Raw genomic sequence first — 97,612 nt, 5'->3', positions numbered from 1 at the left:
CCCAGTAGGTCAGACCTGCTGGATCAGCTTCGTGGCCGAACAGGTTTTTGTAGATGGTGTTGACGGTTTGTGCTGTCGTCAGATTCGCGTAAGTCGCTGCGTATTCTGGTTGCACTGAGAAACTTTGTGCGATGTCTTTTAAAGACGAATTGCTTGCTACCCAATAGGCCAGACCCAACGGGTCAGCTGGACGGTTGAAATAAGCGATGTAAAGCTTTTGGATGTCAGCTGCTGTGTTGGCCATTTGGGGTCCTGGGAAGAGTAATAAGTAAATTGAGTGATTGCATAGGCAATATTTTTTTTGCGATAGCATAATCGCAGAAATGCTTTATTTGAGCGTGTGACGTAAATCACAATTACCAAGAAACTTGTAACAAGATTTAACGAAAATAGACGTTTTGCTGAAGAAGCATCCAATTAGTTTCTTTTGGTTAATTTAATGGCCGTAAAAAGTAATAAGAGAACGAATTTTCTGAATATCTGCAGAAATGCTTTTTATATGCGCGCTAACTCCAATTATGCCAATCAACAAACTCCAGATGCGCAGGCTACAATGCTGACTGAGAATAAATTTGCTGAATTTGAAAATACTCCCATGTCAAAACCCATGTTAAGTGTCGCTGAGGCGCTTGATTTTTTAATGTCGGCTGTTCGTCCGATAAAAGATATCGAGACTTTGACGACGATTGCCGCAAATGGCCGGATTCTTGCTGAATCGCAAATTTCTTTGTTGCATGTTCCACCACTGGATAATACGCAGATGGATGGTTATGCCGTGCGCGCTGAAGATTGTTTGAGTGGCGAAACCCGTATGCGTGTCAGCCAACGCATTCCTGCCGGGTATATCGGTCAGGAGCTGAAAGCTGGTACGGCTGCGCGCATATTCACCGGTGCAATGATACCGGATGGTGCCGATGCGGTAGTGATGCAAGAACAATGTACGATAGACGGCGAGTTTGTCACCATAAAGCATATCCCGAAAACTGGTGAGTGGATACGCAGGCAGGGTGAGGATATCACCGCGGGTGCCAATATTTTGCATAAAGGTGCAAGACTGCGTGGACAGGAACTTGGCTTGGCAGCCTCTGTCGGTCTGGCACAATTGCCTGTCATGCGTCAACCGAGGGTTGCCGTGTTTTTTACCGGTGATGAACTTGCCATGCCAGGCGAAGCCTTGAAGCCCGGCGCGATTTATAATTCAAATCGCTTTACTTTGACCGGTTTATTGCAGGCGCAAGGCTGTCTTGTGACTGATTATGGGATTGTCCCAGACAATCTGGAGGCGACACGCGACACTTTGCGACGTGCCAGCCAGGATCATGACCTGATTATTACTTCTGGCGGTGTATCTGTCGGTGAAGAGGATCATATCAAGCCAGCAGTAGAAGCTGAAGGCCGTCTGAGTATGTGGCAGATTGCAGTGAAACCTGGTAAGCCCCTGGCTTTTGGAGAAGTCGGGCAGGCTTTTTTTATCGGCCTGCCAGGCAACCCGGTGGCAAGTTTTGTCACTTTTCTATTATTTGTCCGGCCGTTCCTGTTGAAAATGCAGGGGGTGTGCAATGTCCAACCACAAACTTATTCCCTGCGTGCTGATTTTGACTGGTTAAAGCCTGATCGCCGAAATGAATTTTTGCGCGTTCGCATGAATAGCGAAGGTGGTCTGGAACTTTTTCATAATCAGAGTTCTGGTGTTCTGACTTCTACAGTCTGGGGCGATGGTTTGATAGATGTTGCGCCAGGTCAGATCATTCGTGCTGGTGATGCCGTGCGCTTTCTTCCATTTAGCGGCCTGATGGCTTAACTACCGTTACCATGAATATTCAATTACGTTTTTTTGCCAGCGTGCGCGAAAAGTTAGGTATGTCCGAGCAGAAAGCAGTATTGCCGCCAGATATAAAAACGGTGGGTGATGTAAGACTATGGTTAATAAGCCGTGGCGATGTATGGGCCGAGGTGCTGGCACCCGGGCGTGCATTGCGAATGGCTTGTAATCAGCAAATGTGCGAGCCGGATACCTTGATCAGCGAGGGGGCTGAAATTGCATTTTTCCCTCCGGTTACAGGAGGCTGACCGATGACGGTTCGCGTACAAAATGCTGACTTTGATTTGCATGCTGAACAACTGCGAATGCGCCACAGTCAGCCTGCCATTGGTGCGCTGGTCAGCTTTGTCGGACTGGTGCGTGACATGAATGACGGTGAAAATGTCACAGCGATGGAACTGGAACATTATCCAGGCATGACAGAAAAGGCGCTGGCAGTCATCGTTGAGCAGGCAAAAGCACGCTGGGATTTGATTGATACCTTGGTTATCCATCGGGTTGGTGTTTTGCTGCCTTTGGATCAAATTGTTCTGGTCATGGTGGCATCAAAACACCGCGGTAGCGCTTTTGCCGCCTGTGAATTCATTATGGATTACCTGAAAACACAGGCGCCATTCTGGAAAAAAGAACAAACCTCTGGTGGTGCGCGTTGGGTAGATGCGAGGGAGACAGATGACCAGGCATTGAAGAAATGGCATATTGAGGCAATTAAAACCGCAACGAACGGGGGCCAGGCATGACGATGCTGGGTATTTCGCAGTTGGACTAGCGGCTGTAATTGTGTATGGTTGCGTTGGGCTTTGGGTTTGGTTTAATTGAACTTAACGACGCCTATCCCTTGCCGCCAATGGGAGCTCTGTTAGAACCTTGGCAGCATCTGCCAGAGTTCATTGCTTCTTGTTTTGCGGGTCTTGCAAGCTTTCGTGCGGTAATCAAATAAAATTTGAATAATGTCTGGAGATGGAAAGTGTCCTGGCATTCCTGCCTGTATCCAGTTCAGTGACTATAGCCAGTTTTCCTGGATTTCCAGCTTTGCCGGAAACATATTGATGTATTGCACCAGTCTTGGTTGTCGCCCCCTGTTTGGCCGGCTTCCATGCGGCAACGCCTGGTGCCAGATAATTAAATCACCGGCTTTCCCCCCAATTGGCATTGATCCCAGCGCATGCAAATCCTGTTTCCGGGGATCTTCATCGTCTGCGAGACCGTTTAGCCATGTACTTAATTGATGGTGAAAGCCAGGTACCAGCGTAAGTGCTCCTTGTTCAGGCGGTGTATCTGTCAGGTATAAAATTCCCTGGGTGGCGAATGGTACAGGTTGTTGCAGGCTCATATCCCAATGCAGATCCGGTCCTTGAAAACGATAAGCATCTCGTTCGGGTACATTAAAACCGCAACGATCTACGCTGGCCCATAAATCTACAGTACCCCACAGTTGTGCATAAGCTTTGTGTATGCGCAGAGCACGTCGGTTTTTTTCAAATGCCGGCGCTTGAAATAGCTGCACCATGATGTTGGAATGCGAATCGTGATACCAGGAGTCAACATCATCTGGCTGCGCACCCACTGCATTCCAGACAACTTGCGCTGCTGCTGCACTATCCTGTTTTGAAACTGCTTCCGACAAAATCACGTAACCGAATTGTTCCCAATGTTGCAGATCATCTTGTGACAGTACATCTGGCATGCTGGCAATTTGAGCATGTAGAGCCATTGTCGCAGGCGACGCCTGCGTCTTGTTGATCAGTGCATGAAGGCGGGCAATACTTTCTGCTGAGGGGTGTCCGGCAGTAGCAACTACCCATTGCTCAAACTGGACAAAATCCGGCGCATGGACAAGTAAAAATTGGATGGTTTGTTCCAGACCCAATCCCAGGCTGTGTAGCATCAGGCGGTCCGTATGGTATTCGGTATTATTCCCATGGATTTCACCATTGCGAATTGCCATCATGCGCAACCAATAAGCTTTTAAATGCGGGACACCAAGTTGCCCCATATCATTTGTGTCGTGCGATAAGTCGGTTGATAAAGAGTAGGGCATGCGTAGAAATTAAAGTGGAAGGCGGTCTGAACGTGAGCCGCAGCTTAAGTTACAGCTGATAAATGCTGCATTGCTGTAATTATTATGTTCATACTGGGTATAATCATAGCAATTGTTTAACCATACTTGTATAAATTAATTTATGAGCGCTGATACATTTCCCCTGTTTCCACCAATAGAACCATATCGCAGTGGCATGCTGGAAGTTGATCAAACGCATACTTTGTACTGGGAAGAAAGTGGTAACCCTGAAGGTCAGCCAGTATTGTTTTTGCATGGCGGCCCAGGCGGTGGAACTTCACCCAACCACAGACGGTATTTTGATCCTGCCTATTACCGCATCGTCCTGTTTGATCAGCGCGGTGCCGGCAAATCCCTGCCATTGGGGGAATATCGCGACAACACCACGGCATTGTTGATTGACGACATAGAAAAGATCCGCGCCATGCTTGGGATAGAAAAATGGCTGGTATTTGGTGGTTCATGGGGATCGACCCTGGCGCTTGCTTACGGTGAGGCGCATCCTGAACCTTGCCTGGGTTTTGTACTCAGAGGGATTTTCCTTTGCACAAAAGCAGAAGTTGAATGGTTTATCAACGGGATGAAGTGGTTTTTCCCCGAGGTGCATCAGCGCTTTGCGGAAGGCGTACCTGAAGACGAGCGTGCAGATTTGTTGAGCGCCTATGCAACACGGCTGTTTTCCTCTGATCCTGCTGTCTACACAGAAGCTGCGCGCAACTGGAGTCGTTACGAAGGGTCATGTATCTTCCTGAGGCCGCAGTCTGATGCCATTGCAGACTTTGAATCTGATGCAGTTTGCATAGGTCTGGGGCGCCTTGAGGCGCACTACATGATCAATGGCGCTTTCATGCGTGAAGATCAGTTAGTGCAAGAGATAGGCCGCATCCGTCATTTACCTGCCGTTATTGTGCAGGGGCGTTATGACGTGGTCTGTCCACCGGTCACGGCGCAACGCCTGCACCAGGCCTGGCCCGAGGCTGCTTTGCACATGATCGCAGATGCAGGTCATGCAGGATCAGAGCCCGGTATTGCCCAGGCACTGGTGCGTGCTACCGAGCAATTCAAGTTGAACAGGAAATTTGACTAGAGTTGACTAGTTCAGCAAACCTGCCGGGGCAGCCTCGTTGCTCGCCCCTGGCATTTCCAGGTTGAAACCCCAGTCAGCCCGTTCAACCGCATCTTGAAAGAGTTTGCAAAACCCGTGCAGCAAACGCCTGCCCATTGCCACTTCAAAGCTTTTTCCACCCACCAGCAGAAATTCAAGGCGAAACGGCGCTTTGGCGTGTACGTGAAACTGTATGTTGTCGGGCAACAAAGCTTCCTTGCCCAGTGGCCAAGTATCTACATTGTTTTCATAAGGCGCATCAAAATCGCCACCTTCTGTCATCTGTGCAACGGATGCTTCATGCTCCATCTGCACCAGTTCTAGGCTGGCATGTGCTGCGCCTGGTTTCATCATTTTGATTTGCTTGGTCATGGCTTCGAGCAAGGCTGGCCAGAATTGCATGGTTAGCCGACGTGTGAAAATCACGTGAATTTCCTGCCTGGCAGTTTTATCCTTTTCTGCAAACGAAAATTTGACCAGTAGTCTATCCTGATCTGGTAAGTAGCTGATTTGTAATTGACGTAAATCCATAAGATGTTTGATTTTGCACAAGCGATGATGAATGTGCTTTTTTATATTCTTGAAATTGGCTCTGCTGCCCCAAATTGTATAGCTAACTAATTCTTACGGAGAATGTCGTGCGTCTCGATAAATTGACTACCAAGCTACAAGAAGCCCTTGCTGATGCGCAAAGCCAGGCTGTTGGCAATGATAACCAATACATAGAGCCAGTGCACCTGTTGTTGGCATTGATCAATCAGGATGATGGCAGTAGCCGCTCTTTATTGCAAAGGGCGGGCGTGAATGTTACTGCATTAAGCAATGCCTTGAAAGCAGCGCTGGAACGCTTGCCCAAAGTATCGGGTACCGATGGGCAGGTGCAGGCAGGGCGTGAACTGGTGGGCTTGCTCAACCTGGCAGACAAAGAGTCGCAAAAACGTGGTGACCAGTTTCTCGCCAGTGAAATGCTGCTGTTGGCATTGACTGAAGACAAGTCCGAAGCAGGCAAGCTGGCAAGGGAAAACGGTTTAACGCGTAAGGCGCTGGAACTGGCGATTTCTGCGGTACGTGGCAGTGCCAATGTTGATACGCAAGATGCGGAAGGGCAACGTGAGGCCCTGAAAAAATATACCCTCGACCTGACTGAGCGTGCTCGTCTGGGTAAACTCGACCCTGTGATAGGGCGTGATGATGAAATTCGCCGTGCTATCCAGGTCTTGCAACGCCGCAGTAAAAACAACCCTGTCTTGATTGGTGAGCCTGGTGTGGGTAAGACTGCAATCGTAGAAGGCCTTGCTCAACGAATAGTGAATGGTGAGGTGCCTGATAGCCTGAAATCGAAGCGCGTTTTATCGCTTGATATGGCTGCATTGCTGGCTGGCGCAAAATACCGCGGTGAATTTGAAGAGCGCTTAAAGGCGGTTCTCAAAGAAATTGCCTTGGATGAAGGGCAGACCATCGTCTTTATTGATGAATTGCATACTATGGTGGGCGCCGGTAAGGCCGAAGGTGCCATGGATGCCGGCAATATGCTGAAACCGGCCCTGGCCCGTGGCGAGTTGCACTGCGTCGGTGCTACTACTCTGGATGAATACCGCAAATACATAGAAAAAGACGCAGCGCTTGAGCGCCGCTTCCAGAAAATCATTGTTGACGAACCCAGTGTGGAAGCAACGATAGCGATTTTGCGTGGATTGCAGGAAAAATATGAAGTTCATCATGGCGTTGATATTACCGATCCGGCGATTGTTGCCGCCGCGGAGTTGTCACATCGCTATATAACAGACCGGTTTTTGCCAGACAAGGCGATTGACCTCATTGATGAAGCCGCAGCGAAAATCAAGATAGAAATCGATTCCAAACCTGAGGTCATGGATAAGCTGGACCGTCGCCTGATCCAGTTAAAGATAGAAAAGGAAGCAGTTAAACGTGAAAAAGATGAGGGGTCAAAAAAACGCCTGTTACTGATCGAAGACGAAATCGACAAGCTTGCGCGCGAATACGCCGATCTGGAAGAAGTCTGGAAGGCAGAAAAAGCCATCGTGCAGGGCAGTACCCACATCAAGGAAGAAATAGAGAAAATTCGCTTGCAGATGGATGATGCCAAACGCAAAGGCGACTGGCAAACCATGTCGGAATTGCAGTATGGTCGTTTGCCTGAACTGGAAGCGCAACTCAAGCATGCAGATACGCAGGCGGACAAGAATCAACAATCCAATGGCAAGTTGAAGCTGTTGCGCACTCAGGTTGGCGCAGAAGAAATTGCTGAAATCGTATCGCGTGCGACTGGCATCCCCGTATCACGCATGATGCAGGGTGAGCGTGAAAAACTTTTGCAGATGGAAGACGCATTGCATCAGCGCGTGGTTGGTCAGCATGAGGCGATTGAAGCGGTGTCGGACGCGATCCGTCGTTCACGTGCTGGTCTGGGTGACCCTGGACGACCTTACGGTTCTTTCCTCTTCCTCGGGCCGACAGGGGTGGGTAAGACAGAATTGTGCAAGGCCCTGGCGAATTTCATGTTTGATACTGAAGAATCACTGATCCGTATCGACATGAGTGAATTCATGGAAAAACATTCTGTTGCACGCCTGATCGGCGCGCCACCTGGTTATGTAGGCTATGAAGAGGGCGGTTACCTGACGGAAGCAGTGCGCCGCAAACCATATAGTGTGATCTTGCTTGATGAGGTGGAAAAAGCGCATCACGATGTATTCAATGTGTTATTGCAGGTACTGGATGACGGCCGCATGACTGACGGGCAGGGTCGCACGGTAGATTTTAAAAATACCGTGATCGTCATGACTTCGAATCTGGGTTCGCATCAGATTCAGGCCATGGAAGGCAGTGACCCTGAAGTCATCAAAATGGCTGTCATGGGCGAGGTGAAAACCCATTTCCGTCCTGAATTTATTAACCGCATTGATGAAATCGTCGTCTTCCACGCGCTCGATGCGAAAAATATTGGTGCCATTGCGAAGATACAACTTAAAACACTGGAGCAGCGTTTGCATCAGATGGATATGGGTCTGCAAGTATCAGATGCAGCCCTGCAAAAAATTGCGGAAGCGGGATTCGATCCTGTGTATGGCGCACGACCCTTGAAGCGCGCCATACAGCAGGAGATTGAGAATCCCTTGTCCAAAATGATATTGCAGGGTCAGTTTGGGCCGAAAGACATCATCGGAGTCGACGCAAAAGACAGTGCGCTGGTGTTTGGCAAGGTTTGACGAGATTTATTTAAGTAAGCAAGTTTGGACGGCATGTAAATGCCGTCCTTTTTTATTTATGCCGGAAGAAGCTCGAAGGAGATTCTCCAAAGGTCTTCTTGAACATGGCAGAAAAAGCTGACTGGCTGGCATAGCCTAGTTCGGCGGCCACTTGTGACAAGGCCAGGCCGCTGGTGATCAGAGGTGTGGCCTTTGCCAGGCGCATCTGCTGCCGCCAGGCAGTAAATGACATATCCAGTTCCTGTTCAAACAGGCGTGTCAGTGTTCGTGAGGAGGCGCCAACCTGTCTTGCGTAATCTTCCAGTGTCAGGCTCGCTGCGGGGTCAGTCAGCAAGGTTTCACAAAGACTTTTAAGGCGCTTGTCACGGGGCATGGGCAGGCGTATCGGCAAATGCTTGGCTGCATGCAATTCGTCCATAATCACCGGTGCAAGGTGTGCTTCACGCTTGCTCCCGGCTTCAACTTCTTCCATGCTGGCAATCAGCTCCCGCAGTAATGGGCTGACTTCAAGCACCAGGCAGTCATTGCCTTCGAAGGGAGAAAATTCCGTATGAAAATACAGGACACGCAAATGGGATGGTTCCACAATGCGCACTTCATGTCCTATGCGTGGGGGTATCCAGATTGCCCTGAAGGGCGGCACAAACCAGGTGCTGTCATTGGCCAGGATTTGGAGCATGCCACGCGGGGTATACGTCAATTGTCCCCAGTCGTGGCTGTGCATGCGTATGATTTCTTCGGTCTGCAAGTTACGCGCAGACAGTCTCACCGGCCTTTTCTCGGTCGGATATTTGTCTGGTGCATGAGGGCGTGTATCGGTAAGTATTTCTATGCTCATTTGTATCAACTTATTAAATGGCGGTATCTCGACAAAATTTGTCCATCTATCTTAAATCAGACTCGAACATTTTGCTTACACTGTCTGGGTCGGGCGCTTATGTGTGCTTAAGTGGCTTCATGGGCTTCAGGGCGCTAAATTTATGGAAAGGACTCAGCATGACAACAACAATTGCCTCACCGGCAAATCTTAAGCAAGACAGCATGGTCATTGGCCTGGTAGGTCTGGCACACGGTATTTCCCATTTCTTCCATATGATATTGGCCCCTTTATTTCCATGGATAAAAGAGGCGTTCAGCCTGTCTTATGCAGAACTGGGTTTGTTGATGACGGTATTTTTTGTGATTTCTGGCATAGGACAAGCCTTGTCAGGGTTTATTGTCGATAAAGTAGGGGCGCGGGCGGTGCTGTTTTTTGGCATCAGTTGCCTGGGTGTTGCTGCTCTGGTTTTGTCTGCTGCGCAAAATTACGGGATGTTACTGGCAGGCTCCATGCTTGCTGGCGTGGGCAATAGCGTGTTTCATCCGTCTGACTACACCCTGCTTAACAAGAAGGTATCAACCAAACGCCTTGGATATGCATTTTCAGTGCATGGCATCACCGGTAATCTGGGGTGGGCAACGGCACCGGTATTTCTGGTGACGATAGCTGGCCTGACAACCTGGCGCACAGCTTTATTTTGTGCTGCCTTCCTGCCATTTGTGGTGCTGGCTATCCTGTTTGTTTATCGTGATCTGTTACATACTGACGTAGTCCCGCATCAAGCGACGGCAAATGGTGGCAAGGCTGGCGATGGTACGCTCGATTTCATGCGTATTCCTGCAGTGTGGATGTGCTTTGGCTTTTTCTTCATGATCGCCATGGCTCTGGGCGGCATACAGAGTTTTTCATCGGCCAGTTTGCGTGATATCTATGGCATGTCACTTGGCGCAGCAACGACTGCCTACACGGCTTATATGCTGGCGTCGGCTGGCGGCATGTTGTGGGGCGGTTTTCTGGCTGCAAAAACATCTCAGCACGACCGCACCATCACTTTGGCATTCAGCTTCGCCGGTATTTTTTCGCTGATCGTGGCAACTGGTGTCGTCAGCGCTCCTATTGCGATTGTACTGATGGCGGCGATTGGTTTTGGTTCAGGCGTTGCGGGGCCGTCGCGTGATTTGCTGATACGTGCTGCGGCACCCAAGAATGCGACAGGACGGGTATATGGCATCGTCTATTCCGGTCTTGATTCCGGCTTGGCAGTTGCTCCCTTGATATTTGGAGCGATCATGGATGCGCATCATCCTTCCTGGGTGTTTGTGTGCGTGGGATTCTTCCAGGTGCTGGCGATTTTGACTGCAGTGAACGTGGGCAGCAAGATACGCGCACTGGCAGCTTGAATTTTGCTGCGCAGACTGGTTAGAATAAGGCTTCATTTATTCAATCATCAGGGAAAATAGCATGGATTTTTCTACTTGCGATATTTGCGACGCCAATGAAGACAAGATCGCTACTGCTGAACTGGCAGTTATTCCGCCAATTTTCATGAAATTTGGTGGTGTGACAAAATTCAGTGGCCCTGCGACGACCCTGAAGGTGTTTGAAGATAATGTATTGATACGCGAAACGCTGGAGACGCCAGGCGAAGGCCATGTATTGGTGATTGATGGCGGTGGCAGTTTTCGCTGTGCTTTGGTCGGCGGCAACCTGGCCAAATTGGGTGAAAATAATGGCTGGGCAGGTATCGTTGTGCACGGTTGCATACGTGACGTAGATGAAATCAATGCGTGTAATATTGGCGTCAGGGCGATGGCACCGATGCCTTTGCGCAGTGTCAAACGTGGAGCAGGTGAAAAGGATGGCCGTATCAGTATTGCCGGTGTGGCCATCAATGCCGGCGACTGGATTTATGCCGATGCAGATGGCGTGCTGGTGGCAAAACACGCGCTGGTCTGATTTTTTCTCTTTAAAACCGCATTGCCAAGCCTGGGCATTGCGGTTTTTGTCAATATGGGAAAGCGCCACAAGCAATTGATGTAGCTGGCGTGGTATAACAGCTACTTGTCCAGATCACTATGAGTTTCAATGATGCTTGCCCGGTTTTTAGCGATTTCTTCCATTGTTTTTGCCTCCCACGTTCACGCTGCGCCTGCCGAAAAAGAGCGCAGCTCCCAGAATAGTGTGACGAGAACAGAGTCGGTGCTTTTACAAAACAAGAAGATTTACCAGATGAGCCCGGCAGAACTTGGCAGTTATTTGAATGCCCTGCATGCCAGTGAGCCGGATTTGCGGAAAAGAATTGCCATTCTGGCGCGCAAAAATATAGGCCAGCCCTATAGTCTCAATTTGTTGGGAGAATTTCCTTTTGAATTGCACGACAACCTGCCCATGTATAGCCTCACCCATAGCGATTGTCTGGTCTTTGTTGAGCACACCTATGCCATGGCTTTGAGCAGTTCCTGGGAAGAGTTTTTCTGGACTTTGCAACGCATACGCTACAAAGACGGCTTGATAGGCGTGGCAACACGCAACCACTATACTGAAGTCGACTGGAATAGTAATAACGCCTGGCTAGTGCAGGATATCAGCGCCAAACTGGCTGGTGCGCAAGCCGTGTCATATGATATTACGGTGGATAGAGCTAAATTTCTAAAAGAACGGCACCATACTATCGTCAACATTCCAGAGCAAACCAGCCGTGAATTTTATGTGAAAACCAGTCAGGTCAACAGCATACTTGATCATTTGCAGGATGGTGATTTCGTGAATGTGGTGTCGAATAAGGAAGGCTATTATTCTGTCACCCATGTTGGACTGGTCGTGGTTGATGCGAATGGCAAGAGAAATTTTATCAACTCTGCTGAGCCACAAGTGCGTGAAGAAAGTTTTGACACTTTTATTGCCCGCACACAGGAGCGCACCAGAACCAGCAAAGTGGCCAACCCTCGTGACCTGGCCGGTTTTAAATTCCTGCGCTTGCGCGATGATATCGTCATCCCGCCGTCGATATCTTTGCCCAGGCCGTCGCATTAATTTCTAATTCACTAATTTTTTCGTCGCAAGGCGCCAAAGCTTGCTGGTTCCCATTCGCGCATCGCCATCAACAGGCCGGTTCCCCTGCGTTGTTTAAGCGGAGTGGCCAGACTCTCTGTATGAAGTTCGGCAAATTTTTGCTTGAGACGGCGTAATTCGGCATGAAATTTTGTAAGTGCGCCATCGGTCAACATACCGTGGATAAAAACCATGGATTCATTCTTGTGATCAAAATGTGCGCTAAGAAAATCATCCAGGCCATGCTGATGAAAGTAGGCGCGTATGGGGCCATTTTGCAACCACTCAAAGTCACGTGCAATATTCAAGCGTATGCGGTTACCAGGCAGCAGGCTGATCAAATGCAATTTGTCGAGACTCAATAATTTGCGCAGGCATTCGGCTTCAGTCAACTGATATGCCTGCAAAATCTCGGCAAATTGCCAGTGATTGATGGCGCATACCGCTACCAGTAACAGCTTGGTATCTGATACCAGTTCTTTTTCCTGGCTTTCCGTTAGCGTATGGATGCGTGTATTGCTGGCGTTCGCTTCCTGTGTGATTTCCATCAGGCTAAAGCCCAGAAAATGGCTGATTTGTGCCAGCCGCTCTATACTCATATTGGCACCACTGTCGGTACTCAACAGCCGCTTGATGCTCGCTTCAGATAAGTCGAGTGCAGTTGCCACGTCGCGATAAGTTTTGCCTTGCTGTTTCAACTGAAATTTGATACTTGCCAGTATTTGCTTGATTTCACTCATGGTATGAAGGATGGATTTGTATAAGCACGGTGGTAAAAGACAATACTTTTCATGTTGGATATTACTACTTTTCCATCGCAGGTTCCATTATTTGCGCCATTTCGGCACACTTGCTTTCTCTTGTCTTAATAGGATGAAGTCAATGAAAGCGCATACACGCAATCTTCCTCTGGTCATTGTTCTTGTCGCGGTGCTGGCATTGCTATGTCATGGACCAATTGAACAATATGCGCATTATCATGAATTTGCCGACCAGACCATATGGATGGGTATGCCACATGCTACCGATGTTCTATCGAATCTGGGATTTGCCCTTGTAGCCATGCTGGGCGCTTCTTTCCTGGTAGAGAAATACAGGCATGGTCATGCCTGCCCGGGTTTTCTTGCCTTTAGCGGCTTTGTCCTGAGTCTGTTTTTAACAGCACTTGGTTCAACTTATTATCATCTGGCACCGGATGATGCACGTCTGCTTTGGGACCGGTTACCGATTGCTTTGGCGTGTTGCAGTCTGCTGGCCGCTGTGCGGGCGGAAAACTTGCCAGGCATGGATGCCAGAAGAGCCTTGACGGAATTTGGTTTGTTGTTGATGGCAGGATTGATGTCTGTCATCTGGTGGCAGCATTCAGGTGACTTGCGCCCTTATCTATTGCTGCAAGGACTGACGATTATCCTGATTCCTTTATGGCAAAGCATTTACGGCGCGGCGAAGCCAGAACGCCTGGCGTATGCCATGGCGATGATTTTATATATATTCGCAAAAATTACCGAGTCGCAGGATGCCGCCATCCTGGCGCATTTACATATCATTAGTGGTCACAGCCTCAAACATATATTGGCTGCATTGGCCGCAGGCGTCATTGTTTTTAGCTTCAAACAAAGCAGAAATACACGACATGCTGAGTTGATCCGTTTGCAAAAGATAGAAATGCCGGGATAATCTGGGTCATAATCGCGGGGGCAGGGGCAAGGTATAGTTTGGACAGTCTCAATGAACAAGGGATTTCTTTGATAAATTTATGTGGATAGATACCCACTGTCATCTGGATGCGTCGGAATTTGGCGGTGCATCGCTAGCGATGGCCGATCAGGCGGCACAGGCAGGTGTGTCGGGCATTGTCGTACCTGCTGTGCATGTCAATAATTTCGAAGCTGTCATTGAACTAAGTCGTCAACGGCCAGCTTGTTATTTTGCGCTAGGCATACATCCCATGTATGTGCCGACTTCCAAAGAAAGCGATTTACAGGTCTTGCGCGAAAAAATCGCCTCCTTGATGGGGCAAGGTAATGCATCAAGCCGTCTGGTGGCGATAGGTGAAATTGGTCTTGATTATTTTGTACCAGCCCTGACGCAAAGCCCCTTGCGTGAAAAGCAGGAATTTTTCTATACCGAGCAATTGAAAATTGCCCGTGATTTTGGCTTGCCGGTCTTGCTTCATGTGCGGCGTTCGCAAGATATTATCCTCAAACATTTGCGCCGCATTGAAGTCGTCGGTGGCATCGCCCACGCTTTTAATGGTAGCCAGCAGCAGGCGCAGCATTTTATCAAGCTTGGCTTCAAGCTGGGTTTTGGCGGGGCCATGACCTTTAGCCGTGCCTTGCAGATACGGCGCCTGGCGACAGAGTTGCCGCTGGAGAGCATTGTGCTGGAGACAGATGCGCCTGATATCGCGCCAAGCTGGATCGCTGATGGTGTCAATGCGCCTTCGCAGTTACCGCAGATAGGCACGGTACTGGCAGAATTGCGCGGCCTGAGCCTGGCGCAAACAGCTGCTGCGACAACTGCCAATGCACTGGCGGTCATGCCAGGCATGCATTGCGGGTAAAACATGCGTCTGGCGATGATAGGCTTTGTGGTCGGCGTCGCCTTATTGCAGCAACAGGCATCTTTGCTGAGTTTCAACTGGCTGCTCATCATTTCGTGTTTGACCGGCGCAGCTTATTTGCTGTTAGGCCTGGTGCGTCTGACATATTTGCGTCTGGCCTTGCACGGCTTGTTGGCCGCGGCAATCGGCTTTGTCTGGGCAAGTGGTTTTGCACATTTCTATTTGCGCGACACACTACCAGCGCAATGGGAAAACAAAGACATCACAGTAACCGGGACCATAGACAGCCTGCCTTTTCATTTTGATCAGGGGGTACGTTTTAATTTTGCCATTGAAAAGATCAGTGCCGACGGCGAAGCAGATTACGAACACTGGCCCTCAAAAATTGCCTTATCCTGGTACGGTGCAGATCGCGGCGGTGATCTCAGCAATGTCGGCGATGTGCAACCCGGTGAGCGCTGGCAATTGCGTGTGCGCCTGAAACGCCCGCACGGCAATATGAACCCGTATGGTTTTGACTATGAAGCCTGGTTGCTGGAGCAAAATTTACGTGCCACCGGCGCGGTACGCATGGATACGGCAGATCAGCAAAACAAACGCCTTGACCCGTTTGTGTGGAGCATCGGTAACCTCATAGAGCGTAGTCGCGCGCAATTGCGTGACCGTATTCATGCCGCATTACCGCAATATCCGTACGCCGGTGTGCTGGTTGCTTTGGTGGTGGGTGACCAGCGTGAAATAGCACAGGGAGACTGGACAGTATTTAACCGGGTTGGCATTGGTCATCTCATCAGTATCTCAGGCTTGCACATTACCATGATCGCTGGTCTTTTTGCTGGCTTGGTATTTTACCTGTGGCGACATTCATTTTTTCTTGGCTTGAACCTGCCTTTGCGTTTGCCTGCCCAAAAAGCGGCGGCGCTGGCGGGTGCGCTGATGGCTATTATCTATGTTGCTTTAGCGGGTTTTGGCGTGCCGGCGCAAAGAACCATGTTCATGCTGACTGTCGTGGCCGTTGCTGTCTGGACAGGGCGCATCAGCAATTTCTCGTCTGTATTATGTCTGGCATTGGGTCTGGTGGTGTTGTTTGACCCCTGGGCGGTATTGTCGCCAGGCTTTTGGTTGTCTTTTTCTGCTGTTGCCGTGATTTTGTTTGCCGTTGGCGGGCGAGTGGAAAACACAGAGCCAGTAAGCAAGTTGCAAGGTTTACGCCATTCTTTTCATGCTGCGGGTCTGACCCAATATGCAGTGACGATAGGCCTGGTGCCTTTGACCATGCTTTTGTTTGGGCAAATTTCGCTGATCAGTCCACTTGCCAATGCAATTGCCATACCGCTGGTCAGTTTTATCGTTACGCCGCTGGCCCTGCTTGGCAGCGTCGTGCCCAGTCCTCTCTCTGCATGGCTGCTGAAGCTTGCCCATCTGTTTGTTGATTGGTTGGCGCAGTTTCTGACTTATCTCAGTGCTTTTCGTTTTGCGGTATGGAATGTGCCTTATCCATCGTTTGCACTTTTCATGCTGGCGATGGCAGGCATGCTTTACCTGCTGATGCCTAAAGGCTGGCCGCTGCGCTGGCTAGGGATAATCTGTTGCTTGCCCCTGTTTTTTCAGGGTACGCAAAAGCCTGTTAATGGTGAATTGCAGGTGACAGCGCTGGATGTGGGGCAGGGTATGGCGTTGTTGCTTGAAACTGCTGATCACCGCTTGTTATATGATACCGGCCCTGGCCTTTCCCCAGAATCTGATAGTGGCACAAGGGTGATCTTGCCCTATCTGCGCGCGCGCGGTATCAATGCGCTGGATCGTATCGTCGTATCGCATAATGATAATGATCATTCGGGTGGGGCGCTAAGCATATTGAAGCAATTGCCCGTGGGCCTGCTGATGACTTCACTGAATCTGGAAAGTCCGATTGTGACGAGCGCGCAAAAGCACCAGCGCTGTGAGGCCGGGCAACAATGGGATTGGGATGGCGTGCATTTTGAAATCCTGAACCCAGGCAGTGCCAGTTATGAAAGCACAAAGTGGAAACCGAATGCACGCAGTTGCGTGCTCAAAGTATCCACCGCAAAATTTGCCATGCTCTTGCCAGGTGATATCGAAGCCATACAGGAAGATGAATTGATCAATTCCATACCGCAAAAACTGAAAGCCGATGTTTTGCTGGCTCCTCATCATGGTAGCGGCACCTCTTCAACAGCCGCATTTCTGAAAACGGTGAACCCGCAAGTGGCTATTTTCCAGGTGGGTTATTTGAATCGCTATCATCATCCCAAGGCCGAGGTGTTTGAGCGTTACGCTGATTTTGGAATAAAACGTCTAAGAACTGACGAATCGGGTGCAATCACATTACAATTTGGCGCATCATTGACGACTTCTCAATACAGACAGGAAAATGCGCGTTACTGGTTTGACCGGTAATGTAATTTGTAAAATGACTGACTCATCTGCCAAGCCCATTCTCCACTTTGTTCACGGGAATAGCTTCCCCTCTGGTACCTATCGCATGTTTCTGGATGCGCTGCGCCCGTTTTATGATGTACACGCAACTGATATGGTGGGCCATGATCCCGCTTATCCCGTCACAGATGGGTGGAAATATCTGGTACAGGAATTGATCGATACCCTGGCTGCACAGTATAAAGAGCCGGTGATCCTGGTAGGTCATTCGCTGGGAGGCATTTTATGCCTGATGGCCGCCAGGGCCAGACCTGACCTGGTACGTTGCGTGGTGGTGCTGGATTCACCGGTAGTTGCAGGCTGGCGTGCCATGCTGTTGCGGGTATTCAAATTTTTTGGTTTGGACAAAAAATTTTCTCCTGCCCGATTTTCAGAAAAGCGCCGGCATATCTGGAAAGATGAAGAAGCCGCCTACCAGCATTTTGCTTCCAAGGAGATGTTTGCCATCTGGCCACCACAAGTGTTGCGTGACTATATGCGCGCAGGATTAAAGTCTCACCCGGACGGCGTCACCTTGCGTTTTACGCGCGAAGTGGAAACAGCCATCTATCGCAGTTTGCCAGATGGCCTGGGGCGTTTGCTGACAAGACCACCCTCGGTACCAATTGGTTTTGTCGGTGGCACGGAATCGATAGAGTGCCGGCAAGCTGGCCCGCATGCGACAAAAAAACTCATGGGGGATAATTATGTTTTAATCCCCGGTGGACACCTGATACCTATGGAAGTGCCATTGCAGACGGCTGCCGCTGTACTGGCGATGCTTGCGCGCTTTCATTTACCCAAGCTTACAAATTCATGAATTCTTCTTTGACTATTCCAAAAATCAGCTTTTTATTGGTTGCCCTATGCATGACAGGCCTTGCATTAGCTGGTGAAGCTACGAGTGACTTACCTTCATGGCAAGAATTCCAGCAAGTGAAAGCTGCTGGAAAAACTATCTGGCAAGTGGATATAGATAACGATAGCCTCCTATTCAGAAAAGAGGACGGTTTTTACACCAGCGGTAACTGGCTGGGGCAAAGCTTTGTCCAGACCGGGGTCTTGCAGTCGGTAACTTATGGCTGGCGCATAGGACAGGATTTATATACAGCGTCGGATATCAAGCTTCTGCCCGGACAGATTTCTTCGCACGATCATCCGTATGCCGGTTGGTTATATGGCGGTATATTCAGCGAAAAGACCGAAGCAAATGGCAAGAGCCTTCGTCTTGGTCTGGATGCAGGTTGCCTTGGCCCTTGCGCAGGAGGCGAATGGACACAAACACATTTGCACAGATTATTGCGGCAGCCTCTGCCTCAGGGGTGGGGTACCCAACTCCGCAATGAATGGGGTGTGCAATTAACTGCTGAAAGTTCGCCTGGCCGCCTGCTGCCTATGGCCAACGTGGATATGACGCCGCGTTTCAAAGCGCATTTTGGCAACATCTTTACCGATGCCAGTGCAGAAATGCAAGTGCGGGCAGGGGCCTTGAATACTTTTAGTGAGCAGGCTGCCAATTACGGGTTTTTACGCGGAGAGATAAAAGCGGTCGGCTATAACGCCACCATTCAGGGCGGCTATTTCAATAAACAGGTGACGACGGTGACGCCTAAAACATGGGTGGGCGAGTTGGAACTGGGCTATTTATGGCGCAATGACGCCTATGGTTTGTCTGTCTCGATTATTCGCCGCAGTAATGAAATCAAAGAGCTTAGCAATGGAAGCGGGGCACAGAATTTTGCTCGGGTGCAATTATTTTATGCAATGTAATTACTCTAACTAATTGATGGCTGCGGAAATAATTGGCCAGAATTAAAGGTGGAGATTCGCGCTTTGCGTCTTAGTGATGTATAATTCGAATTTCCCGCTTGTGCCGTTCGGCACCTTCTGCAATGACTAAGTTTGTATTCGTTACGGGGGGCGTAGTCTCCTCATTGGGCAAAGGCATTGCTGCTGCCTCTCTCGCTGCGATTCTTGAATCGCGCGGCCTCAAAGTCACCATGCTTAAACTGGATCCGTATATTAACGTTGATCCGGGTACCATGAGCCCATTCCAGCACGGCGAAGTATTTGTTACCGACGACGGTGCAGAAACTGATCTGGATCTGGGTCACTATGAGCGCTTCATTACGGCCAAAATGAAAAAAGTGAATAACTTCACTACTGGCCAGATCTATGAATCCGTTATCCGTAAAGAACGCCGTGGCGAATATTTGGGCAAGACTGTCCAGGTCATCCCGCACATCACCAATGAAATCCAGGAATTCATCCATCGCGGCGCTGCTGGTGCTGATGTAGCCCTGGTTGAAATCGGTGGTACGGTAGGTGATATTGAATCCCTGCCTTTCCTCGAAGCTGCCCGTCAACTGAGTTTGCGCGCTGGCCGCAATGCGGCTGCCTTCGTGCATCTGACGCTGGTGCCTTATGTGGCTGCGGCTGGTGAACTGAAAACCAAACCAACCCAACACAGCGTACAGAAACTGCGTGAAATCGGTATCTTCCCTGATGCCTTGCTGTGCCGTGCTGACCGCCCTATACCGGATGATGAGCGTGCCAAGATTTCCCTGTTCGCCAATGTGGCTGAAGAGGCAGTGATTTCGGTTTGGGATGCAGATACCATCTATAAGATTCCACAGATGTTGCATGACCAGGGACTGGATAAAATCGTTTGCGATAAACTGGGCCTGTCACCGAAGCCAGCCAATCTGGCCATGTGGGACAAACTGATTTATGCACTGGAAAATCCAAAAGAAGAAGTCACCATAGGCATGGTTGGTAAATATGTCGATCTGACTGAATCGTATAAATCCCTGACTGAAGCTTTGCGCCATGCTGGTATCCATACAGAAAGCCGTGTGAATATTGAGTATGTTGATTCTGAAGAGATCGAAGCGCATGGCACGAAATCGCTGGAAAAATACGACGCGATCCTGGTACCAGGCGGTTTCGGCAAACGTGGTGTAGAAGGCAAAATCCTCGCTGCCCGTTATGCCCGTGAAAATAAAATCCCTTACCTGGGCATTTGCCTGGGTATGCAGGTTGCGCTGATTGAATATGCACGTAACAAGGCTGGTTTGTCGATGGCAAATTCCACTGAATTTGATTCTGAAACAGAACAGCCGGTAGTGGCCCTGATCAATGAATGGCAAAACCATGACGGCAAAGTTGAAACCCGGGATGAAAATTCCGACCTGGGTGGCACCATGCGTCTGGGTGCGCAAACTTGCGCGGTCAGTTCCGGTACGCTGGCATCAGAGATATACGGCAATGTCGTGACTGAACGTCACCGTCATCGCTATGAAGCAAATAACCATTACCTTGGCCGTGTTGAAGCCGCAGGTCTGATTGTCTCTGCCCGTACGCCGACTGAGGATTTGTGTGAAATCATGGAATTGCCACGTGATGTGCATCCATGGTATCTGGGTGTGCAATATCACCCTGAATTCAAGTCCACACCACGTGATGGGCATCCGTTATTTATCTCTTTTGCCAAAGCGGCGATTGCACATAAAAAGGCACAAGGGAATCAAGAATGAAACTCTGCGGATTCGATGTAGGTCTTGACCATCCATTTTTTCTGATTGCTGGCCCCTGCGTGATTGAATCACAGCAAATGGCCATGGATACGGCTGGTGCGCTGAAAGAGATGACGGCTGCGCTTGGTATTCCGTTTATCTACAAATCGTCGTTTGATAAAGCCAACCGTTCTTCCGGTTCTTCTTTCCGTGGTCTGGGTATGGAAAAAGGGCTGGAGATTCTGGCAGAGGTCAAAAAGCAGATAGGTGTGCCGGTACTGACCGACATCCATGAAGTCGATGAAATTATTCCGGTTGCTGCCGTGGTCGATGTCTTGCAGACACCTGCCTTCTTGTGCCGCCAGACCGACTTCATTGAAGCCTGTGGCCGTTCAGGTAAGCCTGTAAATATCAAGAAGGGCCAGTTCCTGGCACCGCATGATATGGTCAATGTGATTGCCAAAGCCCGTGCGGCTGCAAAAGCAGCGGGCCTCAATGAGGATAACTTCATGGCTTGCGAGCGTGGGGCGTCGTTTGGTTACAATAATCTGGTTTCGGATATGCGCTCGCTGGCGATCATGCGCGAAACCAATTGCCCGGTCGTATTTGATGCCACGCATTCTGTGCAATTGCCCGGTGGGCAAGGCACGACATCTGGTGGACAGCGTGAATTCGTGCCTGTGCTGGCGCGTGCTGCGGTGGCCGTGGGTATTGCTGGCCTGTTCATGGAAACCCATCCCAATCCGGCTGAAGCGAAGTCTGATGGTCCCAATGCCGTACCGTTGGGACGTATGAAGGAATTACTCTCCACGTTGATAGAACTTGATCGCGTGGTAAAAAAGAATGGGTTCCTGGAATCCAGTTTTGCTTGATTTGTTGTGTGATGGAAGTCGCCCGCCTTGCTCACCATAGCAAGCGGCAAAGGGTAAAGTTCTGTTGAGTTCATGGAACCAGAATGATGTGACTGCATCACATCATTCTGCCAGTATCAAAAATCATAAGCAGCTTTATTTGCCAGCAAGCCTGTACCAGGCAAGCAGACGCAGACACAAGTCAGATTCGTTTTACTTTGTTCGCTATATTGATCGTTTAGGAGAATTGAATGAGTGCCATCGTTGACATTATCGGTCGTGAAATTTTGGATTCGCGCGGTAACCCAACTGTTGAATGTGATGTCTTGCTGGAATCTGGCGTCATGGGCCGCGCTGCTGTGCCTTCCGGCGCATCGACCGGTTCCCGCGAAGCGATAGAGCTGCGTGATGGTGATAAATCCCGCTATCTGGGCAAGGGTGTTTTAAAAGCCTGCGAACATATCAATACCGAAATCGCTGAAGCCATCATGGGCCTGGATGCGAATGAACAGGCATTCCTGGATCGTACCCTGATCGATCTGGATGGCACTGAAAACAAGAGCCGCCTGGGTGCAAATGCCATGCTGGCTGTGTCCATGGCTGTCGCCAAAGCTGCTGCTGAAGAGGCTGGCCTGCCACTGTACCGTTATTTCGGCGGTTCTGGCGCCATGCAATTGCCGGTGCCTATGATGAACGTCATCAACGGTGGTGCACATGCTGACAATAATCTGGATATTCAAGAGTTCATGATCATCCCGGTAGGTGCGCCAACTTTCCGCGAAGCAGTTCGCTATGGTGCAGAAGTGTTCCATGCGCTGAAAAAGATCTTGCATGACAAAGGTTTGACGACAGCCGTTGGTGATGAAGGTGGTTTTGCACCTTCCGTAGATAATCATGAATCTGCCATCAAACTGATCATTCTGGCGATAGAAGCTGCTGGCTACGAGCCAGGCACGCAAATCGCCCTGGGTCTGGATTGCGCTGCCAGCGAATTCTACAAAGACGGCAAATACCACCTCGAAGGTGAGGGCCTGACTTTGTCTTCTGCTGACTTCACCAATCTGCTGGCGACCTGGGTAGACAAATATCCTATCATCTCCATCGAAGATGGCATGGCTGAAGGCGATTGGGATGGTTGGGCTATCCTGACTGAAAAACTGGGCAAGAAAGTCCAGATCGTTGGCGATGATTTGTTCGTCACCAATACCAAGATCCTGAAAGAAGGCATACAAAAAGGGATCGCCAACTCCATCCTGATCAAGATCAATCAGATCGGTACTTTGACTGAAACTTTTGCTGCGATTGAAATGGCAAAACGTGCTGGTTATACAGCCGTGATTTCCCATCGTTCGGGTGAAACTGAAGACAGCACGATCGCTGATATCGCCGTTGGTACGAATGCCCTGCAAATCAAGACCGGCTCCTTGTCGCGCTCTGATCGAATGGCAAAATACAATCAGTTGTTGCGCATAGAAGAAGATTTGGGTGAAATCGCCAGCTATCCTGGTCGCGATGCCTTCTACAATCTGAAGTAATCTGGTATTGTGGAACTAAGAAAGGGGGAACGGTGTTCCCCTTTTTCTTGTAAATTTTCTTTTGACTCAATAGCTGTGTAGCCCGTGCGTTTGATAGCCCTTTCCTTTGTTGCGCTGTTGATGTTGATCCAATACCCCTTGTGGTTGGGTAAGGGCGGCTGGCTGCGCGTATGGGAACTGGACAGGCAGGTATCCCAGGTAAAAAGCAATAATGAAAAACTGAAAGAGCGTAACGGCAAACTCGAATCAGAAGTGCAGGATCTGAAAACCGGCACTGACGCAGTCGAAGAGCGCGCCCGTTTCGAACTGGGCATGATCAAGAAAAATGAGATTTTTGTACAGGTTCTGGATCCCAATGCCGCACCTGCAAGCATGACCGAGCACGCACCTGTCAAACCGGTCGAAACTCCATCAGCCAAGTCCCCCAAGCCTTGACGGCATAAACATGCGTTAGCCCGGCGACTTATTAAACGCCGGATGCTATTTGTTCTCCATCGCACATAATTTCGTTGGCAATGAAACAAAACTGTATCGCGATGTTACAATTCGTAACTTTTTGCTTTGTTGCCTTTAACAAACTTGTACTTGCGCATTTTCTAAATGTGGCGACTACGGCTTGACAGGTTTTAAAGCTGTAAACTATCGCCTGCTCCATCCATGAAAAATACCAAGTACCCGAAATTACTTTCCTTATTATTTGTTGCGCTGCTAAATGCTTGTGGAGGTGGCGCTGGTAGCGGTTCTGCCAGCGTGAATATCCCTGATACAGCGTCAGGCGCAAAAAGTGTTAGTCGCCAATTTAGCGGTCAGGTCGCCAAAGGGCGAATTGTTGGAGCGCGCGTACAGGCTTACTCTATCGATAAATCCGGTAATAAGGGCGGCAGCGCTTTTGCTGACACAATTACCGGTGTTGACGGTAGCTACGCCATTACCGTGCCAGACACAGTTACCAGTTTTCTCATTGAGGCCAGTTTCGCGCCCGGGGCTATGATGTTTGATGAGGCCACTCAGACAGATCTGTCGTTTCCGGAAGAATTAAAGTTACGCAGTGTGGTGAAACAAGGTAGCAGCCCGGAAGCCATCTATTGGGGCAGTGTGACGCCATTGACAGAATTAATCGTTCAAGTGGCAGAAAAAGCGGGTGGTCTGACTTCTGTCAATATCGATAAGGCACGTTCTGGTGTGCAGGCGATGTTGGGTTTTGATCCGCAACGGGTGGCGATTATTCATACCACATCCGAAAATTCTGTTGATGCCTATGCAGACGAAAAACTGCAAGGCTTGAGTTTGACTGCAATTTCACAACTTGCACTGGATAAGGCATTTTCCTGTAATGCTGACAAACAGGCGAACCGTGTTGCCTGTGTGGTCAGGCAAATTGCCAGTGCTGGCAAACTTGATGGCAATACCCTGGCTATCAATGAAGATGTCAGGGCGGCACTGCGTGGTGCTCTGGAAAAAGTAACTGCCGACGAAAATATCAATAAATCTGGTAAGAATTCTGTTGTGGGCGCCACGACTTTTACCAGTAACAGCCTGCCTAGTCCAGCGCCGGAACCAGATAAAATATTGGCGACCAAACAATTGTTTTCCAGCTTGCGTAACAATATTTACGCAATGTCGAATACGCAAAATAGTGGTGCAGTAGATTTGCGCCTGAATGCAGTCAAGGCAGATTTTGAGAAGGCAACAGCACCGCTCGATAAAAATTTATTGATCTGGTCAAAAACTATTTCTGAAGGTATAGATCAGTTTAATAAGTTTAGTAGCGGTAGCAGCAGAAGTACTTCTGTCAACGGCTTGTTTTATGGACCAACGGCCCTGTGGAGCGGTTATCAAAACATAGGCAATCTGGGGGATTGTAATGTCATGCGCAATAGCGGCACTGTTGCCAGTACACCGGCACAGGCCGCTGGCCTGGAATGCCGTTTTGCACGCCTGATCATTCCTGGTACTTATAAATACAGTTATAAATACCAGGTTGAATGGGTAGAACTTGTTGATCGCATCTGGCTGGAGCCGGTCGCTGGTGAAGCAGGGCGTTTCAATTACAAATCTGAATTGGTTCAGCAAAAAAGTGTATTTGCCTGGAGTGACGCCTGGAATGACTTTATCAGGGTACCCGCTAATCCTGCGGATGCAGTGGTCATTCGTGGTTATTCCGATGACGCGTTCACAGGGCAAATCAGCTTTGCTACGCAAGGCAAAAATCTGACTGCACTGGTCATCGAAGGGAAAATGCCCCCGCGCACGACAAGTTCAGGGCAATTGCTATCAGATTATGAAAGCTGGAGTTTGCACACAGACAGGAATGAAACAATCGATGGTAACTATCGCTATGACTTTACCGGTGAATTCAAATCTTATGTTGCCAGTCAGATCAATTATCGCTTGTCGGTTGACAAGGGGTCGTATGCCAAAGTCAGCCTTGATTACAAAGGTAACTTGCAAAAAAATGGCGTTAAAGAATTTAATCTGGCTATCACTGGCGAGGCAGGTAACAGCAAGGTTCATGGTGAGTTAAAACTGGGTAGTGCCAGTGCAGATAAAAATGGCTTGAACTATTTGCCTAACCGGCTCGATTTTACCGGCACTATCAGCAATAGTACCGGCCTCTCAAGTACGCTTGAATTTTTCAATGGAAAATTGAGCGTGGAGCGATTTGGCTATGCAAGTTTTGATAGTACCAAACCAGAATCTGCCGATAATTTCTTGCGCAAATCAGCAGCCATTTCCGGTGTCATACAAACGCCTGATCGCCCGCCACTCAAGTTGAATGTCAGTGGCAGTAATGATTCTTTTGGCAGCAGCGGCTTATTTGGTCAGTATGATGACGGCAGCAATGTCATCAATGCTACATTGACAGAAATCCCTGGCAAACAAAATGTACTGCGCATCAGCAGTACAACGGGGGTGTCCTTTGATATCTATGGCAGTAATCAGGTAGCTGATATCTTGAAAGACGGTGCGAAGGTCGGATGGCTGGATATCAAGGCAGGGCGCATCAGTTATGTAGACGGTACGTTTGAATCGATAAAGTGATTTGAATATTCTTTAAAGCCCGCTGCATATCGGCGGGCTATTTTTTTGGTGTCATATGTTTGTATATCGATTCTCCCTGTTCCTGGCTGCCAGTTCCATGCTGACACCTGTTTTTGCGATGGATGACATTTTTCCTCCGCAAGCAGCTGATGGCTGGGGTACTTATGCCAGAATTAATTTGTGGGAAGCCTCAGATTTCCTGCCAACGCGGAAAATCGAAGGGGACTGGAATCAGGATTTTTCACCGAAGGCAGGGCAAAATACCAGCTTGCGTAGCTACCGTGCTGAACTTGGTTTGACATATAAAGAATGGCAATTGAACATGGAAGCACGGCAGGAGGGTGTCTTGCAAGCTACTGCCTCCACATTGGCCTTCGTCAAAGCCTATAAGCAGGGGGAGGGTGGCCGGCCGCAAGAGCCGGTCAGTTATCAACTGAATGCACAAATGAAAAGCTGGTCTGGTTTTGGCTTGCGTATCGGCCGCTGGTTTGCCACAGGTGATGCGTTTCAGCCTCGCTTTTTTGCCAGTGCTGTTTATTATACGCAGCCGCAATATCGGTCAGCACAGGCTACCGGCAATGCCAGTTATAGTGATAACCAGCACTATAGTTTTTCTGCCAGTGAAATCGATACAAATAGCCGTTATCAATATCTTTTTCGCCAGTTTGAACCTGAAGCCCGAGGCTATAGCAGCAGCATTGCAATGGATTGGAAAATCAATGCAAATTGGCGCATGCAGTACAAGATGGATGATGTATTCAACCATTTTCAGTGGCAGCATTTACCCGAGTTGCAGCAAAGTTTGAATTCCGCTGTGGTGCAATATGACAGTCACGGCTATTTAAATTACCAACCCTTGTTGCAGGGGGCGAACCGGCAGGCTGATCAATCCATATCCGTTCCAATGACGCATGCAGCGCAATTGAGCTACCAATGGCAGCAATGGGAATTGAATACCCAGATCCGTAGATTTTATGGCGAGTTTTTACCCAGTCTGGGTGTGGCGAAGTACACGTCTTACGGTCGCTTTGATGTCAATTTTGATACGCGGTATAAATCACTCGGCCTGGGCTGGAGCAATGCCTCATTTGGAATGCAATTGCAAAGCGATAATGTAAATTTGGGCAGAGCCAAGGTGCTGGGACTGGGTCTGCATTTTAATAAGCAATTCTGATTGCCTTATACGCCCACATATTTTTGCCAGATATCCGCTGATTGCGACAAACGGTCACTATCACCGTGCCAGACCAGCTTGCCGCGCTCTATGATGCTGTGGTGATCAGCCAGCGGTATCAGTTTTTCTACATATTTATCAATGACCAGAATGGTCTGGCCTTGCGCGCGCAATTTTTTCAGACAAGTCCAGATCTCTTCACGTATGAGTGGCGACAGGCCTTCAGTTGCTTCGTCTAAAATCAAGAGATGCGGATTGGTCATCAGGGCGCGGCCAATCGCCAGCATTTGCTGTTCGCCGCCGGAAAGTTGATTGCCCATATTGTCTGCGCGTTCAGCCAGACGTGGGAAAAGCTGATAGATATCGGCGAGCATCCACGGTGTTTTGCTGAGGTTTCGATTTGCCGCAAAAGCGACCAGGTTTTCCCTGACGCTCAGATTGGGAAAAATCTGCCTGCCCTCCGGGACGATCGCAATGCCCATCCTGGCGATTTTATCCGTCGACATATGCTCTATGCGCTTACCCATGAAACTGATCTTGCCGCCATGTGCTGGTGCCAGGCCCAGTATGGATCGTAATGTCGTGGTTTTGCCTGCACCATTGCGACCCAGCAAAGTAGCGACTTCTCCTTGTCGTACATGCAGGTCAACACCGAACAAGACCTGGCTGCTGCCATATGAAGTGGCGATCTTTTCAATTTCTAGCATGGTCGTCATGCGGCGTCCTGTGCATTGATGGTCGAAGAGTCTGATACAGACACCTCGTCGCCAAGATAGGCTTTTTTAACTTCGGGGTGCTGGCGTATGTAGTCAGCATCGCCGGTGGCTATGATACGGCCCGCAACCAGGACTGAAATGCGGTCAGCCAGTTTGAAGACTGCATCCATATCATGTTCTATCAGGATAACCGCAGCTTTTCCGCGTAATGTCTGTATCAATTCCAGCATTTTCCCTGACTCTTCATGGCCGGTACCTGCCATAGGTTCGTCGAGTAGCAATAGTTTGGGTTGGGTGGCCAGCGTCAAACCCAGTTCCAGTTGTCGTTGTTCACCATGTGCGAGTGCGCTTGCCTGTGTTTGGGCTTTGTCGGCAAGTCCAATTTGTGCGGCATATGTCTGCGCCTCGACATACAAGGCGTGTTCGTCGATCGCCTTGCGCCAGAAACGCATGCTGCTCCCTGTTCGCGCCTGTATCGCCAGGCTCAGATTATCCACAACGCTGAGAGACTGGAAGATATTCGTGATCTGGTAAGAGCGTGCCAGGCCCATGGCAACGCGTCCATGCATGCTCACGCTGGTAATGTCGACGCCGTCAAAAATGATCTTGCCCTGGTTGGGGGCAATCGTGCCTGAAATTTGATGGATCAATGTCGTCTTGCCTGCGCCATTGGGTCCTATGATGGCGTGAATTTCATTGGGCCATATGTCTAGGCTGAGGTCGTTGGTTGCAACCAGGCCACCATACCGCTTTACCATACCCTGCAATTGCAAGAGGCTCATGGCTGATCTCCTGTCCGATTTTTCTTTCGCCAGAATTTGCCGGGCAAACTTGCCAGACCATCCGGCAACAGCATGACCACCAGAAGCAGGGCAATACCCAGGTAGAGTTGCCAATGTATCGTATAGCCAGACAGAATTTCTTCCAGCATCAGCATTACCACGGCACCCAGTATGCCGCCAGATAAATAGCCGACGCCACCCAGTATGACCATCACCATCAGGCTGCCAGATTGGGTCCAGTGCATAAGATTGGGGCTGACCAGCATATTCTGGTTAGCCAGCAATGCCCCGCCCAAACTGGCCACACCACCGGCAATGGAAAAGCAGATTAACTTGTAGCGAAACACAGGGTAACCTATGGCTTCCATGCGGGTTTCATTTTCCCGGATAGCCTGGATGACACGGCCAAAGCGTGAATTGATCAGACGATATAGCGCAAACAGAAAAATACTGACTGTGCATAACACCACATAATAAAAATGACTGTCATTGGCCATGTCTATGCCGCTGATGATTTGTGAGCGCTGTGGCAGGTTCAGGCCGTCTTCGCCACCATAATTCTTCAGTGAGACAAACAGAAAATACAGCATCTGTGCAAAGGCCAGTGTAATCATGATGAAATACACGCCCTTGGTTCTCAGTGAAATGCTGCCTATGAGCAGTGCCAGGCTGCAACCTGTCAGTAAAGCCAGTGGCCAGCTTATCCAGGCAGATGATATGCCATGCTGCATCAGTATACAGACAACATAGGCGCCGCTGCCGAAGAAGGCAGCGTGGCCCAGGCTGATCATGCCACCAAAGCCCAGTATCAGGTTCAGGCTGCTCGCTACCAGGGCAAAGATCATGAGCCGGCTTAACACGCCGATATAAAATTCCTGTGAAAAATAAATGGCCGCACTGGGGAATATGGCCAGTATCAATAACAAGACAATAAGCAGAGGAGGCGACACCTCATGATGTAAAGAACTTTTCATAAATGCTTCCGGCTCAGCCACGGGCAGGGAACAAACCCTGCGGCTTATAAAAAAGCACTGCCGCCATCAAGACATAGATCAGCATGGATGCCAGTGCCGGCCCAAGATTGGCGGCAAATTCACCCGGCATTAGCATCTTCAATGCGTCTGGCAACAAAGTCTTGCTCAGCGTGTCAACCAGGCCCAACAGCAGTGCGCCCACCAGGGCACCACGGATAGAGCCTATGCCACCAATGACAATCACCACAAAAGCCAGTATCAATATGCTTTCTCCCATGCCTACCTGTACCGCGAGGATAGAGCCCAGCAAGGCTCCTGCAATTGCACACAGGGCTGCGCCAAAGGCAAACAGCAGCGTGAACACAAGTTTGATATTCACCCCCATGGTCACCGCCATCTCCCTGTTGGAAGCGCCAGCGCGTACCAGCATTCCCAAACGTGTTCTGGTGACGATCAGATATAACAAACCGGCAATTGCAAAGCCGGTTGCGATAATAAATAACCTGAAGGACGAGTAAAAGAAATTGGGAAGTAATTCTACGGGCTGCGCCAGTTGCGGCGGTACGTTCAGCATCAAGGGTTGCGCACCCCAGATCATGCGCGCAGCTTCATTGAAGATCAGCATCAATGCAAAGGTGGCAAGGACATGCGACAAGTGGTCACGCTGATATAAGCGTCTGAAAATGACAATTTCCAAAATGACGCCTAATGCTGCCGTAGCGATGACAGCACCAGTTAATCCCAGCCAGAAAGAGCCACTCAGGCTGGTGAAGGTGGCTGCGAAATAAGCGCCTGCCATATACAGAGAACCATGCGCGAGATTGATGAAGTCCATAATCCCGAAAATCAGCGTCAGGCCCGCCGCCAGCAGAAATAGCATCAGCCCGAATTGCAGGCCGTTGAGCAGGTGTTCAAACAAAAGCGTGATATCCATTACCTGGTTCCTGATGATGGTGCTTTGATGAAATTACTTTAGGTCTAAAATATACTATAAGTGCAGGAAGTAACGCGATTTTCTTAAGAAGAAATTGCTGATATGCGACAAAAAAACACTTTACCAAAAAATAGTTTAGGTTTAAAGTAGTTTTCATTTGAAACGGATACCACCTCATTTGTATTCAGTGATTTACAGCAAGTTCAGTAATTTCCAGCAATCTCAGTAATCTCAGCAATATTGGGCATCGCCCAGCCTTTGACCGGAGAAGAAATGACCACAACTGTCCGACCAGGATCTGCCCATCTGGATACATTTGCCCACGATCACCTGCCGCCGCGTGAGCTTTGGCCTGAACTGGTTTTTTCTTTGCCTGAATTGCAATATCCTGAACGGCTGAATGTCGTCGTTGAATTGCTCGACAAAATGTGTGAACAAGGTTTTTCAGAAAAAATTGCCATACGCAATCATGCTGAGAAATGGACTTATGCGTATTTGCGCGATACGGTTAACCGTATTTGCCATGTCCTGCAAGAAGACATGCAACTGCTGCCAGGCAACCGCGTGCTTTTGCGTGGTGCCAATAACCCCATGATGGCTGCCAGTGTATTGGCGACAATCAAGGCAGGCTGTGTTGCCGTACCTACCATGCCCTTGTTGCGCGCCAAAGAACTCGGTGTTATCGCCAACAAGGCAGAAATTGCCGCTGCCTTATGTTCGTATAATTTGCGTGAAGAGATGGAGCTGGCGGCTCAGGCAAATCCGGTTTTGAAACAAATCGTCTATTTCAATCATGATGGACCAGAAAGCCTGGAAGCACGCATCATAAAAAAACCCGCCACGTTCGATGTTGTTGATACCTCGGCGGAAGATGTCTGCCTGATCAGTTTTACCTCCGGCACTACAGGCGTGCCCAAGGGCACCATGCATTTTCATAGGGATGTATTGGCAATTTGCGACTGTTTCCCCCGTTCTACACTGCAATCCGATCCGGATGATATTTTCATCGGCACCCCACCGCTGGCGTTCACTTTCGGCCTTGGCGGCCTGCTCCTGTTTCCCTTGCGCGTAGGTGCAACGGCAATCCTGCTGGAAAAACTGACACCAGAAACTTTATTGAAAGCGATTGACGATTTTGGTGCAACGGTTTGTTTTACGGCACCGACTTTTTACCGGCAAATGGCCATGCTGGCTAAAGATTTTGACTTGTCCAGTTTAAAGAAAACTGTTTCTGCTGGTGAGGCCTTGCCTGCGTCAACCCGCGAAGCATGGCGACAAGCCAGCGGCCTGGTGATGATAGACGGCATAGGTGCAACCGAAATGTTGCATATCTTTATTTCTGCCGAGGGCAATGATGTGCGGCCAGGTGCGACAGGCAAGCCGATACCTGGCTATCAAGCCTGTGTGCTCGATGAAAATGGCAATATTGCTGCACCCGGCGTGGTGGGGCGGCTGGCCGTCAAAGGCCCGACAGGCTGCCGTTACCTCGCAGATGAACGTCAAAAGAATTATGTCTACAAGGGCTGGAACCTGACCGGTGATGCCTATGAAATGGATGCAGATGGTTATTTCTGGTACCGCGCCCGTACCGACGACATGATTATTTCAGCTGGCTACAATATTGCCGGCCCGGAAGTGGAAGAGGCCATACTCAAGCACGAAGCTGTTGCCGAATGTGCGGTGATCGGTTTGGCCGACGAAGAGCGAGGGCAAATCGTCAAAGCCTATATCGTTTTGAAACCGGAGGTGGAGGCGACGGCTTTGCTGGTCAAGGACATCCAGGGTTTCGTCAAGAGCAGTATCGCCCCCTATAAATACCCGCGCGCCATAGAGTTCTTGAAGAGTTTGCCAAGAACCGAAACGGGCAAGTTGCAACGCTACAAGCTGCGTGAAGTTGCCTGATTTGCTGATTGACCTTTGCTCACCCGTGTACTTGTCCAACACCACCCACCACTGAAGGAGATGTCCGTGAAAAAGACCTTGCTGTGTTTACTGTTGTCCGGTATGGCTGCAACGCATGCATTTGCTGCCGACAAAGTCAAAGTAGGGATGGTGACGACTTTGTCGGGTGCCGGTGCTGGGCTTGGTGTAGATATTCGTGATGGTTTTTCGCTGGCGCTCAAGCATCTTGATAATAAATTTGGTGGTCTGCCTGTTGAAGTCATCAGTGGTGATGACCAGCAAAACCCTGATGCGACCAAACAGCTGGTCGATAAACTGATCAAGAAAGACAAGGTCGATTTCATGACCGGGATTGTGTTTTCCAACTTGATGCTGGCAGTTGGCCCCAGCATCTTCAGCGCCAAAGTTCACTACATCAGCGCCAATGCCGGGCCTTCGCAATATGCGGGTGAACAATGTAACCCTTACTTCTTCAATGTGGCCTGGCAAAACGACAGTCTGCATGAAGCCGTAGGCAAACAGGTCAATGACAAAGGGTTTAAAAATGTCGCACTGGTGGCACCGAATTATCCTGCTGGCAAAGATGCGCTGACCGGTTTCAAGCGCTATTACAAAGGCAAAGTGGCTGACGAAATTTATACCAAGCTTGGTCAGCTGGATTATGCCACTGAACTGGCGCAAATCCGTAGCCTGAAGCCGGATGCCGTGTACATCTTCCTGCCGGGTGGCATGGGTATCAATTTCATTAAACAGTTTGTGGATGCAGGTTTGTCCAAAAATGTCCAACTGTTCGGGCCGGGTTTTTCCGCTGATGAAGACATCATCAAGGCGGTAGGCGCACCTATGCTGGGCATGTTCAATGCGTCGCAGTGGGGACATGATATGGATAATCCACAAAACAAGCGCTTTGTCGCTGATTTCCAGAAGGAATATGGCCGCCTGCCGTCCCTGTATGCATCGCAGGGCTACGATGCGGCGATGTTGATGGATAGCGCAGTGCGCGGCGTAAAAGGGAAAATCGAAGACAAGGACGCATTGGGCAAGGCCATCAAGGCTGCCAATTTCAAATCTGTACGTGGCGACTTCCGCTTCAATACCAATCATTATCCAGTGCAGAATTATTATGCGCGCATTATCAGCAAGGATGCGCAAGGGCGCGTGACCAATAAAACCCTGGGCGCGGTATTCAGCAATCATCATGATGCCTATGTCGGCGCTTGCAAGATGCAGTAAAACCGTTTTAACCAGAAGGGTTCGTTGTGTACCCTTCGATGTTGACTCTTCAAATTTCAAGGCAATTCCATGAACATCGTTTGTATAGGCGGCGGGCCGGCAGGTTTATATTTCAGCCTGCTGATGAAAAAGCAAAATCCGGCACACAATATTTATGTACTGGAACGCAATCGTGCGTATGACACCTTTGGCTGGGGCGTGGTGTTTTCTGACCAGACGCTGGGCAATCTGGTGAATGCAGATGAGCAGACTGCGCGTTCAATTTTGCAGTCCTTTAATCACTGGGACGATATCGATACCCATTTCAAGGGGCATGTTGTTACATCCGGGGGGCACGGTTTTTGCGGTATTGGCCGCAAACGTCTATTGAACATTTTGCAGGAAAGATGTGAAGAGCTGGGTGTCAACCTGGTGTTTGAAACCGATGTAACAGATGACCAGGCTATTGCCTTGCAATACGATGCTGACCTGGTCATTGCCTGTGATGGTTTGAACAGCCGTGTACGAACGCGCTATGAAAGCAGTTACCAGCCTGATATCGATACCCGTAAATGCCGTTTCGTGTGGCTGGGTACGAAAAAACTGTTTTCTGCCTTTACCTTTGCCTTTGAAGAAACAGAACATGGCTGGTTCCAGGCGCATGCTTATCAGTACGATGGTGATACCGCCACCTTTATTGTCGAGACGCCCGAAGAAGTCTGGCTCAAGGCAGGCATAGATAAAATGAGTCAGGAAGAAGCGATCGCTTTCTGTGAAAAACTGTTTGCCAAATACCTCGACGGCAATGCACTGATGTCCAACGCCAGCCACTTGCGCGGTTCTGCCAACTGGATCAGATTTCCACGTATCATTTGCAAGAACTGGGTGCACTGGAATGAACTGGGTAACAAACGTGTGCCAGTGGTACTGATGGGGGATGCTGCCCATACGGCGCATTTTTCTATCGGCTCCGGCACCAAGCTGGCACTGGAAGATGCCATAGAATTGGCGCGCAGTTTTGAAAAGCACGGTGATCAGGGCATGCAGGCCGTCATGGATGCCTATAAGGAATTACGCGCCATTGAGGTCTTGAAAATACAAAGCTCGGCGCGTAATTCCATGGAATGGTTTGAAAACGTCCAGCGTTATACCGCGATGGAAGCTCCGCAATTTGCTTATTCCATGCTGACACGCAGCCAGCGCCTGTCGCATGAAAACCTGCGTGTGCGTGATGCCGCCTATGTCCGCAGTTTTGAGCAATGGATCGCTGAACATGCGTATGCAAAGGCAGGCGTGCCCATGCCATTGACCCAATCAGTGATTCCGCCCATGCTGACGCCTTTCCGTTTGCGGGATGTGGTGTTGAAAAACCGTATCGTGGTTTCGCCGATGGCGCAGTATTCGGCAGTGGATGGTGTCGCCGGTGATTACCATCTGGTACACCTGGGCAGCCGGGCCATGGGCGGTGCAGGGCTGGTGTTTGCCGAGATGACCTGCGTTTCTGCCGATGCGCGTATCACACCAGCTTGCCCGGGTTTGTATCAGCCTGAACATACCCTTGCCTGGAAACGTATTGTTGATTTTGTGCATGCCAATACCGATGCAAAAATCGCCGTGCAGTTAGGGCATGCCGGTGCCAAAGGTTCTACCCGTGCTGCATGGGATGGTATTGACCAGCCTTTGACAGAAGCTAACTGGCCGCTGGTTTCAGCGTCTGAACAAGAATACCTGCCTGGCGTTTCACAACGCTCACATGCTGCCACAGCAGCAGACATGCAGCGCATACAAAGTGATTTCGTCAATGCGACGCTGGCAGCCGATGCCGCAGGGTTCGACTGGCTGGAGCTGCATTGCGCACATGGTTACCTGCTGTCCAGTTTTATTTCTCCATTGACGAACCAGCGTAGCGATGAATATGGCGGCTCGCTCGAAAACCGTTGCCGTTTCCCTTTGCAGGTGTTTGCTGCAATCCGCGCAGTCTGGCCACAACATAAGCCGATTTCAGTGCGCATTTCTGCGCATGACTGGGTTGAAGGAGGCATCACGCCCGATGATGCAGTCGATATTGCCAGACTGTTCAAGGCCGCCGGTGCCGACATGATTGACTGCTCTTCAGGCCAGATCAGCAAGAAGGAGAAGCCTGTCTATGGCCGCATGTTCCAGACGCCGTTTGCTGACCGTATCCGTAATGAAGTACAAATTCCGACCATTGCCGTGGGGGCGATTTATGAAGCTGATCATGCCAATAGCATCATCGCGGCAGGTCGCGCTGATCTATGCGCCATTGCCCGCCCACATCTGGCCAATCCATCATGGACTTTGAATGAAGCGGCGAGGCTGGGCTTTCTTGATATGCCCTGGCCAAAACAATATACCGCTGCCAAGGTACAACTGGAACGTAACCTTGAGCGTGAAAAACAGGTTGCTGCTGCCAGTGCCGGTATGACGCCGCAACAAGTCGCTGCCAAGTTGCTGGAAGGCTAGCCATGATTTTGCATAAGGGAAAATTGCAGGGCAAGCATGCGCTGGTAACGGGTGGAGGTAAAGGCATAGGGCTGGCGATTGCGGCTGCCTTATTGGCTGAGGGCGCAGTGGTGACTGTCGCCGGGCGCAATGAGGGAACGCTTCAAACTGCTGTCGATGAGCTGGCAAGCCTGACTGGTGCTAAAGACCGGGTGCAATATATCGTTGTCGATGTCAGTGACGCCCTGTCCGTCAAACAAGGGTTTGAACGGGCGCAGGCAGATAAAGGTGCGATTGACGTTCTTATCAATAATGCCGGGCAGGCAGCTTCTGCCAGCTTCCTTAAAACCGATGCAGACCTGTGGCAGCAAATGCTGGATGTCAATCTTAACGGCACTTTCCATTGTACGCAGCAAGTCTTGCCCACCATGCTGGCAGCTGGCTGGGGGCGTATCGTCAATGTTGTCAGCACCGCAGGTTTGAAAGGCTACGCATATGTGAGCGCCTATTGTGCTGCCAAGCATGCGGTCATTGGCCTGACGCGATCCCTGGCGCTGGAAGTTGCCAGCAAAGGCGTGACCATCAATGCTGTTTGCCCGGGTTATACAGAAACCGATATCGTCAAGGATGCAGTGGCAAACATCATGGCAAAGACCGGCCGTACAGAAGAACAGGCAAAGGCAGAACTGGCGGCGGGAAACCCGCAAAAGCGCCTGGTGCAGCCACAAGAAGTAGCTGATGCCGTTGCCTGGCTATGTATGGATGGCGCATCTGCCATGAATGGTCAGTCAATTGCTGTCGCCGGTGGCGAAGTCATGTAGTTGAGGCGAAAAATGGAAATGCGAATTGTGAAAGAAGACAGCGTCCAGGTATCGGATATGGAAACCCGCCTGACACAAGACCATCATCAGTCCCTGCGTCTGTGGCTGCGCATGTTGTCGTGTACGGTCATGATAGAAGGTGAAATTCGCAGCCGCCTGCGCAGTGAGTTCGGGATTACCTTGCCACGGTTTGACCTGATGGCACAACTGGAACGCCATCCAGAAGGTTTGCGCATGGGTGAATTATCCAAGCGCATGATGGTAACAGGTGGCAATATCACCGGTATCACCGATCAGCTGGAACAAGAGAAACTGGTCGTGCGCGTGGCGGACCTGAAAGACCGGCGTGCCTATAGCGTCAAGCTGACCGCTGCCGGGCGGCGCGCATTCAAACGCATGGCAACTGTCCACGAAGAATGGATAGCAGAAATGTTTTCTGGCTTGCAGCCGGAACAGAAGGGCAATCTGTTTGACTTGTTGTCGCAAGTAAAAACGCATCTGCACGACCCCGGCAGTGAGCATAAAGAAGATAACCCAGAACATCATTTAGCGCAGGATAACAAATCATGAAATTTCTCCCCGGCCAGCCCCATTCCTTGCCAGGCAATCGCCAGCATCTCGCCGCTTATGAAGCACAACATTTCCATTATGAGGTGGCCGCAGGTGTTGCCACCGTCATCCTGAACCGCCCAGAGCGTAAAAACCCGCTGACCTTTGATTCTTATGCCGAATTGCGTGATCTGTTCCGCACACTGGCGTATGCAGATGATGTCAAGGCCATTGTTATCACTGGCGCTGGCGAGAACTTTTGTTCCGGTGGCGATGTCCATGAAATCATCGGCCCACTGACCAAACTGGACATGCCTGGCTTGTTGAGTTTTACCCGCATGACGGGTGATCTGGTGAAGGCCATGCGTGCCTGCCCGCAACCTGTTGTTGCTGCGATTGATGGTGTGTGTGCTGGTGCTGGTGCGATTTTGGCATTATCTTCTGATATACGCATAGGCACAGCGCGTAGCAAGACGGCTTTCCTGTTCACGCGGGTAGGGCTGGCAGGCTGCGATATGGGAGCCTGTTCCATTTTGCCGCGTATTATTGGTCAGGGCAGGGCATCGGATTTATTGTATTCTGGCCGTTCCATGTCAGGTGAAGAAGCAGAGCGCTGGGGTTTCTTTAACCGCCTTTCCAGTCCAGAAGATGTACTGGCCGATGCGCAGGCGTATGCAAAGAACCTCGCCGATGGCCCGACCTTTGCGCATGGCATGACCAAGAAGATGCTGCAACAGGAATGGAATATGGGTGTCGATGAAGCGATAGAAGCCGAAGCGCAGGCACAGGCGATCTGCATGATGACCAATGATTTTCATCGCGCCTACCATGCTTTTGTTGCCAAACAAAAGCCCGAATTTGAAGGGGATTAAGCATGACGCATGTAATGGCCGATACCAGTTATCTCGACTGGCCTTTTTTTGACGACAAACATCGTCAACTGCAACACCAGCTTGATGCATGGGCTGCGGAAAATATCGCAGAACATCATGCTAAGGATGTCGACAAGACCTGCCGTGACTTGGTCAGGCAACTGGGTGATGCAGGATGGCTAAGCAATGCTGTAGGCGGTACAGCCTATGGTGCTGCAGGCGATCTCATTGACACCAGGGCCATTTGCCTGATACGCGAAACTCTGGCGCGGCATTCTGGCCTGGCTGATTTCGCCTTTGCCATGCAGGGCCTGGGCTCGGGGGCGATCAGTCTGTTTGGTACTGAAGAACAGAAGCAAAAATATTTAAGCAAAGTTGCCCGTGGCGAAGCAATTGCTGCCTTTGCCTTGTCCGAGCCAGATGCCGGTTCTGATGTGGCAGCCATGCAATGCGCGGCAGAACTGACAGCTGATGGTAGTCATTATGTGTTGAACGGTGAAAAGACCTGGATTTCCAATGGCGGCATTGCTGATTTTTATGTGTTGTTTGCCCGTACCGGTGAAGCACCGGGTGCACGTGGTATTACTGCATTGATTGTCGATGCCGCGTTGCCCGGTTTTGAAATTGCAGAAAGAATAGACGTAATTGCGCCACACCCTCTGGCGCGCCTGAAGTTTACAAATTGCCACATCCATGTCGCGCAAAAGCTTGGTGACGCCGGGCAAGGCTTCAAGGTGGCGATGGCGACGCTGGATATTTTTCGCACGTCAGTCGCCGGTGCCGCATTGGGTTTTGCCCGCCGTGCGATGGATGAAGCTTTGCAGCGCGCTACCACACGCAAGATGTTTGGCCAGACCCTGGCCGATTTTCAGTTAACGCAAGCCAAATTTGCACAAATGGCAACAGCGATCGACAGTTCTGCGCTGTTGATCTATCGTGCTGCATGGCAAAGAGACCAGGGCAGAAAAGTGACCAAAGAAGCCGCAATGGCCAAGCTGACTGCCACTGAAAGTGCCCAGCAGGTGATTGATGCCGCTGTACAGATGTTTGGTGGCCTGGGGGTGGTCAGCGAAGTGCCGGTAGAAAGACTGTACCGTGAAATTCGCTCCCTGCGCATCTATGAAGGTGCGACCGAGGTGCAGCAATTGATCATAGGCAGGGAGCTTTTGAAGGAATATGCTGCTTCATGATATTTACTTCAGAATTACCAATACGTTTTGCACATTGTGATCCGGCGGGTATTGTTTTTTATCCACGTTATTTCGAAATGATCAATGGCGTGGTTGAAGACTGGTGCGCACAGGGCTTGAGCGCCAGTTTTCATGAAATGCATATGCAACGTGGCATCGGTTTGCCTACCGTGCACATAGAAACGGATTTCAGCAAACCGGCCGAACTGGGTGAAATATTACTGGCAGAGTTAAGTGTTGTTAAACTTGGCGGTGCTTCGGTAGAAATACAGATACTGATCCTTGGGCCGCAACGGGATATGCGCGTCAAGGCCAGGCTGGTACTGGTGATGATGGACCTGAAATTGCGCAAGGCGATGGCAATACCGGAAATATTGCGCGTGGCGATGGCAAAATATAGTGATGTGCCAGCTGTGTAATAAAGAATTGCTTGGCCTTTCCTTTTGTTCAAAGGAAGGGAAAATGAATACAAAGGAAAGGGTAATCCATGGATATTTTGCAACCTCAGGGCTGGGCGAGGCCGCGTGGCTATTCGAATGGCATTGCCGCCAGCGGGCGCACCGTTTGCGTCAGTGGAACCGTAGGCTGGGATGCGCAGGGTATTTTTCATACGGATGACTTTGCCGGGCAAGTCAGGCAGGCATTGCAAAATATCGTGGAAGTGCTGGCCGAGGCCGATGCAAAGCCGGAACATATCGTCCGCATGACCTGGTATGTGACGGACAAGAAAGAATATGTTGCCGCCTATAAGGAAATTGGCGAAGCCTACCGTGACCTCATCGGCAAGCATTACCCGACCATGACCGCGGTACAGGTTGCAGCACTCATAGAAGACCGTGCAAAAGTAGAAATAGAAGTCACCGCCATCGTGCCGGAGTCTGTATGAGTGAAGACGATGAAACCACTGGCAAGGCCATTACTGTCATCGGCATCGTCGGCGCCGGTGCTATGGGTCGTGGCATTGCGCAGATCACCGCGCAGGCTGGCATTCCGGTCTGTTTGTTTGATGTGCAGCCAGAAGCAGCTGAAAAAGCCAGGCAACTGATTGCCGAGCAATGGCAAAAACTGGTCAATAAAGACAAACTCAGTGAAGAACAATGCCAGGAGGCGCTGGAATGCCTGCAGGTCATTGATACTTTGGAAGAACTCGCAGATTGTGACCTGGTGGTAGAGGCCATTGTGGAAAAGCTGGAAGTCAAGAGAGCATTGTTCCAGCAACTTGACCATATTGTCAGTGACGATTGCATTCTGGCGACCAATACCTCATCTCTGTCAGTCACGGCAATTGCTGCTGGCAGCAAATTGCCCGAGCGTGTCGCCGGCCTGCATTTTTTCAACCCTGTACCCATGATGAAAGTGGTTGAGGTCATTGATGGCTTGTTGACTAGACCCGAAATCAGCGAGCAGCTGATGGCCTTTACAGTGCGTACCGGACATTTGCCTGTACGTGCCAAGGATACACCAGGCTTCATCGTCAATCATGCCGGGCGTGGTTATGGCACTGAAGCATTGCGCCTGTTGCAGGAAAACGTTGCCGGTTTTCGCCAGATCGACCAGATCATGCGCGAAGCGGCTGGCTTCAGGCTTGGGCCATTTGAATTGCTAGACCTGACCGGACTGGATGTATCACACCCGGTGATGGAGGCGATTTACCACCAGTACTATGAAGAGCCGCGTTACCGTCCTAACGTCATTACAGCCCAGCGCCTGCATGCCGGCGTATTGGGCCGGAAAACAGGACGTGGTTTCTATTCTTATGGCGGTCATGATGCCGATCACAAAGTCGAAGACAGTGTTGCTGCATGGGATGGGCCGGTATGGGTGAGTCTTTCCAACCCTGAAGCGGTTCCCGCCCTGACCGATTTACTGGAACGCTGCGGCGTAACGCCAGAGCAGGGCGAGCGGCCTTCAGATACCGCCCTGTGCATCGTCAGCCCGTTTGGTGAAGATGTCAGTAGCTGCGTTGCCCGTGAAGGCTTGCCGGCGCGACGCACTGTAGGTATTGATGCCTTGCTCGATTGCCAGGGGCATCTGAGCCTGATGATGAGCCCGGCTACCGATGCAGAACTGGCGGAGCAATGCAGGGCCTTATTGCAAACTGGCGGGCAGGGCGTCAGTTTGATACAGGACAGTGCCGGTTTTGTAGTGCAACGGGTATTGGCGACCATCATCAATATCGCTTGCGAGATCGTCCAGCAGGGAATTTGCAGCCCGGCCGACCTTGACCGGGCAGTGGTATTGGGCCTGGCTTACCCTATGGGGCCGCTGGCCTGGGGCGACAAACTCGGCGCTTCGCGTATACTGACGGTTTTGCGGAATTTGTTAAGCAGCACTGGCGACCCGCGTTATCGCCCCAGCCCCTGGCTGGTGCGCAGGGCGCAACTGGGTTTGTCACTGACACATATTGCACAGCAAACGTAAAAATATATAAAAATGAAACGCATCATTCAATCAGGAGAATTAGATGGCCAAGGCTGTATTTAGTTGGGAAGATCCCTTGTTATTGTCTTCGCAGTTAAGCGATGAAGAACGCATGGTGCAGGATGCAGCGCGCGTTTATTGTGAAGAAAAACTGACACCGCGTGTACTCGAAGCTTTCCGTCATGAAAAAACAGACCCGGCAATTTTCCGTGAAATGGGTGAGCTGGGCTTGCTGGGTTCCATGATTCCCACGCAATACGGTGGTGCCGGCTTGAACTATGTCTGCTACGGCCTGGTAGCGCGCGAAGTAGAGCGGGTGGATTCCGGTTACCGTTCCATGATGAGTGTGCAGAGTTCGCTGGTCATGGTGCCTATCAATGAATTTGGCAGTGAAGCGCAAAAACAAAAATACCTGCCCAAGCTGGCGACGGGTGAATGGATAGGCTGCTTTGGCCTGACTGAACCGAATCATGGTTCTGATCCTGGCAGCATGGTCACACGTGCCAAGACTGTGCCTGGTGGTTATTCGCTCAGTGGTGCCAAGATGTGGATCACCAATAGTCCTATCGCGGATGTCTTCGTGGTGTGGGCAAAAACCGATGATGGCCGTATCCGTGGCTTTATCCTGGAAAAGGGCTGGAAAGGCCTGTCAGCACCCGCGATTCATGGCAAGGTCGGCTTGCGTGCCTCCATCACAGGCGAAATTGTCATGGATGAAGTATTCGTCCCTGAAGAAAACCTGATGCCGCATGTAGAAGGTCTGAAAGGTCCATTCACTTGCCTGAACTCTGCGCGTTACGGTATTGCCTGGGGTGCGTTAGGTGCGGCAGAATTCTGCTGGCATACGGCACGTCAGTACACGATGGATCGTCAGCAATTTGGCCGCCCGCTGGCTGCCAATCAGTTGATACAGAAAAAACTGGCTGACATGCAGACAGAGATTACGCTGGCACTGCAAGGTTGCCTGCGCCTGGGACGCATGAAAGATGAGGGAACAGCTGCCGTAGAAATCACGTCCATCATGAAGCGTAATTCTTGCGGTAAATCCCTGGATATCGCACGTACCGCGCGCGATATGCTGGGCGGAAACGGCATTTCAGATGAATTCGGTATTGCCCGTCACCTCGTCAATCTGGAAGTGGTGAATACCTATGAAGGTACGCATGATATCCATGCCCTGATACTGGGACGTGCGCAGACTGGTATCGCCGCATTTTAAAAACTGGCAGGGCTGCTGCAATAGCAGCCCTTTCCATCTGGATCCAGCCTGTAGTCTCTACTTTTCTACAAATACAGAAATTGCATGTGTCATGCGGACCAAAGCTGAAAACGCCTTGGCTTTGCGAAATCTCAATACTCCCTGGAAAAAACTTGTGATCATGCTTGCACTGGCAATCATTTTTCACATGCGCTCCCTTGCCCTGACAGCAAAGGAATAGTCTTCCCCATGAATTTCCCTGTTACCAAGCGGTTTTTGACGTGGCTTTCCCGCCCTTTGCTGTTGTTCAGTCTGTTGCTTTCGATTCCCGCATTCTATTTTTTGCTGGATGATGTCAATGAAGGTGTGCGTGTCGCAGGCCGGGCCTTGTATGCAATCGTCGCCTTGCTCATGGCTTTTGACAGTTTTCTGCAATGGCGAAAAAATAAAAAAATCAGCAAAGGCGTAGTGGAAAGCTGCTACTCGATTTATGCATTATTGCTGGCTGTCTTTTCAGTAGTTTGCCTACTGATATCAACTGGAGCACATGGGAATGGTTGTTGCGCCTGAGCCTGTGCACATTCATCGTGCTGCGTATCGCAACCCTGGTGTTGCAAAACATGAAGCCCAGCCACTTGATACAAATGCTGGGTCTGGCTTTGTTGATGTTGAATTCGGCCGGAGCTGGTTTTTACTGGCTTGAGCCAAATGTCCACAGTTATGCAAACGGCGTCTGGCTGGCATTTACCACCATAGCAACCGTGGGCTATGGCGATATTGTTCCCTCTACGCCTGCTTCTAAAATATTTGCGGTGTTTATCGTACTACTTGGTTACGCGATATTTTCCATTGTGACTGCCAATATCGCCGCCCTGTTTGTCGAAGCGGAGGAAGCCGGGTTCGAGCGCGAACTGCATGCCGATATCCGCGCCCTCACGAGGGAAGTTGCTTGCGGGAAGAATTTCGGCGCCGTGACTATTTACCCACGCCATCTGGACAGGATAAACCTTGATAAGCAAATATGAACATCATCGTCGACCTCCTTGCCACCATGCTGTAGTCAGATACTGCCTTACTCAAATGCTGAAAGCCCGCTCGATGATCTGTGCCTGTATTGCCGGACTGGTCTCTGCCGACAAAGTGCCATATACGCGACCGCAGGACGCATCCACACGGCTTTGCAAGAAGGCCAGGGCAATTTCTGCCGGTGCCAATTCTGTCATCAGGAAGGCTTGCGCAGTGATGACCAGTTTTTGTGCGAAGCGGCGTGCACTCATTTCAAGCTGATGGGGATCTGCCTGCAAATCCAGTTGTAATTCTTGTGCCATTTGCCTTATGGCTGGCGCGGGTGATGAGCTGAATTGTTGCAACAAGAGTTGCATGCCCGCAGGATCACGTTCTATCGCTCTTAATACATCAAGGCACATGACATTGCCTGATCCTTCCCAGATCGAATTGACTGGTGCCTCGCGATACAAACGTGCCATTGGTCCGGTTTCGACATAGCCGTTGCCGCCCCAGACTTCCATGCACTCTCCGGAAAACTCCAGTGCCCGCTTGCATACCCAGAATTTGGCAGCAGGTGTCATGATGCGCTTCCATGCGCGTTGCAGGGGGTCGTCTTCCGCATCAAGCGCTGCAGCGAGATGCAGCATCAGCCGTGTGGCGGCTTCACTTTCCAGCGCGAGGTCGGCCAGTACATTGCGCATCAATGCCTGCTCAACAAGTTTTTTGCCGAAGGCATGACGATGGCGGGCATGATGGATCGCCTGTACCAGGGCTTGCCGCATTAAAGCGGCGCTGCCTATGACGCAATCCAGCCGCGTTAGGTTAGCCATTTCTATGATGGTAGGAATGCCCCGGCCTTCTTCGCCAACCAGGATGCCAAAGGCATCCTGAAATTCAACTTCACTGCTGGAATTGGATTTGTTGCCCAGCTTATCTTTCAGCCTTTGCACCAGCACTGCGTTTTTGCTGCCGTCAGGCCGCCAGCGAGGCACGAAAAAGCAAGATAGTCCGGCTTCGGTTTTCGCCAGCACCATGTGGGCATCGCACATTGGTGCAGAGAAAAACCATTTATGACCAGTCAATGTATAGTTCTCACCGCGACCGCCGTGGGCTATCGGCCGGGCAATGGTCGTATTGCTGCGCACATCCGAGCCACCCTGTTTTTCGGTCATGCCCATGCCTATCATGATGGAAGTTTTTTGTGCGATGGGCAGGTCACGCTGGTCATGCTGGCGGGAAAATAACTTGTCCCGGATTTGATCAAATAATCTGGTCTCTTTTTGTAATACAGGGATAGAAGCGAAGGTCATGGTAGCCGGGCATAAAGACCCTGATTCGACTTGTGCCTGTAAAAAATAACCGGCAGCCCTGGCAACATGCGCGCCGTTTTGCGGTGTGCTCCAGGGGCTGGCATGCAGGTCCTGCTTGCGCAACAGACCAAGTAATTCATGCCAGGCCGGATGAAACTCGACCTGGTCTATGCGCTGCCCGTGGCGGTCATGCGTGTGTAGTTCTGGCAATTTGGTATTTGCCAGCGAGGCAAGTTCCAGCACTTCACGGCTACCCAGTTCATTGCCTGATGCAGCCAGCGCCGGGACATGCCACTCTGCCTGATAATGGCTCAAGCTGTCCTTTAGAACTGTATCACTAGTAAAAATATTGTAGTCTTGCAGGCTCGGGACTTGATTGCTGATTTCATGGGTTTGCCATTGCATGCTGGTCTCACTCGAATGAAAATAGGTAAGTGACCAGTGTAGCCTGATGGCGTGTTTCTGGTGTTCGCCTTTCAAAGCCCATCGCAATACACAAATAAGACAAGAAAAAATAAATGACAGAGACAGCCAGCCCATTGAAATTAAGGCGCAAACCTGTGCAGCAGCGCTCGCGCATGACACAGGGAGCAATTCTGGATGCCTTTGTTCGGCTTTTGGTTGAGAAAGGCTATGCTGGTTTGACAATGCGCGATATTGCACTGGTGGCTGGCGTTGGCCTGGGAACCTTGTATGAGTATTTCCCGGGTAAAAAGTCAATTGCGGCCCATTGTATTCATGAGCGTTTCAAGAATATCGGCATACAGATGCGTATCTGGGTAGATGCAAAGCAGGGGCAGCCCTTGCAACAAATGATCGCTTATCTGATAGAGCAGATCATAAAAATGCATGCCGACAAGATGGAAGAACGGTCAGCCCTGATTTTTCTGGAAAGACAAATTTCAAATATGGAAGCCTATAGCAGCCTGTATGGCCAAATCGTGGCCATTTGGGAATCTGCCTTTGAAGCCAGTGCTGACCGTGCCACGTATGTCGGTAAAAGCGCCGAAGTCGTCCATGCTGCCGTATATGGCGTGCTTTATCAGACCCTGATGCTGTCGCCGCAAAGCCTGCTGGAAGCGAAATTTCGCCAGGATATGCAAAACTTGGTGCTTGGATATCTGCAAATCACTGGTCAGTCCGCCTGAATGAGGTAAAATCGCAGGATGTCCTATCAAGTTCTCGCCCGAAAATACCGTCCAAAAAGCTTTGAAACGCTGGTTGGGCAGGAGCACGTGGTTCGTGCCTTATCTCATGCGCTTGAGCAGCAGCGGCTGCATCACGCCTATTTATTCACTGGCACACGCGGTGTCGGCAAGACGACCTTGTCGCGCATACTGGCCAAATCCTTCAACTGCGAGACCGGCATTACTGCCCACCCTTGCGGGGTCTGTGAGGCATGTACGGCAATTGATGCCGGACGTTTCGTTGACTATATAGAAATGGATGCCGCGTCCAATCGTGGCGTTGATGAAATGGCTTCGCTGCTGGAGCAAGCCATTTATGCCCCATCGAATGCGCGCTTTAAAGTCTATATGATAGATGAGGTGCACATGCTGACCAACCACGCTTTCAACGCCATGTTGAAAACGCTGGAAGAACCACCCGAACACGTCAAATTCATATTGGCAACGACTGATCCCCAAAAAATCCCGGTAACGGTTTTGTCGCGCTGCCTGCAATTTAACCTGAAGCAAATGCCGCCAGGGCATATCGTTGGTCATCTGGAAAATATACTCGGGCAAGAGCAGATCGATTTTGAATTGCCAGCCTTGCGTCTGCTGGCTCAGGGCGCGCATGGCTCCATGCGTGATGCCTTGTCATTGACCGATCAGGCAATTGCCTATGCGGCTGGCAAAGTCAGCCTGGAAGCAGTGCAGGGCATGCTGGGCGCGCTCGATCAGTCTTACCTGATTCGCCTGCTGGATGCCCTTGTTGTAAAAGATGGCAAAGCCTTGCTCGATGTTGCAGACGAAATGGCGGCACGCAGCCTGTCCTATAGAGCCGCCTTGCAGGACCTGGGCAGCCTGCTGCACCAGATCGCCGTGGCGCAATTGGTACCAGCGGCGGTTGCCGACGATATCCCTGAGCGCGAACAGGTTTTGCGTCTGGCACAATGTTTTGCCAAAGAAGAAATTCAACTGTTTTACCAGATCGCCGTGCATGGTCGCAATGAACTGGCACTGGCACCCGATGAATATGCTGGCTTCAGCATGACTTTGTTGCGCATGCTGGCGTTCAAGCCAGTCAGTGGTGAGCAGTCAGTGCCGGCAATGACAGGACCCTCTTCAGGTGGGCGTCCTGCAATGTTGCCAACGACACCAGTTGCATCTGCTGCACCAGTTGCCAGTGCCGGACGCTCTGCAAATACGAACAGCAATGCCTCAGCTCCTGCGGCTACTGCAGCTACTGATTCCCAGACACCCGCAGCGCTTACTACGCGTGATACTGCTGCCTTGCCAACTGGTGTTGCAGCTGCGGCGCCTGCATCTGTGGCCCCATCTGCCGCGCCTGCACCTGCACGCATCAGTCCCGCAATGGCAGCGTTAGCGGCCGCCAGGGCTGCTAGTAACAAACCAACCTCAGCGGGGACAAAACCGGCTGCTCCATCTGCTTCGGCCGCGTCGAGTGTGCCACCTGCGGCAGCTTCAGAGCCTGTCATTGAGAAAAAAACGGTAGTTGAAGTTGTACCAGCACCTGCACCTACAATGACTGTGCGTCCTGCCCCAGTGGTCACGTCGGCGCCGGCACCTATTATTGCCGAGCAAGACGCCCAGGCCATGGGCATGGATGACATGCCGCCGCCCTGGGATGAGGAAATGTTTTTTGACGCAGCACCTGCCAAACCGGTAGCAACTGCAAAACCGCCAAGAATGGATGCGCCGGTCACGAGTTCACCCACAAGTGAAACCAATGTAACGGTAGCGGTGGAAAAAGCGCCGGTTGAAGCCGTGAAGATGAAGCACGAACCAGTTGCACCCCTTCTTGCCGACAGACAGGTATCGAGTTCTCCTGTGCCAGAATTGAATTGGGATGGTTTCTGGCCCAATCTGGCAGCAAGCCTGCCTGTACGTGGTGTTTCGCAGCAATTGGCGCAACAAAGTGAACTGGTCAGTTGCAGGCAGGACGGCAATGCCCACGTCTTCCGTTTGCGCGTGCCTTTGTCTACCTTGTTATCAGCAGGCAGTGTAGAAAAACTGTCTGCCGTCTTGTCCGAGCGTTTTGAAAAAAATATCCGCGTCGAGACAGAAATCGGTGCTGTTGAACAAACAGCCAATGCTCAGGCCGTAGCTGAGCGAGAGGTAAGGCAGCAACAGGCTGAAGCATCCATACAGGGTGATTCTTTCGTACAGACATTGATGCGTGAATTTGGCGCAACTATCGTTACAGGCAGTGTCAGGCCGGTCTAGAGAGACGGTATTGAAACTTCTCTGGCTCGTTCTGAACGATTATTACCTCTGACCCCTTAATCCTTATTTGATATCCTTTATTTCTGGAAAAATTTTTATGATGAAAAATCAATTGGCCGGCTTGATGAAACAAGCCCAGGCAATGCAGGACAATATGAAAAAAGCCCAGGACCAACTGGGCCTGGTTGAAGTTGAAGGCCAGGCGGGTGCTGGCCTCGTCAAAGTCGTCATGACTTGCAAAAATGATGTCAAGCGCGTCACGATTGACCCTTCTTTGCTGGGTGATGATAAAGACATGCTGGAAGATCTGGTTGCTGCAGCTTTCAATGACGCCGTACGCAAGGCTGAAGCTACTTCGCAAGAGAAAATGTCTGCATTGACGGCTGGCATGCCTTTGCCACCCGGTTTTAAAATGCCATTCTGAGTGTGAAGAAACTCGGTAGTCTGGAAGCCCTGGCTGAAGCACTGCGCCGTTTACCTGGTGTAGGGCCTAAATCTGCCCAGCGCATGGCTTATCACTTACTACAGCATGACCGGGACGGTGCCGCCATCCTCGGTCAGGCACTGACGCATGCGGTAGAGCGCATACAGCACTGTGCTTCCTGCAATACTTTTACCGAGAGTGAGATTTGCGAAACCTGTCTTGATGAAGTGCGGGACAGGCTTTTGTTGTGTGTCGTCGAGACACCATCTGACCAGATGATGATAGAGCAGACGCTGACTTACAAAGGTCTGTATTTTGTCCTCATGGGAAGGCTTTCGCCGCTGGATGGTATAGGCCCAAAAGACATACACCTGGAAAAATTGATAGCCCGGGCTACTGATGGCATCGTGCAGGAGGTGGTTTTGGCAACCAATTTCACCAACGAAGGCGAAGCCACCGCCCACTATATCAGCGAAAACCTGAAGGCGCGCGGCCTGAAAGTAAGTCGGCTGGCACGTGGCGTGCCGGTTGGTGGTGAACTTGAATATGTCGATGCTGGCACCATTGCCCGTGCCATGCTGGATCGCCGTACGACCTGACTGCCAATGCCATGTTCCTGATCCCTTCCGAGCAAAAAAGCAAATTGCAGCAGCAATGGTCAGACCTGATACAGGAGCTGGCCGGAAGCCAGAAGCAAAGCAAGGAAGTGTGGGCCATCATAGAACGTTACTATTCTGAGCCACACCGCAGCTACCACAATCTTTCCCACATCCAGGCTTTGTTGCGCCATGCAGAGACTGTCAAAGGTCTGGTGCAATATTATCCAGCTCTAGCCTTGTCGATCTGGTTTCATGATCTGGTGTATGACACGCGGGTTAACGACAATGAACGCAAGAGTTCTGCGCTGGCCGCCCAGCTTCTGATGCATCTGGAAATTGACAGCAATATCATCCTCCATGTCCAGCAATGCATACTGGCCACAGCCAGGCATGAGATACCGCAGCGTGGCACGGTTGCCGCTGATCTGCCACTGTTTCTTGATCTGGATATGGCTATCTTCGGGTCTGCACCTGATGTTTACCAGCAATATAGCCGGGCCATGCGCAATGAATACCGCTGGCTGGAAGCACCACTTTACCGTGCAGGCCGCATCAAGGTACTCAAGCGTTTTGCCGAGCGCGAACATCTGTTCTTTCACCCAGCTATGGCAGCGCAATACGATACACAGGCACGCGCCAACCTTGCATGGGAAATCAAAAAACTGACATTCTTTTAAATCATGCAGGCACAAGCAAAGACAAAAACAGCCGGGCCTCTCGCAGGCATCAAGGTTTTGGAGTTGGGTACCCTGATTGCCGGGCCCTTTTGCTCACGCATGCTGGCAGAATTTGGTGCTGAAGTCATCAAGGTGGAAGCGCCAGACGGTGGCGACCCCTTGCGTCAGTGGCGGGTATTGAAAGATGGCACATCCTTATGGTGGAGTGTGCAGGCGCGCAACAAGAAGAGCATTACGCTGAACATGAAACAGCCACAGGCGCGCGAAATAGCCCGGCAGCTTGCGCTTGATGCCGACATCATCATAGAAAATTATCGCCCAGGCGTATTGGAAAAATGGCAGCTTGCCTATGAAGATTTGAAGGCCGTCAACCCCGCAACCATCATGGTGCGTTTGTCTGGTTATGGGCAAACAGGCCCCATGAAAGACTTGCCTGGCTTTGGCGCCATTGGTGAGTCCATGGGGGGCTTGCGTTATGTTTCAGGCCACGCCGACCGGCCACCTGTGCGTGTTGGCATATCCATCGGCGATTCGGTGGCAGCATTGCATGGCGTTATTGGGGCAATGATGGCCTTGCGTCACCGAGATGTCAGTGGTGGTCGGTGGAATGGCAAGCAAGGTGAAGACTGTATCGCCGGGCAGGGTCAGATGGTTGATGTGGCACTGTATGAATCGGTATTCAATTTGATGGAATCCCTGGTGCCAGAGTTTGATCATGCTGGCGTAGTGCGTGAACGCACTGGCGGTGCCTTGCCTGGCATAGTGCCATCCAATACCTATACGACAGGTGATGGTGAGAATATCGTGATTGCCGGCAATGGTGACGCGATTTTTCATCGGTTGATGAAAGCCATACAGCGTGACGACCTGGCAAATGATGCCGGACTGGTACGCAATGATGGCCGTGTTCCGCGTACTGCTGAAATAGATGAAGCGATACAGGCCTGGTGTTCTACGCAGGATATTGAATCAGCCTTGCAAATACTCAAAAATGCCGATGTGCCGGTAGGTAAAATTTATTCAGTACGCGATATGATGTCTGACCCACAATTCCTGGCCAGACAAATGTTCGAACAGCATGCGTTTGAAGATGGAACACCCGTCAAGTTGCCAGCAATTACGCCCAAGATGTCAGAAACGCCAGGGCAGACCCAATGGCTGGGGCCACGCCTGGGCCAGCATAATCATGAAGTCCTTAGCAGCCTGGGTTACAGTGATGCTGATATTGCACAGATGGCAGAAGACAAAATTATCTGAGCACGCTATTGCATGAATGGAATGAACCAAACCTGAGACTATGATGAACCGACAATTTCTTAAGCAATTCCTGATCGCACTGGTCTTGTTTTTATTGGGCTATTTCACTTTTAATCATTAGCAGGCTGAAGCGCCGGCAACAGTTTGTTGCTGTTGCCCGCCTGCTGACTATCCTGGATGCAGTTAGCCCAGTGTTTTCAGGTAATCCCTGATGCCGGCCAACAGCATTTCCACCGACATTGCGGTCAGTATCAAACCCATCAGGCGTTCGAATGCCGTCATGGCGCGTACGCCCAGCACTCTTTGCATGCGTTCGGCACTGAGCAAGACAACCAGCCAGACCACAGCGACAGCAGTGAGTGCTGCCAGATGAACGACCATATCCTGCCGGCTATCCGAAGAAAACAGTAATACTGTCGCCAATGCGGAAGGCCCGGCCAAAGCTGGGATGGCCAGTGGCACGATGAAGGGTTCATGTCCATCTTCCACATCACCGAAAATCCCGCCTTCTTGCGGGAAGACCATGCGCAAGGCAATCAGGAACAGGATGACGCCACCCCCTATGCGTAAAGACACTTCGGAAAGTTGCAAGGCTGTCAGGAAATGCTTGCCGAAAAACATGAATAGCAATAGCAGACCAAAAGCAATCGCACATTCACGTACCACCACGCGCCAGCGCCTTTCCGGTGCAACGTGGGACAGGGCACTCACGAAAATGGGTACGTTGCCGAAAGGGTCAGTCACGAGTATCAGCAATATCAGGGATTGAAAGAAATCTTGGCTCATGGATTTTCTTATTGGTTTGTGAGTCGGATGTGGTGGAATGGCGGGTGATCAGATCAACGCCAGTGTCGCCTTGACCGCGGCTTCTATACCAGTTGCTGCCTCGGCGATATTCTGGGCCAGCATATAAGCCGGTGTGCTGACGATTTTTCTGTCTTCATCAATGACAATATCAGTAACCGCGCAATTGACGTGCGCGCCGCCCATGGCTGTAATTGCCGCTGCGGTGTCAGCATCATTGCCTATGGTCAGTCTTGCGCCTGCGCCATACACGTGGGGGATAAGGGCTGGGGCAATGCAGATATAGCAGGCGGGTTTGCCAGCTTGTGCGACGGCTTTGGCAAACCGCAGTACATCTGCCTGTACATGAGAGGTGGCTCCCTGGCTGGCAAAGTCAGACAGGTTTTTGGCTGCGCCAAATCCACCAGGGAAAAATACTGCTGCATAATCCTCAGCATCCGCTTGCGCAATATCCTTGATCTTGCCACGGGCAATGCGGGCCGACTCCACCAGCACATTGCGTGACTCGCTTTCGGCAATTTCCCCCGTCAGGTGATTGATGACGCTGGTTTGCGCGATGTCTGGCGCCAGAAATTCTGTTTCGGCTCCGGCTTTTGCCAGTGCCAGTATGGTCAAAACGCTTTCGTGGATTTCAGCGCCATCAAACACGCCACAACCGGATAATATTACGGCTACTTTCATGATGCACCTTTTTAGAAGGAGGGAAAGGACAGGAAAGCACGCAATTTTCCTGCTTATGCCTGTCATATGTCAACCAGGCCAGGCATTTGTTAAAAAATAGAGCTTTCGTACCAACGCAGTAAGGGGCAAACCATTTACTATTACGGCAGTAAAAAGGCGAACGCTCGTATTATTTCTAAAGCGCTCATCAATGACTTGGCGATGCGCTTCAAATTTGTAGCAATGTGCCTTTTAGAAAGATGTGCATACTGAATGTACTACCAATGACAGTGATAAAGATAGAAAACAAAGAACGCCCTGATACGCCTTGTGTTGCTGTTTGCTCAACGACATTTGACGACGTTTGCCGTGGTTGTGGCCGTACCGTTGCCGAAGTGGCGGAATGGGTATTCATGAACGAAGAGCAAAAGGAAATCGTCTGGACACGCATACTGGCGCAAGGGTATCCGCGCCGTAATTCCTGACATCTGATACTTGATATCAGGTCCGGTTTGCCATTTATACATAATAACGGAGACCTCCATGGCAGAGTTGAAAAAAAAGTCGCGACGCCGGTTTGTCCTTGGTGGTGTGGGCCTAGCCGGTGCGCTGATGGTTGGCTGGGGATTCATGCCGCCGCGCCAACGTCAGAACGCGAACCAGCCGCTGCCTGTGCATGATGGCGAAGTTGCCCTGAATGGCTGGATCAAGATTGCCACCGATGGTACGGTCAGTGTTGTCATGCATCGCAGCGAGATGGGGCAGGGTATACATACCGCCCTGCAAATGCTGGTGGCCGAAGAGCTGGACGTGCCCATGAGCATGATAAAGCCGATATATGTCTCTGCGGATAAAATTTACGGCAACCTGGCAGTACTCGCCGATGGTTTGCCATTTCATCCGGACGATACTGGCAGTCTGAAGCGCGTCGCGCACTGGATGACTTTGAAATTTGCGCGCGAACTGGGTGTGCAAATGACTGGTGGTTCTTCCAGTTTGAAAGATGCTTGGCAACCGATGCGTGAAGCGGGCGCTACTGCGCGGGCCATGTTGCTGGCAGCCGCCGCGAAAAAATGGAATGTACCGGCAGACCAATGCAAGACGCAAGACGGCGTGATTACCCATGCTTCTGGCAAGCGGGCTACTTATGGTGCGCTAGCCGCAGAGGCGGTACATAGTCAGCCGGGCGAAATACATCTCAAAAATCCGCAAGATTTTAAATTGATAGGTAAACCGCTACCACGTACAGATGTCAGCGGCAAAGTGGATGGCACAGCCTTGTTTGGCATTGACGCCCGTCCGGCCGGCATGTTGTATGCGGCTCTTAAGCAAAGTCCGGTCATAGGCGGCCGTGTTAAACAATTTGATGCCGGTCATGTGCTTGGTTTGCCTGGTGTTACGCAGGTTGTCGATTTTTCTGCTGCGGCAGATAGCGCTGGCGTGGCTGGGGTCGCTGTTGTGGCGAAATCTTACTGGCAGGCCAAACTGGCGATGGATCAGTTGCCAATCACCTGGGAAGCCGGCGTCAATGCAAGTCTCTCTACGGAAAGTATTTTCAGGGAACTGGCGAAGCAACTTGATACCGAATCCGGTTTCGCCTATTACAAGACGGGTGATGTTGCCGAGGTAATGGCGGGTAAGCAGATAGTCAAAACCCTTACTGCCGAATATCGTGCTCCATTTCTTGCCCATGCCACGATGGAACCGATTAATTGCACGGCGCAGGTAAAAGATGGCAAGGTGAATTTATGGGTGTCGACTCAGATACCAGGTATTTCGGTGGACATCGCTGCCAAGGTCGCTGGCGTTAAAGCAGAGGATGTCAGTCTGCATATGGCTTATCTGGGCGGTGGCTTTGGCCGCAGGCTGGAGGCAGATATGGTCATGCAGGCGGTCAGTATCGCCATGCAGACCAAGGGTGCACCTGTACAATTGATCTGGAGTCGCGAAGAAGATATCTCGCATGATATGTACCGGCCCGCAGCGCTTGCCCGCTTTAACGCAGGTCTGGATAGTAGCGGAAAATTGCTGGCCTATGAGAATAAATCGGCATCCGGGTCCATCACCCATCAAATTCTGAAGCGTGCATTTGGTTTTGCCGGTGCAGGGCCAGACAAAACCACAGCCGAGGGTGAATTTGATATGCCGTATGAAATTCCCCATCAAAAAATAGCACACGTCATTGTGCCCAGTGCCGTGCCTTTGGGTTTCTGGCGGTCAGTTGGTCACTCGCACAATGCTTTTTTCAAGGAAAGTTTTATCGATGAACTTGCTCATGCAGCAAAGAAAGACCCTGTAGTATTTCGTCGAGAATTGCTAGTCAGGCATCCTCGCCATGTGGCTGTAATGGATGCTGCAGTCGCCAAAGCTGGCAAGCCAGCAACTGGAAGGGCGCATGGTCTGGCCTTGCATGAATCTTTCGGCACGATTGTGGCGCAGGTGGCGGAGGTTTCGGTACAGGATGGGCAAATCCGTGTGCATAAAGTCATATGCGCAGTGGATTGTGGTATTGCAGTTAATCCAAATATTATTGCCCAGCAAATGGAGTCGGCCGTCGTCTTTGGCCTCAGTGCGGCCCTGTACGGTGAAATTACCATTAAAGATGGTCAGGTAAAGCAACGCAATTTCAACGATTATGCAGTGTTACGTATGAACGAGGCGCCGGAAGTCGAAACCATCATCATCAAGAGTGCGGAACCGCCCCAGGGCATAGGAGAGCCCGGTGTCCCGCCAATCGCGCCAGCTGTGGCAAATGCTGTTTTTTCACTGACAGGGCAGCGTCTGCGCAGTTTGCCCTTGAAATTAAGCTAATACTGAATTGAAATTAAGTTGAAATATACTGGTGGTAGTATATAAGGCGGGCCGTCGCCGCATCTGTGTGATCGTAATAAGATAAAAAATTGAATTTATTTAATTATTTTTTTACTAAGCAAATGCTTTTTGTTACTATTGGATACAGAAAGCAGCCATGGGATAAGTTCCTGGATTTATACTGCATCAGCTTGTACCGAAAGAATGCGGCATGTCGCCATTTTTCGCTTTTAGAAATTTCATTTTTTGAATTACCCTTATGTCTAATTTGTCCAATTTTTCTGCTGCTGCATCACTTAGCCCTTCACGTGTGCTCCGTAATGGGCGTTTTTCTGGTGGATTCACGCTTATCGAAATCATGGTGGTGGTCACCATCATCGCCATCCTCGGTGCTTTTATGGTGCCGAAATTAACTGGCTTCACCCATGAGGCCAGGGTGACTGCTGCTAAGCAGGACATTTCTACCATCATGGGTGCACTGAAAATGTATCGATTGCATAATCAGCGCTATCCAACCACAGAGCAGGGTTTGCAAGCCCTGATAGAAAAACCGACGGCAGGGCCTGCCGCAAATAACTGGCAATCTGGCGGTTACATAGAAAAATTGCGTAATGACCCCTGGGGCAAACCATATCAATACTTGTCACCAGGTATCCGTGGGGAAGTGGATGTATTTTCTCTTGGTGCGGATGGTCAGCCCGGTGGCGCTGGTGATGATGCTGATATCGGCTCCTGGGACTTGTAAGATATTCTCTGATGAAAATACATGGCAGGCAGCGTGGTTTTACGCTGCTGGAGTTGCTGGTGGTTCTGGTGATTTTCGGTCTCATTCTGGGGGCCGTGAGTATTAACGTCATGCCAGGTGAGCAGCAACGCCTGGAAAGTGATGCCCGCCGTATCTCATTGCTGTTGCAATTGGCCCGTGACGAAGCGATCGTGCGCAATTTGCCGGTTGCTTTTGAAGTGGATCAGTCCGGTTATCGTTTTTATGTCAGGGAAGACCGTATCTGGTCGCCAGTTAAGGATGAAATGCTGCGTGAGCGCACGTTTCAGATTTCGCCGGTTCAATTGATGTTGCAGCCGCAATCTTCTGATGCATCCACCATCCGTATCGTGTTTGGCCGGGAGCCGGTAGACAAGCCCTTTTTACTGACCATCAAGTCCGCTGACAAACAAGTCAGTGTACGTGCTGATGGTATTGGCCATTTTTCTGTGGAATAAGATGCGGCGTTCTTCTCTTCAATCCGGTTTTACCCTGCTGGAAGTACTGGTTGCGCTGGTGATCGTCGGTACAGCACTGGGTGCCAGTCTGCGTGCAGTTGGTAGCCTCACCCGTAACAGTAATGATTTGCGCGCTTCCATGATGGCTACCTGGTCTGCAGAAAACCGCCTGGCACAAATTCGTCTGGCGCATGAATGGCCTGCATTTGGTGAGCGCACCTTTGCCTGTCCACAAGGGGATTTGCACCTGATGTGTGAAGAGCACGTCATTGCGACGCCGAACCCTTCATTCCGGCGGGTTGAGGTTTTTGTTTTTGAAGCCGACAATCCGGAGCGTCGCATCATCAAACTGACCCAGGTGGTGCCCAATGCGCTCTAGAAATAACCATATCGGGAGAAAACATCAATCGGCATTCACTTTGATTGAATTGCTGGTAGCGATTACGATATTGGCGATTATCGCCGTATTGGGATGGCGTGGCCTCGATAGCATTGTGCGGGCGCGCGCCGGCCTTACCGTAGAAATGGAGCAGACACGCGGCATACAACTGGCTTTTGCCCAGATAGAAAATGATTGCGCACATCTGGCGGATGCGAGCAACTTGACGGGCCGGGAGACCATGAGTGCCTTGGGTAACAGGCTGGTTTTGATACGTACCGTGTTTGAAGAAAATCAGCCCAGCCGTTTGCAAGTGGTGTTGTATCAGGTCAGGGAAGGAGTGCTGAGTCGGCGCGAAGCCTTGCCTACTCGTGAACTGGCCGCGCTTGATAAAGATTGGCAAAACGCCATTAATGATGCCGATGCTAACCCGATTATTGCCTTGCAAAGCCAGGTTGCCGGGTTTGAAATGCGAACCTGGCGTAATGGTGAAGGCGGTTGGCGCTCTGGTGGCAGTGAGTCTGACGGCGCTGGTAATCCTGGCCAGCCTGGTAGTGCAGCAGGGCAGGCTCCCAAGACCGCAAAAATGACTGGACTGGAAATTTCTGTGCAATTGGCCGGTCACGAACTTCCCGTAACAAAAGTATTTTTGCTGGGAGCCGTATGAAACGGAACTATGTCAGCACACGCTGGCAAAAGGGTGTTGCCGTCATTACTGCTTTGTTGCTGACAACCTTGGCCATCACCATTGTTGCCAGTTTGTTCTGGCAACAGCAGGTTCAGGTTCGCTCCATAGAAAACCAGCGCCTGCAATTGCAGAAGAAATGGATATTGCGTGGCGCGATAGACTGGGCGCGCCTGATTCTGCGCGAAGATGGCAAGCAATCCGCCAACGTCGACCATCTTGGCGAGCCCTGGGCCGTCACCCTGGCAGATACCCGTCTTGATCAGTATGTGGAAAATGGCCGCACAGAAAATGATGATAGTGATGCATCTTTATCGGGGCAGGTCAGCGATGCGCAGGCACTTTATAATTTGAATAACCTGGCAACGAATGGTGTCGCTGACCCGCGTGAAGTGATTGCTTTTGGCCGTTTGCTGACAAACTTGCGTATGGACGGGCAATTGGCGGATGCTGTCGCCGTCATGATTGCCCAGACCCAGGCTAGGCTGACCACAGGGCCGGGATCTTCCACGGCCGAGTCTGGTAGTGGAAAAAGCCCATCAGAAGAAGCGTTTCCTGAAGTACAATTCCTGCGGTTTACCCAGGTTGATGATTTGCTGGCTGTCAGCGGCTTTAGTCCTGATATGCTTGCCAAGCTGAAATCCTTTGTAACGGTGTTGCCACGCAAGACTGAAATTAACGTGAATACCACTTCGGCAGAAGTGTTGTCTGCGCGAATTGAGGGAGTCAGCATGTCAGATGCGGCAATGATGATTGCCAGCCGCGACAGGGCGTATTTTCTCTCGCTGGAAGATTTCAAGCACCGTTTTGAAGACAAGACGAAAACCGTCGTTGATAAAGATCTGGCGGTTGCGACCAATTTTTTTATTGTAAATGGTAAAGTGAAAATGAATCGCTCCGCACTGGATATCAGTGCTTTAATCGAACGGACCAATACGCCAATAACAGCCGGGGCCGAGACAACGTCAGTACTTTGGGTCAGAGAAAATTAAATAAAACATGGCAAGCACACTGTATATATCTTTGCCCTCCAGAGTAGCGGCACAAAATCGACCCGACTGGGCAGGGCAAGCCTTGTCCTTCGCACTGATTTCAGCAGAGGGGCGTCTGCAACAGCAAAGCCAGCTTCCATTGGCCGAATTGAGGGCGATGGCAGCCGCTGCCAGAAACGTGGTGTTTTTACTGGCCGCCAGCGATACCAGCTTGCTGACAACTAAAGTGCCACCCATGTCTGCGGCCAAGCTGAAAACTGCTTTGCCAAACTTACTCGAAGAGCAGCTCGTTTGTGACCCGGCCGATGTGGTCATGGTCAGCACACCTTTGGTGGATGGCGAAATAACCGTTGCCGTTGCAGACCGCCTGTGGCTGGAAGCTTTGGCAAAACGTGTCAAAGACTGGCCAATCAAGAAAATATCGGTTTATCCCTCACAATTGGCGCTGGCTTACCACACTGTCAGCGATGCGCAAACGCAAACGGGCACCGCCTTTATCGAAGAAAAAGATGGTGCGCTTGAACTTTGCCTGCGTCAGAGTGCCAAGCATGGTCTGGGCTTGAGCCTGGATCAGGCTGGTCAGGCAGAGGCGCTGACGATGCTGGTCCATTTGGCGGGGGCAACCGGGCTGGAAGTTTATGTGGCATCGGCTGAGCTTGATGTTTACCAGGCTTCTTTGAGCAATCTGGGGCTGGAAGACAATATCAAGCTTGCTCCCTTAAGCTGGATTAACAGAGTTGCCGGAATCAGCAACGAAACCCCTGATCTGATGACAGCGATTTCTGCTGAGCACCTTGCCAGTTTTGACTGGAGCAAATGGCGCTGGCCCTTGCGTCTTGCCGTGTTGCTAGTGCTGGTGAATTTGGTCGCCCTGAATGTTGAATGGTTCAGGCAAAAGCGTGAAGAACAGGCCCTGAAGCAGGCATTGACACAGACATTCAGGAACAGTTTCCCGAAAGAGACAGTCATTCAGGACCCGTTGAAACAAATGCGGCAAAACGTCAATATTTCCAAGCGCGCAGTCGGGCAATTTGCTGCCAATGATTTTGCTGTGCTGGCTTCTCAGTTTGCCCAGGTGTGGGATAGACTGGGCGCGCCGGGTGGTGTGGCTGGAATTGAATACAAGGATCGCGCATTGCTGATCAAGACTAAACCCAATGTACAAATTCCAATGGACAAATTGCGCGCAGCGCTGGCAGAGCAATCGCTGGAAATAAGCTCGTCAACAGACGGTACTTTGCGCGTCAGCGCCGGAGGTAAACGCTGATGTGGGGCGCACTTAAAGAACAATTTGATTATTTCTGGCGTGCACGTGCACAACGTGAGCGAACCATGTTGATTAGCTGTGCTTTGCTTATTGTGCTGGCACTGACTTATGCCATTTTCCTTGGGCCTGCCTTAAGTGGTCGCAAGCAGTTGCAAAACAGTATTCCAGAACTCAATCAGCAATTGGCCGAAATGACCGAGCTGAGCAAACAGCAAACCGGTTTCGCGGCAAGTTTGTCGGAAGTCATTACCTCCGTCAATAAAGAACAGCTGGAAGCCTCGTTGACGCGTCGTGGTATCAAAGCGCAAACGCTGGGTGTAGCGGACGAAATCGTTCGGGTACAAATTACGGCAGCAAGCTACGCCAATTTAATGGAGTGGCTGGTGGAAATGCAAAAAGCATCCAGGCTGACAGTGGAAGAAGCGAAATTGATTGCCCTTCCCGAAAGTGGTCAGGTGAGTGCGACGCTGACTCTGAAGCAGCAAAGAAGCGCGCAGTAACGCAGGGATGAACAGATGTTAATTTCGCGACGCCTGACATGGATATTTGCAGCAATCATCAGTGTCTTGCTGACTGTACTGTTGTTTTTGCCCGCCAGTTGGCTGGGTTTGCTGGTTGAAAAACAGAGCCAGGGTCGTTTAAGCCTGGGTGATATTCAGGGAACGTTTTGGCAGGGGTCTGCTTTTATTGGTGTGGCAGCGGGCATGCATGGGCCGGTGACACCGTTGTTCCCGGGACGTTTTCAGTGGCACATTTCTCCCTTGCTTTTACTGGGACAAATTAAGCTTGAACTACAAAATCCGGCTTCACTGGCATCAGCGGTGAAGCTGACTGGTAATTTTAGTCAATGGCAAATGAGTCCATCCGTATTATTGTTGCCCCCAGAGCGGCTGGAAGGTCTGGGAGCGCCATTGAATACCGTAGGCCCCACCGGAGTATTGCATTTGTCGTGGAATGAATTACTGTTTTCTCGCAACAATGGCCAGGTAAGTGCCACCGGGCATATGCAATTGGAAATGGCAGAAATGGCTTCGCGCTTGTCACCTATAAAACCTTTGGGAAGTTACCAGATGCAATTTGATCTGCGTGGCACAGAAGCTGACATGCAGTTGACGACGATTAAAGGCCCGATGATGCTGGCGGGCTCAGGAAAAATGCTGGCCGGACGCTTTCAGTTTTCTGGTAAGGCGTGGGCACAGGCGGGGCAGGAAGCAAGACTGGCAAATTTATTGAATTTGCTGGGACAGCGCCGCAATGACGGTGAAAAAGAAGTAATTGCGTTAGAGTTCAAATGAAAACATTTACATTAAAGCACAGGGTCGCCATGACAAGAAATTCGATACGCAAGCCTATCCAGCAACTGTCTGCACTGACAGGTGTGGCGGTATTGACGGCAGGGTTTTTATTCGCGCCAGTTGCGGTGTCACAAACCTCGCAAAAAAATACAGCGGATCTCAATTTTGTTGGTGCAGACATTGAGTCCGTGATCAAGGCTATCGGCCACTATACCGGTACTACCTTCATCATCGACCCGCGCGTCAAAGGACAGATCAACCTGGTTTCAGAAACGCCTCTGACCAAGGATCAGGCATTTAAATTGCTGACGTCGACCTTGCGGCTGCAAGGCTATGCCGTGGTCACCGCCGATGGTTATTCAAAAGTGGTGCCAGAGGCAGATGCCAAGTTGCAGCCTGGACCAACGCAGAGTGTGCAGGCAGAAAGAAATGACTCTGCCAAAGGCGATCAGGTGGTGACACAGATCTATAAGCTCAATTATGAGTCAGCCGCGAATGTGGTGACGATATTGCGCCCCCTGATTTCTCCCAATAATACAGTGAACGGCAATCCAGGAAACAACACCGTCGTCATCACCGACTATGCTGATAATCTGAAACGTCTGAACAAGATTATTGCGGCTTTGGATGTACCTGCATCCGTCGATATGGATGTGATCTTCGTCCAGCATGCCATTGCTTCCGATATCGTCGCCATGGTCAACAAGATTATTGATTCTGGCAGTGGCGCTGATCCAGCAAGAGCGGTTTTGCTGGCTGATCCACGCACCAATTCCTTGTTATTGCGCGCACCTTCCGTTGCCAGGTCCAATCAGATCAAATCATTGATTGCAAAGCTTGACCAGCCAACCGCACTGCCAGGCAATGTGCATGTGGTGTATCTGAAAAATGCCGAAGCTGAAAAGCTGGCGCAAACCTTGCGTTCCATAGTCAGTGGCGATACTTCAAGCGGTAACAAGTCAACATCGTCGTTGTCAAATCTCGGCAATTCGGCGAATGGTACCAATAGTCCGCTCGCCAGTCCCAACGCGGGTGCTGCAAGTGCGCCCTCGACGATGCCTTCCTTATCTGGTTCCAGTAGCAGTTCAAGTTCTGGTGGCGGCGGTGGCGCGGCAGGGTATATCCAGGCGGATACGGCAACCAATACCCTGATCATCACTGCCAGCGAGCCGGTCTATCGTAATTTGCGTGGTGTCATTGACCAGCTCGATGCCCGTCGTGCGCAGGTGTATGTCGAGGCACTGATCGTGGAAGTGTCAGCAGATAAAGCCAATGAACTGGGTGTGCAATGGATGGGTTTATCTGGCGACAGTAACAGCAAATATCGTATCGGTGGCGGCACGTCCTTCTCTACGAAAGGCGATAACCTGTTGAACCTCGCCGCGGGTAATGCCAGCTCTGCTGGTTCCGTATTGCCAGGGGCAGGATTGTCCCTGGGTATTTTTAAGCAAATTAATGGTCAACTGGGTTTGGGCGCACTGGCGCATGTTTTGCAAACCGATGGCAATGCAAATGTTTTGTCCATCCCGAATCTTGTGACGCTGGACAATGAAGAAGCAACCATCAGTGTAGGTAAAAATGTTCCTTTGATTACCGGGCAATTTACGACATCGGTCACCACGGGCAGTGGTGGCGTCAATCCTTTCCAGACCATAGAGCGGAAAACAGTCGGGTTGAAGTTGAAAGTCAGGCCGCAAATTTCTGAAGGCGGCACGGTCAAACTGGGTATTTATCAGGAAGTGTCAAGCATCGATGACACGACCAATACTTCTGGCATTATCACTAAAGAACGCACAATCTCCACGAACGTATTGGTAGACGATGGTCAGATCATCGCCCTCGGTGGTTTGATCGAAGACACGACTACGGATGGCGTCGAAAAGGTGACTGGTCTTGGTGATATTCCCATTATTGGCAATCTGTTTAAATACCAGTCTACCAAGCGTGGAAAAACCAATCTGATGGTTTTCCTGCGTCCGACGGTGATACGTAATGCCGAGCAAAGCAATAATATTTCCGTTGATCGCTATGACTACATGCGCACGCAGATTGCGCCGCTGAAAGATGGCAAGCCGGATGCTTTGTTGCCAGTTATAGAAAAAGGCAAGCTCTTGTCGACGCCATTGACTATTCCAGCAGAAAAACCGGCATCGACAGATAAAGGAAGTAAGTAAGCCATGCTTGAAAATCGTTTACTGCCTTACGGATTTGCCCGTGATTTTTCCGTACTTGCTGTCAGGGACACGACAGTGGCGAACGCTGCTGTCGAAATACTGATTTCCAAAGAAACGACGCCAGCAGCAATTTCAGAAGTCGGGCGCCGGTTTGGGAAAGTGAAACTTGTGGTGTTGCCGCATGCAGAACTGGCAGAGTCGATCGCCAGGGCGTATGCCGGCTCAGGTGGTGACGCCGCAGACGTGGTCGGTGAAGTCGAGTCTGATCTGGATCTTGCCAAGCTGATGCTGGACATGCCGGCAATTGAAGACTTGCTGGAATCTGCCGATGATGCGCCAGTCATTCGCATGATCAATGCCTTGCTGACACAGGCATTGCGTGACGGTGCCTCAGATATACATATAGAACCATTTGAACAAATTTCGATAGTACGTTTCAGGGTTGACGGCTCCTTGCGTGATGTCGTGCGTCCCAAGAAAGCCATCCATGCTTCATTGATTTCACGTATCAAAATCATGGCGCAACTCGATATTGCCGAGAAACGGTTGCCACAAGATGGTCGTATTACTTTGCGTATTGGCGGCAAGCCAGTAGACGTACGGGTTTCCACGCTGCCAACCGGGCATGGTGAGCGTGCAGTGTTGCGATTGCTTGATAAAGAGGCCGGGCGTCTGGATTTAAGCCATCTGGGCATGAGTGCAGAAGTGTTGACGCAATTTGATAAATTGATTGCGCAGCCGCATGGCATCGTGCTGGTAACAGGCCCAACCGGGTCTGGCAAGACCACCACCTTATATGCAGCACTGTCACGTGTGAATGCCGGCACGACCAATATTTTGACGGTCGAAGACCCGATAGAATATGAACTTGCCGGTGTCGGCCAGACCCAGGTCAATCCAAAAATCGACATGACCTTTGCCAAGGCATTGCGGGCTATCTTGCGGCAAGATCCTGACGTCATCATGATCGGTGAAATCCGTGATCTGGAGACAGCACAAATCGCCGTGCAGGCATCCCTGACCGGGCATTTGGTGCTGGCAACCTTGCATACCAATGATTCTGCGGCGGCGGTGACGCGTCTGCTCGACATGGGTATAGAACCCTTTCTGCTGTCATCTTCTCTGTTAGGTGTGGTTGCGCAGCGACTCGTGCGTAAGCTCTGTGTGCATTGTCGTGTTGAAAAGGCCGGAACCTGGCATGCGGTCGGTTGTGAACATTGTGGTCATACTGGTTACCAGGGGCGCGTAGGCGTGTATGAGCTGCTGCAAACCACAGATGCCATCCGTGCGCAGATACATCACCAGGCTGCCGAAGCAGAAATAAAAGTGGCGGCCCAGGCTGACGGTATGAAGACCATGCGAGAAGATGGTGATCGCTGGCTCAGGACTGGTGTTACCACGCCAGAAGAGCTGTTGCGTGTGACTAAGGAATAATCTACATGCCTGCATTTCGATATGAAGCGGTAGATACGGCTGGTCAAACCAGCAAAGGCGTATTGAACGCGGATAGCGCCAGGTCGGCGCGTAGCGATCTGCGCGCACAGGGGTTGGTGCCGGTTACAGTTGAGTCCATAGATAGCCAGATGGATGCAGGTGGCAAACGTAAGAGAGCCTTGTTTGGTGACCGTTTGTCGACTGTGGAAATTGCCTTGTTTACGCGACAATTGGCAAGCTTGCTGGAAGCCGGTTTGCCGCTGGAACAATCATTATCGGCTTTGCTGGAACAATCAGAACGTACCTATGTACGTGACCTGATTGGTTCTATTCGCTCTGAAGTGATGGCGGGTGCAGCCTTGTCAGATGGATTGAAGCAGCACCCGAATGATTTCACCGATATCTATTGCGCACTTGTGGCGTCGGGTGAGCAAATCGGGCATTTGTCGCGGGTATTGTCCCGTTTGGCAGACTTTATTGAGCGCCGCAATGCTCTTGGCCAGAAAGTTCGGCTGGCATTCACTTATCCGGCGATTGTCACCGTCGTCGCATTTGCGATTGTGATATTTTTGTTGACCTATGTTGTGCCGCAAATTGTTTCCGTATTTGCCAATACCAAACAGAAATTGCCTTTTCTGACGCTGGTCATGCTGGCTATTTCAGATTTTGTCCGTGCTTACGGCTGGCTGGTTGCGATAGTGCTTGTCCTCGCTTTTTCCTTGTGGCGAGTTGCATTGAGAAATCCAGACTTTAAAATGCGCTGGCACCGCTGGCTGCTTACAGCACCGCTATACGGCAAATTTGAACGCAGCCTGAATACCGCCAGGTTTGCCAGCACGCTGGCGATTACCACCGGATCAGGTGTGCCCATACTGCGCGCATTGCAGACCAGTCGCGAAACCTTGTCCAATGTTGCCATGCGTGCGCAGGTAGAAGAAGCAACTGCCAGTGTGCGCGAAGGTGTTAGCCTGGCGCGGGCATTATCTGCACACAAACATTTTCCTCCCATGCTGATACACATGATCAGGGCAGGGGAGGTGACGGGTGAGTTGCCCGCCATGCTGGAACGTGCTTCCAATACGCAGGAGCAGGATCTTGAACGTCGCGCCCTGACCATGGCCGGTTTGCTTGAGCCGGTATTGATATTGACCATGGGTATCGTTGTGCTGCTGATCGTACTGGCAGTGCTGATGCCGATTATAGAAATAAATCAGTTGGTACGCTGAGAAAGAAAAAAATGAAACGCTTACCTGTCGCAGTTAGTTTTCTGGTGTTCATCGCACTATGCATGTCCATAAGTTTTTGGGGACTGCTTTTATTCAAGCCTCAGGCAAGAAACGTATCGGCTGGTTTTCAGCAAAACTCATACGAGCCAGGCCCCGGTCAATGGGGTGGTTTATTTGGCAATAGTCAGGTCATGCAGGCGGCAGCCAGTAATTATCAATTGAAGGGGGTGGTATTGGCCAAACGCCCTCAAGAAAGCTTGGCGATCGTCAGCACCAATGGCAAGCCCAGCCTCTCCGTTGCCTTGAATAAGGAACTGGCGCCGGACGTGATCTTGAAAGAAGTGCACGATCAATATGTGTTGATTTCTGAATCGGGCGTGGTTCGCCGTATCGATTTGCCTCCGGTTCCAGAAGGTAGCCGTATACAAACGCAGGCTAACTTTGCCAATCCTGTTAATGCGGTACCCCCGCAAGTTGCGCCTGTTGCTTTCCCGCCGCATAACAATAATGCTGCACCGGGTGGCCCGATTTCTGCACCACCTCCACCGATGGTAACACCTGGTCTGCCGACGGCTTCCCTGCCTGCAGCCATGCCAGGCGGGTCGCAATGAGTGACTGGAAAGATAAGTGCCCGGCCGATTTGCTACGCGCTTTGGAATATGTTCACCCTTCCTGGAAAGCCGCCGTAGAGGAAGGCCTACGGGCAGTGCACCTGGCCACACCAGATTATTTCGCGGGACTCAAGGAAGGCGGCTATTTGCCGGATCAGGCAAGATTATTTGCCGCCTTCTCTCTGCCTATGGAGAGTGTGCGTTACATTCTGATCGGTGAAGGGCCTTATCCGCGTGCCAACAGTGCGACTGGTTATTGCTTTATGGACGGTGCGGTAGGTGATTTGTGGTCAGATGAAGAAGGTGGTGGCTTGTCGAAGAAAGTGAACCGGGCAACATCGCTGAGAAATTTCATGAAAATGTTATTGGTGGCGTCTGGTGACCTTCAAGTGGATGCCACGACTGGCAATGCGATCGCTGGTGTATCCATGCAGGCCCGTCAAACTGATTCGGGTTTCATTCGCACTCTGGCAGATTTGCAAAACAATCTGACAAGACAAGGTTTTCTGTTGTTGAATGCCAGTCTTGTATTTCGTAGTGATGTCGCCCCTGCTAAAGATGCGAAGGCATGGCTGCCATTTTTGCAAGCAGTATTATTGGCGTTAACTAAGTATCAGGACGGATACAAAAAGCCACAGGTGATGTTGGTTTTGTGGGGTAAGATTGCTGAGCAATTGCGTCAGGTTCCCGCTGTCAGCGCTTATCAGCAGATTTGTGCCGAGCATCCCTACAATTTGAGTTTTATTGCCAATCAATCCATGCAGGATTTTTTTCGGCCTATGCATTTGTTGTCAAAAATTTCTTGAAGGCAAAATTTTGTAAGATGTGGTTTTATCTGCTGGCTTGCAGTCTCGCTTTGTAGAATAATTGATGGGTGGTTGCGGTAGTTAGAGCGGTATTTTGCCAGCTCGAATGATAACCCTTCGGTGTATGCTAAAAAAAATTGAAATTACGCAGCTGAGAGTTGGCATGTATGTTCAGGAGCTATGTAGTTCATGGATAGATTCGCCGTTCTGGCAAAAGTCTTTTACCGTTACAGACATAGATGAATTAAGAAAAATTCAATCGACCAGGATTCGCCAGGCCTGGATCGATACCACAAAGGGACTGGATGTATTGGTGGAGAAGCCCAGCAAACCAGCTCCACAGAAGCCTGATGAACCACAACCAGTTGCCGCTGTTCCTCCTCCTCCCGCACCGAAGCAAATAGTTTCCATTTCCATGGATGAAGAGTTGGGGCGTGCCTCTTTAATTGTCAATAAGTCCAAGCAAGCTGTGTCCTCGATGTTCAATGAAGCACGCATGGGCAAGGCGCTGGATGTCGATAATGCACAAGCATTGGTCGAGGAAATAGCTGATTCCGTCATGCGAAACCCTGGTGCCCTGATTGGTCTGGCGCGTTTGAAAACCAAGGATGACTATACTTACATGCATTCGGTTGCAGTGTGCGCTCTGATGGTCGCACTAGCCAAACAGTTGGGCTTGAGCGAAGCAGAAACACGCGAAGCCGGGCAGGCCGGATTGCTGCACGATATTGGTAAAATGATGGTCTCAGCGGATATCCTCAATAAACCCGGCAAACTGACCGATGCAGAGTTCGTTTCAGTGAAAGAGCATCCCGCTGCCGGTTATAAAATGCTGAAGGAGGCGAGCGGCGTCAGCGCTGCTGCACTCGATGTATGTCTGCACCATCATGAAAAAATGGATGGCTCGGGCTACCCCAATCGTCTGAAAGCTGAAGAAATCAGCCTGTTTGCCCGCATGGGGGCGGTATGTGATGTTTATGATGCGATTACATCCAATCGACCCTATAAACAGGGCTGGTGCCCGGCCGAATCCTTGCGCAAAATGGCAGAGTGGAGCAAGGGGCATTTCGACGAAAAGATTTTCCAGGCGTTTGTGAAGAGTATTGGCATCTTCCCCGTCGGGACGCTGGTTCGTCTTGAATCTGGCAAGCTAGCCGTTGTGGTGGAGCAGCAGATTGGGAAATCCCTGCTGTTGCCAAAAGTCCGTGCATTCTTTTCCGCGAAATCGATGAGTTATATCAATCCGGAATTGTTGGATTTATCCCGGCCCGGTATGAATGACAAAATTACGACACGCGAAGACGCCGCCAAGTGGGGCTTGAAAGACATTGACCGTTACTGGCTCGGTGATGCAGCGGTGAATCGCTAGGGCGGGCAAACTGGTTTCACCAATGATGAAACCAGTTTTTGAAAATCTTACTTCTCTGGTTGAATGACCACTTTTCCCGTCACTTTGCGTGCTGCCAGATCGTTCAGGGCCGCGGATGTATCGTGTAAAGCATAGCGGCCAGAAATGTGCGGCTTGATCTTGCCTTCATGTAGCCAGCCCATCAGTTCACGCATTGCTGCCAGATTGGCCTTGGGTTCACGTTTGGCAAATTCTCCCCAAAATACCCCCACCAATGAAGCACCTTTGAGCAAGGTCAGATTCAGTGGCAGTTTGGGGATTTCGCCATTGGCAAATCCGACCACCAGATAACGGCCACGCCATGCAATAGAGCGGAAAGCTGGTTCTGCATAAATGCCGCCGACCGGATCGTAGATGACATCGGGCCCTTTGCCACCAGTAGTAGCCTTGATGGCCTCGCGTAAATCTTCGTTGCTGTAGTTGATGGTCGCATCTGCACCATGCTGCTTGCAGATTTCAAGTTTTTCATCGGTAGAGGCGGCTGCGATGACGCGCGCGCCAAGTGCCTTGCCGATTTCTATGGCTGCCAGGCCCACACCACCTGCGGCACCAAGTACAAGCATGGTTTCGCCAGCTTTTAACTGCGCGCGGTCAACTACTGCATGGTGCGATGTGCCGTAGGTAAGCGTGATTGCGGCAGCGATATCGAAATCCATGCCAGGCGGCATGGGCATGACGGCATTGGCAGGAGCCACAGCCTGTTGCGCAAATGCACCATTGCCGATAAACGCAATAACCTTGTCGCCGACTTTCACATTGCTGACACCTTCACCAACGGCCCTGACTATGCCAGATAATTCGCTACCTGGCGTGAATGGCAATTCCGGTTTGAACTGATATTTATTTTGAATAATCAATACGTCCGGAAAGTTGACGCCTGCTGCTTTTACGTCAATGGCAACCTGTCCCGCAGCGGGGATCAAGTCAGCTAAATCTTCAATCACTAAAGTATCTGGTAAGCCCCAATCCTTGCAAACAACAGCTTTCATTTTGATGTCTCCGTGAAATAGTACGACCGTTTGATTTTGTGATTATGCCGTAAAAATCTGTTCCCGGTAGAAATTTATATTTCAGCATCAGGTAGAATGTAAGTATGAAAATTTTGATCAGTAATGACGATGGTTATCTGGCTCCAGGCATTGTGGCGCTTGCAGAGGCCATGTCTCATTTTGCTGAGGTGACCATAGTAGCTCCTGACAGCAATCGCTCAGGTGCATCGAACGCTTTGACCCTGGACAGGCCACTGACAGTGCAGCGTGCTGCCAACGGTTTTTACTTTGTGAATGGTACTCCTTCCGATTGTGTGCATATCGCTTTGACGGCGATCATGCAAGACAGGCCGGATTTAATTGTCTCCGGTATTAATCAGGGGCAGAATATGGGGGATGACACTTTGTATTCAGGCACTGTTGCCGCTGCAACGGAGGCTTACCTGTTTGGCATTCCTGCAATTGCTTTTTCGCAAATTGAAAAAGGCTGGGCGCATCTGGATGCCGCTGCGCGTGTCGCCAGCGATATCGTGCAACGTGGTTTCCCTGAATTGCCATCGCCATTTTTGTTGAATGTGAATATACCGAATATTCCCTACGCTAATATCAAAGGTATACGCAAGTCGCGGCTTGGCAAGCGACATACGTCTGAGCCTGTCATTCATATGCTTGATCCGCACGGCAGGGACATTTACTGGATAGGGCCGCCCGGCGCGGCAAAAGACGCCAGCGCCGGGACTGATTTCGACACCACAATGAAGCATTTTGTTTCCGTTACCCCCTTGCAGATTGATGTGACAAATACACAGCAATTAGAAACCCTTAAACTGGATTTCGCATGACTACAAAAGACAAGCGATTTCCTTTGACCTTGTCTTCTGTGGTCAGTCAAAAAGATAACAATGGCGAAAGAGCCGGCAGCCGCACAGTTGCCACCCGCACCGCCATGCCACAGACAGCAATGAGAAATGCGGCGCATCATTCGAGTGGAAGGCCGCCTCATCAGCCAGTGCAGCAGGTTGAAATCAAATCACTGAACCAGACAAACCTGTCCGCCGCCTTGTCGCCATCCTTGCTTTCTGGCCCGCTTGTCTCTGAGGGGGTAAGGCGTGCCATGGTTGCCCGGGTAGCGCAGCAGGGCGTTAAAGACGCTACGGTACTGGCTGCCTTGCAGGCCGTGCCTCGTCACCTGTTTCTTGAGTCTGGTATGGCCAGTCAGGCTTATGTTGATGCATCACTGCCGATAGGCTATCACCAGACAATTTCCCAGCCGTATATCGTTGCCCGTATGGTAGAGATCATGCGTAATGGCAAAGAACTTGGACGTGTGCTTGAAATTGGTACTGGTTGTGGGTATCAGGCCGCAGTATTGTCAGTTGTAGCAAAAGAAGTCTATTCCATAGAGCGCATCAAAGCCTTGCATGAGTTGGCAAAAAATAATTTGCGCCCCATGCGAATTGCGAATATACGTCTGCATTATGGTGACGGCATGATCGGATTGCCGAAAGAAGCGCCGTTTGACGGTGTTATACTGGCTGCCGCGGGTATGGAAGTGCCGCAAGCCTTACTTCAGCAGTTGCGCGTCGGTGGCCGTCTGGTCGCACCTGTTGGAGGTAGAAACCAGGTATTGCAATTGATAGAGCGTGTTTCCAACTACGAGTGGAAAAGTTCAATCATGGAGCAATGTCATTTTGTGCCTTTGCATTCTGGCGTAATGTAGATTCGCTTCTATTTGTTTTTAAATAGCGATGAATTTAACTGATCAAAAAGTGAAATGAAGAAAATACAGCAATTCTTACAAATAATTGTTACAGCGACTGTGTTGGCAGGGTTGTCTGCCTGTACAACGACTTTGCCAAACCGTGCACCTGTCGTGGAGCGGGGCGTAGAGCAAACGCCCGTTGAAACGGTAGTGACGCCACCCAAGCCAATTGTCAAGGCGCCCGATACACGTGGCACCTACGTCGTTAAAAAAGGAGATACCTTATATAGAATCGCCCTGGATCATGGACAAAGTTACAGTGACATCGTTACCTGGAACGGCCTTAAAAATCCTAACGATATCAAGGTTGATCAGGTTCTGCGCGTGGCCCCGCCAGATGGTTCAGCCAATGGAACGCAAGCATCTGGCATCGCTTCAAATGCGGTAGAAGTGCGGCCTTTGATTAATCCGGCGACTAACAAAAACGGTCCGCGTGCAGACAAGAAGCCTTACTCGGAAGCGAATCTGGCTGAACTGCAGAAAACAGATGCGAATGGCGTGACAAGCGCGGCTGTTAGCGCGCCAGCCGTCGCTGCGGCTGTAAAAGAGACAACTCCTCCAGTAAAAATTGCGGAGCAAACTACGTCCGAATCCGAGCCAGTGGAATGGATGTGGCCAGTGGAGGGTAAGGTTCTGGCTACTTTTGATGATGCCAAAAACAAAGGCCTGGATATCGCTGGTAAGATGGGGCAGGATATTCTTGCGGCTGGCGCAGGCAAGGTCATGTATGCAGGTAGCGGCATCCGTGGATATGGTAATCTGGTGATTATTAAACACAATAGCAATTTGCTGTCAGCGTACGCTCACAATAAGACCATTTCGGTGAAAGAAGGCCAATCCATCACCAAAGGGCAAAAAATTGCTGAAATGGGAAATTCTGACAGTGATGCCGTGAAGCTGCATTTTGAAATACGCTTGCAGGGTAAGCCCGTTGATCCAGCAAAATATTTACCAGGACGTTAAGGAAGTGCAAACGAAGCTAGCTGGCACACAAAGCCAGGGCTTCCCTATATAGAAAACTGCTCAGGCGCAATGAGCTTACCGGATACACGGACCAGCACAGATCATGCACAACAATTCAAACACTTATAAGTTGGGAAGTACTGCAAGTGAAGAGTCAGATGCGCCTGTTGAGTCTGCGGATGCCGATGCAGGTTCTTCAAGTGATGTCGCAGATATGATGGACGATGTTGGTGAGATTGCGCAAGAGGGGCAAGACGAGCAGGGGGACGATCCGGCAGCGTTGATTGTTGCCCCGATTGATGAATTAAAAACCGTGCTGGCGGCTGAATTATCGACCGACACGACCCAGTATTATTTGAACCAAATCGGCACTCGCCCTTTGTTTGCATCGTCTGAAGAGTTGCATTATGCAACCCTGGCCAAGCAGGGGAATTTTGAAGCCAGGCAGAAAATGATAGAGCACAATCTGCGCCTGGTTGTCTCAATTGCCAAGCATTATATTAATCGCGGCGTGGCTCTGCTGGACATGATAGAAGAGGGCAACCTGGGCTTGATGCATGCCATCGACAAGTTCGAGCCTGAACGCGGATTCCGTTTTTCTACCTATGCAACCTGGTGGATACGTCAAAGCATAGAGCGCGCCATTATGAATCAGGCGCGAACAATACGTTTGCCTGTGCATATGGTGCGGGAGCTCAATCAGATTCTACGGGCCAAGTATCATCTTGAGTCGCAGAGGCGTGATGGTCGCGATGCTGCCCTGGAAGATATTGCCTTGCTGGTTGATCGGCCAGTCGACGAGGTGCAGGATATCCTGACCCTGTCTGAGCATGCCACGTCTCTCGATACGCCGCTGGATAATGATCCGCAATCCAGTTTGATGGATATGCTGCCAGGTGATAGTGATGATGCGCCGGATATTCGTGCCGAACAGCATGAAATGACTATTCTGGTGAGGGATTGGCTGTCAAAGTTACCTGATAAGCAACGTATCGTCATTGTCAGGCGCTTTGGTCTCGATAATGATGATCCGGCAACGCTGGAAACGCTGGCTGATGAAATGGGTATTACGCGCGAACGTGTGCGTCAGATTCAGCAAGAGGCGTTGATTAAACTTAAACGGTCCTTTGCTTCGCGTGGTGTGGGGCGTGATTCTGTACTTTAAGTAAGTCATTTCACATATTTCTTGAGGTGCGTCTCCGCGCATCTCTTATAATTCCGTGTTTTAAATCTCACTTCCCGCTGGCGTGACGTGTTGCGCCACCAATTTCCATGAATACAATAGAAATCCGCTCTTTAGATATGGACGCACGTGGCGTCGGTAATTTGCAAAATGAAGATGGTTCCACAGGTAAGGTAGTCTTTGTTGATGGCGCGCTGCCGGGCGAGTTGGTGGAATACAGCACTTACAAGAAAAAAGCCAGTTGGGAAGCGGCAACCATGATGCGTATCATCCGGGAGTCCTCGCAAAGGGTGGAGCCTAAATGTGAATTTTTTGGAACTTGTGGTGGCTGTTCCATGCAGCATCTGGATGCCAGTGCACAGGTGGCCATGAAGCAGCGTGTGCTGGAGGATAATCTCTGGCACATAAGCAAAGTAAAGGCTGACATTATGTTGCGCCCCATCATAGGGCCGACCTGGGGTTACCGTTACCGTGCGCGTTTATCGGTACGTCATGTGATCAAAAAAGGCACGGTATTAGTTGGTTTTCATGAGAAAAAATCGCGTTACGTTGCGAATATGGAAACCTGTGAAATTTTGCCTGCGCATGTGTCTGCAATGCTGATGCCTCTGCGTGGTTTGGTTGCCTCTTTGTCCATTGTTGAAGCTTTGCCGCAAATCGAGTTGGCAATAGGTGAGGGCGTCACTGCCATGGTATTGCGGATTATGGCTCCGCTAACGCCAGCAGATGAAATCAAGCTCAAGGCCTTTGCTGATCAATACCAGGTGCAGTGGTGGTTGCAAACCAAAGGGCCGGAAACTGCTGAGCCTTATTATCCTGCGACCAGTCAGCTACATTATTTATTGCCAGAGTTTGGTGTGAAAATGCCATTCAAGCCCACCGATTTCACTCAGGTCAACCATCATATCAACCGTGTGCTGGTGGCGCGCGCCCTGCGTTTGCTGGATGTGCAGAAAAATGAGCGCATCGCCGACTTGTTTTGCGGATTGGGAAATTTCACCTTGCCCATCGCCACCCTGGCCAGGGAGGTTGTTGGTATAGAGGGTAGCGACGCGCTGACCGAGCGTGCGCTGGAAAATGCGCAACATAATGGCCTGGCAGCGAAAACCTCGTTCAGCACCAGGAACTTGTTCGAAGTCACTGCGGATGATTTCGTGAAACTGGGTAAATTTGATCGTTTTCTGATTGATCCTCCGCGTGATGGTGCAATGGCTGTTTGTCAGGCATTGATCGATCTGGGGGCAATTGCACCTGAACTGAAGCCGAAGCGACTGGTCTATGTGTCTTGCAGTCCTTCCACGTTGGCGCGCGATGCCGGCATGCTGGTGAATGAGGCGGGTTACCGCTTGAGTAGTGCCGGTGTCATCAATATGTTCCCGCACACCTCGCATGTTGAATCCATGGCAGTTTTCGATTTGATCTGATTCGGTTTTAAGGCGACTCGCTCGTCGCTCAAAAAACTGGAATCTGCCTGATTTGCCTATGAGAAACCGATGTCTCAAGTGACTGTCGAAATACTATTTGATCAATTGTATTTCTTGAAAGATATATCTGAGATTATGGTTTCATGGTAAAATCTAAGGTTAGATGAATTCTCGAATTTTTTCTTAACCCTTTCTTTTTATTGGAGTTTTTAGATGGCTATTGAACGTACATTGTCTATTATTAAGCCTGATGCCGTTGCAAAAAACGTTATCGGTCAGATTTACAGCCGCTTTGAAGGCGCTGGCTTGAAAGTAATCGCTGCTCGCATGACACAATTGTCCCGTGCTGAAGCAGAAGGTTTTTATGCTGTTCACAGCGCACGTCCGTTCTTCAAGGACCTGGTTGATTTCATGATTTCCGGTCCTGTAATGATTCAGGTTCTGGAAGGCGAAGGCGCGATTTTGAAAAATCGTGACCTGATGGGCGCAACAGATCCAAAGAAAGCAGACAAAGGCACGATCCGTGCTGATTTCGCTGATTCTATCGATGCCAATGCTGTACATGGCTCTGACGCTGCTGAAACAGCTGCTGTGGAAATTGCTTACTACTTCCCCGCATTGAATGTGTATTCCCGTTAATTCAAACTTGCTTTGAACTAATGTTTTAAATAATCACTCCATGCAATCTGATATTGCGTGGAGTGTGAAAGAGAAAATCATGACGGCGCTCGTAAATTTATTGGATCTGGATCCAGCGCAACTCGTAGCTTATTGCGGCGAGTTGGGTGAGAAGCCGTTCCGCGCCAAGCAATTGCAACGCTGGATACACCAGTTTGGTGCCAGTACGTTTGATGAAATGACGGATCTCGCAAAATCCTTGCGGGAGAAGCTCTCTACTCGTGCCATGATTGCCGCTCCCGCTGTTATCAGTGACCATACTTCTACCGATGGCACGCGAAAATGGCTGGTTGATGTCGGGCAGGGCAATGCAGTAGAAACAGTTTTTATACCAGAAGAAAATCGTGGCACCCTGTGTATTTCCACGCAGGCTGGCTGTGCTGTGAATTGCCGTTTTTGTTCTACTGGTAAACAGGGTTTTAACCGGAATTTAAGTGTTGGCGAGATTATCGGCCAACTCTGGATGGCTGAATTTGAATTGCGCAAGACCAAGGGTGTGTTGCCCGGTCCAAAAGGTGAGCGTCAAATTACCAATGTGGTCATGATGGGTATGGGCGAGCCTCTGCTTAATTTTGAGCCGACGGTGACAGCCTTGCGCCTGATGCTTGATGATAATGCCTATGGTTTGTCGCGTCGTCGCGTTACCGTCTCGACCAGTGGTGTCGTGCCCATGATAGACAAGCTGGCACAGGAATGTCCGGTGGCGCTGGCGGTATCACTGCATGCTTCCAATGATGTTTTGCGTGATAGTCTGATACCACTGAACAAAAAACACCCTTTGGAAGAATTGAAGGCGGCGTGCAAGCGTTATCTTGAATTTGCACCACGTGATTTCATCACGTTTGAATATTGCATGCTCGATGGTGTCAATGATACGGATGAGCATGCGCGTGAGTTATTGCATCTGGTGCGTGATGTGCCCTGTAAATTTAATCTCATTCCATTTAATCCGTTTCCTGAATCGGGTTTAAAGCGTTCTGCAAATCCGCGCATCAAGGCTTTTGCCCAGATTTTGCTCGACGGCGGCATCGTCACTACCACACGTAAAACACGTGGTGACGATATTGATGCGGCATGTGGTCAGTTGGCTGGAGAAGTGCAGGATAGAACGCGCGTGCAGGAACGCATGCAGAAGATGGCTGAATATCAGAAGAAGTTTGGTGAAAATTTTGGCAAGATCGTGGAGATCAATCAGTGAAAATTCTTCAAATGCGTCATCGTCTTTTGACAGGGATGCTGTTGGTTCTGGCATTGGGTCTGTCAGCTTGTGCCACAACCAAGCGTCTCGATGGGGAGCAGCCCGAGGCCAATGTTTCCAGTGAAAAAACGGAGGCGCGCAAGCGTGCATCCATTCGTATGCAGCTGGCGATTGATTATTATCAGCAGGGCCAGCAAAAGGTTGCATTGGAAGAGTTGCGTCAGGCCTTATTGATTTCGCCTGATCTGATTGATGCCTATAGCGTGCGTGGCCTGATTTACATGGATATGGGCGAAAAGCAGCTGGCAGAAGATAATTTTTTGCATGCCTTGAAGCTTTCGCCGGGAAATCCTGATATCGAAAATAATTATGGCTGGTTCTTATGCCTGAATGGCCGTGAAAAACAGGGTCTGGCTTATCTGGATAAGATTATCAAGGACCCGGCTTACACAACGCCAGGCAAGGCCTTGAATAATGCGGGCTTGTGCAGTTTGCGCTTAAAAGATGTGGTGAACGCAGAGCGTTATTTCTTGCAGGGCTTGCGCGAAGATCCGGCCAATCCGGCGATTAATGCTAATCTGGCAAAAATTCTTTATGATCGCGGCGAATATACGCAAGCGCGCTTTTACATTAATCGTGTGTTGAAGTTTGATGTATTGGCTGCGGATGTTTTGTGGCTGGCAATCAAAATCGAAAAGAAATTGGGTGATGAGGCCGCTGTGAGTGGATTGTCCACGCAATTGCGTCGCCGTCATCCTAACTCTAAGGAGTTTGCTCAGTTCCAGCGCGGGGTATTTAATGAGTGAAACGGGAAGTAATTTATCTGCCGCGACATCACCAGATGAGCCGGAAAATAAAGCTACATTGTCAGTTGTTCAAACTGCAGGTTCGCAATTATCTTTTGCTCGGGTGCAGGCTGGGCTGAGTTTGCAGCAAGTTGCAGATCAGCTTAAATTGTCGCAGCGGCAGATTGCTGCACTGGAAGCGAATCAATTTGATGATTTGCCAGCTATGGTCATCGTGCGCGGCTTTGTGCGGTCGTATGCAAAACTGCTCAAGCTCGACCCCGCACCAGTGATTGCCTGTCTGCCGGCTGAAGCTGGTGTGCCTGGTCAGAGTACGGATCTGCGCCCAACTTTGGCAACGCCTTTTATGGAGTCGCGTACGCCGTTTTTGGGCAGGCAAGACAATAATAATCGCAAATATTTGATTGGTGCCGCCTTGCTGGCAGCCTTCGCGCTTATCTTTGTTGGTGTGCAAAAGCTGGAGAAAATCGATTATTTTAAAAACCTGATGCCTTCATCTTCACTTAAAAAAGTTGCTGAAGACCAGGTGGCGAGTACTGAGCAGACGCCAGCCAGGGCAGGCAGTGAAACACCTGCTGAAGTACCGCTGTCTACAGTGGTGGCGCCAGTTGTAACCCAGAAAGTAGAACCGCAGGAATCTCCTGCATCCAATGCAAAGTTGGCTCAGGATGAGCATGCTGCATCCGCTGCGGTGGCTGCGCCTACCCGCATTGCAACGGTGATTGATCCTGCGCCGGTGTCGGCACCGGCTGTGCCGACTGTGACAGCACCGCAAGCAGTTGTTGCCAATGGTAATAATCAGCTAAAGCTGAAATTCCGGCAGGATTCGTGGATACAGGTAAAGCGTGAAAATGGTACGGTGCTGACTTCTCATCTTGCCAAAGCTGGTACGGAGGAATTTTTTGATTTGAAGGATGCCCTGCAGATCAGAATCGGTAATGCGGCTGGTGTAGACGGCTGGTTGCGTGGCAATACGATGGGTATTGCGCCGACCAAAGACAGTAATGTTGTTAACTTGAATGTAAAGTAAAGATGACGGATTTTTTATCAGAAATTTTTTCTGGTGCAAAACCAAGGCGCAAATCCCGTTCAGCCAAAGTGGTTTACGGTACGCGGGAAATTCTGGTTGGGGGCGGTGCACCTGTCGTTATTCAGTCAATGACAAATACCGATACGGCAGATGTGATTGGTACTGCCATTCAAATCAAAGAGCTGGCACGTGCCGGGTCGGAGATGGTTCGTATTACTGTCAATAATGCTGAGGCTGCGGCCGCAGTACCCGCTATTCGCGAACAGCTCGACAAGATGGAAATCGATGTGCCACTGGTTGGTGATTTTCATTATAACGGCCACACTTTGCTAAATGATTTCCCAGAGTGCGCGCAAGCGTTATCGAAGTATAGAATTAATCCAGGCAATGTAGGGCAGGGTGCCAAGCGCGATACGCAGTTTGCCCAAATGATAGAAATGGCTTGTCGTTACGATAAGCCAGTACGCATAGGTGTGAACTGGGGTAGTCTGGATCAGGCTTTGCTGGCCCGCATCATGGATGAAAATGCCGGTCGACCTGTGCCCTGGAGTGGTCAGGCCGTGATGTATGAGGCGTTGATTACGTCGGCAATTGAAAATGCGCAAAGAGCCGAAGAGCTTGGCCTTGCTGGCGACAAGATCATCTTGTCCTGTAAGGTATCCGGTGTACAGGATTTGATCGCTGTCTATCGCGAGCTGGCTGTGCGTTGCGATTATCCTTTGCACCTTGGGTTGACCGAAGCTGGTATGGGTAGCAAGGGCATTGTGGCCTCGACTGCTGCATTGGCTGTGTTGATGCAGGAAGGCATAGGCGACACCATACGTATATCGCTCACGCCAGAGCCAGGTGGTGACCGCTGCCGTGAAGTCATCGTTGGACAAGAAATTTTGCAGACCATGGGCTTGCGTAAATTTACGCCCATGGTTATTGCCTGTCCGGGTTGTGGCAGGACAACATCGACGGTTTTTCAAGAGCTGGCAGATGATATCCAGACTTTTCTGCGTGAGCAGATGCCCGTCTGGAAGAAGCAATATCCAGGTGTTGAAAGCATGAATGTGGCCGTCATGGGTTGCATCGTCAATGGGCCGGGTGAGTCCAAGCATGCCAATATCGGTATCAGCTTGCCAGGTACAGGCGAGTCACCAGCAGCGCCAGTGTTTATTGATGGTGCCAAGGCGGTGACCCTGCGTGGAGATCACATTGCAGAAGAATTCCAGTCTATCGTGCTGGATTATGTGAAAAGTCATTATGCCCCGATAAGCAGTGCATAAAGCAAGATCACATAAAACAGCATACAAAAATAATTGAATTAGGTTGCAAGCATGTCCGAAATAAAAAAAGCAGAAAAAATTGCTGGCGTGAAAGGGATGAATGACCTTTTGCCAGATGACTCTCCGTTGTGGGAGTTGTTTGAAAATACGGTGCAGTCCGTATTGAAAAGTTACGGCTTTCAGCAAGTCCGCACGCCCATCGTCGAACCCACGAGCTTGTTTGCGCGTGGTTTGGGAGCGGTCACCGATATCGTTGAAAAAGAAATGTATTCTTTTGAAGATGCAATGAATGGCGATAAGCTGACCCTGCGCCCAGAGGGTACTGCTGGTGTGGTACGTTCCGCGATTGAGCATAATCTGGTTTATGATGGCCCACGTCGCCTGTGGTACAGCGGCCCGATGTTTCGCCATGAAAAGCCACAGCGTGGCCGTTATCGTCAGTTTCATCAGGTGGGTGCCGAAGCACTGGGCTTTACCGGTCCTGATATCGATGCTGAGTTGATTATGATGTGCCAGCGCTTATGGGATGATCTGGGCTTGCAAAACGTGCGCCTGGAACTGAATTCCATTGGTGATGCTGCCGAAAGAAGTTTGCACCGCGCTGCGTTGATCACTTATCTGGAGCAACATCAGGATTTGCTGGATGCAGAAGCGCAACGCCGCCTGCACACCAATCCCTTGCGCATTCTTGATACAAAAAATCCCGCCATGCAAGACATGGTCAATGCAGCCCCCAAGTTGCTTGACTACCTGGGTGAAGAATCCCTGGCGCATTTTGAGGGCGTACAAAAAATTCTGCGTGACAACAGTATTCCGTTCAGTATCAATACCAGACTGGTGCGCGGCATGGATTACTATAACCGTACTGTGTTTGAATGGGTGACGGATGAACTTGGCGCGCAAGGCACAGTCTGTGCTGGTGGGCGCTATGATGCCCTGTTCGGCATTTTTGGTGGCAAGCCAACGCCGGCCTGCGGTTTTGCCATGGGTATAGAACGTTTGCTGGAACTGATGAAAGCCAATGGCGACCTGCATCAGCCGGCCGTGTGCGACGTATATCTGGTACATCAGGGATCGGCCGGTCAGATGCAATCCATGATACTCGGCGAGCGATTGCGTGATGCCGGGCTGGATGTTGTGTTACATTGCGCAACTGCGTCTGGCACAGGTAGTTTTAAATCCCAGATGAAGAAAGCTGATGGTAGCGGCGCTGCTTATGCCGTCATTATCGGTGATGACGAAGCTGGTAATAATACGGTCAGCATCAAGGCGATGCGCGCTGAAGATGCTGAAAACAACCAGGTCAATGTGCCATTTGATACAGCGGTTGACTATCTGGTTGATCAGATCGCTGGTGTTGGTGATGATGAGCACTGCTGTGACGATCCAAACCATATCCATATTCACCATTAATACAATTATTCCAAATAATACATAGACGCCATGGCATACGATTTAGAAGAACAAGAGCAGTTAGATACCTTAAAAGCGACCTGGAAACAATACGGCAATCTGGTTACATGGCTGGTGATTATCGCCTTGGCCGCTTATTCCGGTTGGACTTACTGGAATTCGTATCAGGGCAATCAGTCTGCGCAAGCCTCACAGCTGTATGAAGAGTTGCAAAAATCCATAGTCGCCAAAGACAATGTAAAAGTGCAACGTGCTGCGGACGATTTAAAAGAGAAGTTTCCAAGAACTGCCTATGCTCCTATGGCGGCACTGGCTGCTGCAAAAAGCGCTTTTGATGCAAATGACTTGAAGTCAGCCAAAGCCCAATTGCAATGGGTGGCAGATACGGCAAAAGTTGACGAATACAAGGCATTGGCAAAAATTCGCCTGGCCGGTATTGCGCTTGACGAGAAAGCTTACGATGAAGGCCTGAAGCAATTGGCTGGTACTTTCCCGTCTGAATTTGAAGCCGATGTCCTTGATGCCAAGGGTGATATCTACGTTGCCCAGAATAAAATGGATGATGCGCGCACCTCCTACAAAGCAGCTTTAGACAAAATGTCTGAAAAAAATCCGGGGCGTCAGGCTTTGCAGATGAAGCTTGATGTTACTGGTGGTGCCGCCGAAACAAAAGTTGTTAGTAAATAACGGGAGTAATACATGCAATTTTCCTCCAAGCTGCTGGTTGCCTCATCTGTTTTTCTGGTCTTGACAGGTTGTTCTACACTCTCGTCTTTAAATCCGTTTTCTTCAAAACCTGATGCTAAGGCAGCGCCAGCGGTATTGCTCGACTTTAAATCGACCATGTCCGTTAAATCTAGCTGGACAGTGGCAGTGGGCACGGCTGCCAACTATGTGTTTACACCGGTTGCAGTCTCGCAAAATGTTTATGCCGCTGCTGCTGACGGTACGCTGACTCGTATTGAGGTTGCATCGGGGCGTGCTGTATGGCGTATTAATGCGGGCATGCGCTTAACAGCGGGCGTTGGCGCCAATGAGACTACCGTTGCGGTTGCTGGCGAAAAAGGTCAGGTACTTGCATTCGATCTGAATGGCAAATTACGCTGGAAAGCGCAGAGCCCAAACGAGATATTGTCTGCGCCAGCGGTAGGGCAAGGGCTGGTAGTGGTGCGCAGTATTGACAATAAAGTGACGGCCTATGATTTGACGACAGGCGAGCGCAAATGGTCTGTTGAGCGTCCTTTGCCACCTTTGACTTTACGTGCCACGCCTGGAATCATCATTGCTGAACAGCAAGTCATTGTTGGTTTGCCGGGTGGCCGCATGGCATCTCTGGCGCTCAATAACGGTGGTTTGCGCTGGGAAGCCACTGTTGGTGAGCCCAAGGGAGCCACTGAGCTTGAACGCGTGGCAGATGTCTCTGGTGCGCCAGTATTGATGGGTCGCGACATTTGCGCCAGTTCCTATCAGGGGCGTGTGGCTTGTTTTGATGCTACCACTGGAGCATTCCGCTGGGGCAAGAATTTGTCCAGCGAAGTAGGTGTCAGCATGGATGAGCGCTTTGTTTTTGCCGCTGACGTCACAGGAGCAGTGAATGCCTATGCACGTAGTGGTGGTGCAAGCGCTTGGCGCAATGACAAGTTAAGCCATCGTCGCTTATCAGCACCAATTTCATTTGACCGCGCAGTAGCGGTAGGTGATTTAGCAGGTTATGTCCACTTCCTTTCCAGGGAAGATGGTTCTTTCATCGGACGCGTTGCGACCGATGGCAGTCAGATTTTAGCTGCACCATTGGTGGTGGATGCTAAACTGATCGTTCAAACAAAATCAGGGTCAGTGGTTGCACTTGCAATCGAGTAATAAATAATGAAGCCGGTTATCGCACTTATAGGCCGACCAAACGTCGGCAAATCCACGCTGTTCAATCGGCTTACCCGTTCTCGTGATGCATTGGTCGCAGATTTGCCAGGTTTGACGCGTGATCGTCACTATGGTGAAGGCCGTGTTGGCGACCGTCCATTTTTGGTGATAGATACAGGCGGTTTTGAGCCTGTTGCCAAAGAAGGCATCATGCATGAAATGGCAAAACAGACCAAACAGGCAGTCGCTGAGGCGGATGTCGTTGTTTTTATCGTCGACGGTCGTCAGGGGCTGACGCCGCATGACAAGACCATCACAGATTTCCTGCGTAAATCAGGCCGCTCCGTCATGCTGGTCGTGAATAAAGCCGAAGGTATGAAATATACATCGGTGACAGCAGATTTTTATGAGCTTGGCCTCGGTGACCCGTATGTAATTTCTGCCGCCCATGGCGATGGTGTAACCGATCTGGTCGAAGAAATGGTCGATATTGCGTTTGCGCAAAGGCCACCTGAGGTTGAAGAACCGGAAGCCAACGTCAAAGGTATCAGGATCGCCATTGTTGGTCGCCCTAACGTTGGCAAATCCACTTTGGTGAATACCCTGTTGGGTGAAGACCGCGTAATTGCATTTGACATGCCAGGTACGACCCGTGACTCGATCGAAATTCCCTTCGAGCGTGACGGCAAGCATTATTCCCTGATTGATACGGCTGGTATACGTCGCCGTGGCAAGGTCTTTGAGGCGATAGAAAAATTTTCTGTTGTAAAAACTTTGCAATCTGTGTCGGAAGCCAATGTTGTCTTGCTCTTGCTGGATGCCCAGCAGGATATTTCTGAGCAAGATGCGCATATTGCCGGCTTTATCCTGGAATCAGGGCGTGCACTGGTGGTTGGCGTCAATAAATGGGATGGCCTGCAAAGTGACAGGCGTGACGAAATTAAATTCGACATCGAACGCAAGTTGAATTTCCTGACGTTTGCCAATTTCCATTTTATTTCTGCGTTGAAGTCGACTGGTATCGCGCCACTGATGAAATCTATCGATTCAGCCTACGCGGCGGCGATGGCGAATTTGTCGACACCAAAACTGACGCGCGCGCTAATTGAAGCCGTTGAGCATCAGCAACCCAAGCGTAAAGGCTCTATACGTCCCAAATTGCGTTATGCGCATCAGGGCGGGCAAAATCCACCTATCATCGTCATCCATGGTAATGCGCTGGAAGCAGTGGGGGATGTCTATAAGCGATATCTCGAAAAACATTTCCGCGAAACTTTCTCTCTCACAGGAACACCGTTGAGAATTGAAATGCGTTCTGGTAAGAATCCGTTTGATAAATCTGCAAAGTAAGGTGACGTGGTGCAGCGGTGTGCAAGGTGACGAAAGTCGATTTGTAAGGTTCGCTGTAAAAAATCAACCGCAGATATGCAATAAAGTTAAAAATAGATTACATTACTTTGTAATCAACTTCTGGGATTACTTGTATTTTGCTAAGTAGTCCCCAACTCCTAATCACAACAACACAATGGAGCTGTTATGAGCAATAAAGGGCAACTATTACAAGACCCGTTTCTGAACGCATTGCGGAAAGAACATATTCCTGTATCAATTTATTTGGTCAATGGTATCAAACTGCAAGGCCATATTGAATCATTTGACCAGTATGTGGTTTTGTTGCGCAATACCGTGACGCAAATGGTTTATAAGCATGCGATCTCTACTGTCGTTCCTGCGCGTGCTGTCAGCATTAACACCGAGTCTGAAGCCGAGTAATTTTTGAACGCTGAATCACTGAAAAAAAGTCGTCTATGCGCGCCGCTCTAGTCGGTGTTGATTTTGGCAAAGACGACTTTGCCGCCAGTTTGGAAGAACTTTCTTTGCTCTCGCAGTCTGCCGGGGCCGAGCCTGTTACAACCATTACTTGTAAAAGAGCAAGTCCAGATGCCGCTTTTTTTGTTGGCACTGGCAAAGCTGATGAGATTGCTGATGCAGTTGCAGACGCCACGCTTGATATTGTCATATTTAATCATGCGCTTTCCCCAGCCCAGCAAAGAAATCTTGAGCGTCATTTAAAAGTCAGGGTAGTTGACCGCACCAGCTTGATACTGGACATATTTGCCCAGCGCGCCCAAAGTCATGAAGGTAAGGTCCAGGTTGAGCTAGCCCAGTTGCAGCATCTGGCAACCCGGTTGATACGTGGATGGACGCATCTGGAACGGCAAAAAGGTGGTATCGGTCTGCGTGGGCCTGGTGAAACGCAATTGGAAACAGATCGCCGCTTGTTGGGCGAGCGTGTCAAGATGCTTAAAGCCAAGCTGGATAAACTGCATAAGCAGCGTGAAACCCAGCGGCGCTCACGAGGACGCAGTAATACATTGTCCATCTCGCTGGTGGGTTACACCAATGCAGGCAAGTCAACGTTGTTTAATACACTGACAAAAGCAGGGGCTTATGCAGCCGATCAGTTGTTTGCAACTTTGGATACAACGTCCCGTCGCCTGTATCTGGGTGAAGCTGGCAATGTGGTTATTTCTGATACGGTAGGGTTTATCCGCGAACTGCCGCATCAACTGGTTGCTGCTTTTCGGGCAACATTGGAAGAAACCATTCATGCTGACCTGTTATTGCATGTGGTCGATGCAGGCAGTCCGGTGCGTTTTGATCAGATACAGCAGGTTAATCATGTGCTGAAAGAAATAGGCGCTGACCATATACCGCAGATGCTGGTCTGGAACAAGATCGATCTGGCTGGCATAGAACCATCAGTCGAAGTGGATGAATGTGATAAAATTCATCGGGTTTTTTTGAGTGCCCGAACTGGGGCAGGTATTGGTTTATTACGCGAATCGATCGCCGAATTCGCAATGGCAAAAATATCCGGATCTGCGCAAATGGCAACGCCAGACACCGATGACGCGCGCTTTAATCTTCAGTAGTCCAACCCACTATTCATTGGATAGCGACAGAATGCTTGTTTCACTTCTCAAAAGAATCGGTTTAGCGATGTCGCTAAACGACCCTCAATGGGGGCGTGGTTCTCAAAACAATAATCAAAATAATAATCAGGATAAGAAGAAGCCCCCTGAAGGCCCGCCTGATTTAGACCAGTTATGGAAAGATTTTATCCAAAAACTGAGTCGCCTGTTTGGCCAGAAAGGCAATGGCGGTGACGGTAATGGTGGTTTTACGCCGGACTCGAATGGCGCAAAAGTTGGCGCCTCATTAATTGTTGCTATTTTTGTACTTATCTGGCTTGCCAGTGGCTTTTTCATCGTTCAGGAAGGTCAGACTGCTGTTATTACCACTTTCGGCAAATTCAGCCATCAGACGACTGCCGGTTTTAACTGGCGTTGGCCTTACCCTATCCAGGGTCATGAAATCGTCAATGTTTCCCAAGTACGTACGGTGGAAGTGGGTTATCGCTCCAACGTCAAAAACAAGCAGGCACGTGAGTCTTTGATGCTCACTGATGACGAAAATATTGTTGATATTCAATTCGCAGTGCAATACAAACTTAACAGTGCACCTGACTGGCTGTACAACAACCGCGATCAGGAAGACATGATACGTCAGGTCGCAGAAACAGCAGTGCGTGAGATCGTTGGCAAAAGCAAAATGGATTTCGTCTTATATGAAGGGCGCGAAAAAGTCGCTTTTGATGTCAGTGCCAGCATGCAAAAAATCCTTGATGTCTACAATGCGGGCGTGCAAATTGCCAATGTAACAATGCAGGGTGTGCAGCCTCCAGAACAGGTGCAAACAGCATTTGATGATGCGCAAAAAGCCAAGCAGGACAAAGAGCGTCAAAAGAATGAAGGTCAGGCCTACGCCAACGAAGTAATTCCAAAGGCGCGTGGTGAAGCATCACGCATGCTGCAGGAGGCTGAAGCTTATCAGGCAAGTATCGTTGCTAATGCCGAAGGTAATGCGGCCCGTTTCAAACAGGTGCTGGCTGAATACCAGAAAGCCCCAGCGGTGACCCGTGACCGTATGTATCTGGAAACCATGCAGCAGATATTTGCCAATACCAGCAAACTGATGATGGATACCAAAACCGGCAATAACATGATTTATTTGCCTCTGGATAAACTGATTTCCCCATCAGATTCGGGCGCGGCCAAGGCTGTTGCGCCAGTGCCTGCGCCTGTAACAACCGGCAGTGAACAAATCCCAACAGTAGAAATGCGTTATAGCAAAGATGGAAGATCAAGAGATAGTCGTGACTCACGTGACAGGGAGGTACGATAATGAATAAGCTTGTCTCTGCAGTGATTGCACTGTGTGCAGCGATACTGGTCGCCTATTCGACAATTTTCGTGGTGGATCAGCGCTCCTACGCGATTGTTTTTGCTCTGGGTGAAATTCGTTCTGTCATCAGTGAACCGGGTCTGCATTTCAAATTGCCGCCGCCATTCCAGAATGTTTTGTTTCTGGATAAGCGAGTCCTGACCATCGATTCCCCTGAAGCGGATCGTTTCATTACCGCTGAGAAGAAAAATATTCTGGTGGATTCCTATGTCAAATGGCGTATCAAAGAACCACGTTTGTATTATGTGAGTTTCAATGGTGAAGAGCGTCGTGCGCAAGACCGCATGTCGCAAATCGTCAAGGCTGCGCTTAATGATGAAATTACCAAGCGCACGGTGCGCGAAGTGATCTCTGGTGAGCGTGGCAATGTCATGGATGCCATCAAGAAAAAAGTCGCAGAAGAAACCAAGCAGATTGGCGTAGAAATTATCGATGTACGCCTGAAGCGGGTGGATTATGTTGAGCAGATCAACAACTCTGTTTATGATCGTATGAAAGCTGAACGCACCCGCGAAGCCAATGAATTGCGCTCTACAGGGGCGGCAGACTCAGAAAAAATTCGGGCTGACGCTGACAAGCAGCGAGTGGTAATCCGTGCAGAAGCTTACCGCGAGGCAGAAAAAGTGCGTGGCGCGGGTGATGCTGAGGCTTCCCAGATTTATGCCCAGGCATTTGGCCAAAATCCTGAGTTTTACAAATTTTATCGCAGCCTTGAGGCCTATCGTGCCAGTTTCAAAGCCAAAAGCGATATCCTGGTAGTGGATCCCAACTCCGAATTTTTCAAATATTTTAAGAACCCTTCAGCCTTGGGCGGTAGTGCGCCAGCTGCAAAAGGCAAATAATCTAATTCGGTTTTTACAACAGCGAACTGCGCAGTATTGTGCAGTTCGCTGTTTGTCGGATTGGCTGCGCCAAAACTTTTTTTGTTATTTTGATTGTCCCTCATGCCAAATTGGCTTTTACCCGAAAATATCGCTGATATCTTGCCTTCAGAAGCACGCAAGATAGAAGAGTTGCGTCGCGTTTTGCTGGATCATTTCCGTCTGTATGGTTATGAACTGGTCATGCCGCCTCTGCTTGAATATATAGAATCATTATTGACTGGTGCGGGTCAGGACACGGATTTGCGTACCTTTAAACTGGTCGATCAAATCTCTGGCCGCACCATGGGCTTGCGTGCGGACATGACTACTCAGGTGGCGCGCATTGATGCACATTTATTGAATCGCCGTTCGGTTACCCGCCTTTGTTATGCTGGCAGCGTCTTGCACACCAAGCCTTCTGGCCTGCATGCGACACGCGAACCTTTGCAGATCGGTGCTGAAATCTATGGCCATGCAGGCCTGGAGGCTGATGCGGAAATTCAGGAGCTGGTCCTGGGTTGCCTGGCTTTGGCAAATGTGGATAACGTCAGGCTTGATTTGTGCCATGTAGGAGTACTGAAAGCCTTGTTAGAGGCCGATCCATTGGCAAAGGCACAAGAGGCCAGTCTATACGCCTTGTTGCAAGCAAAAGATTTGCCTAGTATTGATAAGTTGAGTGAGAATTTCTCTGCTGAAGTCAGGAATGCTTTACTGGCATTGCCCACTTTGTATGGTGATATAACGGTCATTGCCAAAGCGCGTACAGTTTTGCCTGCTTTCAAGGGTATCGCCGCTGCACTCGATGAACTTGAGCATTTGGTGCGTCTGACCGGTACTGCGCATGTGACAGTTGATCTGGCTGATTTGCGTGGTTACCACTATCACAGTGGCGTGATGTTTAATGTATTCGTACCTGGCCTGCCAAATGCTGTGGCCAGCGGCGGGCGCTATGATCATGTAGGTGAGGCGTTTGGGCGCTCACGACCCGCTACCGGTTTTTCACTGGATCTGCGCGAGTTGGCGCGCCTGTTGCCCCTGGCTGAAAGAAAAGATGCCATTCGTGCGCCTTGGGGCAATGATGCAGCTTTGCGTGAAAAAATTGCTTCTTTGCGTCACGAGGGTCAGACTGTTATACAAAGTCTGCCAGGACATGAGAACGAACAAGACGAATTTGATTGCAATAGGGCGCTCATATTCGATGGTGGCAAATGGATTCTTCAAAATGTAGGTTGAGTGATGACACAAACTAAAATTGCAAAAAACGTAGTCGTAATCGGCACCCAATGGGGCGATGAAGGCAAAGGGAAAATCGTTGATTGGCTGACCGATCACGCACAAGGCGTTGTCCGCTTTCAAGGTGGGCATAATGCCGGTCATACGCTGGTCATTGGCGGGCAAAAAACTGCGCTGCAATTAATTCCTTCGGGAATTATGCGCGCCGGTACAGCCTGCTACATTGGCAATGGCGTGGTGTTGTCCGTGCCTGACCTGTTGAGAGAAATTGACAAGCTGCAAGCCAATGGTGTTGAAGTGGCTTCCCGCCTGAAAATATCTGAAGCCTGTCCAGTCATTTTGCCTTATCACACTGCTCTGGATGCCGCACGCGAGATCGCTCGTGGCGCCGCAAAAATCGGTACGACAGGCAAAGGTATAGGCCCTGCCTATGAAGATAAAGTGGCACGTCGCGCAATTCGCGTAGCAGATTTGCTCAATGAAGAGCGTTTTGCTGAAAAGCTGCGTGATAATCTGGATTATCACAATTTTGTGCTGACCAATTACTTAAAAGCTCCTGCGGTAGAATTCCAGAAAACACTGGATGACACCATGGCCAATGTGCCACGCATCCGCCCTATGGTGGCGGACGTTTCCAGTGCCTTGTATGCAGCACACAAAGCGGGTGCCAGCCTGTTGTTCGAAGGCGCGCAAGGCAGTTTGCTGGATGTCGATCACGGCACATATCCATTTGTTACGTCTAGCAATTGCGTTGCTGGCAATGCTGCTGCAGGTTCCGGTGTTGGCCCCAACATGCTGCATTACATTCTGGGTATTACCAAGGCTTACACAACACGTGTAGGTTCTGGCCCATTTCCGTCTGAATTACCTACTGATGCTGGTGTCGGCAAACATCTTGCCAGTGTCGGTCATGAATTTGGTACGGTGACAGGTCGTGCCCGCCGCTGCGGCTGGTTTGATGCGGCTTTGCTCAAGCGTTCTGTGCAAATCAATGGTGTCTCAGGCATGTGTCTGACCAAGCTAGATGTGCTGGATGGCCTGGAAACTTTGAAGCTTTGCACCGGCTATAAAGTGGATGGTAAAGTTGTTGACATCTTCCCGGTTGGCGCGGAAGAAGCTGCACGTTGTGAGGCTATCTACGAAGAGATGCCAGGCTGGTCTGACAGCACCGTTGGTGCGCAAAGCATGGATGCTCTGCCAGTCAATGCCCGCAATTACATCATGCGCATACAGGAACTGGTTGGTGTTCCTGTCGATATGGTCTCTACCGGACCAGATCGCGAAGAAACCATCGTGTTAAGGCACCCGTTTATCTAAGAAGGAAAAATAAAAATATGAATATGCCTGCATCTACAGACAAGGACCTATGGGTCTCCTGGGAAGTCTATCATCGCTCCATCGAGCAGTTGGCACTGAAAGTGCACGAATCCGGCTGGAAATTTGACCAGGTGCTTTGCCTGGCGCGTGGCGGCTTGCGTCCAGGCGATATTTTTTCGCGCATTTTCGATGTGCCACTGGCGATTTTATCGACCAGTTCCTATCGTGAAGAGTCAGGTACCGTGCAGGGGGCACTGGATATAGGCAAGTACATTTCCATGACCAAAGGCGCACTGCAAGGTCGTGTACTGGTCGTGGACGATCTGGTGGATTCTGGCGTCACGCTGGAAAAGGTATTGGTACATCTGCGTGAAAATTTCCCGGCTGTCAGTGAAGTCAAGTCGGCCGTGATCTGGTTTAAAGCCTGTTCATCGGTGGCGCCGGATTATTATCTCGATCATTTGCCGAACAACCCCTGGATACATCAGCCGTTTGAAGAATATGACAGCATCAGGCCGCATCAATTGAATGCCTGGCTGAAAAAGGGCGCAGCGTAGTTGTCAGTCAAAAAACGGAAGCAAATAGCTTCCGTTTTTTTGATGTCGACACTATGCGATTAAGTGGTGCTTTATTGTGATGTGTGTCTCGTGTTCCATGGGCGAAAAAAATGGGACGCTTGTTTGTTCCCGCTGGACTTTGCTTGATTTGAACGGTGCGGATATGACGCAGCTTGCGCAAATGAGAAAAGCAAATGTGGAATTGAAAAAGCCCGCTGATTTTCATCAGCGGGCTCTCAAATTTGTGGTGCCCACGGAGGGACTCGAACCCCCACACCCGAAGGCACATGGACCTGAACCATGCGCGTCTACCAATTCCGCCACGTGGGCAACGTGAGGCATTATTATAGAGTATCTGACTGGTTTTGGGGGAATATTTTTAAATGAAGTTGAAGAGGACAGGGGTGTGCAGCAGTATCATTGCAACAAACACGTGATGGCATGGAAAGGAATGATTTCTTGCTTATACTTGCAAAAGTGAATCCGGAATTGAAAAAGCCCGCTGATTTTCATCAGCGGGCTCTCAAATTTGTGGTGCCCACGGAGGGACTCGAACCCCCACACCCGAAGGCACATGGACCTGAACCATGCGCGTCTACCAATTCCGCCACGTGGGCAACGGAGAGCAAGATTATAATTTAATCCAGGCGTTTGTCAAGATGAGCTGACTGGGTAATACAAGAATTGTTAGGCGAAAGAGGTTTGCTACAGTAAACTATGGCCTGATAAGATTTTGGCGTAAGCCAAATTAACTTTTTTAAGAAAAAACACAAAATTTGAACAAGCATTCATACCCCATCCCCAGTCGCGAAGAGATACTGGGTGTTCTACGTACTAACACGGCAAAAATGACAGCGACTGCGATTGCAGAGGTGCTGTCAGTGAAACCTGAGGAGTTAGATGGCATGACACGACGATTAAACGCGATGGAAAGAGATGGGCAAGTCAAAGTAGATAAAGGTGGAAATTATTCCATCGCCAATCAAGATAATTTCATCAGCGGCAAAGTCAGCAGTCATCGCGAAGGCTATGGTTTCCTGATTCCTGATGATGGCAGTGAAGACCTGTTCCTGCCTGAGCGCGAAATGCAAAAGGTCTTGCACGGTGACCGCGTCATGGCCCGTGTAGTCGGTACCGATAGGCGTGGCCGGCTGGAAGGCGGCATTCTTGAGATACTGGACAGAGCCAATACCCATGTTATTGGCCGCCTGCTCAATGAAAACGGCGTCTGGATAGTTGCGCCTGAAGACAAGCGCTTCAGCCAGGATATCTTGCTGACTGGTTCACCAGGCAAGGCCAAAGCAGGTCAGGTGGTCAGCGTCGAATTGACCGAGCAACCAACCCGTTATGCGCAACCGGTGGGCAAGATCGTTGAAGTGCTGGGTGATGTGGATGACCCCGGCATGGAAATTGAAATTGCCGTCAGAAAATTTGGCGTGCCGCATGAATTTTCAGAGGCGGTAAAAAAAGCCGCCTCCAAATTGCCATCAGAAGTACGCGATATTGACCTCGCCGATCGCGTGGATTTGCGTGATATCCCATTAGTGACCATTGATGGCGAAGACGCCCGTGATTTTGATGATGCAGTCTATTGCGAACCTATCAAGATTGGCCGCAGCAAAGGGCACAGGCTGATTGTCGCAATCGCTGACGTCAGCCATTACGTCAATCCCAATGACGTGCTGGATGAGGAAGCATTATTGCGTAGTACCTCGGTATACTTTCCACGTCGCGTCATACCGATGTTGCCAGAACGTCTGTCGAATGGCCTGTGCTCACTGAACCCCGATGTTGATCGCCTGACGCTGGTATGCGATATGGTTATCTCACAGGCTGGTGAAGTGACGGCCTATCAGTTCTATCCTGCGGTGATTCATTCAGCTGCGCGCTTTACCTATACTGAAGTCGCTGCCATCCTGGGCAACACCAAGGGGCCAGAAGCTGCCAAACGTATGACCCTGGTGCCGCACCTGCTGCATTTGTATGAAGTCTTCCAGTCGCTGTTAAAAGCGCGCCATGTACGAGGGGCGATCGATTTTGAAACGACAGAAACCTATATCGTTTGTAATCCTTCCGGCAAAATCGAAAAGATATTGCCGCGTACCCGTAACGATGCGCACAAACTGATTGAAGAATGCATGCTGGCGGCCAATGTCTGCGCAGCCAATTTGCTTGAAACTTATAAGCATCCCGGTACCTACCGTATCCATGCTGGCCCGACCAAGGAAAAATTGACCCAGGTCAGAAATTTCCTGAAGCAGGTAGGCTTATCACTTAGTGGTGGCGATAAACCTGCGGCGTCAGATTACGCCGAGCTGATGACCAAGATCAAAGGTCGCCCCGATGCGCCTTTATTGCAGACCATGTTGTTACGCTCCATGCAGCAGGCAGTCTACAGCCCTGACAACATCGGTCATTTTGGCCTGTCTTATGATGCGTACGCGCATTTCACCAGCCCTATACGTCGCTACCCTGATCTGCTGACACACAGGGCGATCAAGGCGATTTTGCAGGGAAAAAAGTACGAACCAAAGAATATCGATTTAAGCGTACTCAACACCACCGTTTCCAATGCGGCGCGCAAACAGCAAATTGCGGATAACGCAGCTGGTAAAAAGAAAGTTGAGAAAGAACAGACTATCTGGGATGCCCTAGGTGTGCATTGTTCAGCCAATGAACGCCGTGCCGATGAAGCATCACGCGATGTCGAAGCCTGGCTCAAGTGCTATTTCATCAGAAACAAAATTGGTGAAGAATTCACGGGCATGATCACTGGCGTGACCCAGTTTGGCATTTTCGTCCAGCTTGATGACATCTTTATCGAGGGTCTGGTGCATGTGACCGAGTTGGGCGCTGATTACTTCCAGTTCGATGATGCCCGTCATGAATTGCGCGGTGAGCGTACCGGCAAGCGTTATCAATTGACCGATAAAGTGACTGTGCAGGTCAGTCGCGTTGATCTGGACGCCAGAAAAATCGATTTGAGTATCGTCCAGCCCCTCTCAAGTCGTGCTGCGAGTGTGGCAGGGGACGTACGTGGTGCGGCTGTGAATGACAGAAATCGCAAAACATCATCCGCCAAGAAAACCGTTGTCGTAGCCGAAGAAAAAGTGGCGGGCAGCTTTCCCAAGGCATTCAAAGGCGGTACCGCAAAGAAAGTAGTTGAAGATAGTTTTTCTGGTGGACGTCGCCAGAAATCCGCTGCTGTCGGGGCCAAGAAAAAATCCCCGGTGACGGCAGGAAAATCAGTAAAGAAAAGACGTTAGAGCAGAATTAGTCAGAACAGAATTGAAAAGAATAAAATGAAAAGTAAAATGATTTTTGGTTTCCATGCGGTGACCTCCCGGATTCGTCATGAAGCTTCGTCTGTCGAAGAAATTTATGTCGACTCTTCCCGTGTAGACGGGCGCATGAAAGACCTGTTGCAGGCAGCAAAATCTGCTGGTGTGCGCATTATTCCGGCAGATGATCAACGTCTGAGCAATATTGTCGGCACACGCCGCCATCAGGGTGTTGTGGCAAAAGCCAGTGAATTGTCACTGGCCCGTAATCTGGATGAATTGCTGGATGCGATTGATGGACCGCCTTTGTTGCTGGTGCTGGACGGCATTACTGATCCGCACAACCTGGGTGCCTGTTTGCGGGTTGCCGACGGTGCAGGTGCGCATGCTGTCATCGCACCAAAAGACCGCGCCGTCGGTTTGAACGCCACTGCTGCCAAAGTAGCCAGTGGCGCTGCTGAAACTGTCCCTTACATCACTGTGACCAATCTGGCCCGTACTTTGCGTGAATTGAAAGAAAGAGACATCTGGCTGGTCGGCACTACAGATGACGTAGAGAAAAATATCTATGACGTGGATTTTAAAACTGGTTGCGCACTGGTCATGGGCTCAGAAGGTGAAGGCATGCGCCGCCTGACCAGGGAAACCTGTGACATATTAGTCAGCGTACCCATGTTTGGATCAGTAGAAAGCCTGAATGTATCCGTTGCATCAGGCATCTGCCTGTATGAGGCGCGCCGTCAACGCCTGTGACCTGACCATCCTTGTGTCCCGGTTTTCTGGCCCGGACAAAACGGCAAATTTTGAAATGCGCTACTATCTATCTCCGCCCAAACTCTTTTAAATTTCATGTTTAGCCGTCTGAGAGAAGATATCGCCAGTATTATCAAGAAAGACCCTGCCGCCAGGAATGCGTGGGAGGTAATCACTTGTTATCCTGGTTTTCAGGCGATTCTCATGCATGGCTGGGCGCAATGGTGCTGGTCGCGTGGTCTGAAATGGCTGGGTCGTTTTATCTCGCATATCGCCCGCGTATTGACAGGAATTGAAATTCATCCTGGTGCCACGATAGGCCGCCGTGTATTTATCGACCATGGCTTTGGTGTGGTGATAGGTGAAACTGCTGAAATCGGTGATGACTGCACGATTTACCAGGGCGTCACTTTGGGCGGCACGTCCTTGTCAAGAGGTGCCAAACGCCATCCCACACTGGAAGCCGGTGTCATTGTTGGTGCGGGTGCCAAGGTGCTTGGTGGGTTTACTGTTGGTGCCGGTGCCAAGATAGGCTCAAATTCTGTAGTGCTAAAACCTGTTCCTGCCGGTTCGACAGCTGTGGGCAATCCTGCGCATATCATCAAAAAAGAGATGGCCTCGGCAGATTCCGAAAGCGCGCATCTATTTACTGCGTATGGCGTTACCCAGAACAGCGATGACCCCATTTCTAAGGTACTCCACAAGTTGATCGATCATGCGGTTGCCCAGCAAGAGCAGATTGAAAAGCTTTCCGCTGCATTGTCCCATGCCGGCATTGCCTGCGACGCAGCAGGGGCAGAAAAGTTGATACCTGAACAGATTAACAGTCTGGTTGACTAAGCATCATCGTGACCAGAGAACCCTGCCTCACGCAGCTGAGCGACTTGTCAAGCTGTTCAGGTTCACTCTGATGTCTGGCAATAGTTCACTTGCAGTCAATCCCAAGGGGCCAATACCGCGCGCTACCAGGTCATCGGCAGCGCGACCATGTGCCCAGGTTGCCATTCTTGTCGCGGCATAGG

92 protein-coding genes and 2 tRNA genes (1 of these 94 running past the window's edge) are annotated in these 97,612 nt (G+C 50.3%); 78 read left to right on the top strand and 16 right to left on the bottom strand.

The genetic code is table 11. The features are described 5' to 3' along the window. A partial coding sequence (locus tag ACO0LH_RS26170) for a DUF4214 domain-containing protein (protein WP_422944086.1) occupies nucleotides 1-244 on the bottom strand: 244 nt, incomplete at its 3' end. 351 nt (nucleotides 245-595) lie between these two features. On the opposite strand from ACO0LH_RS26170, the gene glp reads away from it, so the two are divergent. From glp to moaE, 3 genes are read left to right on the top strand one after another with little or no spacing between them, the layout of a single operon-like run. Further along, nucleotides 596-1,801, top strand: a complete 1,206-nt coding sequence (gene glp / locus ACO0LH_RS26165) for a gephyrin-like molybdotransferase Glp (protein WP_422944085.1) — start codon at nucleotides 596-598, stop codon at nucleotides 1,799-1,801. A gap of 11 nt (nucleotides 1,802-1,812) precedes the next feature. Next, on the top strand, nucleotides 1,813-2,070 hold the full coding sequence (gene moaD / locus ACO0LH_RS26160; RefSeq protein ID WP_422944084.1) for a molybdopterin converting factor subunit 1: 258 nt from the start codon (nucleotides 1,813-1,815) through the stop codon (nucleotides 2,068-2,070). Nucleotides 2,071-2,073: 3 nt separating this feature from the next. Continuing rightward, entirely contained in the window at nucleotides 2,074-2,562 is a 489-nt protein-coding gene (moaE, locus tag ACO0LH_RS26155) for a molybdopterin synthase catalytic subunit MoaE (RefSeq protein WP_422944083.1), read from the top strand. A gap of 263 nt (nucleotides 2,563-2,825) precedes the next feature. Here moaE and ACO0LH_RS26150 read toward each other — a convergent pair whose 3' ends face one another. Further along, nucleotides 2,826-3,863, bottom strand: a complete 1,038-nt coding sequence (locus ACO0LH_RS26150) for a phytanoyl-CoA dioxygenase family protein (protein WP_422944082.1) — start codon at nucleotides 3,861-3,863, stop codon at nucleotides 2,826-2,828. A 142-nt stretch (nucleotides 3,864-4,005) separates the two neighbouring features. On the opposite strand from ACO0LH_RS26150, the gene pip reads away from it, so the two are divergent. Continuing rightward, nucleotides 4,006-4,971, top strand: coding sequence for a prolyl aminopeptidase (gene pip, locus ACO0LH_RS26145; protein WP_422944081.1), 966 nt, complete (start codon nucleotides 4,006-4,008; stop codon nucleotides 4,969-4,971). A 6-nt stretch (nucleotides 4,972-4,977) separates the two neighbouring features. Here pip and ACO0LH_RS26140 read toward each other — a convergent pair whose 3' ends face one another. Then, the gene (locus tag ACO0LH_RS26140; RefSeq protein WP_422944080.1) at nucleotides 4,978-5,415 is read right to left on the bottom strand and encodes a hypothetical protein; all 438 of its coding nucleotides are present in this window, start codon (nucleotides 5,413-5,415) and stop codon (nucleotides 4,978-4,980) included. A 212-nt stretch (nucleotides 5,416-5,627) separates the two neighbouring features. On the opposite strand from ACO0LH_RS26140, the gene clpB reads away from it, so the two are divergent. Further along, nucleotides 5,628-8,219: an ATP-dependent chaperone ClpB gene (gene clpB / locus ACO0LH_RS26135; protein WP_422944079.1), complete on the top strand. Its 2,592-nt coding sequence runs from the start codon at nucleotides 5,628-5,630 to the stop codon at nucleotides 8,217-8,219. Between the two features lie 52 nt (nucleotides 8,220-8,271). On the opposite strand, the gene ACO0LH_RS26130 is transcribed toward clpB, so the two are convergent. Beyond that, nucleotides 8,272-9,057: an AraC family transcriptional regulator gene (locus tag ACO0LH_RS26130; RefSeq protein ID WP_422944078.1), complete on the bottom strand. Its 786-nt coding sequence runs from the start codon at nucleotides 9,055-9,057 to the stop codon at nucleotides 8,272-8,274. 158 nt (nucleotides 9,058-9,215) lie between these two features. On the opposite strand from ACO0LH_RS26130, the gene ACO0LH_RS26125 reads away from it, so the two are divergent. From ACO0LH_RS26125 to ACO0LH_RS26115, 3 genes are all read left to right on the top strand, one after another. After that, a complete protein-coding gene (locus tag ACO0LH_RS26125; protein ID WP_422944077.1) occupies nucleotides 9,216-10,439 on the top strand; it encodes an MFS transporter in 1,224 nt (407 codons plus the stop codon). Nucleotides 10,440-10,500: 61 nt separating this feature from the next. Next, nucleotides 10,501-10,995 (top strand): ribonuclease E activity regulator RraA, encoded by a 495-nt coding sequence (gene rraA, locus ACO0LH_RS26120; RefSeq protein WP_422944076.1) that lies wholly within the window; start codon nucleotides 10,501-10,503, stop codon nucleotides 10,993-10,995. 273 nt (nucleotides 10,996-11,268) lie between these two features. Beyond that, nucleotides 11,269-12,072 carry an N-acetylmuramoyl-L-alanine amidase-like domain-containing protein gene (locus ACO0LH_RS26115; protein WP_422944075.1) on the top strand — a complete coding sequence of 268 codons (804 nt, stop codon included), beginning with the start codon at nucleotides 11,269-11,271 and terminating at the stop codon, nucleotides 12,070-12,072. A gap of 11 nt (nucleotides 12,073-12,083) precedes the next feature. Here the strand turns inward: ACO0LH_RS26115 and ACO0LH_RS26110 are convergent, their stop codons facing one another. Continuing rightward, nucleotides 12,084-12,830, bottom strand: coding sequence for a transcriptional regulator (locus tag ACO0LH_RS26110; RefSeq protein WP_422944074.1), 747 nt, complete (start codon nucleotides 12,828-12,830; stop codon nucleotides 12,084-12,086). Between the two features lie 142 nt (nucleotides 12,831-12,972). Between ACO0LH_RS26110 and ACO0LH_RS26105 the strand changes: the two genes are divergently transcribed. From ACO0LH_RS26105 to ACO0LH_RS26055, 11 genes are all read left to right on the top strand, one after another. Continuing rightward, nucleotides 12,973-13,767 (top strand): hypothetical protein, encoded by a 795-nt coding sequence (locus tag ACO0LH_RS26105; protein WP_422944073.1) that lies wholly within the window; start codon nucleotides 12,973-12,975, stop codon nucleotides 13,765-13,767. A gap of 79 nt (nucleotides 13,768-13,846) precedes the next feature. Next, nucleotides 13,847-14,653 (top strand): TatD family hydrolase, encoded by an 807-nt coding sequence (locus tag ACO0LH_RS26100; protein ID WP_422944072.1) that lies wholly within the window; start codon nucleotides 13,847-13,849, stop codon nucleotides 14,651-14,653. Nucleotides 14,654-14,656: 3 nt separating this feature from the next. After that, a complete protein-coding gene (locus ACO0LH_RS26095) occupies nucleotides 14,657-17,074 on the top strand; it encodes a DNA internalization-related competence protein ComEC/Rec2 (protein ID WP_422944071.1) in 2,418 nt (805 codons plus the stop codon). A gap of 13 nt (nucleotides 17,075-17,087) precedes the next feature. Further along, entirely contained in the window at nucleotides 17,088-17,912 is an 825-nt protein-coding gene (locus tag ACO0LH_RS26090; protein ID WP_422944070.1) for an alpha/beta fold hydrolase, read from the top strand. Continuing rightward, complete coding sequence (locus tag ACO0LH_RS26085; protein ID WP_422944069.1) at nucleotides 17,909-18,862, top strand: lipid A deacylase LpxR family protein; 954 nt, start codon at nucleotides 17,909-17,911, stop codon at nucleotides 18,860-18,862. Before ACO0LH_RS26090 ends, ACO0LH_RS26085 begins: the two co-directional genes overlap by 4 nt. A gap of 122 nt (nucleotides 18,863-18,984) precedes the next feature. Beyond that, entirely contained in the window at nucleotides 18,985-20,628 is a 1,644-nt protein-coding gene (locus ACO0LH_RS26080) for a CTP synthase (RefSeq protein WP_422944068.1), read from the top strand. Then, entirely contained in the window at nucleotides 20,625-21,479 is an 855-nt protein-coding gene (kdsA, locus tag ACO0LH_RS26075) for a 3-deoxy-8-phosphooctulonate synthase (RefSeq protein WP_422944067.1), read from the top strand. Before ACO0LH_RS26080 ends, kdsA begins: the two co-directional genes overlap by 4 nt. Before the next feature lie 230 nt (nucleotides 21,480-21,709). After that, on the top strand, nucleotides 21,710-22,993 hold the full coding sequence (gene eno, locus ACO0LH_RS26070; protein WP_422944066.1) for a phosphopyruvate hydratase: 1,284 nt from the start codon (nucleotides 21,710-21,712) through the stop codon (nucleotides 22,991-22,993). 84 nt (nucleotides 22,994-23,077) lie between these two features. After that, nucleotides 23,078-23,428 carry a cell division protein FtsB gene (gene ftsB / locus ACO0LH_RS26065; RefSeq protein WP_422944065.1) on the top strand — a complete coding sequence of 117 codons (351 nt, stop codon included), beginning with the start codon at nucleotides 23,078-23,080 and terminating at the stop codon, nucleotides 23,426-23,428. Nucleotides 23,429-23,650: 222 nt separating this feature from the next. Further along, nucleotides 23,651-26,035: a hypothetical protein gene (locus ACO0LH_RS26060; RefSeq protein ID WP_422944064.1), complete on the top strand. Its 2,385-nt coding sequence runs from the start codon at nucleotides 23,651-23,653 to the stop codon at nucleotides 26,033-26,035. 55 nt (nucleotides 26,036-26,090) lie between these two features. Then, the gene (locus tag ACO0LH_RS26055) at nucleotides 26,091-27,209 is read left to right on the top strand and encodes a hypothetical protein (RefSeq protein WP_422944063.1); all 1,119 of its coding nucleotides are present in this window, start codon (nucleotides 26,091-26,093) and stop codon (nucleotides 27,207-27,209) included. Between the two features lie 5 nt (nucleotides 27,210-27,214). On the opposite strand, the gene ACO0LH_RS26050 is transcribed toward ACO0LH_RS26055, so the two are convergent. From ACO0LH_RS26050 to ACO0LH_RS26035, 4 genes are read right to left on the bottom strand one after another with little or no spacing between them, the layout of a single operon-like run. Then, a complete protein-coding gene (locus ACO0LH_RS26050) occupies nucleotides 27,215-27,925 on the bottom strand; it encodes an ABC transporter ATP-binding protein (protein WP_422944062.1) in 711 nt (236 codons plus the stop codon). After that, a complete protein-coding gene (locus tag ACO0LH_RS26045) occupies nucleotides 27,922-28,707 on the bottom strand; it encodes an ABC transporter ATP-binding protein (RefSeq protein ID WP_422944061.1) in 786 nt (261 codons plus the stop codon). The genes ACO0LH_RS26050 and ACO0LH_RS26045 overlap by 4 nt, the downstream gene beginning before the upstream one ends. Then, nucleotides 28,704-29,681 carry a branched-chain amino acid ABC transporter permease gene (locus ACO0LH_RS26040; protein ID WP_422944060.1) on the bottom strand — a complete coding sequence of 326 codons (978 nt, stop codon included), beginning with the start codon at nucleotides 29,679-29,681 and terminating at the stop codon, nucleotides 28,704-28,706. Before ACO0LH_RS26040 ends, ACO0LH_RS26045 begins: the two co-directional genes overlap by 4 nt. A gap of 13 nt (nucleotides 29,682-29,694) precedes the next feature. Next, nucleotides 29,695-30,615, bottom strand: a complete 921-nt coding sequence (locus ACO0LH_RS26035) for a branched-chain amino acid ABC transporter permease (RefSeq protein WP_422944059.1) — start codon at nucleotides 30,613-30,615, stop codon at nucleotides 29,695-29,697. Between the two features lie 273 nt (nucleotides 30,616-30,888). On the opposite strand from ACO0LH_RS26035, the gene ACO0LH_RS26030 reads away from it, so the two are divergent. The 13 genes from ACO0LH_RS26030 (at nucleotide 30,889) to ACO0LH_RS25970 (ending at nucleotide 44,268) form a co-directional block, all read left to right on the top strand. Then, entirely contained in the window at nucleotides 30,889-32,517 is a 1,629-nt protein-coding gene (locus tag ACO0LH_RS26030) for an AMP-binding protein (protein ID WP_422944058.1), read from the top strand. A 60-nt stretch (nucleotides 32,518-32,577) separates the two neighbouring features. Next, entirely contained in the window at nucleotides 32,578-33,750 is a 1,173-nt protein-coding gene (locus ACO0LH_RS26025; RefSeq protein ID WP_422944057.1) for an ABC transporter substrate-binding protein, read from the top strand. A gap of 69 nt (nucleotides 33,751-33,819) precedes the next feature. Beyond that, nucleotides 33,820-36,213, top strand: coding sequence for a bifunctional salicylyl-CoA 5-hydroxylase/oxidoreductase (locus ACO0LH_RS26020; RefSeq protein WP_422944056.1), 2,394 nt, complete (start codon nucleotides 33,820-33,822; stop codon nucleotides 36,211-36,213). Nucleotides 36,214-36,215: 2 nt separating this feature from the next. Further along, a complete protein-coding gene (locus tag ACO0LH_RS26015) occupies nucleotides 36,216-37,013 on the top strand; it encodes an SDR family NAD(P)-dependent oxidoreductase (RefSeq protein ID WP_422944055.1) in 798 nt (265 codons plus the stop codon). 12 nt (nucleotides 37,014-37,025) lie between these two features. Next, nucleotides 37,026-37,583 carry a MarR family winged helix-turn-helix transcriptional regulator gene (locus ACO0LH_RS26010; protein WP_422944054.1) on the top strand — a complete coding sequence of 186 codons (558 nt, stop codon included), beginning with the start codon at nucleotides 37,026-37,028 and terminating at the stop codon, nucleotides 37,581-37,583. Further along, nucleotides 37,580-38,434 (top strand): enoyl-CoA hydratase family protein, encoded by an 855-nt coding sequence (locus ACO0LH_RS26005; protein ID WP_422944053.1) that lies wholly within the window; start codon nucleotides 37,580-37,582, stop codon nucleotides 38,432-38,434. Before ACO0LH_RS26010 ends, ACO0LH_RS26005 begins: the two co-directional genes overlap by 4 nt. Before the next feature lie 14 nt (nucleotides 38,435-38,448). Continuing rightward, a complete protein-coding gene (locus ACO0LH_RS26000; RefSeq protein WP_422944090.1) occupies nucleotides 38,449-39,624 on the top strand; it encodes an acyl-CoA dehydrogenase family protein in 1,176 nt (391 codons plus the stop codon). Next, entirely contained in the window at nucleotides 39,621-40,043 is a 423-nt protein-coding gene (locus ACO0LH_RS25995; RefSeq protein ID WP_422944052.1) for an acyl-CoA thioesterase, read from the top strand. Before ACO0LH_RS26000 ends, ACO0LH_RS25995 begins: the two co-directional genes overlap by 4 nt. A gap of 68 nt (nucleotides 40,044-40,111) precedes the next feature. Next, nucleotides 40,112-40,510 carry a RidA family protein gene (locus ACO0LH_RS25990; RefSeq protein ID WP_422944051.1) on the top strand — a complete coding sequence of 133 codons (399 nt, stop codon included), beginning with the start codon at nucleotides 40,112-40,114 and terminating at the stop codon, nucleotides 40,508-40,510. Further along, on the top strand, nucleotides 40,507-42,045 hold the full coding sequence (locus ACO0LH_RS25985) for a 3-hydroxyacyl-CoA dehydrogenase (protein ID WP_422944050.1): 1,539 nt from the start codon (nucleotides 40,507-40,509) through the stop codon (nucleotides 42,043-42,045). The genes ACO0LH_RS25990 and ACO0LH_RS25985 overlap by 4 nt, the downstream gene beginning before the upstream one ends. Nucleotides 42,046-42,088: 43 nt before the next feature. After that, nucleotides 42,089-43,264 carry an acyl-CoA dehydrogenase gene (locus ACO0LH_RS25980; RefSeq protein WP_422944049.1) on the top strand — a complete coding sequence of 392 codons (1,176 nt, stop codon included), beginning with the start codon at nucleotides 42,089-42,091 and terminating at the stop codon, nucleotides 43,262-43,264. A gap of 228 nt (nucleotides 43,265-43,492) precedes the next feature. Next, on the top strand, nucleotides 43,493-43,813 hold the full coding sequence (locus tag ACO0LH_RS25975; RefSeq protein WP_422944047.1) for a hypothetical protein: 321 nt from the start codon (nucleotides 43,493-43,495) through the stop codon (nucleotides 43,811-43,813). After that, on the top strand, nucleotides 43,765-44,268 hold the full coding sequence (locus ACO0LH_RS25970; protein ID WP_422944046.1) for a potassium channel family protein: 504 nt from the start codon (nucleotides 43,765-43,767) through the stop codon (nucleotides 44,266-44,268). The genes ACO0LH_RS25975 and ACO0LH_RS25970 overlap by 49 nt, the downstream gene beginning before the upstream one ends. A gap of 51 nt (nucleotides 44,269-44,319) precedes the next feature. On the opposite strand, the gene ACO0LH_RS25965 is transcribed toward ACO0LH_RS25970, so the two are convergent. After that, complete coding sequence (locus tag ACO0LH_RS25965; RefSeq protein ID WP_422944045.1) at nucleotides 44,320-45,966, bottom strand: isovaleryl-CoA dehydrogenase; 1,647 nt, start codon at nucleotides 45,964-45,966, stop codon at nucleotides 44,320-44,322. Nucleotides 45,967-46,079: 113 nt separating this feature from the next. On the opposite strand from ACO0LH_RS25965, the gene ACO0LH_RS25960 reads away from it, so the two are divergent. The 6 genes from ACO0LH_RS25960 (at nucleotide 46,080) to ACO0LH_RS25935 (ending at nucleotide 51,928) form a co-directional block, all read left to right on the top strand. Continuing rightward, nucleotides 46,080-46,709: a TetR/AcrR family transcriptional regulator gene (locus tag ACO0LH_RS25960; protein ID WP_422944044.1), complete on the top strand. Its 630-nt coding sequence runs from the start codon at nucleotides 46,080-46,082 to the stop codon at nucleotides 46,707-46,709. 18 nt (nucleotides 46,710-46,727) lie between these two features. Then, nucleotides 46,728-48,971 carry a DNA polymerase III subunit gamma/tau gene (locus ACO0LH_RS25955; protein WP_422944043.1) on the top strand — a complete coding sequence of 748 codons (2,244 nt, stop codon included), beginning with the start codon at nucleotides 46,728-46,730 and terminating at the stop codon, nucleotides 48,969-48,971. Nucleotides 48,972-49,068: 97 nt separating this feature from the next. Next, nucleotides 49,069-49,395, top strand: coding sequence for a YbaB/EbfC family nucleoid-associated protein (locus tag ACO0LH_RS25950; protein ID WP_110253135.1), 327 nt, complete (start codon nucleotides 49,069-49,071; stop codon nucleotides 49,393-49,395). 2 nt (nucleotides 49,396-49,397) lie between these two features. Beyond that, the gene (gene recR / locus ACO0LH_RS25945) at nucleotides 49,398-49,994 is read left to right on the top strand and encodes a recombination mediator RecR (protein WP_422944042.1); all 597 of its coding nucleotides are present in this window, start codon (nucleotides 49,398-49,400) and stop codon (nucleotides 49,992-49,994) included. An 11-nt stretch (nucleotides 49,995-50,005) separates the two neighbouring features. Continuing rightward, nucleotides 50,006-50,671, top strand: coding sequence for a hypothetical protein (locus ACO0LH_RS25940; protein WP_422944041.1), 666 nt, complete (start codon nucleotides 50,006-50,008; stop codon nucleotides 50,669-50,671). 3 nt (nucleotides 50,672-50,674) lie between these two features. Beyond that, nucleotides 50,675-51,928, top strand: coding sequence for a CaiB/BaiF CoA transferase family protein (locus ACO0LH_RS25935; protein WP_422944040.1), 1,254 nt, complete (start codon nucleotides 50,675-50,677; stop codon nucleotides 51,926-51,928). Nucleotides 51,929-52,111: 183 nt separating this feature from the next. Here the strand turns inward: ACO0LH_RS25935 and ACO0LH_RS25930 are convergent, their stop codons facing one another. Both ACO0LH_RS25930 and elbB read right to left on the bottom strand, forming a co-directional pair. Continuing rightward, nucleotides 52,112-52,714 carry a MarC family protein gene (locus tag ACO0LH_RS25930; protein WP_422944039.1) on the bottom strand — a complete coding sequence of 201 codons (603 nt, stop codon included), beginning with the start codon at nucleotides 52,712-52,714 and terminating at the stop codon, nucleotides 52,112-52,114. A 48-nt stretch (nucleotides 52,715-52,762) separates the two neighbouring features. Next, the gene (elbB, locus tag ACO0LH_RS25925; RefSeq protein ID WP_422944038.1) at nucleotides 52,763-53,413 is read right to left on the bottom strand and encodes an isoprenoid biosynthesis glyoxalase ElbB; all 651 of its coding nucleotides are present in this window, start codon (nucleotides 53,411-53,413) and stop codon (nucleotides 52,763-52,765) included. A gap of 263 nt (nucleotides 53,414-53,676) precedes the next feature. Here elbB and ACO0LH_RS25920 point away from each other — a divergent pair, with 263 nt between their 5' ends. The 16 genes from ACO0LH_RS25920 (at nucleotide 53,677) to ACO0LH_RS25845 (ending at nucleotide 69,662) form a co-directional block, all read left to right on the top strand. Next, entirely contained in the window at nucleotides 53,677-53,877 is a 201-nt protein-coding gene (locus ACO0LH_RS25920) for a DUF1289 domain-containing protein (RefSeq protein WP_422944037.1), read from the top strand. A 58-nt stretch (nucleotides 53,878-53,935) separates the two neighbouring features. Further along, the gene (locus ACO0LH_RS25915; RefSeq protein ID WP_422944036.1) at nucleotides 53,936-56,203 is read left to right on the top strand and encodes a molybdopterin cofactor-binding domain-containing protein; all 2,268 of its coding nucleotides are present in this window, start codon (nucleotides 53,936-53,938) and stop codon (nucleotides 56,201-56,203) included. Nucleotides 56,204-56,462: 259 nt separating this feature from the next. Beyond that, on the top strand, nucleotides 56,463-56,948 hold the full coding sequence (gene gspG, locus ACO0LH_RS25910) for a type II secretion system major pseudopilin GspG (RefSeq protein WP_422944035.1): 486 nt from the start codon (nucleotides 56,463-56,465) through the stop codon (nucleotides 56,946-56,948). An 11-nt stretch (nucleotides 56,949-56,959) separates the two neighbouring features. After that, complete coding sequence (gspH, locus tag ACO0LH_RS25905) at nucleotides 56,960-57,424, top strand: type II secretion system minor pseudopilin GspH (protein WP_422944034.1); 465 nt, start codon at nucleotides 56,960-56,962, stop codon at nucleotides 57,422-57,424. Between the two features lies 1 nt (nucleotide 57,425). Further along, complete coding sequence (gene gspI / locus ACO0LH_RS25900) at nucleotides 57,426-57,803, top strand: type II secretion system minor pseudopilin GspI (protein WP_422944033.1); 378 nt, start codon at nucleotides 57,426-57,428, stop codon at nucleotides 57,801-57,803. Next, nucleotides 57,793-58,470 carry a PulJ/GspJ family protein gene (locus ACO0LH_RS25895; RefSeq protein WP_422944032.1) on the top strand — a complete coding sequence of 226 codons (678 nt, stop codon included), beginning with the start codon at nucleotides 57,793-57,795 and terminating at the stop codon, nucleotides 58,468-58,470. Before gspI ends, ACO0LH_RS25895 begins: the two co-directional genes overlap by 11 nt. Next, on the top strand, nucleotides 58,467-59,480 hold the full coding sequence (gspK, locus tag ACO0LH_RS25890) for a type II secretion system minor pseudopilin GspK (RefSeq protein ID WP_422944031.1): 1,014 nt from the start codon (nucleotides 58,467-58,469) through the stop codon (nucleotides 59,478-59,480). Before ACO0LH_RS25895 ends, gspK begins: the two co-directional genes overlap by 4 nt. 7 nt (nucleotides 59,481-59,487) lie before the next feature. Further along, nucleotides 59,488-60,747, top strand: a complete 1,260-nt coding sequence (gene gspL / locus ACO0LH_RS25885) for a type II secretion system protein GspL (RefSeq protein ID WP_422944030.1) — start codon at nucleotides 59,488-59,490, stop codon at nucleotides 60,745-60,747. After that, nucleotides 60,747-61,247 (top strand): type II secretion system protein GspM, encoded by a 501-nt coding sequence (gene gspM, locus ACO0LH_RS25880; protein WP_422944029.1) that lies wholly within the window; start codon nucleotides 60,747-60,749, stop codon nucleotides 61,245-61,247. Before gspL ends, gspM begins: the two co-directional genes overlap by 1 nt. A 15-nt stretch (nucleotides 61,248-61,262) precedes the next feature. Beyond that, complete coding sequence (gene gspN / locus ACO0LH_RS25875; protein WP_422944028.1) at nucleotides 61,263-62,042, top strand: type II secretion system protein N; 780 nt, start codon at nucleotides 61,263-61,265, stop codon at nucleotides 62,040-62,042. After that, nucleotides 62,039-64,216: a type II secretion system secretin GspD gene (gene gspD / locus ACO0LH_RS25870; RefSeq protein ID WP_422944027.1), complete on the top strand. Its 2,178-nt coding sequence runs from the start codon at nucleotides 62,039-62,041 to the stop codon at nucleotides 64,214-64,216. The genes gspN and gspD overlap by 4 nt, the downstream gene beginning before the upstream one ends. Nucleotides 64,217-64,219: 3 nt before the next feature. After that, nucleotides 64,220-65,650 carry a type II secretion system ATPase GspE gene (gspE, locus tag ACO0LH_RS25865; RefSeq protein WP_422944026.1) on the top strand — a complete coding sequence of 477 codons (1,431 nt, stop codon included), beginning with the start codon at nucleotides 64,220-64,222 and terminating at the stop codon, nucleotides 65,648-65,650. Nucleotides 65,651-65,655: 5 nt separating this feature from the next. After that, the gene (gspF, locus tag ACO0LH_RS25860) at nucleotides 65,656-66,876 is read left to right on the top strand and encodes a type II secretion system inner membrane protein GspF (RefSeq protein ID WP_422944025.1); all 1,221 of its coding nucleotides are present in this window, start codon (nucleotides 65,656-65,658) and stop codon (nucleotides 66,874-66,876) included. A gap of 11 nt (nucleotides 66,877-66,887) precedes the next feature. Then, nucleotides 66,888-67,487, top strand: a complete 600-nt coding sequence (locus ACO0LH_RS25855; protein WP_422944024.1) for a type II secretion system protein N — start codon at nucleotides 66,888-66,890, stop codon at nucleotides 67,485-67,487. Then, a complete protein-coding gene (locus ACO0LH_RS25850) occupies nucleotides 67,484-68,293 on the top strand; it encodes a uracil-DNA glycosylase (protein ID WP_422944023.1) in 810 nt (269 codons plus the stop codon). Before ACO0LH_RS25855 ends, ACO0LH_RS25850 begins: the two co-directional genes overlap by 4 nt. Nucleotides 68,294-68,417: 124 nt before the next feature. Further along, nucleotides 68,418-69,662, top strand: a complete 1,245-nt coding sequence (locus tag ACO0LH_RS25845; protein ID WP_422944022.1) for an HD-GYP domain-containing protein — start codon at nucleotides 68,418-68,420, stop codon at nucleotides 69,660-69,662. 47 nt (nucleotides 69,663-69,709) lie between these two features. On the opposite strand, the gene ACO0LH_RS25840 is transcribed toward ACO0LH_RS25845, so the two are convergent. Continuing rightward, a complete protein-coding gene (locus ACO0LH_RS25840) occupies nucleotides 69,710-70,690 on the bottom strand; it encodes an NADPH:quinone oxidoreductase family protein (RefSeq protein WP_422944021.1) in 981 nt (326 codons plus the stop codon). Nucleotides 70,691-70,794: 104 nt separating this feature from the next. Here ACO0LH_RS25840 and surE point away from each other — a divergent pair, with 104 nt between their 5' ends. The 21 genes from surE to ACO0LH_RS25735 all read left to right on the top strand — a co-directional run bounded on the left by surE (nucleotide 70,795) and on the right by ACO0LH_RS25735 (nucleotide 92,556). Beyond that, the gene (gene surE, locus ACO0LH_RS25835) at nucleotides 70,795-71,532 is read left to right on the top strand and encodes a 5'/3'-nucleotidase SurE (RefSeq protein ID WP_422944020.1); all 738 of its coding nucleotides are present in this window, start codon (nucleotides 70,795-70,797) and stop codon (nucleotides 71,530-71,532) included. After that, nucleotides 71,529-72,410 (top strand): protein-L-isoaspartate(D-aspartate) O-methyltransferase, encoded by an 882-nt coding sequence (locus ACO0LH_RS25830; protein WP_422944019.1) that lies wholly within the window; start codon nucleotides 71,529-71,531, stop codon nucleotides 72,408-72,410. Before surE ends, ACO0LH_RS25830 begins: the two co-directional genes overlap by 4 nt. Nucleotides 72,411-72,464: 54 nt before the next feature. Beyond that, nucleotides 72,465-73,415 carry a peptidoglycan DD-metalloendopeptidase family protein gene (locus tag ACO0LH_RS25825; RefSeq protein WP_422944018.1) on the top strand — a complete coding sequence of 317 codons (951 nt, stop codon included), beginning with the start codon at nucleotides 72,465-72,467 and terminating at the stop codon, nucleotides 73,413-73,415. Between the two features lie 103 nt (nucleotides 73,416-73,518). Continuing rightward, the gene (gene rpoS, locus ACO0LH_RS25820) at nucleotides 73,519-74,580 is read left to right on the top strand and encodes an RNA polymerase sigma factor RpoS (RefSeq protein ID WP_422944017.1); all 1,062 of its coding nucleotides are present in this window, start codon (nucleotides 73,519-73,521) and stop codon (nucleotides 74,578-74,580) included. 107 nt (nucleotides 74,581-74,687) lie between these two features. After that, nucleotides 74,688-76,022, top strand: a complete 1,335-nt coding sequence (gene rlmD / locus ACO0LH_RS25815) for a 23S rRNA (uracil(1939)-C(5))-methyltransferase RlmD (protein WP_422944016.1) — start codon at nucleotides 74,688-74,690, stop codon at nucleotides 76,020-76,022. Nucleotides 76,023-76,235: 213 nt separating this feature from the next. Next, nucleotides 76,236-76,661: a nucleoside-diphosphate kinase gene (gene ndk / locus ACO0LH_RS25810; RefSeq protein WP_422944015.1), complete on the top strand. Its 426-nt coding sequence runs from the start codon at nucleotides 76,236-76,238 to the stop codon at nucleotides 76,659-76,661. Nucleotides 76,662-76,737: 76 nt separating this feature from the next. After that, entirely contained in the window at nucleotides 76,738-77,898 is a 1,161-nt protein-coding gene (gene rlmN, locus ACO0LH_RS25805; RefSeq protein WP_422944089.1) for a 23S rRNA (adenine(2503)-C(2))-methyltransferase RlmN, read from the top strand. Next, nucleotides 77,895-78,704 (top strand): type IV pilus biogenesis/stability protein PilW, encoded by an 810-nt coding sequence (gene pilW / locus ACO0LH_RS25800; protein WP_422944014.1) that lies wholly within the window; start codon nucleotides 77,895-77,897, stop codon nucleotides 78,702-78,704. The genes rlmN and pilW overlap by 4 nt, the downstream gene beginning before the upstream one ends. Next, nucleotides 78,697-79,734, top strand: coding sequence for a helix-turn-helix domain-containing protein (locus ACO0LH_RS25795; protein WP_422944013.1), 1,038 nt, complete (start codon nucleotides 78,697-78,699; stop codon nucleotides 79,732-79,734). Before pilW ends, ACO0LH_RS25795 begins: the two co-directional genes overlap by 8 nt. Before the next feature lie 2 nt (nucleotides 79,735-79,736). After that, complete coding sequence (ispG, locus tag ACO0LH_RS25790; protein WP_422944012.1) at nucleotides 79,737-81,005, top strand: flavodoxin-dependent (E)-4-hydroxy-3-methylbut-2-enyl-diphosphate synthase; 1,269 nt, start codon at nucleotides 79,737-79,739, stop codon at nucleotides 81,003-81,005. A 51-nt stretch (nucleotides 81,006-81,056) separates the two neighbouring features. Further along, a complete protein-coding gene (gene hisS, locus ACO0LH_RS25785) occupies nucleotides 81,057-82,418 on the top strand; it encodes a histidine--tRNA ligase (protein WP_422944011.1) in 1,362 nt (453 codons plus the stop codon). A gap of 30 nt (nucleotides 82,419-82,448) precedes the next feature. Continuing rightward, on the top strand, nucleotides 82,449-83,105 hold the full coding sequence (locus ACO0LH_RS25780; RefSeq protein ID WP_422944010.1) for a YfgM family protein: 657 nt from the start codon (nucleotides 82,449-82,451) through the stop codon (nucleotides 83,103-83,105). 12 nt (nucleotides 83,106-83,117) lie between these two features. Further along, nucleotides 83,118-84,278 carry an outer membrane protein assembly factor BamB gene (gene bamB / locus ACO0LH_RS25775; protein WP_422944009.1) on the top strand — a complete coding sequence of 387 codons (1,161 nt, stop codon included), beginning with the start codon at nucleotides 83,118-83,120 and terminating at the stop codon, nucleotides 84,276-84,278. Nucleotides 84,279-84,284: 6 nt separating this feature from the next. Continuing rightward, nucleotides 84,285-85,628, top strand: coding sequence for a ribosome biogenesis GTPase Der (gene der, locus ACO0LH_RS25770; RefSeq protein ID WP_422944008.1), 1,344 nt, complete (start codon nucleotides 84,285-84,287; stop codon nucleotides 85,626-85,628). 186 nt (nucleotides 85,629-85,814) lie between these two features. Next, a complete protein-coding gene (gene hfq, locus ACO0LH_RS25765) occupies nucleotides 85,815-86,051 on the top strand; it encodes an RNA chaperone Hfq (RefSeq protein ID WP_186946602.1) in 237 nt (78 codons plus the stop codon). A 35-nt stretch (nucleotides 86,052-86,086) separates the two neighbouring features. Next, on the top strand, nucleotides 86,087-87,214 hold the full coding sequence (gene hflX / locus ACO0LH_RS25760; protein ID WP_422944007.1) for a GTPase HflX: 1,128 nt from the start codon (nucleotides 86,087-86,089) through the stop codon (nucleotides 87,212-87,214). A 31-nt stretch (nucleotides 87,215-87,245) separates the two neighbouring features. Then, nucleotides 87,246-88,526, top strand: coding sequence for an FtsH protease activity modulator HflK (hflK, locus tag ACO0LH_RS25755; RefSeq protein ID WP_422944006.1), 1,281 nt, complete (start codon nucleotides 87,246-87,248; stop codon nucleotides 88,524-88,526). Next, a complete protein-coding gene (gene hflC / locus ACO0LH_RS25750) occupies nucleotides 88,526-89,428 on the top strand; it encodes a protease modulator HflC (protein ID WP_422944005.1) in 903 nt (300 codons plus the stop codon). The genes hflK and hflC overlap by 1 nt, the downstream gene beginning before the upstream one ends. A gap of 102 nt (nucleotides 89,429-89,530) precedes the next feature. Next, a complete protein-coding gene (locus ACO0LH_RS25745) occupies nucleotides 89,531-90,682 on the top strand; it encodes an ATP phosphoribosyltransferase regulatory subunit (protein WP_422944004.1) in 1,152 nt (383 codons plus the stop codon). Nucleotides 90,683-90,685: 3 nt separating this feature from the next. Beyond that, entirely contained in the window at nucleotides 90,686-91,999 is a 1,314-nt protein-coding gene (locus tag ACO0LH_RS25740; protein ID WP_422944003.1) for an adenylosuccinate synthase, read from the top strand. 23 nt (nucleotides 92,000-92,022) lie between these two features. Continuing rightward, nucleotides 92,023-92,556 carry a phosphoribosyltransferase gene (locus ACO0LH_RS25735; RefSeq protein WP_422944088.1) on the top strand — a complete coding sequence of 178 codons (534 nt, stop codon included), beginning with the start codon at nucleotides 92,023-92,025 and terminating at the stop codon, nucleotides 92,554-92,556. Between the two features lie 245 nt (nucleotides 92,557-92,801). Here the strand turns inward: ACO0LH_RS25735 and ACO0LH_RS25730 are convergent. Both ACO0LH_RS25730 and ACO0LH_RS25725 read right to left on the bottom strand, forming a co-directional pair. Then, a tRNA-Leu gene (locus ACO0LH_RS25730) sits at nucleotides 92,802-92,886 on the bottom strand. A 202-nt stretch (nucleotides 92,887-93,088) separates the two neighbouring features. Further along, nucleotides 93,089-93,173: transfer RNA gene (locus tag ACO0LH_RS25725), tRNA-Leu, on the bottom strand. 159 nt (nucleotides 93,174-93,332) lie between these two features. Between ACO0LH_RS25725 and rnr the strand changes: the two genes are divergently transcribed. From rnr to cysE, 3 genes are all read left to right on the top strand, one after another. Further along, complete coding sequence (gene rnr / locus ACO0LH_RS25720) at nucleotides 93,333-95,822, top strand: ribonuclease R (RefSeq protein WP_422944002.1); 2,490 nt, start codon at nucleotides 93,333-93,335, stop codon at nucleotides 95,820-95,822. A 36-nt stretch (nucleotides 95,823-95,858) separates the two neighbouring features. Further along, nucleotides 95,859-96,590 (top strand): 23S rRNA (guanosine(2251)-2'-O)-methyltransferase RlmB, encoded by a 732-nt coding sequence (gene rlmB, locus ACO0LH_RS25715; protein WP_422944001.1) that lies wholly within the window; start codon nucleotides 95,859-95,861, stop codon nucleotides 96,588-96,590. Nucleotides 96,591-96,686: 96 nt separating this feature from the next. Then, nucleotides 96,687-97,430 (top strand): serine O-acetyltransferase, encoded by a 744-nt coding sequence (gene cysE, locus ACO0LH_RS25710; protein WP_422944000.1) that lies wholly within the window; start codon nucleotides 96,687-96,689, stop codon nucleotides 97,428-97,430. Nucleotides 97,431-97,457: 27 nt separating this feature from the next. On the opposite strand, the gene ACO0LH_RS25705 is transcribed toward cysE, so the two are convergent. After that, nucleotides 97,458-97,612: the 3' portion of an NAD(P)H-hydrate dehydratase gene (locus ACO0LH_RS25705; RefSeq protein WP_422943999.1), read on the bottom strand. It continues 1,399 nt past the right edge of the window; 155 of the gene's 1,554 nt are visible here — the last part of the coding sequence; its start codon lies beyond the right edge, outside the window; it ends in the stop codon at nucleotides 97,458-97,460.

The organism is Undibacterium sp. TJN19 (genome assembly GCF_049339485.1).
Taxonomy (GTDB): domain Bacteria; phylum Pseudomonadota; class Gammaproteobacteria; order Burkholderiales; family Burkholderiaceae_D; genus Undibacterium.
Note: the sequence above shows the minus strand (reverse complement) of the source record. Positions and strands in the feature narration are given on the sequence as shown.

Coding starts and splice junctions, on each gene's coding strand:
- glp (WP_422944085.1), top strand. CDS start 596: ATGTCAAAACCCATGTTAAGTGTCGCTGAGGCGCTTGATTTTTTAATG.
- moaD (WP_422944084.1), top strand. CDS start 1,813: ATGAATATTCAATTACGTTTTTTTGCCAGCGTGCGCGAAAAGTTAGGT.
- moaE (WP_422944083.1), top strand. CDS start 2,074: ATGACGGTTCGCGTACAAAATGCTGACTTTGATTTGCATGCTGAACAA.
- ACO0LH_RS26150 (WP_422944082.1), bottom strand. CDS start 3,863: ATGCCCTACTCTTTATCAACCGACTTATCGCACGACACAAATGATATG.
- pip (WP_422944081.1), top strand. CDS start 4,006: ATGAGCGCTGATACATTTCCCCTGTTTCCACCAATAGAACCATATCGC.
- ACO0LH_RS26130 (WP_422944078.1), bottom strand. CDS start 9,057: ATGAGCATAGAAATACTTACCGATACACGCCCTCATGCACCAGACAAA.
- ACO0LH_RS26125 (WP_422944077.1), top strand. CDS start 9,216: ATGACAACAACAATTGCCTCACCGGCAAATCTTAAGCAAGACAGCATG.
- rraA (WP_422944076.1), top strand. CDS start 10,501: ATGGATTTTTCTACTTGCGATATTTGCGACGCCAATGAAGACAAGATC.
- ACO0LH_RS26115 (WP_422944075.1), top strand. CDS start 11,269: ATGAGCCCGGCAGAACTTGGCAGTTATTTGAATGCCCTGCATGCCAGT.
- ACO0LH_RS26110 (WP_422944074.1), bottom strand. CDS start 12,830: ATGAGTGAAATCAAGCAAATACTGGCAAGTATCAAATTTCAGTTGAAA.
- ACO0LH_RS26105 (WP_422944073.1), top strand. CDS start 12,973: ATGAAAGCGCATACACGCAATCTTCCTCTGGTCATTGTTCTTGTCGCG.
- ACO0LH_RS26100 (WP_422944072.1), top strand. CDS start 13,847: ATGTGGATAGATACCCACTGTCATCTGGATGCGTCGGAATTTGGCGGT.
- ACO0LH_RS26095 (WP_422944071.1), top strand. CDS start 14,657: ATGCGTCTGGCGATGATAGGCTTTGTGGTCGGCGTCGCCTTATTGCAG.
- ACO0LH_RS26090 (WP_422944070.1), top strand. CDS start 17,088: ATGACTGACTCATCTGCCAAGCCCATTCTCCACTTTGTTCACGGGAAT.
- ACO0LH_RS26085 (WP_422944069.1), top strand. CDS start 17,909: ATGAATTCTTCTTTGACTATTCCAAAAATCAGCTTTTTATTGGTTGCC.
- ACO0LH_RS26080 (WP_422944068.1), top strand. CDS start 18,985: ATGACTAAGTTTGTATTCGTTACGGGGGGCGTAGTCTCCTCATTGGGC.
- kdsA (WP_422944067.1), top strand. CDS start 20,625: ATGAAACTCTGCGGATTCGATGTAGGTCTTGACCATCCATTTTTTCTG.
- eno (WP_422944066.1), top strand. CDS start 21,710: ATGAGTGCCATCGTTGACATTATCGGTCGTGAAATTTTGGATTCGCGC.
- ACO0LH_RS26060 (WP_422944064.1), top strand. CDS start 23,651: ATGAAAAATACCAAGTACCCGAAATTACTTTCCTTATTATTTGTTGCG.
- ACO0LH_RS26055 (WP_422944063.1), top strand. CDS start 26,091: ATGTTTGTATATCGATTCTCCCTGTTCCTGGCTGCCAGTTCCATGCTG.
- ACO0LH_RS26050 (WP_422944062.1), bottom strand. CDS start 27,925: ATGACGACCATGCTAGAAATTGAAAAGATCGCCACTTCATATGGCAGC.
- ACO0LH_RS26045 (WP_422944061.1), bottom strand. CDS start 28,707: ATGAGCCTCTTGCAATTGCAGGGTATGGTAAAGCGGTATGGTGGCCTG.
- ACO0LH_RS26040 (WP_422944060.1), bottom strand. CDS start 29,681: ATGAAAAGTTCTTTACATCATGAGGTGTCGCCTCCTCTGCTTATTGTC.
- ACO0LH_RS26035 (WP_422944059.1), bottom strand. CDS start 30,615: ATGGATATCACGCTTTTGTTTGAACACCTGCTCAACGGCCTGCAATTC.
- ACO0LH_RS26030 (WP_422944058.1), top strand. CDS start 30,889: ATGACCACAACTGTCCGACCAGGATCTGCCCATCTGGATACATTTGCC.
- ACO0LH_RS26025 (WP_422944057.1), top strand. CDS start 32,578: ATGTCCGTGAAAAAGACCTTGCTGTGTTTACTGTTGTCCGGTATGGCT.
- ACO0LH_RS26020 (WP_422944056.1), top strand. CDS start 33,820: ATGAACATCGTTTGTATAGGCGGCGGGCCGGCAGGTTTATATTTCAGC.
- ACO0LH_RS26015 (WP_422944055.1), top strand. CDS start 36,216: ATGATTTTGCATAAGGGAAAATTGCAGGGCAAGCATGCGCTGGTAACG.
- ACO0LH_RS26010 (WP_422944054.1), top strand. CDS start 37,026: ATGGAAATGCGAATTGTGAAAGAAGACAGCGTCCAGGTATCGGATATG.
- ACO0LH_RS26005 (WP_422944053.1), top strand. CDS start 37,580: ATGAAATTTCTCCCCGGCCAGCCCCATTCCTTGCCAGGCAATCGCCAG.
- ACO0LH_RS26000 (WP_422944090.1), top strand. CDS start 38,449: ATGGCCGATACCAGTTATCTCGACTGGCCTTTTTTTGACGACAAACAT.
- ACO0LH_RS25995 (WP_422944052.1), top strand. CDS start 39,621: ATGATATTTACTTCAGAATTACCAATACGTTTTGCACATTGTGATCCG.
- ACO0LH_RS25990 (WP_422944051.1), top strand. CDS start 40,112: ATGGATATTTTGCAACCTCAGGGCTGGGCGAGGCCGCGTGGCTATTCG.
- ACO0LH_RS25985 (WP_422944050.1), top strand. CDS start 40,507: ATGAGTGAAGACGATGAAACCACTGGCAAGGCCATTACTGTCATCGGC.
- ACO0LH_RS25980 (WP_422944049.1), top strand. CDS start 42,089: ATGGCCAAGGCTGTATTTAGTTGGGAAGATCCCTTGTTATTGTCTTCG.
- ACO0LH_RS25975 (WP_422944047.1), top strand. CDS start 43,493: ATGAATTTCCCTGTTACCAAGCGGTTTTTGACGTGGCTTTCCCGCCCT.
- ACO0LH_RS25965 (WP_422944045.1), bottom strand. CDS start 45,966: ATGCAATGGCAAACCCATGAAATCAGCAATCAAGTCCCGAGCCTGCAA.
- ACO0LH_RS25960 (WP_422944044.1), top strand. CDS start 46,080: ATGACAGAGACAGCCAGCCCATTGAAATTAAGGCGCAAACCTGTGCAG.
- ACO0LH_RS25955 (WP_422944043.1), top strand. CDS start 46,728: ATGTCCTATCAAGTTCTCGCCCGAAAATACCGTCCAAAAAGCTTTGAA.
- ACO0LH_RS25950 (WP_110253135.1), top strand. CDS start 49,069: ATGATGAAAAATCAATTGGCCGGCTTGATGAAACAAGCCCAGGCAATG.
- ACO0LH_RS25940 (WP_422944041.1), top strand. CDS start 50,006: ATGTTCCTGATCCCTTCCGAGCAAAAAAGCAAATTGCAGCAGCAATGG.
- ACO0LH_RS25935 (WP_422944040.1), top strand. CDS start 50,675: ATGCAGGCACAAGCAAAGACAAAAACAGCCGGGCCTCTCGCAGGCATC.
- ACO0LH_RS25930 (WP_422944039.1), bottom strand. CDS start 52,714: ATGAGCCAAGATTTCTTTCAATCCCTGATATTGCTGATACTCGTGACT.
- elbB (WP_422944038.1), bottom strand. CDS start 53,413: ATGAAAGTAGCCGTAATATTATCCGGTTGTGGCGTGTTTGATGGCGCT.
- ACO0LH_RS25920 (WP_422944037.1), top strand. CDS start 53,677: ATGACAGTGATAAAGATAGAAAACAAAGAACGCCCTGATACGCCTTGT.
- ACO0LH_RS25915 (WP_422944036.1), top strand. CDS start 53,936: ATGGCAGAGTTGAAAAAAAAGTCGCGACGCCGGTTTGTCCTTGGTGGT.
- gspG (WP_422944035.1), top strand. CDS start 56,463: ATGTCTAATTTGTCCAATTTTTCTGCTGCTGCATCACTTAGCCCTTCA.
- gspH (WP_422944034.1), top strand. CDS start 56,960: ATGAAAATACATGGCAGGCAGCGTGGTTTTACGCTGCTGGAGTTGCTG.
- gspI (WP_422944033.1), top strand. CDS start 57,426: ATGCGGCGTTCTTCTCTTCAATCCGGTTTTACCCTGCTGGAAGTACTG.
- ACO0LH_RS25895 (WP_422944032.1), top strand. CDS start 57,793: ATGCGCTCTAGAAATAACCATATCGGGAGAAAACATCAATCGGCATTC.
- gspK (WP_422944031.1), top strand. CDS start 58,467: ATGAAACGGAACTATGTCAGCACACGCTGGCAAAAGGGTGTTGCCGTC.
- gspL (WP_422944030.1), top strand. CDS start 59,488: ATGGCAAGCACACTGTATATATCTTTGCCCTCCAGAGTAGCGGCACAA.
- gspM (WP_422944029.1), top strand. CDS start 60,747: ATGTGGGGCGCACTTAAAGAACAATTTGATTATTTCTGGCGTGCACGT.
- gspN (WP_422944028.1), top strand. CDS start 61,263: ATGTTAATTTCGCGACGCCTGACATGGATATTTGCAGCAATCATCAGT.
- gspD (WP_422944027.1), top strand. CDS start 62,039: ATGAAAACATTTACATTAAAGCACAGGGTCGCCATGACAAGAAATTCG.
- gspE (WP_422944026.1), top strand. CDS start 64,220: ATGCTTGAAAATCGTTTACTGCCTTACGGATTTGCCCGTGATTTTTCC.
- gspF (WP_422944025.1), top strand. CDS start 65,656: ATGCCTGCATTTCGATATGAAGCGGTAGATACGGCTGGTCAAACCAGC.
- ACO0LH_RS25855 (WP_422944024.1), top strand. CDS start 66,888: ATGAAACGCTTACCTGTCGCAGTTAGTTTTCTGGTGTTCATCGCACTA.
- ACO0LH_RS25850 (WP_422944023.1), top strand. CDS start 67,484: ATGAGTGACTGGAAAGATAAGTGCCCGGCCGATTTGCTACGCGCTTTG.
- ACO0LH_RS25845 (WP_422944022.1), top strand. CDS start 68,418: ATGCTAAAAAAAATTGAAATTACGCAGCTGAGAGTTGGCATGTATGTT.
- ACO0LH_RS25840 (WP_422944021.1), bottom strand. CDS start 70,690: ATGAAAGCTGTTGTTTGCAAGGATTGGGGCTTACCAGATACTTTAGTG.
- surE (WP_422944020.1), top strand. CDS start 70,795: ATGAAAATTTTGATCAGTAATGACGATGGTTATCTGGCTCCAGGCATT.
- ACO0LH_RS25830 (WP_422944019.1), top strand. CDS start 71,529: ATGACTACAAAAGACAAGCGATTTCCTTTGACCTTGTCTTCTGTGGTC.
- ACO0LH_RS25825 (WP_422944018.1), top strand. CDS start 72,465: ATGAAGAAAATACAGCAATTCTTACAAATAATTGTTACAGCGACTGTG.
- rpoS (WP_422944017.1), top strand. CDS start 73,519: ATGCACAACAATTCAAACACTTATAAGTTGGGAAGTACTGCAAGTGAA.
- rlmD (WP_422944016.1), top strand. CDS start 74,688: ATGAATACAATAGAAATCCGCTCTTTAGATATGGACGCACGTGGCGTC.
- ndk (WP_422944015.1), top strand. CDS start 76,236: ATGGCTATTGAACGTACATTGTCTATTATTAAGCCTGATGCCGTTGCA.
- ACO0LH_RS25795 (WP_422944013.1), top strand. CDS start 78,697: ATGAGTGAAACGGGAAGTAATTTATCTGCCGCGACATCACCAGATGAG.
- ispG (WP_422944012.1), top strand. CDS start 79,737: ATGACGGATTTTTTATCAGAAATTTTTTCTGGTGCAAAACCAAGGCGC.
- hisS (WP_422944011.1), top strand. CDS start 81,057: ATGTCCGAAATAAAAAAAGCAGAAAAAATTGCTGGCGTGAAAGGGATG.
- ACO0LH_RS25780 (WP_422944010.1), top strand. CDS start 82,449: ATGGCATACGATTTAGAAGAACAAGAGCAGTTAGATACCTTAAAAGCG.
- bamB (WP_422944009.1), top strand. CDS start 83,118: ATGCAATTTTCCTCCAAGCTGCTGGTTGCCTCATCTGTTTTTCTGGTC.
- der (WP_422944008.1), top strand. CDS start 84,285: ATGAAGCCGGTTATCGCACTTATAGGCCGACCAAACGTCGGCAAATCC.
- hfq (WP_186946602.1), top strand. CDS start 85,815: ATGAGCAATAAAGGGCAACTATTACAAGACCCGTTTCTGAACGCATTG.
- hflX (WP_422944007.1), top strand. CDS start 86,087: ATGCGCGCCGCTCTAGTCGGTGTTGATTTTGGCAAAGACGACTTTGCC.
- hflK (WP_422944006.1), top strand. CDS start 87,246: ATGCTTGTTTCACTTCTCAAAAGAATCGGTTTAGCGATGTCGCTAAAC.
- hflC (WP_422944005.1), top strand. CDS start 88,526: ATGAATAAGCTTGTCTCTGCAGTGATTGCACTGTGTGCAGCGATACTG.
- ACO0LH_RS25745 (WP_422944004.1), top strand. CDS start 89,531: ATGCCAAATTGGCTTTTACCCGAAAATATCGCTGATATCTTGCCTTCA.
- ACO0LH_RS25740 (WP_422944003.1), top strand. CDS start 90,686: ATGACACAAACTAAAATTGCAAAAAACGTAGTCGTAATCGGCACCCAA.
- ACO0LH_RS25735 (WP_422944088.1), top strand. CDS start 92,023: ATGCCTGCATCTACAGACAAGGACCTATGGGTCTCCTGGGAAGTCTAT.
- rlmB (WP_422944001.1), top strand. CDS start 95,859: ATGAAAAGTAAAATGATTTTTGGTTTCCATGCGGTGACCTCCCGGATT.
- cysE (WP_422944000.1), top strand. CDS start 96,687: ATGTTTAGCCGTCTGAGAGAAGATATCGCCAGTATTATCAAGAAAGAC.